The sequence below is a fragment of the Pseudomonas aphyarum genome (assembly GCF_028657055.1).
Lineage (GTDB): Bacteria > Pseudomonadota > Gammaproteobacteria > Pseudomonadales > Pseudomonadaceae > Aquipseudomonas > Aquipseudomonas aphyarum.
The window spans coordinates 56,293-167,503 of sequence record NZ_JAMDGS010000017.1; the positions used below are offsets into that span (position 1 = coordinate 56,293).

Below are 111,211 nucleotides of genomic sequence, written 5' to 3' on the forward strand. Positions count from 1 at the left end.
TATCGGTCTGAAGATGTTGCCGCAGGTGGTTGCCGAACTGGACGTTTGCGCCAGCAGCCTGGTGTTCACCAATACCCGGGCGCAATCGGAAATCTGGTATCAGGCGTTGCTGGAAGCGCGGCCGGACTGGGCCGGGTTGATCGCCCTGCACCACAGCTCGCTGTCCCGCGACACCCGCGACTGGGTCGAGCAAGCGCTGAAGAATGGCCAACTCAAAGCCGTGGTCTGCACTTCAAGTCTCGATCTGGGGGTGGATTTCCTGCCCGTGGAGCGGGTGCTGCAGATTGGCTCGGCCAAAGGCGTGGCGCGGCTGATGCAGCGTGCCGGGCGTTCGGGCCATGCGCCCGGTAGAACTTCTCGGGTCACCCTGGTGCCGACCCACAGCCTGGAACTGATCGAAGCCGCGGCCGCCCGCGATGCCGTGGCACAGCGGCGGATCGAACCTCGACTGTCACCGCACAAACCGCTGGATGTGCTGGTACAGCATCTGGTCAGCATGGCCTTGGGCGGTGGCTTTGTTCCCGATGAGCTGTACGAAGAAGTCCGAGGCGCCTGGGCCTATCGTGACCTGACGCTCGCGGACTGGGCCTGGGCGCTGGCGTTCGTACGCCACGGCGGGATGTCGCTGACGGCGTACCCGGATTACCGCCGGGTCGAGCCGGATGAGCACGGGATCTGGCGCGTCCCCGATGCCCGGTTGGCGCGCCGCCATCGGATGAGCATCGGCACCATCGTCAGCGACGCCAGCATTCACCTGAAATTCTGGAGCAAGGGCGGAGGCGGCAAGCAACTGGGCAGCGTAGAAGAAGGCTTCATCGCCCGCCTCAAGCCCGGCGATGGCTTCCTGTTCGCCGGGCGCTTGCTGGAGTTGGTGCGGGTGGAAAACATGACCGCTTACGTCAAACGCAGCACCGCGAAAAAAGCCGCTGTACCGCGCTGGAATGGCGGGCGCATGCCGCTCTCCAATGAATTGGCCGAAGCGGTGGTCAGCCGGTTCAGCGCGGCGGCACACGGCGAATTTGTCGGCCCGGAAATGCAGGCGTTGCGACCGTTGCTGGAAACGCAGATGCGCTGGTCGGGCCTGCCGAGCGTCAACAATCTGCTGGCCGAAGTGCTGAAGTCCCGCGAAGGCTGGCACCTTTTCCTCTACCCGTTTGCCGGACGTCAGGTGCATCTGGGGCTGGCCAGCCTGCTGGCATGGCGGGTCAGTCAACGCCTGCCGGTGACCTTCTCGATTGCGGTCAACGATTACGGACTGGAATTGCTCAGCGCCACGCCCGTTGACTGGTCCGTGCAACTGGATGATGCCCTGCTCAGTCCCGAGGACTTATTGAGGGATGTGCTGGCCAGCCTCAACGCGGGGGAGCTGGCGCTGCGGCGTTTTCGGGAAATCGCGCGGATTGCCGGTCTGGTGTTCGCCGGTTACCCCGGCGCACCGAAAAGCACCCGTCAGGTTCAGGCCTCCAGCGGGCTGTTCTTCGAAGTGTTCAAACAATACGACGCCGACAACCTGCTACTGGCCCAGGCCGGGGAAGAAGTCCTGCGGGAAGAACTGGATATTCGTCGACTGGAACAGACGCTGGAGCGGATCAACCGGATGAAACTGGACATACATTTGATCAAACGTCCTACACCGCTCGGGTTTCCATTGCTGGTGGAACGCATGCGCGAAAGCATGAGTTCGGAAAAACTCGCCGACCGCATCCGCCGAATGGTCGGCGATCTGGAGAAAACCGCTGACAAGGGCCAATCCTGATGATCGCGCCTTATCCCGTGCGTCTGGCAGGCGAAGACCTCTGGCTGCTGCCGGAAAAGGCGCTGTACTGGCCGGCGCAACAGGCGCTGCTGATTGCCGATGTGCATTTTGGCAAGGCTGCCGCTTACCGTCGCATGGGCCAACCGGTGCCGCAGGGCACCACGGCGAGCAACATCGACGTGATCGAGCAGTTGCTGGCGAAACTGCCGTGTCGGCAACTGATCTTTCTTGGGGACTTTCTGCACGGGCCCGGTTCGCATGCCCCGGGCACTTTGAGTGTTTTGGCTGAGTGGCGCTCACGCCACGCCGATCTGCCAATCACGTTGATTCGCGGTAATCACGATAAACGTGCCGGTGATCCGCCGCAGACGCTGAACATTCGGGTGGTGCCGGAACCGTTGCTGCTTGGACCTTTCGCGCTGCAGCACGAACCCTATCCGCACCCTGAGCGTCACGTGCTTGCAGGCCACGTCCACCCGGTTTATCGATTGAACGGCAAGGGGCGTCAGCGCTTGCGGCTGGCGTGTTTCAGGCTGGGAGAGCGCATCAGTCTGCTGCCGGCGTTTGGCGCCTTCACCGGCGGTTACCCGGTGGAGAAGGAAGACAGCTGTCGGATCTTTGTCATCGGCGACAACGAAATATGGCCCGTTGGCTGAAGTCCTGTTCAGGATTCAGCCGACGGGCCATACAGTCAATCAAGCGACGGGCGCAGGTGGCGGTTTGTCCGGCAGCGTAGGTTCGCCGGGCTCGGTCGGTTCTTCGTTGGGGGTATCGGGATCGGGCTGGTGAGGAATTCCGCCAGCCATGGCGATGGGCGGGTGTGCCAACAAGGACCAGGCCAATACGCCAACCTGATTGGGCTCGAGCCTTGCCAGTTCGGCAGTGATTTGCGGATCGATCTTCATGGAGCACTCCTCGGCGAAGGCCCGTCCCGCTGTTCGCGAAACGGGCAGTACACCCCATAGAGTGTCTACCCGCCGAAGAATTCCCGGTAACTGCCGGATGGACGGATCAGGTGCGAGGCAGGGTCACGCCACGCTGGCCCTGGTACTTGCCGGCACGGTCCTTGTAGGAGACTTCACATTCCTCGTCGGATTCGAGGAACAGCATCTGCGCCACGCCTTCGTTGGCGTAGATCTTCGCCGGCAGGTTGGTGGTGTTCGAGAACTCCAGGGTCACCTGGCCTTCCCACTCGGGCTCGAGCGGGGTGACGTTGACGATGATGCCGCAGCGAGCGTAGGTGCTCTTGCCCAGGCAGATGGTCAGGACGTTGCGTGGAATACGGAAGTATTCAACGGTCGTGGCCAGGGCGAAGGAGTTCGGCGGAATGATGCAGACGTCGCTGTGGACGTCGACGAAGCTGCCGGCGTCGAAGTTTTTCGGATCGACGATGGCCGAATTGATGTTGGTGAACACCTTGAAATGATTGGTGCAACGCACATCGTAGCCGTAGCTCGACACACCGTAGGAGATCACACGGCTGTCGTCGCTGCCACGTACCTGGCGCTCGACGAACGGCTCGATCATGCCGTGTTCCTGCGCCATGCGGCGAATCCACTTGTCCGATTTGATGCTCATGGCGGGTGTCCTGAATAGCGAGGTGGAAAAAATCTGTCCGGCATCTTACCGGGCGCGCCGCCGGGTTCAAAGTCCGGGCTGCAAATCTCGCCGAACGTGCAGGAATTACGCGGCCTGGCGACGAACCGTCACACCGCCGATCCTTAAAACAGAGAAACCTTCGCAAGAAGCATTGGCACGTTCCGGAAAAAGGGTTAAGGTGGCGCCACTGTGCTGCTTGTGTCACTGAGAATCTCTACACGATATGTTGAATTTCGATCCAACCATCTACAAGAATTTTTCCTGCTCTTTGCACTCAGTCTCGGCCAGGGTTCTTCCTGAGTCGCAGTTATCTTTGTCCAAGGAGTTACACCATGTCTAATCGCCAAACCGGTACCGTTAAGTGGTTCAACGATGAAAAAGGCTTCGGCTTCATCACTCCACAATCCGGTGACGACCTGTTCGTTCACTTCAAAGCTATCCAATCCGACGGCTTCAAAAGCCTGAAAGAAGGCCAACAGGTTTCTTTCATCGCTACCCGCGGTCAGAAAGGCATGCAAGCTGAAGAAGTACAAGTTATCTAACTTGTAGCTTCTTTAGTAAAAGGCCCCGCCCTCAAAAGCGGGGCTTTTTTGTGGGCGTCTGTTTTTCCGGGCGTAAAAAAAGATCGCAGCCTGCGAAGGCTGCGATCTTTTGCGTTGCTTACCAGGCGACGCCGAAGCCGGCGGTGTAGCGGGTCTTGCTCAGGTCTGCGTCTTCGGTGCCGCTGATGATGTCGCGCTCGGCCTTGAGGTTGAGCGAGGCCCAGTCGGTGACCTTGTAGCGCAGGCCCATTTCCGCATCCAGCGCATAATCGGCCACGCCGGACAGCGGCTTGCCGACTTCGCCATTGGTGAAGAACTCGACCTTCTTGCCGATCAGGTAGCGGTTGTAGTCCCATTTCATGGCGACTGAATAGAAGTTGTCCTTGCTGCCATCGCGATACTGGTAGTCGGTGCGGTTGAGCAGCGAGCCCAGGGAGAACGCCCCCAGCTCGTCATCCCAGAACTGGTAACCCGGACCGGTACCGACCACACGCTGGCGCGCAAGCTCTTCGATGTGATCGCGTTTGTAGTTCAGACGGCCCTGCCAGAACCACTTGTCCGTCAGGAAGCGGTCGAGTGCGTACTCGGCGCGCCAGTTGTCGGTGGTGGTCACGTCGTCCTGCACTTCGCGGTTGTACTCGCCCTCGGCGGTGTGCCGCCAGCGACCATGACGGGCGGACGTCTTGAAGCCGATGTCGTAATCGTCGGTATCCTTTTCCGCACGCTGATAATCCAGCGCCAGGTCGACGTTGCCCTTCCACACCAGATCCTCGACCACCGGCTTGGGCTTGAGGATCTGCTGAATGCTCGCCAGCTCCACGGTTTTCGGCGCTTCGCCATTGGCAAGGGTGACCTTGCCGTCTTCTGCAGCGCTCAGCGACTTGGCCTTCTCGCCGTTGTAGGCGTCCTGCTTGACCAGCAATTCCTGATCGCTCTCCAGGGTCTTGACCTGCTTCCAGTCAATGGTGACGGCCCCCGCATACTGGGTCTGGACCAGCAACTTGCCACCATCGAACAGCGTGATTTTGCCGCTCAGCTTGTCACCGTTCTTCAACCAGACGGTATCGGCAAGCAAGGGTGTGGACGCACTGAAGACAGCAAGGCACAGCAGAGTTCTGGACAACATAAGCGAATCGGGGACTCAAGTTTGCGAAAAAGGGTCGGCATTATCCGTAGGAATAATTCCCTGACAAGGAGTGACCCGGCTATTTCTGTTGAGTTCATTTCTCAATTGCCCCTCCACCGATTACGCTTAAGGACAAAACGCGATCAAGTTCAGGAACCGCGCACGTGACAGACCCGATGCATGCCTGCGAAAACGATCCGCAAATCCGACGCACGGCACTCTATTCCACCCTCGCCCAAGTGCCTGAGGGCAAAGTCGTCAGCTATGGTCAGTTGGCCGAACTGGCGGGGTTGGGGCGCGCCGCCCGCTGGGTCGGCCGGACCCTGAGCCAATTGCCCGGCGACACCAAGCTGCCCTGGCACCGCGTACTCGGCGCCGGCGGTCGGATCAGCCTGCCGGCGGGCAGTCCGTCCGGGGACGAACAGCGGGCACGATTGCGCATGGAAGGCATCACCGTCCTGAACAATCGTGTGGATATTCGGCGCCATGGCTGGCGTCCGGTAGAGCACAGCGGTTAGAGTGCGCGCTTTGTTTTCGCAATCTTGAGGCAGACTTCAGCCCATGCCCCGTAAAACCTGGCGCGCCGCGCTCGCCGCCTATGCCAGTCCTTCGACGCTCGTGCTGTTGTTGCTGGGTTTCGCCGCCGGCCTGCCGTACATGCTGGTGTTCTCGACACTTTCGGTCTGGCTGCGTGAAGCCGGTGTGGCCCGCGAGACGATCGGCTACGCCAGCCTGATCGGTCTGGCCTACGCCTTCAAATGGGTCTGGTCGCCCCTGCTCGACCAATGGCGCCTGCCGCTGCTGGGCAAGCTGGGTCGCCGCCGTTCGTGGCTGGTACTTTCACAGACGCTGGTGATCCTCGGTCTGATCGGCATGGGTTTTTGCGACCCGCAGAAACACCTGTCCTGGCTGATCGCTATCGCGGTGGTCGTGGCATTCGCCTCTGCCACCCAGGATATCGCCGTCGACGCCTATCGCCTGGAAATCGCCGAAGACAACCGCCAGGCCGCACTGGCCGCCAGTTACATGTCCGGTTATCGGGTTGCCGCCCTGCTGGCGACAGCCGGTGCACTGTTCTTCGCCGAGGGCTTCGGCTCCACCGGCTTCAACTACCAGCACTCTGCCTGGACCGGCACCTACGTACTGTTCGGCGCCCTGATGGTCCCCGCCCTTATCACTACCCTCCTGATGCGCGAGCCTCCCGTGCCGTTGCGCACCCAGTTGCAGGCCGGGCGCTACACCTTCATGCATCAGTTGATGTCGGTATTCGTGCTGATCATTTTGCTGGTCTCCGTGCCGGCGATGTTCACCCAGCTCTACAACACCGATTTCGCCGCCGTGCTGTTTGGTGACATGAGCCCGCTGGACCTGCTCCTGGAAGACCGGGCGTTCCTGCGCGCGATTCTCTACACCACGCTGACCTGCCTGTGCCTCTCGGCCATGGGGCGTCGCGGTCTGGCGCCAGTGCTGACGCCGGTCAACGATTTCATCCTGCGCTACCGCTGGCAGGCGCTGCTGCTGCTCGGCCTGATCGCCACGTATCGGATGTCCGACACGGTGATGGGCGTGATGGCCAACGTGTTCTACATCGACCAGGGTTTCACCAAGGATCAGATCGCCAGCGTCAGCAAGATATTCGGCCTGATCATGACCCTCGTCGGCGCCGGCATGGGCGGCCTGCTGATCGTGCGCTTCGGCATCCTGCCGATCCTGCTCATCGGCGGCGCCGCGTCGGCGGCCACCAACCTGCTGTTCCTGATGCTGGCCGACATGGGCCCGAACCTGCAGATGCTGGTGGTGACGATCTCCCTCGACAACTTCAGTTCGGGCCTGGCCACGTCGGCGTTCGTCGCCTACCTGTCGAGCCTGACCAACCTGAAGTTCTCCGCCACCCAGTACGCCCTGCTCAGCTCGATCATGCTCCTGCTGCCGCGTCTGATCGGCGGCTACTCCGGGGTGATGGTGGAGAAATTCGGTTACCACAACTTCTTCCTGATCACCGCGCTGCTCGGCGTTCCGACGCTGGTGCTGATCGCCCTGCACTGGTTCCAGGAAAGCCGCCGCGAAGGCCCGACGCCGACGCCGGAACCTGCACCGACCTCCGTGGTGGAGGAATCGTAAGACATCTCGCACCCGGCGAGAGGGTTTGCGCCGGGGCTGCACTTCTGTACGTCGGCGGATCTCGCCGTTACACTGCTCCGTCATTTCCAGTCATAGCAACCGACAACGGCCAACCATGCGCACCAGTCAATTTTTGCTCGCCACACAGAAAGAAACGCCTTCCGACGCGGTCGTGATCAGCCATCAGCTGATGCTGCGCGCCGGCATGATCCGCAAACTCGCCTCGGGCCTGTACACCTGGCTGCCGATGGGCTTGCGAGTGATGCGCAAGGTGGAAGCCATCGTTCGCGAAGAAATGAACGCCGCCGGCTCTCTGGAAGTGTTGATGCCGAGCACCCAACCGGCCGAGCTGTGGCAGGAATCGGGGCGCTGGGAAGAATACGGCCCTGAGCTGCTGCGCATCAAAGACCGCCACGGTCGTGATTTCTGCGCGGGCCCGACCCACGAAGAAGTGATCACCGATCTGATGCGCAACGAGTTGAGCAGCTACAAACAGCTGCCGATCAACCTGTACCAGATCCAGACCAAATTCCGTGACGAAATCCGTCCACGCTTCGGCCTGATGCGCGGTCGCGAATTCATCATGAAAGACTCGTACTCCTTCCATGCGGATCAGGCGTCGCTGCAGATCACCTACGACCGCATGCACGAAGCGTACTGCAACATCTTCACCCGCCTGGGCCTGAAGTTCCGTCCGGTGGAAGCCGACAACGGTTCGATCGGTGGCGCCGGCTCCCACGAGTTCCACGTGCTGGCCGAGTCCGGCGAAGACGATATCGTCTTCAGCAACGGCTCCGACTACGCGGCGAACATCGAGAAGGCCGAAGCCGTGCCGCGTGAAACCTCGCGCGCCGCACCAAGCGAAGAGCTGCGCCTGGTCGACACGCCAGACACCAAGACCATCGCGGCCCTGGTGGAGAAATTCAATCTGCCGATTGAAAAGACCATCAAGACCCTGATCGTGCACGCCGAAGAAGAAGGCAAGCTGATTGCACTGATCATCCGTGGCGACCACGAGCTGAACGAAATCAAGGCTGCCAACCAGCCAGGCGTTGCCAGCCCGCTGGTCATGGCCTCCGATGCCGAACTGCGTGACGCCATCGGCGCCGGCGCCGGTTCCCTCGGCCCGCTGAACCTGCCGCTGCCGATCATCATCGACCGCTCGGTCGAGCTGATGAGCGACTTCGGCATCGGTGCGAACATCGACGACAAGCACTACTTCGGCGTGAACTGGGAGCGTGATCTGCCGGTTCCGACCGTGGCCGACCTGCGCAACGTCGTGGCCGGCGACCCGAGCCCGGACGGCAAGGGCACCCTGGAAATCAAGCGCGGCATCGAAGTCGGGCACATCTTCCAGCTGGGCAACAAGTACAGCAAGGCGATGAAGTGCGAAGTGCTGGGCGAGAACGGCAAGCCGGTGACCCTGGAAATGGGTTGCTACGGTATCGGCGTTTCCCGCGTGGTGGCTGCCGCCATCGAGCAGAACAACGACGAGAACGGCATCATCTGGAGCGACACTCTGGCGCCGTTCCAGATCGCCCTGGTGCCGCTGCGCTATGAAACCGAGCTGGTGCGCGAAGCCACCGACAAGCTGTACGCGGAACTGACTGCGGCCGGCTTCGAAGTGCTGCTGGACGACCGCGACAAGAAAACCAGCCCGGGCATCAAGTTCGCGGACATGGAGCTGATCGGCATTCCGCACCGGATCGTGGTCAGCGACCGCGGCCTCGCCGAAGGCAACCTGGAATACAAGAGCCGTACCGAAGGCCAGGCGCAAGCGCTGCCGGTTGCCGACGTGCTGTCCTTCCTTCAGGCCCGTATCCGCCGCTGAAACCAGATAGAGACGTCATGTTCAAGCGAAACACCTTAGGCCTCGGTGGTGCCGCCCTGTGCGGCACCCTGCTGGTCAGCGGCTGTGCCAATCACATGTCACAACGCAGCGAGCACGAGGAACGTGTCGAGCGCAAACTGCTCGATCACAGCCTGCAGATCGATGTCGGCGAGCCCAAGGTGCTTGAGCTGCCGCAACGGCGCGTGAAGATCAACGAGCAGAAGACTTTCGAAGTCACCGAGTTCGAGGTCACGCGCCATTACGACCGTTACACGCCTTACCAGCCATGGCGGGAGATCTACGAGATTCCGCTGGGCGCGGTGGCGGTGGTCGGCGGCGTCGGCGCGAACGTGGCCAACGTGTTTGCCCTCGGCAATCTGCCCGACAGCGTGACACGTGACTGGCTCAGTTACGGTTTCGCCGGGCTCAACCCGTTCATGAACGTGCAATCCAACGGTCGCGCGCAACAGAACCTGGCCGGCATCGACGAAGTCCAGCGCGACAAGCGCACGGAATATTCGAGCCTGCCGTGGAGCGAGCGTCCGGTTCAGGTCAAGGCTGGCAAGCAGACCTTCGACATGACCACCGATCGCAACGGCGTGCTGCGTCTGAACCTGCTGGACAGCCCGTTCGCCGAAAACGACCTCAATCATGTAGGCAAACTGCAGATCAGCGTCGAAGACAGCAAGGATGACGTGCATTCCGATTCGTCTCTGGCGATCAGCACTCACCTGCGCGGCAAGTTGCTGGAAGCTCACGGGCTGATCTACGACGATCTGGAAGACGACGAAGTGAGCCAGTGGGTGCACCGGGTCAAGCGTCTGTCGGAACTGGGTCTGGAAGAAGAAGCCAGTGAACTGGAACAAAGCCTGATCGAACTGACCCGCAACGATCCTGAGTTGCAGGCCGAATTCCTCAAGTCCCTGACCCGGGATGCGGGGCGTCTGGTGGCGGATCCGGGGCCGAACTGACCCCCCTGAAAAAATGCCCGAACCTGCTTCGGGCATATTTTTGTCCGTCTATCGCTCGAACAGCTCCATTTGTTCGAACCCGCCGCGTAAATCCTCCAGCCGCACGCCCACTCCCAATAGCCGTACCGGCTTGCCACCGCGGCTGAACGCCTGCGTCAGCATCAACTGGTAACTGCCCAGATCCCGCCCTGCCCCGGCCTGCTCCAGCGTGGTCTGGGTGAAATCGTGAAACTTCACTTTGACGAACGGCTTGCCCGGCCGATAGCTGCTGTCGATCCGCGCCATGCGGGTTTTCAGGGTTTCCAGCAGTTCCGGGAGCTTGTCGAGGCAACTGCGCAGGTCCGGCAGATCGACGTCGTAGGTGTTTTCGACACTGATCGACTGACGGCGACTGTCGTTGTGCACCAACCGCTCATCGATCCCACGGGCCAGACTCCACAAGCGCTCGCCGAAACTGCCGAATTCCCGCACCAGCGCCAGCTTGTCCCACTCGCGCAATTGCAGGCAGTCACTGATACCGAGCTTGCTCAACTTGTCGGCCGTGACTTTGCCCACCCCGTGCAACTTGCTCACCGGCAGGCCACTGACAAAGTCTTCGACCTGATCCGGAGTAATCACGAACAAGCCGTTGGGCTTTTTCCAGTCGCTGGCGATCTTGGCCAGAAACTTGTTCGGCGCCACGCCGGCGGAGACGGTGATGTGCAACTGGTTGGAAACCCGGCGGCGAATGTCCTGGGCGATCCGCGTGGCGCTGCCGCCGAAATGCGCGCTGTCCGAGACGTCGAGGTAGGCCTCGTCCAGCGAAAGCGGCTCGATGAGGTCGGTGTAATCGCTGAAGATCGTGTGAATTTCCTTCGACGCCTCGCGATAGGCGTCCATTCGCGGCTTGACGATGGTCAGGTCCGGACACAACTTCAAGGCATGTCCGGACGACATCGCCGAGCGAACCCCGTATGCCCGCGCCTCATAGTTGCAGGTGGCAATCACCCCGCGCCTGTCCGCCGAGCCACCCACCGCCAACGGCTTGCCGGCGAGGCTCGGGTCATCCCGCATCTCGATGGCGGCGTAGAAACAGTCACAGTCGACGTGGATGATTTTTCGCTGAGTCATGACAGAAAAGGAAACATGGCGAGCCGGACCGGCAGTATCTCACTGACACCTGTATATAGCACCAGTGGTATGAATGTTCTTTTCAGTTTGTAGGAAACGACCTTTGAATTTATTTTCTCAATCGAAAACCAACCTCCAATAGAGCTGAAACCCTTGCTGTGCCTGACCTGCAGCCTCTGAAAAGACCGTCCGTCAGCGCTAACCGATTGAAGCTGAAGAGGTTTTATCCGAATTGAAGGTTGACACCCCGGCGTTCCTCTGTAGAATGCCGCCACACAGACGCGGGATGGAGCAGTCTGGTAGCTCGTCGGGCTCATAACCCGAAGGTCGTCGGTTCAAATCCGGCTCCCGCAACCAAACATCAGAAAAGGCCAATCGAAAGATTGGCCTTTTTTGTGCGCGTCTGTTTTTCACGACGATGCACGGCGCTCTGCAAACAGGAATCCGTTTCAATTCCGAAACTTAAGCAGTCACCTGCGACCGTTTGCCGCGATTGCACACTTATTTGACCCTTCTCGGGATTATCGGTTGACACCCCGCCGTTCGCCTGTAGAATGCCGCCACACAGACGCGGGATGGAGCAGTCTGGTAGCTCGTCGGGCTCATAACCCGAAGGTCGTCGGTTCAAATCCGGCTCCCGCAACCAAACATCAAAAAAGGCTACTCGAAAGAGTGGCCTTTTTTGTATCTGTGGAAAAAGTCCTTTCGCAACAATGATCTGTCACTGTGCAGTGAACCGTTCAGGATCTTCAGACCCGCCAGGTTGCGACTATGCTTGAAGTCGCAGGCACGGCGTCTGCAATCCAGGAGCTGCCCTCGCCGATACCCGGTGAGAGGCGTAGTATTTTGTGATTATTTTTTTCTACAGGGATTGGTAACTTGGCTGGATACCTCCATCCTGTCGCGCACAATCCAAGAGGTGATTGATGCGCGCCAACTCGTCTGATTCACAAGACACCGTCACAGCGAACCCAACGATCAAGCCTGAGCGTCTGCGCCTGCTGGATCGGATCAGCAAATACCGGCAACCGATCGGTCTGGCGGTCACTTTGCTGCTGTTCGCCATCGCGCTGATTGCCTGTCGCCATCTGCTCAGCGAACTCGATCTCGACGCACTGCACGACTCGATTCTCGACGTGCCGAAGCCGGCCCTGCTCGGTGCCCTCGGTGCGACAGTCGTCGGCTTCATTATTCTGCTCGGCTATGAATGGTCGGCCAGTCGTTATGCCCGCGTGACGCTGGCACCGAAAACCCTGGCGCTGGGCGGTTTCACCGCGTTTGCCATTGGCAATGCCATCGGCCTGTCGATGTTGTCCGGCGGCTCGGTGCGATACCGTCTATATGCACGACATGGCCTGGGCGCGTCCGAAGTCGCGCACATGACTCTGTTCGCCAGCCTGTCGCTGGGCTGCGCCCTGCCGCCGCTGGCCGCGCTTGCGACCCTGAGCAACCTGCCCGCCGCCTCACAGGCACTGGGTCTGTCCGAAACCTTGTTGGGGACGATTGCCGGCGTGGTGCTGCTGCTCGGCGCGATCCTGGCCATTGGCATCTATCGCCGTCGCCTGCCGGAACAACCTTATCCGGACAACCTGCTGGTCCGGGCCGGTCGTCGCACCCTGCGCCTGCCGGGTCGCCGTCTGACGTTCCTGCAACTGGTCATCACCGCCCTCGACGTCGCAGCCGCTGCAACCGTCCTTTATCTGTTGCTACCGGAAGCGCCGCCCTTCGGTGCATTCCTGCTGGTTTATCTGCTGGCGCTGGCGGCCGGCGTACTCAGCCACGTTCCGGGTGGTGTGGGTGTCTTCGAAGCGATTCTGCTCGCGGCGTTCGCCGACAAACTCGGTGCCGCGCCACTGGCTGCCGCCCTGCTCCTCTATCGTTTGATCTATGTGGTGCTGCCGCTGCTGGTGGCCTGCGTGCTGTTGCTGCTCAACGAAGGCCAGCGCCTGTTTCAGTCGCAGACCATGCGTGCAGCTTCCGGTCTGGCAGCACCGATTCTCGCGGTGCTGGTGTTCCTGTCCGGCGTGGTGCTGCTGTTTTCCGGCGCAACGCCAGAGATCGACACCCGTCTGGAACACATCGGTTTTCTGATTCCTCACCGTCTGGTCGACGCCTCGCACTTTGGCGCCAGCCTGATCGGCGTGTTGTGCCTGATGCTCGCTCAGGGCCTGCGTCGCCGGTTGTCGGCGGCGTGGATGCTGACCACCATTCTGTTGCTGGTGGGCGCCCTGCTCTCGCTGCTCAAGGGTTTCGACTGGGAAGAAGCGACCCTGATGACCCTCACCGCCGCGCTGCTGGGGGTATTCCGCCGTTCGTTCTACCGCCCGAGCCGTCTGACCGAACTGCCGTTCTCGCCGCTGTATCTGGTGGCCAGCCTGTGCGTACTCGGCGCTTCGACCTGGCTTTTGCTGTTCGCGTATCAGGACGTTCCGTACAGCCATCAACTGTGGTGGCAGTTCACCCTAGACGCCGACGCACCGCGCGGCCTGCGCTCGCTGCTCGGCGCCGCCGTGTTGCTGCTGGTGATCGCCCTGACCTGGCTGCTGCGTACCGCTCGCCCGGTGATCCATCTGCCGACACCCGATGAGCTGGAACGCGCCTCGAAGATTCTGATGGCCTCCTCGCAACCGGACGGTGGCCTGGCCCTGACCGGCGACAAGGCGCTGCTGTTTCATCCCAACGACGAAGCCTTCCTGATGTACGCCCGTCGCGGCCGCAGCCTGGTGGCCCTGTACGACCCGATCGGCCCCGGCCAGCAACGGGCCGAGATGATCTGGCAGTTCCGCGACCTGTGCGACATCCATCACGCCCGCCCGGTGTTCTATCAGGTGCGTGCCGAGAACCTGCCGTACTACATGGACATCGGCCTGACCGCGATCAAGCTGGGCGAAGAAGCCCGGGTCGATCTGCATCGCTTTGACCTGGAAGCCAAGGGCAAGGAGATGAAGGACCTGCGCTACACCTGGAACCGTGGCACCCGCGATGGTCTGTCGCTGGAGATCCATGAGCCGGGCCAGGCGCCGATGGATGAGCTCAAGGTGATTTCCGATGCCTGGCTGACCGGCAAGAACGTGCGCGAGAAAGGCTTCTCCCTCGGCCGTTTCAGCGATGATTACCTGAAGCATTTCCGCATCGCGGTAATTCGCTTCGAAGGCCGCCCGGTGGCGTTCGCCAACTTGCTCGAGACCTACAGCCATGACCTGGCCAGTCTCGACCTGATGCGCGCGCACCCGGACGCCCCCAAGCTGACCATGGAATTCATGATGGTCGGTCTGATTCAACACTATAAGAGTCACGGATACGCGCGCTTCAGCCTGGGCATGGTGCCGCTGTCGGGGTTGCAACCCCGGCGCGGGGCACCGCTGACCCAGCGTCTGGGCTCGATGGTTTTCCGCCGTGGTGAGCAGCTGTACAACTTCCAAGGCTTGCGCCGCTTCAAAGACAAGTTCCAGCCTGACTGGGAACCCCGTTATATGGCCGTGCCCGCCGGACTCGATCCGCTGGTGGCGCTGGCCGACACTGCTGCCCTGATCGCGGGCGGCTTGACTGGATTGGTGAAACGCTGATGATTCAACGCTCCCTGAAGTACATCCTGGTCGCACTGCTGGTGCTGGCCGCGATTGCCGGTGGCGGTTTCTGGTACCTCAAACGCCCGGCACCGGAACCGACCCTTGAACAGCTCACCCCGGCCGATGGCGCCGCCATGACCCGGGTCATCCCCGGCACCAAGCCCAAGGCGCAGGTGCTGGTGGCGGTCAACGACGACCAGAAACTCAGCGACAAGCAACTGAGCACCCTGAGCCGCAGCGCTTCGGCGCAGATCGTTCAGGTGATCCTGCCCAAGGATTGCCTGCTGCAAAGCCGCGCCCTGCAAGCCGGCCTGCGCGAACTGAACGGCCCGGCGACGCTGGTCAGCGGCATCGGCCCCGGCGCCGTGCTGGCATGGCGCTGGTTGTCCGAGCAGAAAGACGACAAGGCTCAGGCCGTCTCCGTCGACCTGGCCCTGGAAAAACCCGGCTGCACCCACCTGCTGCCGAAGTCCGCCGCCCACGGCCACTGGCTGGTGGCGTGGAACGACAACCCGGACGACACCAGCGCCGGTTTCGTGCGCGATCAACCGAACGCTGAAACCAGCATCAGCGACTACGACATCAACCTGCCGCAAGTGCTGAACAACGAACTGCGCAAGATCCTCGTCGGCGGCGACAAGGCCAACGGCGGTCTGCAGATTCCAGTCGTGGAAGTCCCGGCCGGCCAGGCCAAGGACACCGTAACCCTGTTCCTGTCCGGTGACGGCGGCTGGCGCGATCTGGACCGCGACGTGGCCGGTGAAATGGCCAAGATCGGCTACCCGGTCGTCGGCATCGACACCCTGCGTTACTACTGGCAGCACAAGAGCCCGGAACAGAGCGCCCTGGACCTGACCGAACTGATGCAGCACTACCGCCAGAAATGGGGCACCAAACGCTTCATCCTGACCGGCTACTCGTTCGGCGCCGACGTCCTGCCGGCCATCTACAACCGCCTGCCGGAAACCGAGCAGCAGCGCGTCGACGCAATCATCCTGCTGGCCTTCGCCCGCACCGGCAGCTTCGAAATCGAAGTCGAAGGCTGGCTCGGCAACGCCGGCAAAGAAGCCGCCACCGGCCCCGAAATGGCCAAGCTGCCACCGGCCAAGGTCGTGTGCATCTACGGTGAAGAAGAGACAGATGAAAGCGGCTGCACCGACAAGACGGCGGTGGGCGAAGCAGTGAAACTGCCTGGCGGCCACCACTTCGACGAGAACTACCCGGCGCTGGCCAAGCGCCTGGTGGATCTGATCGAGAAGCGTCAGAACACGGCGCAGGTGGCGGAAGAGTGATCTGAAGCGCACCAACGAAAAGCCCCCGCAACCTTAGGGTTGCGGGGGCTTTTTTACGCAAACTTGAAGCACTTCCTGCCAGTCAAACCTTGTATCGATGCCAAGACTAGAGCTGAACATCTATCCATGTGATGTCATCTTCAACCTCGATACAGCTGCCATCCGGCGATTCTAACAAGCTGCTTTGCTGCGACTCGGTTAGCTCCGCCCAAAAGCCATCGGTTGCAAACACCAGCCGCTCCTTTAAGGCCAATGGGTGAAACACGAAGTCAGGTTTCGGCGCGCGACTCACCTTCAAGCATCGAGTCACCCGGTGCCGAGCGGGATCTTGCGCCAGCTCGGAGTGGGAACGATCACGCCTCCAGTTGGCCTTACAGTGCGGCGACGTAATCCATTCGATCGCGCCTGCCGACGTCACAACACCGCACGAACAATCACCCTCATACGCGAGCGTGAGTTTGCCATGAGCAGCGACACCCACCACATAACAAGTGGCGCCCGCCTCGCTCGCAAACAAAACGGGGTAGAGGTCGGCCAGCATAGAAATGAGTAGCTGTTCAACAGCTCCGTACTCAGTGATATCGAGGCCCTGATCAAAGTATTTTGACCAGACCGCTAAAACACCTTTCACAAAGGACTCAGCCAACTGGCCACTGCCAACCCTTGAGGTACCGTCAGTGATAACAAAAACACCGCGTTCTCTATCACAGAGCGCTCCGGCAAAGTCATGATTGGTTTTCCTGGCTCGCCCCGTTACCGATCTGGCGTGGTATTTCATGCGCTGCCCAGTTCTTTCATGCGCCCATGAATGATTTGCCCTCTTCCCGGATTGGCTTGTACTGAACCAGAGCTTTCAATCACATAGTCGATACCACCGAGCTCCCTGAGTGCTCGAACTCCAGTCGTGATGAACTCCTTGAGCTCGGACTCCGTTTGCCGAACCTCTTCTAAAAGCTCTGGACGTCCATCGATCAAGATAATGATGTCTTCGACATCTTTATGGTATGGATCGCCACCGCCACGACCGCTGAAGGCTTCCAGTTTTGTCGCGAGAAAATAGGTCGGTTTGAATATCTGGATGACGGTACCGCTGGGCAACGTAAATTTATCAGCCCGTGCCAACCCCTCTACAAACCAGCGGTTGGTATACCCGAGAACATCGGGATCAGATGGCATCACATCAACGACGATATCGTTGAAGCGGAAACGACAGTTGACTTCATCCTCGCCGGTAATCTTGAAATTCCTGGCCGACAACCGTTCGGTAAGCTGCTGCCAGGCGCCAATGCCTGCCAGCTCGATCACCAGGTCAACGTCATCGGTGAAACGAATGTCGTCCAGCACAACAGCATCAGTTACCAGCATGGCTGTGGTGCAACCTCCGACAAACGCAACCTCTGCGAGAAACGCCTCTCCCAAACCTTCGGCGACAAACTCTATTAGCTCGTAGTTGTGATCCGCGTTTGATGACATGTTATTTCAGTCCCATCCCTGCTTTGAGAATGTTGACCGCTACGCCACACTCTCGCGGGCCTCCAAGGCGGATCGCATCAGCAAGCGCAAGATAGTGGTAAAGAATCCTGTCCTTCTTCACCGCTTCCGGCACTGTCTTGTAGAGCGGCTCTATTGCCTGACCACGCTCCGTTCCAAGTGCATCTGGCCAGACCGGAATCAGTCCACCAGCACTTTTGATGCTTTTGGACAGTGCCGGTGCTGCGAAACCCGTCGGGATACCGCGAACCATTGCACCGGGCTTTACAGGGAAAAAATACTTCAGAGCGTGCTCGGTGATGCTTAGTAGCTGCCGCCGATTAACCTTCGCAAGCCCCGTGTCATAGTCATTGGTGAGCAGACCGGACTCACGACATCTGGCGAGGGAGTTTGATACCTCGCTTTTGCTTAGCCCGAGAGCAGCAGACAACGCACGCAACGAGTAACCCTCACTCCAGCTTGCCACGGGTGGAACAGCCACAGGCTCCGACCACCCTTCCCATCCTGCCTCATCGTTCAAGGGCGAATCGAAATCCTGTCGACGGAATACAGTATCTTCACCGTCAGTGGAGTAAGTGACCAATGGCTGCCCCACCCGCCCACCTGCGGTCATTTGGCTGACCGCATAGGGCTTCAACAGCTCCTCAACCCTGTTCGAATTCGACTCTGACTCCATTACACCAAGGAGGTTTTCCTCCTGAGCGTGAAGGCTGGCCATCTTGAACAAAAGCAAAATGTCTTGACTCTTCATGAAGCCTAAAACCCCAAGTGTCCACATTCCATAAAACGTGGACACTTGTCTCATTCAAAATATCTGATCGTCAAGCCCTTTGTTCGGCCTCACTTGCTGTGGCGCCCACACAAAATCCACTGTCCCTGAAATTGCTCGTCACCTTAGTTCCGCCGACCGGTGTCGCAATATCAGATGACGTCCGCATACCTTGTAGGCAAACTCCTAATCTCGTGTTTGGGCACTTTGCCGCCCTATTGCGCTGTTTTTCGACGGGATACGCAGAAACGAAAAAGCCCCCGCCAGTCGCAAAACTGACGGGGGCTTATTGTTCAGAGGCGCCTTTCAGCAGCGCCATACACCTCTTCGTCACGTCGAGCACCCACCGCAACGATCAACACCTGGATGGCCCGGCCATCGACTCGATAAACGATTCGCGTGTCGCCCGTTCGAATTCGTCTGCACCCCGCAAGACTGGCTCTCAGAGGCTTGCCACTTTTGTCCGGCTCGCCGTGGATGATCCGTTCTTCGATCACATCCAGTATCCGGTTGGCAGCTGCTGATCCCAGTTGATCAAGATCCCCTTGGACTTCCGGATGATAAATCACTCCCCAAACCATCCAGCGCCCCCTTAATCCTTCCGGGCGTACCTTGCCCGCATATCCTCATGGCTGACAGCCTTGGTCTGATCAAAATTGTTCAGGCGCTCACGGGCTGCCGCTTCGATGCGAAGGTTCTCAAGTTCATCCAGCATTTCCTGATAGGCCTGCACGTTGATGATGACCGCTGCCGGTTGATTGTCCTTGAAGATGACCAGACGCTCAGTGGCACGACTGGAAATCTCCTTGAGCTTCGCGCTGAAGCTCCTGACCATGGCAGTCACGGAAATAGCCTGGTCAGCACGCTCTAATAATGCCGTCATAATCACCTCTCACTCACATGCTGATGCGTACGTTAATGCACAGAGTATTGTGCTGAATTAAACATAGTGCAACTTGCTGTTTCCACTATCCGACCAAGCACTGATAAACCGGACGCGCACAAAAAAGCCCCCGCCAGCCACAAAGCTGACGGGGGCTTTTCAGTTGAGGCGCGGAATTACATCTCCACCTGCGTCCCCAACTCAATCACCCTGTTCAGCGGCAGATTGAAGAATCGCAAATTCCCGTTGGCATTCTTCAACATGAACGCAAACAGCGCCTCACGCCAACGGGCCATGCCTTCGAGTTTCGAGGCGATGACCGTTTCGCGGCTGAGGAAGTAGGTGGTGCGCATCGGGCTGAAGTCCAGGTCGTCCAGATGGCACAGCTTCAGTGCCTGCGGCACGTCCGGTTCGTCAGTGAAGCCGAAGTGCAGGATCACCCGGAAGAAGCCTTCGCCGTGGGCTTCGACTTCGAAGCGTCGGGATGGCGGGACGCGCGGGATGTCTTCGTAGACCACCGTCAGCAGCACCACTTGTTCGTGCAAGACCTGGTTGTGCAGCAGGTTGTGCAATAGCGCGTGCGGCACCGCGTCGGAGCGGGCGGTGAGGAACACGGCGGTGCCCTGCACGCGGTGCGGCGGCTGGACGCGGATGCTGCTGATGAAGATCGGCAGCGGCAGCGCGCCTTCGTCCAGGCGCTCGACCAGCAGTTGCTTGCCGCGTTTCCAGGTAGTCATCAGCACAAACAGCGCGATACCGGCGATCACCGGGAAGGCACCGCCCTGGACGATCTTCGGCACGTTGGCGGCGAAGTACAGACCGTCCACCAGCAGGAAGCCGAGCAGCACCGGCACCGCCAGAATCGGTGGCCATTTCCACAGCAGCAACATGACTGCCGAGACCAGAATCGTGGTCATCAGCATCGTGCCGGTCACCGCCACGCCGTAGGCCGAGGCCAGGGCGCCGGAGGATTCGAAGCCGATCACCAGCAAGACGACGCCGACCATCAGCGACCAGTTCACGGCCCCGATGTAGATCTGGCCCTGCTCGTCGCTCGAGGTGTGCTGGATGTACATGCGCGGGATGTAACCGAGCTGGATCGCCTGACGGGTCAGGGAGAACGCGCCGGAAATCACCGCCTGGGAGGCGATCACCGTGGCCAGGGTCGACAGACCGACCAGCGGAATCAACGCCCAGCTCGGGGCCAGCAGATAAAACGGGTTGCGCGCTGCTTCCGGATTGTCCAGCAGCAAGGCGCCCTGACCGAAGTAGTTGAGCACCAGTGCCGGCAGCACCAGCAGGAACCACGCCCGGGCAATCGGCTTGCGACCGAAGTGGCCCATGTCGGCGTACAGCGCTTCGGCACCGGTCAGCGCCAGCACCACCGCGCCGAGGATCGCCACGCCCATGCCCGGATGAACGGTAAAGAACCGCACCGCCCACGCCGGGTTCATCGCATGCAGCACTTCCGGGGTGTGGCTGATGCCGTACACGCCGAGGGCGCCGAGGACCAGGAACCAGGTGACCATGATCGGCCCGAACAGAATGCCGATCCGCGCCGTGCCGTGCTTCTGGATCAGAAACAGCGCCACCAGCACCACCAGCGACAGCGGCACCACCCAGTGGTCGATGCCGTCAAAGGCCAGGCCCAGACCCTCGATAGCCGAGAGCACGGAAATCGCTGGAGTGATCATGCTGTCGCCATAGAACAGCGCCGCGCCGATCAGCCCGCAGACCACCAGCAACGTGCGCAACCGCTTGCGCCCCGCCGCTGCCCGCCGCGCCAGCGCGGTGAGCGCCATGATCCCGCCTTCGCCCTGGTTGTCGGCGCGCAGGACGAACATCATGTATTTGATTGAAACGACCCAGATCAGCGACCAGAAAATCAGCGACAGAATGCCGAGCACCCCGTCGTGATTGACGGGCACACCGTAAGCGCCGGAAAACACTTCTTTGAGGGTGTACAACGGGCTCGTGCCGATGTCGCCGTAAACTACCCCGACCGCCGCGACCAGCATGCTCAGCGGCTTGGTGGCCGAACCTTCGGCGCCCGCCGCGTGACTACTTGCCTGACCCATCCAACACTCCTGATTCCCAGACCGGCTTCTTATATGAAGCACTATGCTTTGTGTGCAGCATGCGCGTTTTTACGCCCTGTAACAGACGTTTTCTTGACTGTAAAAATTCAGTAAAGCGCAACGGCGCGAAGCATAGCGCAGCACTCGTCGTATTTCCCTGCATAAAGCTGGTCAAGTGCGCTGCTCGTCGCTAGAATTGCGCACTTTTTGATCAGAGGCGCAGTTCAAGCGCCCGTCCGTCGGCTTCTGCCATCAGGCAAGCGACGTCACAAAACACCGAGGTTAGACATGTCCACCACTCCTGCGCCGGCCAATCCAAAGGTTGGCTTCGTTTCTCTGGGTTGCCCGAAAGCACTGGTCGACTCCGAGCGCATCCTGACCCAGCTGCGCATGGAAGGCTATGACGTGGTGTCCACCTATCAGGACGCCGACGTGGTCGTGGTCAACACCTGCGGCTTCATCGACTCGGCCAAGGCCGAATCGCTGGAAGTCATCGGTGAAGCGATCAAGGAAAACGGCAAGGTCATCGTGACCGGCTGCATGGGCGTGGAAGAAGGCAACATCCGTGACGTGCACCCGAGCGTGCTGGCCGTCACCGGTCCGCAGCAATACGAGCAAGTGGTCAACGCGGTGCACGAAGTCGTGCCGCCGAAGCAGGATCACAACCCGCTGATCGACCTGGTGCCGCCGCAAGGCATCAAGCTGACCCCGCGTCACTACGCGTACCTGAAGATTTCCGAAGGCTGCAACCACAGCTGCAGCTTCTGCATCATCCCGTCGATGCGCGGCAAACTGGTCAGCCGCCCGGTCGGTGATGTGCTCGACGAAGCCCAGCGTCTGGTCAAGTCCGGCGTGAAGGAACTGCTGGTGATTTCCCAGGACACCAGCGCCTACGGCGTTGACGTCAAATACCGCACCGGTTTCTGGAACGGCGCGCCGGTGAAAACCCGCATGACCGAACTGTGCGAAGCGCTGAGCACCCTCGGCGTCTGGGTCCGTCTGCACTACGTTTACCCGTACCCGCACGTCGACGAGTTGATCCCGCTGATGGCCGCCGGCAAGATCCTGCCGTACCTGGACATCCCGTTCCAGCACGCCAGCCCGAAAGTCCTGAAGTCGATGAAACGCCCGGCGTTCGAAGACAAGACTCTGGCGCGGATCAAGAACTGGCGCGAAATCTGCCCGGACCTGATCATCCGTTCGACCTTCATCGTCGGCTTCCCCGGCGAAACCGAAGAAGACTTCCAGTACCTGCTGGACTGGCTGACCGAAGCCCAGCTCGACCGCGTCGGCTGCTTCCAGTACTCGCCGGTCGAAGGCGCGCCAGCCAATGACCTGAACCTCGACATCGTCCCTGACGACGTCAAGCAGGATCGCTGGGAACGCTTCATGGCGCACCAGCAGGCCATCAGCTCGGCGCGCCTGCAAATGCGCATCGGCCGTGAAATCGAAGTGCTGGTGGACGAAGTCGACGAGCAAGGCGCGGTCGGCCGCTGCTTCTTCGATGCCCCGGAAATCGACGGCAACGTGTTCATCGACAACGGCAGCAACCTCAAGCCGGGCGACAAGGTCTGGTGCAAGGTGACCGACGCCGACGAATACGACCTCTGGGCCGAACAGATCTAAGCGCGAAAAATACAGAAAGCCCCGCTCTCTTTTACGAGATGCGGGGCTTTTTTACGGCTATCGTTTGGGGTGGGAAGGACTCCCTCATCCATGACAAAGAGGCTATCGGGCATGCGTCACCACTCGGTCATCCACACGCCGAAACTCAGCGATTATCAGGAACTGACCCGGGTCTGGGAGGCCTCGGTCCGCGCGACTCATGATTTCCTGCCGGAATCCTACATCGAGCTGCTGAAGAATCTGGTGCTGACCCGCTACCTCGATGCGGTGATGCTGATCTGCACCCGGGACAGCCATCAGCGCATCACCGGGTTTGCCGGGGTTGCGGCGGGCAAGATCGAAATGCTGTTCATCGACCCGGCCCATCGCGGTCAGGGCCTTGGCAAGAAACTGCTGAAGTACGCGATGGAACACCTGAACGCCGACGAACTGGACGTCAACGAACAGAACCCGCAGGCCCTGGGGTTTTACTTCAAGCAAGGGTTCGAGGTGATCGGCCGCTCGGAAGTCGATGGCATGGGCCAGCCGTATCCGCTGTTGCACATGCGTCTGAAACAACCGGAGCAGCGCGCGGTACGCGGCTAAAAGCCACACGGCGCAAATGCAATCGGGCTTAACCGGCCCCAGGCAGGTACAATGACCACCCCTTTTTTGTTACGGCCCCTGTCATGACTGACCCGATTCGCCTCTCCAAACGCCTCATCGAGCTGGTCGGTTGCTCCCGCCGGGAGGCCGAGCTGTTCATCGAGGGCGGCTGGGTCACCGTGGACGGCGAAGTCATCGACGAGCCGCAGTTCAAGGTCGGCGACCAAAAGGTCGAACTCGACAAGGACGCCAAGGCCACCGCGCCGGAGCCGGTGACCATCCTGCTCAACGTGCCGGCGGGCATGGATGTCGACAGCGCCATGCAGTCGCTGAACGCCGACACCCTCAGCGAAGAACACCGCTACGGCAAGCGTCCGCTGCGCGGGCATTTCCTGCGCCTGACCGCCAGCGCCGACCTGCAACCCAAGGCCAGCGGCCTGCTGGTGTTCACCCAGGACTGGAAGGTATTGCGCAAGCTCACCGCCGACGCGGCCAAGATCGAGCAGGAATACGTGGTCGAAGTCGAAGGCGACATGGTTGCCCACGGCCTCAACCGTCTGCAGCACGGCCTCACCCACAAGGGCAAGGAGCTGCCGCCGGTCAAGGCCAGCTGGCAGAACGAAAACCGCCTGCGCTTCGCCATGAAGAACCCGCAGCCGGGGATCATCGCCCAGTTCTGCGAAGCGGTCGGCCTGAAGGTCATCGGCATTCGCCGCATCCGCATCGGCGGTGTGTCCATCGGCAAAGTGCCGGTCGGCCAGTGGCGCTACCTGTCCGGTAAAGAGAAATTCTAAGGCTCGCAAGCCACCCTACATTTCCGGCGTTGCGCCCGCGCGATGCCCACAGCGAACAATCAGGATTGCACACATGGTTCACAACGACGTTCTGCGCAGCGTGCGCTACATGCTCGACATCAGCGACAAGAAAGTGGTCGAGATCATCAAACTCGGCGGCCTGGACGTCACGCTTGCCGATGTCGTGACGTACCTCGACAAGAAAGAAGAAGACGAAGAAGGTTTCGTGCGCTGCCCGGACGAAGTCATCGCGCACTTCCTCGACGGCCTGGTGATCTTCAAGCGTGGCAAGGACGAAAGCCGTCCGCCGCTGCCGATCGAATTGCCGGTGACCAACAACATCATCCTGAAAAAGCTGCGCGTGGCCTTCGAACTGAAAGAAGACGACATGCACGCGATCCTCAAGGCTGCCGAGTTCCCGGTGTCCAAGCCTGAGCTGAGCGCGCTGTTCCGAAAGGTCGGCCACACCAACTACCGCCCGTGCGGCGATCAGTTGCTGCGCAATTTCCTCAAGGGCCTGACCCTGCGCGTTCGCGGTTGACCCATTCGATCACGGCGACTTCGGTCGCCGTTTTCATGCATGCTCCTCCATTCCTTCCAAAAATAGTGGCTCCGCTTTTCGCGGCCGGCGACTAGGGTGTACTGAACCCTAGCCCTCAGGATTCGCCATGCACCCGTATTTCTCCCTGCAAGGCCGCACCGCCCTGGTGACCGGCGGCACCCGTGGTATCGGCAAAATGATCGCCAAGGCCTTTGTCGAGGCCGGGGCCCGCGTGTATGTCTGCTCCCGCGACGCTGAAGCCTGTCATCAAACCGCTGAAGAACTCAGTGCCCTGGGCACGTGTCATGGCGTGGCGGCGAATCTGGCGACGGAAGAAGGCGTGAAAGAGCTGGCCGCGCGATTGGGCGAACAGATCACTCATCTGGACATTCTGGTGAACAATGCCGGCACCACCTGGGGCGCGCCGCTGGAGAGCTACCCGGTGAAGGGCTGGGAGAAAGTCATGCAGCTCAACGTGACCTCGGTGTTCAGTTGCATCCAGCAATTTCTGCCGTTGCTGCGCCAATCCGGGTCGGCGGCCAATCCGGCGCGGATCATCAATATTGGTTCGGTGGCGGGGATCTCTTCCTTCGGTGAACAGGCCTACGCTTACGGGCCGAGCAAGGCCGCCCTGCATCAGTTGTCGCGGATTCTCGCCCGGGAGCTTGTGAGTCAGCACATCAACGTCAACGTCATCGCACCGGGGCGCTTTCCGAGCAAGATGACCCAGCACATCGGCAGCGATCAACAGGCGCTGGCCGAAGACACTGCGCTGATCCCCATGAAACGTTGGGGCCGCGAGGAAGAGATGGCGGCGCTGGCGATCAGCCTGGCGAGTACCGCCGGGGCGTACATGACCGGGAATATCATTCCGCTGGATGGCGGGTTTAGCCTCTGATATCGGCGGTGCGGCTATCGCTGGCAAGCCAGCTCCCACAGAGATCTCGAGTGTCAGCAGGATTTGTGTACACCACAAAACCTGTGGGAGCTGGCTTGCCAGCGATGGCGCCAGTTCTGCCAGCACCAGACTTGAAGCCTGCCGGGTTATCATGCCCGCCCTGCTCCGCTTCGAATGCACACCATGACTTACAGCGTCTCCCCCATCGGCTTTGTCCGCTCCTGCTTCAAGGAGAAGTTCGCCATCCCGCGCCAGCCGCAACTGGCCCCCGCCGCCCGTGGCGTGCTGGAACTGGTGGCACCGTTCGATCAGGGCGATGCGGTGCAAGGATTGGAGCAGGTCAGTCATATCTGGTTGCTGTTCCTGTTCCATCAGGCGCTGGAAGACAAGCCGCGACTCAAAGTCCGCCCTCCGCGCCTCGGAGGCAACAAGTCGATGGGCGTGTTCGCCACCCGCGCCACGCACCGGCCGAACGGCATCGGCCAGTCGGTGGTGAAGCTTGACAAGGTCGAGGCCAATCGCCTGTTCATTTCCGGCATCGACTTGCTGGACGGCACGCCGATTCTCGACATCAAACCCTATGTGCCGTACGCCGACATCATTGCTGACGCCTCCAACAGCATCGCCAGTGCCGCGCCGCAACTGATCGACGTGCAGTGGACGGACACGGCGCTGCAACAGGCGCACACGCACGCTCAGCGCCTGGCCGAGCCGCTGGTCGAGCTGATCGAGCAGTGCCTGGCTCAGGATCCGCGTCCGGCGTATCAGACGCCCGCGCCAGAGCGCGAATACGGCGCGCAGTTCTGGGATCTGGATGTGCGCTGGCATTACCCTGTGCCTGAGCAGATCCGCGTCCTGGAAGTCATCCCCGCCGCTGACTGAATCGCGAAAACGAAAAAGCCCGCGTTGCCTTCTCAGGCAACGCGGGCTTTTCTTTGGCATCGTCGGGATTACTTCTCGACGAATGCGCGCTCGATCAGGTAGTCACCCGGCTCGCGCATCCGCGCCGAGATCTTCAGGCCGAAGCTGTCGAGCACTTCGCTGGTCTCGTCGAGCATGCTCGGGCTGCCGCAGATCATCGCGCGGTCGTCCTGCGGGTTGATCGGTGGCAGGCCGATGTCGCTGAACAGCTTGCCGCTGCGCATCAGGTCGGTCAGACGGCCCTGATTCTCGAACGGCTCGCGAGTCACGGTCGGGTAGTAGATCAGCTTGTCACGCAGCGCCTCGCCGAAGAACTCGTTCTGCGGCAGGTGCTCGGTGATGAATTCGCGGTAGGCGACTTCGTTGACGTAACGAACACCGTGAACCAGGATCACTTTTTCGAAGCGCTCGTAGGTTTCCGGGTCCTGGATCACGCTCATGAACGGCGCCAGACCGGTGCCGGTGCTCAGCAGGTACAGGTGCTTGCCCGGGTTCAGGTCGTCCAGCACCAGGGTGCCGGTCGGTTTCTTCGAGATGATGATCTCGTCGCCTTCCTTCAGGTGCTGCAGCTGGGAGGTCAGCGGACCGTCCTGAACCTTGATGCTGAAGAACTCGAGATGCTCTTCCCAGTTCGGGCTGGCGATCGAGTAAGCGCGCATAAGCGGGCGGCCGTTTGGCTGTTGCAGGCCGATCATCACGAACTGACCGTTCTCGAAGCGCAGGCCCGGATCGCGGGTGCACTTGAAGCTGAACAGAGTGTCGTTCCAGTGATGAACACTGAGGACACGCTCGTGGTTCATGTTGCTCATGTACGTGGGACTCCTGGAGATTGATCTGCGCCTGCCCGGCTCGTGTTGAAGAATGCCGACGGTGCGCAATTGCATCGCATTCTAATAGCGCCGACAATATCTGTTAACTGGATTATTAAGATAAGGGTTATCGGTTATATCGATATGCGATTTACTCTTCGTCAACTGCAAGTCTTCGTCGCTGTCGCCCAGCAGGAAAGCGTGTCCCGTGCTGCGGGTCTGCTCAACCTGTCGCAATCGGCCGCCAGCACCTCCATCACCGAACTGGAGCGTCAGTCCAGCTGCCAGCTGTTCGATCGCGCCGGCAAACGCCTGAGCCTCAACGCCCTCGGCAAACAGTTGTTGCCGCAAGCGGTGGCCATGCTCGATCAGGCCAAGGAAATCGAAGACCTGCTCAACGGCAAATCCGGTTTCGGCTCGCTGTCGGTGGGCGCAACCCTGACCATTGGCAATTACCTGGCGACCCTGCTGATCGGCGGTTTCATGCAGCGCCACCCCGAAAGCCAGGTGAAGCTGCATGTGCAAAACACTGCCAATATCGTGCAACAAGTGGCTCATTACGAAATTGATCTGGGTCTAATCGAAGGCGATTGCAGCCACCCGGACATCGAAGTACAGAGCTGGGTCGAGGATGAACTGGTGGTGTTCTGCGCCCCGCAGCATCCGTTGGCCAAGCGCGGCAGCGCGACCATGGAAGAGTTGACGCACGAAGCGTGGATTCTGCGAGAACAGGGTTCGGGGACGCGCCTGACGTTCGATCAGGCGATGCGGCATCACCGTAGCGCGTTGAATATCCGGCTGGAGCTGGAGCACACCGAAGCGATCAAACGCGCGGTGGAATCAGGTCTGGGGATTGGCTGTATTTCGCGTCTGGCGCTGCGTGACGCCTTCCGCCGCGGCAGCCTGGTGCCGGTGGAGACGCCGGATCTGGATCTGGCCCGACAGTTCTACTTTATCTGGCACAAGCAGAAGTACCAGACCTCCGCCATGCGCGAATTCCTCGATCTGTGCCGCGCCTTCACCGCCGGGGTGCAGCGCAGCGACGAGATCGTTCTGCCGAGCATCGCTTAAAGCAGAATCACCGCCCACACCAGGGCAATCATGCTCAGTGCCACGAATTGCGCGGCACTGCCCATGTCCTTGGCGTTCTTGGACAGCGGGTGCAACTCCAGCGAGATGCGGTCGATGGCCGCCTCCACCGCCGAATTCAACAGCTCGACGATCAGCGCCAGCAGGCACACGGCGATCAGCAGCGCCTGCTCGACCCGGCTGACATTGAGGAAAAACGTCAGCGGAATCAGCACCACGTTGAGCAGCACCAGTTGGCGGAAAGCCGCTTCGCCGGTGAAGGCGGCGCGCAAGCCGTCCAGCGAGTAACCGGAAGCGTTGAGGATGCGTTTCAGGCCCGTCTGGCCCTTGAAAGGTGACATAAAGTAGATAACCGACCGAAAGGAAGTGGGGAAGCTAGATCAACGAAAGTCAAAAAAGCGTGAAGACGCCAGTGCTTACTGGCTCGGAATTGACTCAAGTTGTTGCAGCAGTAAAGCTGCCTGCGTCCGGGTCCGCACGTTCAACTTGCGAAAAATCGCCGTGACGTGGGCCTTGATGGTCGCTTCGGACACGCTCAGCTCGTAGGCGATCTGCTTGTTCAGCAACCCTTCGCAGACCATGGTCAACACCCGGAACTGCTGCGGCGTCAGGCTGGCGAGGCCATCGCTGGCGGCTTTGGCTTCATCCGAAACGCTGACCGCTTCGAACGCCTGAGGCGGCCAGGACACGTCGCCATCCAGCACTTTGCGCACCGCTTCCTGAATCACGCTCAGGTCGCTGGACTTGGGAATGAAACCACTGGCACCGAACTCCCGGGACTTGACCATCACCGAGGCTTCTTCCTGGGCCGAAACCATCACCACCGGAATCTGCGGGTACTGACCGCGCAGCATCACCAGCCCGGAAAACCCGAAAGCGCCCGGCATGTTCAGGTCCAGCAACACCAGATCCCAGTCAGCCTTTTCGGTCAGGCGGGTTTCCAGTTCGGCGATGCTCGCCACCTCCACCATTCGTACGTCCGGGCCAAGGCCCATCGTCACCGCTTGATGCAGTGCGCTACGAAAAAGAGGGTGATCATCGGCAATCAGGATGTCGTATGTGGCCATTTTTCAAATGATCCTGTTTTTGATGGCAGGCCCGCGCATTCGGGCCGTGCCAAAGCAAATCCAGATACCGCCCGGCAGCGGCATCCACAGGGGCACGTTCAACGCCAATCACGAACAAAAACGGCGTTTCAAACCTTGGCCGCACCCCAATCGGCGCCAAGCATGACCAGCGAAGCCGGGGTGGTCAAGCCGCACGGCCACTGCTTTAGCAGTATGGGCCAGGATCAGGCCGGTACTGGCGCCGTGTTTCGGATATAGGGCAGCAATTCGGCGTGGGCCGGCGTCGACACATTGACGTCCAGTTGCTGCTTGGCGCCCAAGTAATGCTGGCTGAACACATCGAAATAGGCATCCAGCGCCGACGCCGCGTCCGAATCGCCGGCCAGTTCCAGGCACAGAGCCGCCACTTCGGCAGTGCACAGATGCTCGCTGCGGGTCGAGCGGCGCAGGCGATAGCGCGAGAGTCTGTCGGGCAACAGGCTGAGGATCGGCAAGCGGTCGAAATACGGGCTCTTGCGGAAAATCTTGCGGGCTTCGGTCCAGGTCGCGTCCAGCAGGATGAACAGCGGACGCTTGCTGCTATCAAGATCCACGGTGTTGGTCACCCGCGAAGGTTCGACGTACTCGCCGGGGAACACCAGATACGGCTGCCATTGCGGGTCGTTCAGCAGCGCCAGCAGTTGCTCGTCGGGCTCGGTCCGCGACCAGATGAAGGCATGGTTGTCGCGCACGATGTCGGCGATCAGCCAGCCGGTATTACTGGGCTTGAACACTTCCTTGCCGGTCATGATCAGGCAAACACCCGAACGCGTATCGACGGTTGGCCGCCAGGCGCACAGGCAATGGCTGATGATCACCCGGCAATCGCGGCAGCGCGGGGAGCGAAAACCACGGGCCTGGATCGGCTTGATGCCTTCGTCCTCGCGCTGATCGCGCAGGCGGGCCACGGCGTTGGGGGCATGATTCATCGCAGGCGGCACCGGCAGACAGGGAAACTCGACACGAACGACACTCGGCAGGGCAATAAAGGCCGGCAGTTTACCAGAGCGACGGGCACAAGCCTGTACCCTCCCGACCGGCTCCCCTATAATTCGCCGCCACTGAACGCACAGTCACGTGGCTGGTCGAACCACCAGTCACTGAACCAGGAGAGTTTCATGCTGCGCCTTATCGTTCCCACCGCTGCCATTCTGCTGGCCTCGTCCTTCAGCGCTCAGGCTGCATCCCTGAGTGAGCAGAATCTGAACCGAGAGCTGCGCAATGTCGCCGCACAAAGCAGCGTCGGCACGCCACGGGCGATCAACGAAGACATTCTTGATCAGGGCTACACCGTTGAAGGCACCACGCTGGTCAATCACCTGAGCGTGCAAAAGAGCCACGCCGACAAAATGCGCGCCGATCCCAAAGCCGTGTATTTCCAGCTGGGCGCTTCGGTCTGCAACAACCCGTCTTACCGCAAGCTGATGGCCAAGGGCGCGATCATGCGTTACGACTTCACCGAAGTGAAAAGCAACAAGGCGATCGGCTCCGCCAGCTACCAGGAATCGGATTGCCCGAAAGCGGCTCCAGCGAAGAAGAAGTAATCATCGCGACGTGGCGCGCCGCTGTTCATCCTCGGCGCGCAGTTCGGCCAGCAAGGCCTGCAAGTAACGCGAGCGGCGATCCCCTCCCGCCAGGCGTCGGCAGCACTCCTCCTCGAGACTCACATGGTTGGTCTCGGCCGATGCTTTCAACAACCGATACAGCTGCGTATCGATCTCCAGAATGACTCTGGTCATGTGTCCTGCCTCCTTGCCACCCGCAAATCCTTGAATAGCGTGCGCCTTGCGTACGGTCGTTGACGCAAAGTTGTCGTACGGCGCCTTTAACTTAGTAAATCAGAGCATTCAGCCCTCGACGTGGCATCGGACGAGCGGTGAAAACACTTCGCAAAGTGGCAATAAGCAGTTGCCAGGAAAGACTTTGCGGCGTAATGCTCAATGAGCGAAAAATGCTTTGAGGGTCTAGATTCAACGTATTCCCGATCATTTTTCTAACGGCAGGAAAGGAGCTGCCGGCTGTTTGTTTTCTTGCAGCGCGGCACTGACGCCGCACGTCAGGGCCGAAAGCTCTGTGCAGAAGGAGAAGTTGCATGCCTTACCAACCGAATGACCTGCTCAACCGTCATTTTCAGGAAAGCGGCCACGACCTCATCAGCAAGGTCGAAGAACAACTCAACCTGGTATCACCCAACAGCCCGAATTCCCCCATTTACCGCGACATGATCCTGACCGTGCTGCGCATGGCCCAGGAAGATCACAACCGCTGGAACGCCAAGATCACCCTGCAAGCCCTGCGCGAACTGGAGCAGGCGTTTCGCACCCTTGAACAGTTCAAGGGGCGACGCAAGGTCACCGTTTTCGGCTCGGCCCGCACACCGGTCGAACATCCCCTTTACGCCATGGCTCGCGAACTCGGAGCCTCGCTGGCCCGCTCGAACATGATGGTCATTACCGGTGCCGGCGGCGGAATCATGGCCGCTGCACATGAAGGTGCCGGTCGCGATCACAGCCTGGGGTTCAATATCACCCTGCCCTTCGAACAACATGCCAACCCCACCGTAGACGGCACCAATAACCTGCTGCCGTTCCATTTCTTCTTCACCCGCAAGCTGTTCTTCGTCAAGGAAGCCGATGCGCTGGTGCTGTGCCCAGGTGGGTTCGGCACCCTGGATGAAGCACTGGAAGTGCTCACGCTGATCCAGACCGGCAAAAGCCCCTTGGTGCCGGTGGTTCTGCTGGATGCACCGGGCGGGACGTTCTGGCAAGGCGCGCTGGACTTCATCCGCCAGCAACTGGAGGAAAACCGCTACATCCTGCCAACCGACCTGAAGCTGATGCGCCTGGTCTACAACGTTGAAGAGGCGGTGGAGCAGATCAACCAGTTCTACGGCAACTTCCACTCCAGCCGCTGGCTCAAGCGCCAGTTTGTCATCCGCATGAACCACAAGCTGAGCGATCAGGCCCTCGACCATATGCAGGAAGCATTTGCCGATCTGTGCCTGAGCGACCAGTTCCATCAACACGCCTACGCCGGCGAAGAACACGACGAAGCTCAATTCAGCCACCTCACGCGCCTGGCATTCGCCTTCAACGCCCGGGATCACGGGCGTCTGCGGGAACTGGTGGACTACATCAACCTGCCGGAAAACTGGGCCCAGTCAAAACCTCAGACCGCACAACGTACTCGCGAGCCGTCGAAGGTAACGTGAAGACAAAAAAAACGGCCCGCTATCGAAATAGCGGGCCGTTTTTTTTGATTGAATCTGGAGCGATTTAATCGTCCATCCCTCTGCCGCTGAACAAGCGGTTGATCATCTCCATCGAGAATCCCCGGTACGCCAGGAATCGACCTTGTCTGGCGCGTTCCTTGGCATCGCCGGGAAGCTGCCCGGAGAACTTCCGTTGCCACGTGTCCGTTAGCTGTTCTTGCCAGTTGATACCGCTCTCGCGCAAGGCGAGTTCGATATCGGCGCGTTGCAAACCGCGCTGGCCCAGTTCCTCGCGAATCCGCAGTGGGCCGTAACCGGAGCGGGCGCGATAGGAAACAAAGCTTTCAAGATAACGGGCTTCGGAAAGCAGCCCTTCTTCCGTCAAACGGTCGAGGGCTGTTTCGATCATCTCGGGGGGAGCGCCACGCTGACGCAGTTTGCGCGTCAGTTCGACTCGACCATGCTCGCGACGTGCGAGCAGGTCCATGGCGGTTCGCCGCACCGCGACGAGGGTATCGAGTACGGCGGTTGTCATCGGTGCAATCAGATATCAGCGTCAGCCAGGTCGTCTTCGGTCTCTTTGACCGCAGAAGCCTTGGAGTCGGCGATCACGGCTGGCGACAGCAGTTTGTCACGCAGTTGCTTCTCGAGCTTGGCCGCGACTTCCGGGTTGTCCGCCAGGAACTTGGCCGAGTTGGCCTTGCCCTGACCGATCTTGGTGCCTTCGTAGGCATACCAGGCGCCGGACTTCTCGACGAAACCGTGCAGTACGCCCAGGTCGATCATCTCGCCGTTCAGGTAGATACCCTTGCCGTAAAGAATCTGGAACTCGGCCTGACGGAACGGCGAAGCGACCTTGTTCTTCACAACCTTGACGCGGGTTTCGCTACCAACCACTTCGTCGCCTTCCTTCACCGCGCCGGTACGGCGGATGTCGAGACGAACCGAGGCGTAGAACTTCAGCGCGTTACCACCGGTGGTGGTTTCCGGGCTGCCGAACATCACGCCGATCTTCATGCGGATCTGGTTGATGAAGATCACCAGGCAGTTGGCGTTCTTGATGTTACCGGTGATTTTACGCAGCGCCTGGGACATCAGACGGGCTTGCAGGCCCACGTGCATGTCACCCATTTCGCCTTCGATTTCAGCCTTCGGTACCAGGGCGGCCACGGAGTCGACGATGATCACGTCAACGGCGTTGGAGCGCACCAGCATGTCGGTGATTTCCAGGGCCTGTTCGCCGGTGTCCGGCTGGGAAACCAGCAGGTCGTCGACGTTGACGCCCAGTTTGCCGGCGTACTCAGGATCGAGGGCGTGTTCGGCGTCGACGAAGGCGCAGGTCGCACCGGCTTTTTGAGCCTGGGCGATCACGGACAGCGTCAGTGTGGTTTTACCGGAAGATTCAGGACCGTAGATTTCAACGATACGGCCTTTTGGCAGGCCGCCGATGCCGAGTGCGATGTCCAGACCCAGAGAGCCGGTGGAAATGGCCGGGATCGCCTGACGGTCCTGATCGCCCATACGCATTACGGCACCCTTGCCGAATTGACGTTCGATCTGACCCAGGGCCGCAGCCAAGGCTTTCTTCTTGTTGTCGTCCATTAAAGTCCTCACGTAATCAATAAGGCCTGACGGCCAACACCTGTATAAGTAGCCAGTATTATTCCACAGCGTTCACGGATCGCCTACCCCTGATTTTCGATTTCTCGTGCCGCTAGTCGCAGCAAGCCCTCTAGCGCGGCCTTCACCGTTTGTCGGCGGACTTCGTCGCGGTTGCCGGGGAAGTGCTGGACCTCGCTGGAAACCTGGTCGCCCACGCCCCACGCAAGCCAGACGGTGCCCACCGGTTTGTTCGGCGAACCACCGTCCGGCCCGGCCACGCCACTGACCGCCACGGCAAACCGCGCCAGGCTTTTGTCCTGGGCGCCGCGCACCATGGCCTCGACCACCTCGCGGCTGACCGCACCCACGGTGCCGAACAGCTCTGTCGGTACATTCAGCTGCTGGGTTTTCTGGCGATTGGAGTAGGTCACGTAACCCGCCTCGAACCACGCCGAACTTCCCGGAATGCGGGTGATGGCTTCGGCAATCCCGCCACCGGTACAGGACTCGGCCGTAGTGACGTGGGCATTGAGCAACTGCAGACGTCGGCCAAGTTCGGCCGCCAGTTGGGTGATTTCTTTCACGGCGCGCTCCGGATCGGATGGAATGGGTACCACCGTACACGAGCCGGTTGCGCTTTCAATACACAAGCTTATTCAAAATGTGCAGGCGCCAGCGCTCTGATATAGGCCTGACAAGCCTGCAAGGCAATCAGTCCGCGGTCGCCTTCACCGGTGATGGCGACAATTCGTCGAGCATGCGCCGGGTCAAGTCGGGCGCGTACGGTTGCATGATCCACGCCGCCGGCGCCGGCGGTGGCTGGCACACCGCAGCCTTGGGCAGCGTCGCCTGCGTCGATAAGGACTGACAGGCGCAGATCAGCAGTGGCAAGACGATCGCGCAGGCGATCCTGATCACGTTGGGCATCGTTCAGTGCTCGGTAGTGGGTTTGTTCACTGGCCGTGAGCCGTTGCTCCAGGGCCAGACGCTTGTCCTGTTCGGCCTGTTGCGCGGTGGCGGCGGCCGAGGTCAGTTGATTGAGGGCTTCGGCGTGCAACCGCTCCTGTTCGGCCAGTTGGCGACCGTAGCGCCAGTCCTGAAACTGCCACGCCAGCGCCGCCGCCCCTGCGGCCAGCAGCATCAGACCGATCAGCCGCCAGACGCTCAGACCGAAGGCAGGCATAGCACCGCCCTCGCCCGCCCCCAAAGCTCCAGTCGATCCTGCAAGCCGTTCAACCCGCCGTTGATCCGCCGGGTAATGCTGTTGAACTGATCCTGATCCGCCAGCGCGTTCAGGCCGTTCTGCGCCCAGAACCACGCGGCGGACTCGGCCGCCCATTGCGGTTGTTCCAGCAGTTCCGGCAGCGCCAGCAAGCGCTCGTCACCGAACAGCCCGAGGCTGCACTGGCGATAGTTGGCGCGGCCGGTAATCTGGATCAGCCCGCGCCCGCGATACTTCTGCCCGTCGCCATCGGCCTCGGGCGTGTTGCCCAATCGCAACGCCAGCGTGCCGGTATCGTACTTGCTCAGGTACTGGTTGTTGCCCAGTTCACGCACGTATTGCAATTGCCCCGATTCGTGTCCGATCTGGGCGAGAAACGCGGCCACGCGTTTAGGCGTGTCGATGCGATGGCGCGCCATGGCATCGTTGAGTGCAGAAACAAAAACGCCCGCTTGGCGGCGGGCGTTGGGCATGATGTCGAGTAGGTTGTCTTCAGTAATTTGCATAATGCTCGGTCCTCCCTGGATGCTCCGATTGAACCACGGTTGGCGACCAAAGCTGATCAGCCATTGTTTACCTCAGTTTTCAGAGTGCTGTCGGGGGAAACCTGGATCATTCGCTTGAACAAACCCAGCATGCCCTGATTGGCCGTCGCACTCTCGAGCGGCGGATCCAGTGGCAGTACCTGCCCTCCGGACACCAGCCACTCCTGGTACTCCACCCAGTCACGGTTGGTCGGCTCTTGTGGAATAAACGCTGAGTCACTCAGGCGCAGAACGCCGGACGATGTGAGCTGATAACTCATGGATTTGCCTCCTAGATTTCCGCGTCTGCAGTCCATTCGATCTGCAACATTTGCCCTGGCGAGCTGCCTACAGGGGTCACGGTGCCAATGGCAAAGCTCCGTTCGGTAACACTTTGCAAATAGGTGCCGGTACACGCTTTCATCAAGCCCTGATTCCAGACTTGATTGCTCGTATCCCCCGGGCAATACAGCACGACAGTAGGCTGTACGCGTTTGAGTACCTGCATATCGAAACTCATACCGTACTGGCCGGTATTGGCTGCCGCGGACTGGGTGAAGGTGCCAATGCAGCTTCCGGCACCGTTGTTCGAGCGCACCTGCAGACGGTTTGCAAAAGACTTCTCGAAGTAACGCTGACAAAGGCTCAGTTCTTCTGCCGCTGGACGGTATTCAAACGGCGTTGCAACCGGACCTTCTTCCAGCTGCATCTGTGCCAGATCCACGGTCTGCAACACGTTGAGCGGCAGATCGAACGACAAAGTCAGACAGTCATTCACGCCGAGCATTTTCCCGGCGATGGTCGGCACCTGAAACGTTGCGCTGTATTTCTTCCACGACGTACTCAGTTGAAAGACGTCGATAACCTTCACCACACCTTCCGAGCCCCCCGTCCCAAACTGCTGGGCAATCGTGACGCGTAAAGGACGCGTCGCATCGGAGCGCGCCCAGAAGCTGACCGTCGCCGTTCGACCGGCCAGGGTCCTGACCGATTCGATGCTCTGAGAGACTTTATGCACCGTTGCACCGGTGCCTGCGGAGGCCTGCTGCCAACGCAGGAAAAAAGCTGGCTCCCCCGTGACCTCGGTTTGACCGAGGGCAAAATCCTGGCGTGAAATGCTCACACCTGCGTTGCCGTTCCAGTCGCACCGGAAGCGATCCGCCACATACCCACCGATGTTCGGCGCCTGATTGGTCGTGCCGCGTTGCCAGATATTGAATCCGCCATTGATCAACAGATTCTTGCGATACACCTGCACAGGAAACTGCTGCAGCGGATCGGGCTTCGCCAGTTGCCGAATGGCCTGGGCCAATTGATCCGTCTGCTCCTCATCCGGCGTCAGGCCGGCGGCCGTGATCGCGTTGAGAATTTCCTGGGTCACACTGTTGCCCCAGCTGGCCGGGATCAACGATCCCGGTTTTCCGGCGATGGGGTCTTCATCGACGAACCTGCCATTCTCCAGGCCTGAGCCGGGAACGCTTTTCGGATAATCCACGTTAATTCCTCTTTGATCGGGTCAACGGCTCAGCCGTTCGACCGCAGCAAGCCTTCAAGCCAGTCGGGCTCTAGCGGGCGGGCGCGAGCATCCGGAAAGTCCGGATCATTGGGCCAGTCGCGCAATGCCTGTCGATAGGCGAGCAGTTGTTTGAATTCGTCGGCGCGCAAAGTGGTGCCCCCGCCGACTTCCAGTTCTTCGGCATCGCGAAGAACCAGCCATTGGGTTCGATCCAGTACCTTGTCTCGCCAGGCCCGTTCTGTGGCATCGATGGTTTGCTCAGCCAGTAGCACCCGTTCCGGGCGTCCGTTGGCAGTCAGGGAAAGAACCGTTCCTTTTGGAGCGTTGGAGACCAGCGCGCAATACTCGCCCTCGCTTAATTCAAACGCGTCGGCGGGGATATTGGGGCCGTGTAGATCGGAGTGATAAAAGCCGGAAGTTGCCGGAGAAAAGTAATACATACTCAATATCCTATTCCGATGACACGAGCGGCGATGGAGCCTGACGGCCATTCAGGGCAACGAACATTGATACCTGCCTGCCGACTCACGGTTGCGTTGTTGTTCCAGGTCAGCTGCGTTCCGGGTGCCGTGCCTTCATGGGTAGCGACAGCAAGAAACAGCGCGTTGGGAAAGGCCAGCGGCCATAGATTCAGATCGCCCCAACCATTATTTCCCGCCTGGCTGGCCCCCCCGGTGATCCACTGGATAATCACTCCCCCCATCCACGAGGGGAAAACGATATAACCGGAGGCCCCCAGTCTCACCATGAACCCGAGCCTGAGTTTTTTAGGGGTCACGATAGAGGTATCACTGACACCGGCGTTGACCTCTGCCTGAGAGGCGATTTTTGCAATCCCGATCAGCGACTCTGTCGCCTGTTGCATCTTTTTCGCTATCGATTGAAACACTCGCAACGGTGTCATCAACCGGGTGGTGCTGGTTCCCGACTCAGCTTCTTCCTGGCTGGCCAGGCTGTCGCTTTGCTTCTTCGAGATCAGCGTATCGATTGCCACGCTGAGCTGAGTGTTGTCGCTCTCATCGGCAGCCGATCCTGCGCTTTTGATGACTTCAAGAATTTCTTGCGTAACGCCATTTCCCCAACTGGCCGGAATCAGCGATCCCGGCGTGCCGGTGAGAGGGTTTTCATCGACAAACCTGCCATTCACCAAACCTGCGCTGGGAATGTTTTTTGGATAATCCATTACCTGTCTCCTGAATATGAATACACCTGCATCCGATTGCGTCAGGCAGTAACTGCCGTGAACCAGGCAGGCTGCGCCGGCCGCTCAGCGAAGGTCTGAGATGAGCTCGCAGCAGGCCAGTCGCGCAAGGTCTGGCGATACTCGAGCAGCTCCAGATACTGCTGGGCCTTGAGCTTTGTTCCGCGCCCCAGTTCCTGCTCATCGCGGTGGCGGGTGACGAGCCATTCGGTGGCTGCCAGTACGGATTGGCGCCAGGCGCGCTCTTGAGCCAGAGGCTCTTTTTCTTCGACGGTGGATGCCTGAACGACAACAGGACTTTGCAGTTCGCGCGAAGGTTCGATAGCGGGAGTCGCATCGGCCATTGGCGCGCCGATTTCGACGCTGACTCCATCGGGGACTTGCACCATCGCCGCGACGAACTCAGGCGCGAACAGTTGCTCGATCGCGTAGTCACCGGTGTCGATCACTTCGACGGCGACACCGTTTTCAATGCGTGCATAACGGGCCATTACTCGTACTCCCAGATTTCACAGAAGGCATTGCCGCCGGCGCCGCTCACGATTGACGCAGAAGCGTGAACCGAGCAGGAACCACTGCCGCCCGAGCCTCGAACACCCGCATTGCCAACGGTGTTTGACCCGCTGAAGGGGCCACCGCCGTCGAACGGACTCGGAGCTCCGCAACCCGACAGCAACCCCCAATTGGCGTTACTCATTCCGAAACCTCCGGTGATACCGCGAGCGCTGCAGAGATTGCCGCCAGCCAGTAATCCACCTACCCCGCCCTGAATGAATCCTGACGAAGTGCCCGTGACCACGATCCCCAGTTTCTGCCCGCCACCACCTCCCGAAACACTCATGTAGCTACCAAAGGAAGCCCCGCCGCCCGCAAGGCCCGTGGTGTTGCTGACGGCGCCCCCGGCGCCCAGCGAAACCGGTACGCCGGCGAGCATTTGTGCGGTGACGTCATAAAGGCTTTCCGCATACGCGCCAGACCCTCCACCACCCCCGAGTATTTGGGTACCCGCCGGAACGGGTTCGCATCCGCCCCCCGAACCACCCGCCCCGATCAACCGAACGCGAATCCGTCTGGCCTTGGGGTTCGGTTTGTAAACCGTGATCCCGACTGTCTCGATCTGCCTGACCGCCAGCAGCCGTCCCACGGCATCGGTGATGCCGTAGCCCGCCAACGTGCTCGGGGTGTTCTTCAGTTTGGTGAAGTCGACCAACGCCCCGATGGCCGTCGCCAGCTGGTTGGTCTTCGTCTCATCCGGCGTCAGCCCGGCCGCTTTGATGGCGTTGAGAATTTCTTGGGTGACACTGTTACCCCAGGCGGCGGGGATCAACGACCCGGGCGTGCCGGCAACCGGGTTTTCATCAATGAAACCGCCGTTGACCAGGCCGACGCCGGGGATGCTTTTGGGATAGTCCACGTCAACACTTCCGATGTTTTACAGGCAGCCGAATGCCGGCAGCACGCAGCCGCCTGTAAAGTTGATTAGGGGTTGGATTCAGCTATGCGACAGGCGCGACAACGATTTTGCGGGTGCTACCGGCCAGTCGATCGTCAACGGATAATCCGTTTGCAACTCTATCTGCGCCAGCTTGACGGTGTAGCGTTTCCACGCTTGCAGAGCAGTCAGTTGATCGTTTGAGGCCTCTCCCAACTCATAGGCGTATTGCAGGGGCGCGACACGAATGACCACTTCACGCAGGCGATTGTCACGCTCGACGTCAGCCTCGGCGACTTTGCCCGCGCGCTCCGCCGCGACATCCAGTACCCAGTCATCGGTGCCCCAGACGTAATACGCACTCGGGCGCGGTTTGACCGTCAGGTGATCGGGCAACGGGCCCAATTCGCTCCAGTAGAAAGGGTTGCCATTTTCCTTGCGATAAACCGGACGGTTGCGCAAATCGACCAGTTGCAATGCCGCTCCTTCACGCCAGACCCAGACATGACCCGACTCGGCAAGCGGCAGCACTTCAGGCAGCTCAATCGCGTTGCCCGGCAGAACGACCCCCATCCCGGGGATAACCGGCAACTCGACCGGACCGGTCACTTCCTGCGTTCTTTCGTTCACATAGTAATAAGCCATAGGCACCTCAAATAAGTTTCAATCGACCGGGGTATGCAACGTTTCTGGGACGGGTCATCCCCCAGAAGCCACTCGATAGAGGTTCCGCAACCGCGGCAGTGGTGTAGTAGACCAGCCCCCCGAACGTTGTCGGATCAACTCCGATCGTCGAAATGTCGCCGATCCCATGAATGGCCGGAGCGTATCCGTTATCACCGGTTATGTTGGTGCCGTTTTGCCAAGAACCTGCCACTCGCCCGGTATCGATGTTGCGTTGTTCATCAAGCACCCGGATGAATTCACCACGAACCTCCGGCCCGCGGAATGTCTTGATGCCGTCACCACTGCTCCAGCCGCCAGCACGACTGGCTTCGGCACGCAGCATTCCGGATTGAACAGCGTGATCCCACAACCAGGGCCATTCGGCGCGCAGGAATTCCCGACCGTTTAATGCGCCATAACCGCCGGGGTTCAAGGTGGTCGAACTCTCGAACACAATCCTTCCCAAAGGCGTTGCATCGAAGCGCCCTACCGGCCACCAGTTACCCGAACCGTCGCTGCGCAGATGCCACCAATCGCCCGCACCTACCAGCACCAGAAACGGATAGCCGCTGGCGGACAAATGCGTGTGAAACCTGATTCGGTCGTTACCGGCGGCCTGCACCACCAAGCGGTTGGCACTGTTGTCGGTGCGACGGACAATCACATCCCGAACGCCGGCCAAACCATTCACTGCCGGCAAGGTAATCGTGGTGTCACTCGCATTGGCGCTGATCAGCACCAACCCCAGCTCATCGACAAGCAACGCCTTGGATGCAGACACCTCTGTCACCCGCGATGCCATGGGACTGGCAAGGCTCAAAAGCTTCTTGAACGCCGTCAGTAGCTGGTCGTTGACGCCTTCGGCAGGCGTCATGCCCGCCGCTTTGACAACGCCCAGCAACTCTTCGGTCACGCTGTTGCCCCACACCGCCGGTATCAACGACCCGGGCGTTCCCGCCACCAGGTTTTCATCGACGAAGCGGCCGTCGACCAGGCCGACGCTGGGGACACTTTTTGGGTAATCCATGGATGTTCGTTCCTCTGTAATGACAAATGAAACGTGGCCGCGCGCAAGCTTTCGCCGCGACGCAGACGTTTCTGTTCCTGAAAATAAAAAGCCCACAATGACGTGGGCTTGAGTGACGCGATTGCGGTTACGAGGCCGGGTTGGCGGTCAATTCACGAATGGCCTGCAGCGCCTCATCGGCGGCAGCTCGAGCCTGATCCATCTGACCTTTTCCTGCACAAGCGCGAATCTGGGTCTTGGCTTTCAGACGCAAGGTGCGCAGGGTCAGCAGGCTGTCGCTGAGCTGGGCGGCCTTGTCGAGAATCTGCTCGGCGGACTGCTTCGCCGAACGGCCCTTGGCGACCCAGGCGGCGACGGACAGCGGCACTTCCTTTTTTGGGTAGCCGGCGTCCTGAAAGGCTTGAGCGTCGATGGCGGCCTGGGCGTATTCCAGGGCTTTGAGCGGGTCGCCGGCCAACTGAATGCGAACGGCGTCAGCGGTCGCATCGATTCTGGCACACAACTGTTCGGCGGCCTGTTGATCGAGCAACGCCGCTCTTTCTTCGTTGACCACCCATTGCTCGCCGTTCCACTCATGGGCAGCGGACGGCTGCGCAGGACGCAACTGGCCATCAATCTGATGGAGTTCCTGAATGACGATCATCGAATGAGCTCCCACGAGAGTTGAACGTTCACAGCATCAGCAAAATTGATCGGGATACCGGCGCTGTAGTCGGTCGCCGGATGGCTCTTGATACCCATACTCAGCAACAGTTCATCGCTGTCGGCAGTGGTCAGCCCCAGCGTGTGCTCTGCCTGGAAGCACTGCCAGAGCGAACGCAATTGGTTGTGATCAAAACTGGCGGACAACGTCGAAACCGTCACGTCATTGAGCACGTTGTTGGTAAACAGCGTGCAAGGATAGACCGCAGCCGGATTCCAACCGCCCGCATGACTGATAACGCTCGTTGAAAGCGGTGCCATGAGGCTGTAGTTGCCGCCCGCCCATCCGGTGCTTGGAAAAGCGAGACTGGTCACAGCCGTCGACGAAGGCGTCGGGTTACCCACGATCAACCGTGCAGCACGAGCATGAGGATCGAGCGGCAAAAACACCGCTCCGGTGCCGTTGACGGTCTGCGTCCAGGTCAGGCGTGCCCGGTTGTAGATTGCGCGTATTACCGGCACTGAGCCCGGCGCACCGGTGACCACCCAGGCCAGGCACATGTCCAGCACCGAACTCTGGAACCCGCCACCGGCAGCACCGTTGACCGTGCCTTTCAGAGACTCGGGCGTCGCGTCGTAGATCGTCCCGCGCTGCATATAAAATGTCAGCGCACCACCCACCACCTGCGCTCGCAGAAAGTAACCCGAACTCGGCAGCAGATCGGCGCTGCTCCAGGCCTGAGTGGTGAACGTACGCGAACGTCCCAACTGCCCCGCCACCACTTCCTGACCGATGCTGACGTAGACACCCGCCGGCACCGACACTCGCCCGCCACTGGTCGATGCAGCGGCCGGTGTGATCGGCATCCGGGCATCCGCCGTGGCCACGGTCGGTAACGGCAGCGCTGCCAAAGGCAACGCCAGATCCTGATTCCAGCCCTTGGCCGTCACCGTCTGAATCGCCTGCAACAACTGATCGTATTTCTTCTCGTCCGGGGTCAGATCCCCGGCCTTGATCACGCTGAGAATTTCCTGCGTGACACTGTTGCCCCAGTCCGCCGGGATCAACGACCCCGGCGTCCCGGTCAGCGGGTTTTCATCGATAAACTTCCCATTCACCAGACCGGCGCTGGGCACACTCTTCGGATAATCCATTGCGTTATTCCCTAGTCATAGTTGATGTGCACCTTGGTATGCGCCGGTGCCGCCCGGTGGATCAGGCATTCGAGCGCCGAGCCCGGATTCACGCCAAAGCGCTCACCCCAGTAACTCGCGCCATAACGCCGGCCGAGCAACAGCCGCCCGCCAGTGTTGAGCGTCCACATGAACTGCGCTTCCCAGGTGCCCCAATGCGCCGCGCCGAAACGCGAGCGGCCCATGCGCGGGGCTTCGAGTTCGGTGATGGTGGCGTTGGGGTAACCCTGGCTTTTGGCGATTTCCAGGTAGTAGCCGACGGCCTGGCTGCCGACCGCCAGCAAGCGGCGGCGCACCGCGAGGCGGCGGTCGTCGAACAGCGGCGTGGCGCCGAGGCACGGGTCGGGCAGGCTCATTACCTGTTCCCAGTCCGGCACCAGTTCGCTGACGCCGGCCGGGTCCATCTCGTTGAGCAGGTCGGCGGCGCGAGCATCAAGGCGCGCCAGTTCGACGGCGACGCCTTGCAGCACTTCTTCGAGTTCCGGCACGCGCTCCGGATCCCACGCCGGGCCGCTCGGCAGCAAGGCGCGCAGTTGCGCCTGGTATTGCGCGGCGGTTCTTATGGCAGCCATACGCAACCCCCGAAGGTGAGCAGTTCGCTGTCACCCGCGGCCACGTTCGCCACCGGGGCCGACAGCACGTGATCGGTTTCACCCGCCGCGCTGCTGATCGCTTCGCGGATATGGCTGATCAACAGATCTTCGCCCAGGTCGGCTTCGCGGTTATGCAGGTCGCGCAACTGGGTTTCGACCGCCGCACGCACGGCGGTGGTGTCGGGGGTCAGCTTCAGTTGATAGGTCACCGGCTTCTGCACGGGCGGTCGTACATGCACTTCGGCGGTCACCGGGCGCAGCGGTTCGATGTAGGCCTGCACTTCGGCCAGTTGATCGGCATTCGGCACCGGTTGCGGATCGTCGTCGCGCATGATGTACACGCCGACGGTGCCCGGCCCGAGGAAGCCGCCACGGCACCACGCGCGGGTCACGCCCGGCACTTCCAGCGCCCAGGTTTCATAGTCGCTGGCGGAACCACCGTGGGGGATCACGCGATAGGAACGGATCACCCGCGAGCGCAGCGACTCCAGGCTTTCCCGCGCCACGCCACCATTGAGTCCCGGCGCCAGCACTACAAAACTGTTGCCGACCACGCCGGCGATCGGCTGCACCGGCGTCAGCGCCAGCCCGGCTTCGGCATTGCCCAGGCTGCCGGCATCCAGCGCGGCAATGCTGGTGCTGTTGACGCCATTGACGGTGGTGCGCGTGGCGGTGACTTTGAAGGTGCGGCCGTCACTCGCCTGCAGCAACGTATCGGCGTCCAGCACCGCACCCGCCGTCGCGTTGAAGCTGACCGTGCCGGTGGCGACCTGCGCCGGTTTGCGCGGCTGGTTCAGACGCAGCGCGGCGATGCGTTCCAGGGTCGATTCATCGGCGGTGTCGGGCAGGATCTGCTCGGCAATCCAGTCGAGGTAGCCGTACAGACCATAAGCGGCGCCGCCGAGTGTGCGGGCCAGGACTTGCGCATCGGACTGGCGCAGCGAATCGCCGGCCAGGTCGCTTTGGGTGCGCTTGATCAGCACCGGCAGCGAAGGGGTTTCAAACGGCATAGATCACCTGCCAACTGTTATCGGGGTTGATGTCCAGGCGTTCGCCGTCGGCCAGGGTCAGGACCGTGCGCAGGTTCAGGCGCTGGGCGTCGAGGCGTTCGCTGATGATGTCGATGGCGCTGCAATGGCCGTCGTCGATCAGCCATTGCAAGGCTTCGCGGGCATAGAACTCGGCGTCCATCTGGGTCTGGCGGGTCAGCTTGACCCGGCGCAACAGCCACAGCCGCGAGCCGATGCGATCGTCAGCCACGGTGGGAAAGGTGTCGCCCCACCAGCCGAAACGCTCCTCGTCGTCGAGGGCATCGTCGTCGGCGGCGCGGCGCCAGGTGAACAGGCTGATCAGCACCGCACGGGTCAGCGCGGCGTGGAGGTTCTGACTGAAAAGCATCACTGACCTCCCGCCGGCGCGCCGGTCTGGCCACTGCCCGCCTGCACGCCAACGTGCACATGTTTGATCTGGCTGATGCCGCCGGCCACTTGATCGCCTTTGGAAACGATCTTGCCGGTCTGGTTGATCACCGGCGTCTCGAAGTTCACGGCAGTGCTGGCGCGGATGTTCAGCGTGGCGGTTTCAATGTCGATGATCCGCCCGCGCTTGAAGTGAATTTTGTCGCCCTCGTCGGTGTAGATCGCCACCTCGCCGGCCGCCAGCGATTGCAGGCGATAACGGCGGTCGGCGACCACCAGGGCGATGGCGTGAGAACGGTCGCCACCGAGAAACGTGACGACGCCTTCGGCACCGGCCAGCGGATGGCTGGTGAAGCCGTAGGGTTCGAAGTGCTCCAGGTCGTCGTTCACTTCACCGGCGGTGAGGCGCATTTGCAGCGATTGCAGCTTGGATGCCGAATTGGCGAGCACGACAGTGCCGCGCGCCAGCAGGCGTGTCAGTAGGCTCATAGGGTTTCCTTGGAGGGAGGTGCCGGCTCAGGCTTTTTTCGGTGGGGTCGGATTGGCGTCGAAGGTATGCGGCGGCGCCACTTGCAACGTGGTCACCGAGCCTTGCGCCGACAGCGAGTACGTCACCTTGGAGATCAGCATGTCGCCATCGAAACCGAGTACCGGATCCTTGACCTTCACCAGCGTGTTGTGACGCCACAGGTCGCCGTTGGACTGACGCCAGCCCTGCACCTGATAAGTGGTGGTCAGCGCCCGGCCCATGCGCGTGGCGCTTTCCCACTGGGCCCGTTGCTGGGCCAGTTCGAACGTCAGTTGCGAGCCTTCGTTGATGATCGTGGTGCGCCGACGCTTGAAGCTCAGGTCGGTCGCGCTGGATTCAACCTCGCTGACCGCTGCCCCGCTCTTCTTGTCGTTGCCCTTTTGCTGGCCGATCACCCGGTATTCGGAGAACACCTGGCTGTGATCCATCGGCGCATTGGCCGAGAGAATGTTCTTGCCCAGCTCCAGTGCATCGCTGGCACGGCCGCCGCTGCCCGGTTTGGCCAGCACCAGCCGGCCTTCGGCGTCATCGGTGGAAAACACCCGGTACAGCGAGAGCAAGCGGTCGATCGACTGAAACACCGTTTCACCCGGAACGATGGTGTGTTTGCTCAGGCGTGCGGTCTCGGGAATTTCGTTGACCACAAACTGCGTGTATTCCCCGGCCAGGGCCTGGACGATGTTCAACAGCGGCTGTTCCTGCCATTGGCCGGGAATGTTTCGCGCCGCACAGTCGACCAGATCCTGAGTCTTGGAACTGCCTTCGATGCTCAGGCTGATCTGCCGCCCGTCATAGCTGATCGGGGCCTTGAACACATAACCGGTGAGCACCAGATCCTTGCCGATCCGCACTTCGCACGGGTCGCCAGCCTTGATCCGCTGATCCACGGTCTGCCCCGGCCATTGCCAGGTGATGTCGAGTTTGAAGGTGCGGAACTGGCGCTCCAGGTCCGCGGTGATCTGCACGCTTTTCCAGCCGCCGTATTCCATGTTGTCGACGGTCAGCGTTACGCGGTTGTCAGTCTCGTTCATGACTCACTCCCTGGAAACCTTGACTTCGTTGGGTGAGTACCCCGGATGAGACAGACCGTTGCGCTGAATGACCTCGGTCACACGGGTGGCGTCGCCAAACTGCTTGTAGGCCACGACCACTGCCGGAAAGGTTTCCTGGAAAGTTTTGCTGACCAGTCGCACACCGGACGAAGCCACTGCCTTGAGGTGCGCGATCAGCGCCTCCTTCACATCGGCGATGGCTTGATAGTGCGCGGGGTCGGCCTTGTCCTGGGCCTTTTGCAGCGCTTCGTTCAACTCTTTCTGCAGCGTTTGCAGATCATCGGTGACCGGCACTTCCTGACGCGTGACCGGCTGCTTCGATTGCTGGTCCAGCGAAGGTGTCGAGGTCAGTTTCACCGGTGTTGACGCCACCGGCATCGAGGCCACCCATTGCGCCGCTTTGACGATCAGGGTGTCCTGTACCAGGTTGGCCATCGCTTGCGCGGCGGCGTTGGTGTCCTTGCCGGTGGTGATTTTCGGTGCGTCGGCCTTGCGGATGGCTTCGAGTTGTTGGGACACGTCGGCAATCACGCCACGGTAGCCCTCCTTCGCGAATGCCTTCAGCTCCTTGATATCGCCGAGCAAGCCCTTGAACTCCGCCGCCACTTCCTTGGGCAGCTCCTTGACGGCCCGGACCAGCTCGGTGATCTGCTTGTACTGCGCGATCAGCGGCTTGAGCTGCTCCTTGATCACGTCGTACACACCGGTGAGGCTGTTGCGCAGATTGGCGATGCCGATCCGCGCCGCCTTGATCAGGGTCATCGCCTGCTCGAAGCGCGCCACCGCCGAGCCGAGCAAACCTTCGGCCTTGATCAGCAGGACTTTTTGCGTGCTGACCGTCGCCGTCGGAAACGGCAGCGGTCGGTCCGGGTAGAACTTCAGGCTAAACGTCACCATCCCGCCGTCCTGGCGGGTATGGGTCATGTCGCACTCGCCGACCTTGACCTGCAAGCGTCCCAGCCACGGATGCACCAGTTCGCCGCTGCCCTGCTCCAGGGCCTGAAGCAGCTTGTCGCGCTGCTCCAGGCAATCGGCACCGATGATGAACGCCGTCAGGTCGTGGGTCTTGGCCTGCTGGCCGAGGTCCTCGAAAAACGGCAGGTCGCGTTGCGGGTATTCGTGCAACTGCCCCTTGCGACCGACCGGGGTTTTCGCCTGGTCAATCCAGAAGCCGACACCGCGAAAGGATGCCGGCAACAAACGGTCACGCCAGTTCATTGGAACCTCCCATGGAGAGCGAGCGATAGCCGATGCGCGAACTGAGCGCCAGCCCCGGTTGATTGGTTTGCGGTTGATCGGTGCGCAGCCCCGCCGGTGCATTTTCGAAGCGCACCGTCAGACCGCCTTCGAGTTGCGTACGGTTGTTGGCGGCGCTTTGCTGGATCAGGGCGCCAGAGGATTGCGGCAAAGAACCGCCCTGCAATGCACTGCCGCCCTCGGCTTTCGAGCTGGCACCGAAAAATGCCGGCGCCAGTTCACCCTTGCCTTCTGCATTGGTCTGGCGTTGCGCTTCGGTCAGGGTTTCGACCTTGCCGGTGACCTTGGCGATCAGCCCGGCGAAGCCACCGTCGAACAGTTCCTTGATCGGTGCGATGACGGTCTGCAGCTTTTGCCACAACTCGCCGAACCACTCGGTGATCGGTCCCCAGTTCTTGATGATCTGCCCCAACGGTGTCCACTCGAACATGTTGTGCAGGAACTCCAGCACCGGTGCGGCCAGCGCTTGCACCACGCCCCACAGCGCCGAAAACACTTCGCTGATCGGCTGCCAGTACTGCGCGATCTGCTCCAGCGGCGACCATTCGAACAGGCTCTGGAAGAAGCTTTTGATCGTTTGTGCCGACGTTTGCAGCGCGGCCCAGACCGGTTCGAAAAAGGTCACGACGCTACCCCAGTTATTGACGAGCATCCCCAGCGGGGAAGAGTCGAACAGGGTGCCGAAGAAGTCCTTGATGGTTTGCGCCGCCGGTTGCAACGCGGCCCAGATCGAGGCGAAGAATCCGGTGATCGCGCCCCAGTTGTTGATGATCATGCCCAGCGGCGTCCAGTCGAACAGCCCCTTTAGAAACGACATCACCGGTACGCTCAAGGCCTTGAGCAATTCCCAGATCGCCGAAAACAGACCGGTCAACGGCCCCCAGTTTTCCAGGATCAGGCCTGCGGGCGACCACGAGAAAACCGACTTGAAGAAGTCGATCACCGGCGCGGTCACAGCCTTGACCTTGTCCCAGATCCCCGAGAAGAACCCCGTGACCGGTTCCCACAGCGCCGCCAGTGCCTCCAGCGGCCGCCAGTCGAGCACCGAGCGCAACGTCGCCATTGCACTGGCCCCGGCATTTTTCACGCCCTCCCACAATCCGGTGAAGAACGCGGAAATCGGCGTCCAGTTGGCCACGATCAAACCGGCCGCCACGGCAATGCCCAGGGCGATCAGCATGATCGGGTTGGTCTTGAGCACCATGCTCATGACGTCCATCACCTGAGTCATACCGGTGACGGCGGTCTGCATGGCGGAAAACGCAATCGCCCCCGCCGCCAGGCCTTCGACCAGTTTCGGGTTGTCGGCCAGCAGGCTGCCGACCTGGGTCAGCACCGGCTCCAGCCCGACCACCAATGCACCCACCGCAGGCACCAGTGCAGCGTCCACTGCTGCGGACACCTTCTCCATGGATGCGCTGAACACGTTCATGTTCTGCGCGGCGGTTTTCGGCGTGTCCGGCAGGTCGACGGTTTTCGCCGCCTCGCTGACCTCGGCAAGCTTGCCCTGAAACGCCGCAGCCGATTTGATGCCGTCCACGAACGGCGTAATCACGCTGCCGCCCTTGAACAGACCGCTGATGTCAAGTTTGCCGAGGCCGGTCTGTTCGAGGTTTTTCTTGAAATCATCGACCTTCACTCGCAGGGCGCCGAGTTTGGGTGACAGTTCGTCGATGCCGGTCAGCAACACCGACGCTTTAGCTTTGGTTTCTTCTGCCATCACTGCACCTGCTGCATCGCATTGATCCGTTGCGCGTGCTCCAGCGATTCGCGAAGCACATCCAGTGGCCTGGCCATCATCTGTTCGGGGTCAACCTTCCAGAACCAGGCCAGGTCATAGGCGACCGAAATCAGGTCGGTGATGGCTCCGACGCCGCACTCATGAAAAAACTCGCAACGGCCCAGCTCAGCGCGTTGAGGTCAGCCAGATCCAGCTGGTTGACCGACGACGGCGGAATGCCGGCGCACACGGCGATGTATTTGGCCGCCACGTCCATGTCGAGGCTGACCTCTTCGCTCTTGTCGATCTTGTACGGCAGCGCCTTGATCGCTCGCACCTCCTGCACCGTCGGACGGCGCAGGAAGAGTTCGGTCAGGGGCTCGCCGTGAGCTTCGATCGCAACCTGAAGCTTCACGGCGCCGCTCATTGCCAGGTCCCCTTGATGCCTTCGAATTTCAGTTCGATGGTGGCGTCATCGCCTTTGGAGACGGGTTCTTCGACCAGGTAGGCACCGGCCAGTACGTAGACTTTGCCGTTGCTGAATTCGCAGGTGACGGTAATGTCGGTGCCTTCGATCAGCTTCTTCAGCGGGAAGTCGGCGGTGTGCAGCGCGGTCACCTTGAACGATGGCGCGATGTCGGTTTCCTTGTAGAAACCCGGCACGACGGTTTCGCGTTTGACGGCCATCAGCGGGGCTTCGCAACCGCCGTTGATAGTCAGTTGTGCACCGTCGACCTTGACGTAGCAGGTGCCTGCAATCAGTTGACCCATGGTGTTACTCCCTTCAAATAAAAAGCCCACGCAAGGTGGGCTGAAATCACAGTGTCAAACGAGCCGATCAGGCGACGTCGTCGTACTGCAGACGGAACTGGTTGAGCAGTGCGAACACGCGCAGACCGTTGATGTAATCCGGCGGGAACAGCACGTTCACGCGGCTCGGGTCCTGCACGTCGCGCTCGACGATCAGGTGCTCGGCGAACAGCTCGGCGTTTTCCACGTGACCTTCGAGTTCGAGCTTGGCGTACTGGGCGATCAGCTCACCACGAATGGTCGCCGGGGTGACGATCGGCTGGCCGGCGCCGAAGCGGGTGCCGTCGGAAGCCAGTTTGTGGCGACCGTACTTGCTGGTGATCACGCTTTGCAGACGACGCACGATGAACGCCGACTGGTGCATGGTTTCGCTGTCCAGGTACGAGTTGTCGGCCTGGCCGTAAGCGTTCTTCTGGTAGGTGGTGATCGAGCGCTGGATGCGCACGTAGCCGCCTTCGTAGTACGCGGTAGCGATGCCGTAGTTGAGCAGCGACTGACGCTCGGTCAGGGTGAAGCGCTCGCTGGCCGGGGCCGGATCGACGCCTGGCAGGCTGCCGCTCTGGGTCGGACGGCTGGCGTCGGCCGAGATGAACACCGAAGTACGCGCAGCCAGTGCCGCGGCTTGTACCCACACCGGTTGTGGAACACCCGGCTCCAGCGCCTGAATGGTCATGTGCTGGTCGTTGCGTTGCTGACCGGCAGCCACCAGAGTGCCGACGGTGCCGCGCTTGGCGCTGTAGACGTGACCGAACAGTTGCTTGGCCCACGACCAGCGACCGGTGCTGTCGTCCATCACCGCTTGCCAGGTGTTGAGGGTGGCCAGGTCGGACCATGGCAGCGCGATGAATTCGAACGGTTCGTCGCCCAGTGCGGCAACCGCTTCAACCTGGTCAGGCACACCGACGCCGCCGGTCATGGCGGTGATGGCGGTGGTCAGGCCGGCCGGGGTTTCTTCGCCGTTGCTCTTGCCCAGGCGATTGAATTGCAGGCTGATGTCGTTGCCGCTCTCGCCGGTCCATTTGGCGTTCAGAGTGACGACGCCTTCGGCAGCTGCTGCGCTCACCGGCAGATCGGCGGTGGCGTTGATTTTCTGTGCCAGGGCGGTGGCCGCCTGGGCAGCAGTGGCACCGTTGACCACGGTGGCCTGGACGCGAACGCCGCCGACATACAGGTTGAGTACGCCAGCCTGACTCGCGGTGCCGGTCAGGGTCAGCACGCCTTTGGCGATGGCGCCGGTGGCGTTGTGCAGCGGCAGGCACCAGATCTCACCGATCGGGTCGGCCTTGCGGAAGGTCTCGTACATCGAGGCCAGCATCGAGCCCTGGCCGCCAATGCTCTTGGCCAGCGCCACGCTGGAGACCAGCACCAGTTTGCCGACTTCGCTCGGGGCGATGTTGTCGTTGACCTGCGCCACAATCAGGCGGCGCATGGACGAGGACGCGCTATTGGCGGCCGAGTTGTCCATTTCGGCATAGAACAGCGGTACACGAATGTCCGCAGGAATGTTGCTGAATCCGATCGCCATTATTTGGCTCCCTTTTGTTTAGCTGTTGCGGTTTTGAGGGTGATATCGCCGTCGGCCAGACGCCGGCGCCACCAGGCGCTGTCCAGCACTTCACGGCCTTCCAGTGGCAGCAGGTCGCCTGCTTCCGGGTCCGGCACGGCACGGCCGGCGGCCGGCACTACGGTGATGCGGTTGCTCATGGGGTTACGTCTCCAGAGAAAGTCATTTCCACGCGCCCGTCAGGGCCCGGGCGTTTCAGGTTGGGGTCGGTCGGGTCGATCGCATCGACCCGCACGGTGGCCCCGGTAAAGGACGACAAACCGTCCAGTTCGCGTTCGTGCCAACTCTCCGCAGGCTGACTCGGCAGATTGCGGCCCAGCTGGAACTCGGCAAAAAAGCGCAGCCGGTAGAACGCGCGGCTGCTGTTGATCGAGACCGTTTCGCCGCCGTCATAAACGATGGCGCTGTAGTCGGTTGCAGGTTTGAAACCCACCAGCGCACGCCAGACTTCGGCGCGCAGGTCGTGCAACAGATCCAGCGCTTTTGTGGCGTCCGTGGCATCCAGTGCCAGGATGATTTCGAAGCGGTCGCGGATCGGTTGGCTGAGGGAGTTCTGTGCGGTGCTGGCGCTGGCTACGTCGGCCAGCGGCAAAACATGGGCCGAGGGCATCGGCAGATTCGGGTCGCCTTGCAGCAGCGCCAGGTCGATACCTGTCGCGATATGGCCGGCAAGGCTTGGGCATTGCGCACGCAGCTGCGTGAGGATCGGGGAGATCTTCATGGGGAGCGTTCCAGGATGTGTGAGTGGCCACAGTGATGCGTGTGGCGGTGAGACCGGGGGATCAGTCCTTGGCTTTTGCCTCGGGATCCCGGCCGTTGGCTTCGATCAGGCAGCGATAGCTTTCTTCAGGCTTGCCGCTGGCAGTCACCTTCTCGATCGACCAGCGACCGCGCATGAAGTCCGGCCAGGTGTCATCGAGCACCAGCAGTCCCTCGGCAACCAATAGCGGATCGCCCGGGCAGGTGACCTTCAGCTTGTATTTCTCGCGCAGCATCTTGCGCACTTCGGCTTCGCCGATGGTTTTGGCTTCTTCTTCGCTGGCCAGTCTCTGGCGAATGACCTTGAAGGGCTCGGAACCGGTGATCACTTCGCGCAGCTTGCCGAGAGCGCTGTCCCAAAAGGAGGTTTTGCAACCCTGATTCTGGGTACGGGCGGTCTCTTCCAGCGTGGCGCTGATGAAGGCGTGATCGCCCGGCCGATTGTTGTGGGTCACCGACAGCCTGACGTCCGGTATCACCTGACCCGACAGGTTTTTGAGCTGCGCCGGTTTCGCCAGTACGTAGAGGTCGTTGAACGGTTTGGCCACCGCGTCGTACTTTTTCGCCAGGCGTGTGATGAAGCTCATGTCGGTTTCGTTCGACTGGTCGACATGAGCGATCCTGATCAGCGCCAGTTCGGGATCGACGCGCGGGGAGAATCCGTGCGGCTCAACCAGTTTGCGAAACAGCCCGCCAAGCGTCGTGGGGCCATGACTGGCCGTGCGCCGTTCCTTGAATCCGGTTTCGTCCTTGCCGCTGAAAGGCGCGGCGGTCGCGACCAGCGTCAGGCGCAACGGGAACAGCGTGGGTGTCAGTCGAGTGACCTTGAAATGGCCCTTTTCGACCAGCCCGGTCTCGAGATACCCCACCCGCAAGCCGATGGTTCCGCCCAGGGTCGGCAAGCCTTCAAGGCCTTCCAGGTCGAGCACCAGCGTCAATTGATCGGACTCCATCCCGGCGGCATCAATGTGTTCCCAACTGATCAGACGCTGGTTCAGCAGGTCTTTGTTGGCGCCATAGATTTCGATCGCCGGCGTAAATCCCTGTGCCATGCAGCCTCCTTAATCCCAGGCCAGAACCGGTTTGATTGCGGCCGGTCTGCTGTCGAGCTCCGGCAGCGTCACCCAGACACCTGCCGGCAGGATCGGGCCGTGCTCGGCCAGGGTCGGGTTGAGTGTCCACAGGGCTTCTTCGGCGCTGTCATCGCTGTGACCGGTTTCGCGGTAGAGCAACAGATTCACCGAATCCCCGGCCACGCTTCGTACCTTACGCATTGTTGAACTCCGACAATCCGATGACCCACTTGATCACCATCGCGGTGCCGTCATCGATGACCTCGCTCTGGTTTTCATCGATGCTGTTGATCCGCCACAAACCCCAGTTGCGACCAATGCCGTCAATCAACGGCAACGGCACTCTCAACGCTTGCAGCGCACGCAGCTCATCGAGTCGCTCCATCCCCACGGCGTACATCGAGGTGCCGCCGATGGTCAGGGATTCGGGCTTCTGCCCTGTCTGATGGGATCTGGGTTTGCTGTTGAGGATCTGCAACTCGGTCCAGCCACCCTCGGATTTTCGCGACAGCGTGCTGTACGCAAAATCCCGGGACAGTCCGAAGATGAAACTGCCCAGTGCCATTTGTTGTTTCATCGGGCGACTCCATCGGTCAGGGCTGCGTCGCGGCGGGTGGCGAGCGGGTTGTTGGTCAACAGCGGCAGGAACTCGCCGTGGAATTGTCCGCTCAGTTGTTGCCCGATGATCGAGCGAATCTGCTCGGCAGTGTCCGGTGCCGGACAGGTGACCTGGATCAGTGGGGAGAAGGTGACTTGCTGGTTTTGACTTTGAGTGGGAGCGTTGACCAGATTTTTCGCGACATCTCCCGGCGCAGCGAGTTTGTCGGCGGGCGGGTCTGCGAGTGCTTCTCCCAGCAATGAGCCGAAATATCCACCCGCGATACTCCCGATGGCAGTACCGAAACCTGGAAGAATAAACGAGCCGACCAGAGCGCCAATGGCTGTCCCCGCCAGCTCACCCTTTGCGCTTCCCACCGCTTTTTCATCACCTTCTCGCACGCCTTTGAGACCTGTGTAAGCGGCGTGCGCCACCATTAACGGGACAGCGACCTTACCCGCTAAAGGTCCCATCCGGGACAGCATCGGCATGACCTTGGCTCCGAAGCTCCGCACCGCAGGCATGACCTTGGCTCCGGCACTCCGCATCGCAGGCAAGACCTTGGCTCCAGCGCTCCGCACCGCAGGCAAGACCCTGGCAGCCGCACGCTTGATCGAAGGCATGACCTTCATCGCTGCACCGCGCAGGCGATTGCCCAGGCTTTGACGAACCGCGGGCTTGCTGGGCTGAGCACTTTTCGCAGAGGCTTTGGCCTGCTTGCCCTGACCCGACTTGCGAGACGATCGTTTCTTTTTGCGGCCGCCACCGTTGTCGTCGTCACCGGTGAGCATATCGCCGACTTCGGACGGTAACCGTGCTGCGGCCAGGCGCAGAAGTCTCGTGGAGACCGCATCAAGCACCGCAGACACGCCGGTTTTCAGAGCGCCCGCCACGAACGGCGTGGCAGCCACCCCAAGCAGTGTCAGAGCAGCGGTGACGAACGGGAAGGTTTCGGCCGCTGCGCTCAGTCCATTGACCACCGCAGTAAGCCCGATGGCAATGCCGTCTGTCACCGGGGCCAATGCATTGCCGACTGCCGTGGACAGCCGGTTGAGACTCGCATCCAGCGCATTCCAGCGTCCCTGCGATGTATTGCCATAAGCCTCAGCGGTTTTTCCCGTCGAGCCTGCATACAGGGACTTGTCAGCAACCAGCTTGAACGCCGTTTGAACATCCTCAGGCTTCTTCAACAACTCGAGGATTGCGTCATTGTTGCCAAACAGCGTTTTAGTCAGCGAAGCCTGTTTCTCTTCAGGCTGTTGCTTGAGTTGTTTCAGAACCAGCTCGATCGTTTTGGGTGCATTGCCACTCATCCCGTGCGCGAGCGACTCCGGGTTCAGACCTATGTCGGCCCAGGCCGAGCGCTGCGCCGACGATGCGGATTCTCCCTTGCCCAGAACCGTCGTGAAACTCTTCAGCGCCGCTCCGGCATCGGTCTTGTCAGCGCCGCTGTTGAGGAACGCTGCCGCAAGTGCAGCCACTTGCTCGGGTGTCATCCCGGCAGCCTTGGCGTCCTCACCGGCGCTTTGAACGACGGAGCCGATGTCCGCAGCTTTGACGTTCAGGCCGCTGTTGCCAAGGTAGTTGGTTGCGTCTGCCAGATCCTGGCTCTGCACCCGATCAAGCTTCAGAGTGGTGCGCCAGCCCGACAACATTTCGCCAGCCGCCTTGACATCCATCTTGAAGGCCGAGGCATTGACGGCGGCATCACGGGAGAAATCCTGTAACGCCTCGGTTTTCTGCTCGCCCTTCAGACCATCACTGATGCCGGAGCGCAGCCCGGCGAGTTGCACTTGCAACAGATCCGCGCCGGTAGCCCCGCTGGGGGCAACCCGTTTATCACTGGCGATTTCCAGGTTCTTTTCCGAAAGAGCCTGAAGCGATTTCGTGCTCAGGTGCAGCACCTGATTCAATTCAACCAGCGCCGTCTCGTTGGCCATCGCCGATTGCAGTCTTTTCGGTGGCGGGCGCTGCTCGATTTCCGCCTTGAGTTTTGACTTCGGCTCACTATTGGCGGCTGGCGGCGCCGTGACGACCTTGAACAACGACTGCTGGCTGACCAGCAGTTCCCGCAGCTTGATCTGCTCCTGCGTGAGCAAGCGAATATCCGCGCTCGCCAGCGCCATTGTCAGGTTCAAGTCCAGTAGCGGATTGCCAAGGCCATCGGGCACCGCCAACCCGGCTGCTGCGTTGCCACGCTCATTGGCGTATGCGAGCGCAAATTTGCTCTCTGCCATGCCGCTCTACTCCTGTTTCACGCCAAGGCGAGTGATCGCTATGTCGTAGCGGCGCAACGCCTTTTCGGCGTCCCACTCCAGAATCTCCGCCTCACTTACCGGGTAAATGAGCGGCACGATATCGAGGATTACTTCGATGTCGCGTTCTGAAAGAAGGCCGCCGGCTGGTTTAAAAAATCGTCGATGCGCACCTGCAATTGCGTCCAGTCAGGCACGCTCAACAGGGCCAGATCGGGGATCATCAGCCCGGTGCAATGGGCGGTGATGAACTCGGCGCGTTCCTTGGCCGTTTTCAGTTTCTTCATCACTTTTGTGGCACGCAGCGCCGGCATTTCCAGGCTCAGCGAAGTCACGGTGCGGCCGGTGACGGCGAGCGGCAACAACAGTTGCACCTGGTCGGGATCGTCGGACTGTTCCGCGTCTTCGACCTGGTCGAGAAAGAACGACGCCGGACGGGTCGAGACTTCGTGCACGTACTGCGCGATGGTCACGTAGTCCGGGCGTTTGAGCTGGTCGAGTTCCTTGACCGACAAGCCGGTGGCCAGCAGCGCCAGTTCGAAGAACTGGTCGTCTTCATCGTCGCCTGCGCGTTCCAGCGCTTCTTTCTGGGCGGCGTAGAACAGCGGCTTGAGCTGGATCGATTCGATCTGCGAGCCGTCGTCACCGGTGATCGGCGACAGCAGGTCATGCTTGGGTGGCATCCACGACATGTATGAATTCCTTGGTGATTCTTGAGGGGTGTTGCAGTCCCTTGTGGGAGCGGGGTTTGCCCACTCCCACAGGGTTTTCTGATTGCCTTTGGCCGAGGCTTACGGCATCAGCACCGCACGACGGGCATCACCGAGGATGTCGACGCCGTTGAGCACGAACTTCTGGGTGCGCACGTCGATGTCGATCACCGGCACGCCGTTTTCCAGGCGGTTGTAGGTGCGGCAGGAGAGCTCCAGGTTGGTCTTGGGTTTTTCACCCATCTTCACCGCGGTTTCCTCCAGGGATTTCAGCTTGCCGCCGACGGTGTGGTAGGTGAACCAGGTGTTGCCATCCTGATCCTGACCGCCTTCACGCACGTTCAGCAGGATGTCGTCGCCCAGCTTCACACCCAGTGCGAGCATGACTTCGGTGCCCATGCCTTGCAGGGTCAACTTGGCATTGAGCGCTTTGCCGCCCTTGGCCATTTCTTCGACGATGAAACGGCCGCCACGCATCTCTTCCACATCGAATTCGATTTTCGGCGGAGTGAATTCCTCCACGGTCGCCGACAATGGCAGGCCTTGCAGGGTGGCCGCGATGGCCTGTCTTACGCGGTTGGTAAACATTAGAGAACGTCCTCCAGGAACTGCTCGATGATTTCATCGCGGGCGTTGAGTTGATAAACCATGTGTTCGTTCGGCGCGTAGCGGCCGTAGTCGATGACCACGTACCAGGTGCCGTTCTTGTACTTCTCGACGCTGTTGAGTTCCGGGTGCAGATACACGCTGCCGCCGGGAATGGTTTCGTCGGCGACCAGGGTTTGCAGCCAGTCGTTGATGCGTTTGACTTCCTGATCCATGAACGACTTGGTCAGGTTCTTGGCCATGGCTTTCTGGCCAGCCTTCACCAGCTTGCGGCTGATGGCGTCTTCCAGACCGACGTAGCTGATGAACTTGCCGGTGATCGAGCGGTTGCCCAGCAGCGAGAAGCCGCCAAGGATGGTGCGGGCGTAGTAGCTGACGCCGTAGCGGTTCAGCAGATCGCCTTCGGTGGAGGTGTCGAGGATGTTGTACTCGACGACCCGCGACACGTCTTCGGCGTAGGTCACCTGGTTGCCCGGGCTTTCCCATTGCTTGACCTTGGCCAGCGCGGCAATCGCCAGACTGGATGGCGCGAGGAACACGTTTTTCTTCGCGGCTTTCGAGTACACGGCCGGCATGTTGTGCACCACCAGGCAACGGTCGAAACCCAGATCCGCACCGCCCAGTTCCTGGCTGTACAGCACCTGGTCAGCGACCGAAGCATCCTTGCCGTCCAGTACCACACGGGCCTTGATGCGCTTGCCGAACGAGGCGAACTCGCTGGCCACAGCCTTGGTGCCGGTGAAGCCCGGCGCGCCGATGATGGTCAGGTCTTCCGGGACGCTGCCCAGTGCCGCCAGACCGAGTTTGCGGCCGGTGGCTGGCTCAACGCCGCCGATGACTGCGTTGACGGTGTCGGCCGGGGTCGCGCCCGCTTCGACGATCACCACGTAGACCGGCACCTTGACCACTTTGAGGATCTGGTAAACGGCGTGGTACAGCGTGCCCTCTTCCGAACCTGTCGGATCGAGCAGCGCATGGGTGGTGAAGCTGTTGATGCGAAACGGTGCGTTACGCGGAATCAGCGGATCGGCTTTCGGCGCGGTGCCGACCAGACCGATGACGTTGTCACCCAGGCCACCCATGGCCTCGGGGGATTCGGTGGCATTGACGGTAATGCCGTTGTGCTCGAAGTTCAGAACCTCAGCCATAGTCAGTCAGCCTTCTTGGCAGCGGCCTTCACGGCCTTGGTGGTAGGTGTTTTCAGCTCCAGTCGACCGGCGCTGTGCAGGGCACTGGCCTCGACGTCGAGCAGATCGAGTTCCTGGCCGACGCTCGACCAGTGCCCACCGCCGGTGGGGAATGGAACGAGCACGGTGTAGGTTTGGCGGGTTGCCATTTTTCGTTTCTCCATAAACGGGAAAGCCCCTGCGTTGAGGGGCTTTGGCGGGTGTTGAATGTTTTTGGGGGGAAAGAAAACGCCCCGGGATGCGGGGCGTTTATTGAGCCTGCTGCAACAACCACTCTGGCGCTTGGGGGCGATGTTCCGACAATGGAAACTCTCCCGTTTCCGGCCAGTTACGCAGGGCACGGCGGTAAGCTTGCAACTGGACATACTCGTCCAGTGACAACGACGATTTATGATTGTCCTCAAGCTCATCACGGTGTCTGGCGACTATGCCATCCGTATCAGACAGTCGCCGATCGCGCCAAAAACGCTCGATTGTCGACAATTGCTCGAATGTCAGCTTTGGACGCGGTCTCAATACAGGTTTCCCATCAGCTCCAGCCGAAATGATCTGCCCCTGACTCTGCCCTTCCAACAGGCGAAAGTGTTCCTCAATGCTGATCTCTACAACATCGTCTGGAAGCGGACCTGTAAGGTCAGAATCAAAAAAGCCGTTCTTTGATGGTGAGTAATACATGAATGCCTCCTTACCTGCCCTTCGCAGACCAAAATATCGAATTGACATCGCCCGCCGGGCCGGCGGTATCAACAAAAGTGAATCCTGTCCCCGGCATCTGAGTGATCACGATCGTTCCAGCAGAAATGACTCCATCCAGTCGCTGAGTCGTGATTGAAAGCACACCATTGGGAAAGGCTATCGGGTACACCACCGAAATATTTCCGCCAGTGTTGTACGAAGGAACAAACCCCCATTGCTCGATCAGTCCGCTAGGATCTTTTTTGTAACCATTGGCCCCAGTTAGCGACGCTTGAAACAACGGCGAATACTTCAAAGCGGCATCACCCGAGTCCAGACTCCAGCCGGGCCCCAGCAAAAGGCGTCGGAAAACCGCAAAGTTTCCGGGTTGAAGCACAACGCTCGCCAAACTGGTCGTATTTACAGCGCTAATGCTTTCCGAGGACCGGGTTTTTACTGTCAACCCCGCAGTGGTTGTCAGATGAACCAGGCCACCTGGCGGAACGCTGTTCCAGTCAGGAAGCGTTGCCGTCAAACCGGGCTCAGTGAAGATCGACAGTCTCCCGACGTCGGCAACGGTCAACTGGGTGTTGGTGGCATAGTTCGTCTGGCCGGCATAACTGCCAAGCGCGCGCTGAACAAACCTGGTCGTTGCCAGAGCATCGTCATTACTAAAAACATTAGCTGTCGGCGCTGTCGGGGTGCCAGAAAACGCAGGTGAACTGAGCGGCGCAAAACCGTAGGTGATGTTCTGAAACACCAAAGCGGTAGTGCCAAGCAATACCGGACCATCGGTAACCAGCTGCCAGATCGTGTCAGCCTGAGTTGTGCCTTGCTCAACGGATACGTTAAGGCCAGAAGTTACTTTCAAGTTTGAGTCAGCATCTTTTGCGCGAACCCAAACATCGTTCGCAACAACGTACAACCCATTGTCTTTCGATAACGTCTGGTTCTTCACCAGCACCCGATCCCCCGCAACGACCGCAACACCATCAATGGTTTGTGCCGCCTTCAATACAATATTGCCCGTAGTTGCCACTCGTACGGATTGCTTGGCATCAAGCTTGGATAGTTCATCGGCCACGTACCCGGCCACCCACGCACGAGTGGCCTTGACCACCGTGTCATCGATCAGCAGCGTTACCAGCGAGGCATTGCCGGTCTCGAAAATCGAGCGAATGTAGAACTCTTTGCCCGAGCCCGACGTGGCCAGCACCGGCTTGAACGACTCCGGGTATTTGACGATGGCGTAGAGAATGCCGGTGTCGGTCCACAGACCCGCTTCACGCACGTACCAGCCGCCGACGTCCGGCGGAATGGTGACTTCGGCGAGCAGCCAGCTCGGATTCTTCTCGTCCTGGAACAACGCGTTGAGCGGACCGCGCCAGACTTCGCGCTTCAGCGCGGTGGCGGTTGCGGCCGGGTTGTAGACCCCGCCCTCACCACCGTCGCCGACGGAAATCTGCGTCAACTTGATCGGTACGCCCGCCGCCTTGCAGGCGGTTTCGTAGGCAATCCCTGCGTTGGTAAGCAGGGTGTAATAGTCAGCCATTCAGGCCCCCTGAGGATAAATAGTGGATGTTTCGACGGTGTACAGCGCAGCCGCCATGAAGGCCTCGCCGGATGTCTCGAGCCCTTCGAGGAACACCGGATAAACCGTGGTCAGCTCACCGCAGAAGGTCGCGGCGCCGATGACGTGGTTGCCGAATGCGCTGAGGCCGACCGACACCGACAGCACGTCCCGCTCGCTCTTGGCATCAGCCAGGCGCCGGTCGAGACGGGCGTCGATTTCTTCGCTGTAGGGTTGTTCGCTGAAGGCCCGCACGGAAAAGCTGTAGGGCTCGCCGGGCGGGGTCTGTTCGTACCAGGCGCGGATTTCCGGCCGGAGTTGCAACCCCTTGGCAGCGTTTTCCAGCGCCTTGCGGGTGCCGGCCTGACGTGCGGTGGGCCAGGCCAGTTCGACGGTCAGGCGCTTTTCCGCTTCCGGTGCGTCGGTGCTCCATTCGGCCACCCCGCGATCCGCTGCGAGATACGGCAGGAACGCGACGGGTGTCGAGGCCGGGTTCATCAGTTCGGGAAACGGCGGCGCGACGCGATCAAGCAGTGCGCCGAAGCCAATGTCGAGGGCCCGTTCCAGCGCCGAGCTGTTGGCCGGCAGCAGGGTCGGACGCGGTGTCTGATCGGTCATAGCGTCTGCACCTCGACTTCGACCGCCGTGCAGTACGGCGCTTGAAACGCCGAGCACACAACGGAATCCAGCGGTTCAAGGACCTGCAGTTGCACGGCGCCGGCGCTGTGCAGCGTGTAGTCGATCCAGCTCGGGTCGACCCGGCCTTCCAGGCGATGGCAACTGTCGGCGTAGGCCTGCAAATGCTGCTGCGCGGCGACTTTGGTCAGGCCCGAATCCGGGCCGGAATTGATCTTTGCCACGACGCGGATTTTGTAGCGCTGAATCTCAGCAGCTTTGACGGTGACCTTGTCTGTTTCCGGGCAAACATCAGGCCGGGCAAAGTGTCGACGCACGCCTTCGAGCAAAGTCGAGGACGGAGTACCGTCGCCCTCGCGGGCAAGCACGGTGACTTGCACTTCGCCAGGCGAGGTGCGGCGACCGTTACCGTCCTTGACCTGCGCGGCGAGGCCGTCCGGGTCAAAGGTGTAAGTGACGTTCACAACGCCCGCATCGGTGGATTCGACTTTCACCGTCGGCCGTTCGCCGAGAGTGAAGACCTCGCGGCGATACTGCATCCGCGACCCCGCCGCCGGCGCATGGGGCGCCAGGTAATAGCGCAGCCGGGCATCGTCGTCGCTCTCGTAGATTGCCGGCACTGGCGGGAATGCCGCCGGGTCGCCCGGATCGAGCAACTGTCGCTCCAGGCCCATGTCCGCCAACCGCGCATCAAGGTTGCTGCCGGTGGCCCACCACGCCAGCATCTGCTTGATCCGGGCGTTGTATTTTCGTTCGTGGGTTTGCAGGCGAACGCAGAAAGCTTCGAGCGCCAGGGTCAGCAGTTCGCTTTCGTTTTCCAGGCTGGTCTTGAGTTTTTCCGCGCTCTGCGGCGAACGTGCGCCGACGTACTCGATGACGAAAGTCTTGAACTCGGCGAGCAGGTCCTCGAACGCATCGACCTTGATCAAGGAGGGTTCGGCCAACTGGTTCTGGCCGGGGATCAACATGCTCATGTCACGACCTCGAAAGTCTGTTGGCGATTTTTCCAGGTGCCGGCAAACCGCAGCAGCAAACCGGCGCCCTGTCGGGTGGCGACGATCACGCCGGGCTGGAAATCGCCGATGCCGTTTTGCGGGTTGTAGAACGCCTGAGCCGCGTGGCTCTGGGCGAGCAACAGGATGTCGTCGCCCAGGTTCTGCCCCAGCAGCGTGGGGATCAACGAACCGTACAAGGGCCGTTTTTGCCGGGTGCCCAGCGGCGTGGTCAGGGCCCGGGTCGCGCGCTGCACGAACTGCAGCCAGTCGTCGACCGTGGCCCCGCTGTCTCTATCGATTCCGATCATGGGAAGCTCTTGATTCAGGGGCTGATGACGCGGCCCTGGTGATCCACCAACGGGCCGCTGAAATGCACGCCCGAGGCGTCGATGGTCAGGCCGACGGCGCCCAGTTGCAGGTTGATCGCTTGCGGAGTCATTGCCAGCCGTGCCGGCCCGATGCTCAGCTCAAGCGCTTCGCGAGAACCGTTGAAGGCTGCCGGACCGTTTTGCCAATGCAGCGTGTGCGTGGCGTCGTCGTAGCCGCTTTCGCTGCCGTCCTGATGGACGCGACGAGTCAACGTCGGCACCGTCGAGGTCGGCGGAAAGCGGTCGCTGTTCAGGCCGAACAGCGCCACGCTTTGCGCGCCGCTTTCACCGCTGCCGTAGTTGAACAGCAGACACTGTTCGCCCACCGTCGGGATCCGCGACTCGCTCTGCGCGCCGGCGCTCGGGTTGAAGAACTTGATGGCCGGGGTGAGCAAACCACCGTGGCTGACCCTGCAGGTGTTGCTCGCGGCGTCGACGTCCTGACAGATGCCGATGCGGCAATAACTCTCGGCGCGCCGGTGCAGGTCTTCGATCTCGGCTTCCATTTCCGCCAGACGCTCGATGATCGGGCCCAGCTGCATTCGCAGTAACGCGTCGAACATCGGTCAGGCCTCCAGCGAGGTGTATTGGTCGGGGTCGTCGATGTCGCTGACTTCCCAGGTGCGGGCGAATTTCGGTGTACCGAGCGGGTCGTCCAGCAGGGTCGGGCCGAGGTAGAGGGTCTGGCTGAAGGACAGCGTCCAGGCCTTGTTCGGCTGATCGGCGCGGATGAGCAACGACGGCATTCCATCGATATTCATCGGCAGATCGCATTGCTCGCCGGACAGGCCCCAGCGATTGTCGGTGACCAGATTCTTCAAGGCGGCGATCAGGTCACAGGCGGCAAACGCCGTGGCGGACAGCGCCGGAATGACTTGCAGCGACAGCGTCAGCACATGAGCGATGCGTCCGTTGGCGGCGCGCGCTCCCGGTGCGTTTCGCTCGATGTCGATCAGCACCCAGGCCTTGTCGCCGGGGACCGTGAAGTCATCGTGATTGCCGACCTGCATGTTCAGGTCGGGGTTGTTGCGCAAGACTGTCGCGATCGCCGTGAACAACTGCGAAGGCTGCTGGATCGGTGTGGGCATGCTTGACCTCCTTTTCTGATGTCCACGCGAATTCCCGCCGCACACAGTGCAGCGAGGCAGGAAAGTGAAGGGTTTACTGTGAGTCGCGGGGCGGGATTTCGCAGACGCCAATGCGCTTGGCGGCCCAGCGCTCGTAAAGTCCGATGGCGACGTCGGCACCGGCCATTGCTGTCAGGCAACCGATCGCGCACGCGGCCCAGATGGACATACCGGCGGCATACAGCAGCATGATCGCCGACACGCCGCAGATGACGCAGGCCCCGGAGCGCAACGCCAGACGCCGGATCAACGCCCAACCGCGGGCGCCCTCCTTGTCAGCGCGCCACATTTCGCCGGATACGCCGCCCACCAGGGCGAGCAGAATGACCAGCCAGATCGGCATGTCCGCCAACGCTTGTTGCTCGTTTGTCATGTCACGCCTCCTGGTGTGATGGATGAATAGTGTGTGTTGGGTTCAATCGGTTTCTCTTGAGGTAGGCATTCCAAAAAGCCCGGCAACTGGCCGGGCTTTTCAGTAATGCGCTCTCGATATCGGGGTTGAATCAGAAGGGTGCTACCGGCCAGGTGACCGTGTACGGATAGCCGGATTGCTTTTTCATTTCGCTGACTCCAACGCAATACTGCTTGTAAGCAAGCAGCTGGGCCCCTTCTGCCGGCGTTGCAACACCCAGATCCACCTTGTATTGCAGGGGATTGAGCATCAGCCATTGATCAGCCGTATTCAGCAACTCCAGAACCTCTTGAGCCACGTCTTTTTCAAGGTCTTGAAAGGTGGGCTCGCTGAAGATCCATTCACCGGTCAGGTTTGAACCCTTCCAGCCCACCTGGACTGCGGGGTTAGCGGTGATATCAACCCAAAAACCATTGGATAGCCCTGCCTCTTCCGGAATGAAGGTCGGCGTTTCCTCGGCCTCTACAATCCGCAGAACTTTGTTAAACGGTTTCGAATAGTTGAATCGAACAAATGCATAACGGTTCATTCATTTCTCCTGCTGGTACTAATGGGATTTTTTGTTCTCTGCATACCCGCTTATGCGTCACTGATTTCTCCAGCGTGCGGTTCTCAGGCAGGCATTCCAAAAAGCCCGGCAGTTCGCCGGGCTTTTCAGTAATGCGCTCCTTCGCCTTCCTTCAATCCTGTGTACGTGAAGGAAGCTGACTTTTCGGCGCTACTGGCGCGGTACGAGTCCATTCAAATTGTTTTTCCGACCGCGGTCCCTGCCCGCCGGATAACTGCTTCTGGTGCTTTACGCTGCACACCCGGGTCAGTTGCCAACCCTCTGAACCGTTGAGGCCGGTTCATCGCTGCCTGTTCTTGTGGAACTAAAGAGCTGTTGTTGCCAGCCGCTTTGTCGAGCGGCTTGGTGGCAAGAGTATGCATGGATGCATATACAGTCAATGCGTAAATGCATTTATTTATGCACAAGAAATGCGCGAATGCATGAAAGCCCCGTCGTTCAAGGGTTGGCCGGTTTTCTACGGGCGAAAAAAAACCCGCCGAGGCGGGTTTTGTCAGAAAGGAATCAGGTTACCGGGCGTACATGCCCCACCAGAAGACGTGACCGAGGATGACGATCTGCTCTTCCTGCATATCCTGGAAGCTGTAATCCTCGTCCGGGTGTTCATCGCGATTGAAGCTGCGCAGACGGATACCGGTAGGCAGGCGATAGAGCTGCTTCACTCGCAATTGACCGTTGTGGTTGATCGCATAAAGGTCGCCATCGATGATGTCGCCAATACCGCACTTGCCGGCATTGACCCCGACCGTGGCACCGTCGCGCAGCACCGGCAACATGCTGTTGCCCCGTACCGTCACGCATTTGGCCTGGTCGAACTGCACACCGTTATGGCGCAGGCTGCGCTTGCCGAAGCGCAGGCTGGAGCGCTCGCTCTCTTCGATGACGAATCTTCCTGATCCAGCAGCCAATTCAACCTCGCGAAGAAAGGGCACCGACACCTCGTCGTCATCGACGGGCGTGTCGTCGTCCCACAGGCTTATGTCCTTGAGTTCGGAATGCAACTCGTCGCGTCCGGCGTTGGCGGTGGGCGCAACATCTGCGCGCCCGCGCAACTGATCGGTGCTCACGGCAAAGTACTCGGCGATCTTCGAGATGTGTTTATCCGAAGGATCGACGATCTTCCCGCTGAGAATCCGCGAGAGCGTGGATTGAGGCACGCCGGTGCGACGGTGGAGCTCCGTGGGGGAGATCCCGTGCTGGTCGAGCAGTGCTCTTAAGACGGTAGATACGTTGCGTTTTTGCATAACGCGCATAGTGCTTGAAGTTTTTCGCGAAGACAAATGCTGATTTGCATAAATCGTGCATAGTCGACCTTTTTACAGCCTATGCATGTCACCCGGCCGCGATGCCTGCGTCCGACAGACCGCCCATGGTAATCTTGCGCCCATCGCGGAAATGCCCGGCCACTGCCGCGCTTTTGCCCCACACCTTTGAACGAGTTGCCTGACAATCCGATGAATAAAGCCGTCTCCGACCTGTCCTCCCACACTCCGATGATGCAGCAGTACTGGCGCCTGAAGAATCAGCACCCGGACCAGCTGATGTTCTACCGCATGGGCGACTTCTACGAGATCTTCTACGAAGACGCGAAGAAGGCGGCCAAGTTGCTGGACATCACCCTGACCGCGCGCGGGCAGTCGGCGGGTCAGGCGATTCCGATGTGCGGGATTCCGTATCACGCGGCGGAAGGCTACCTGGCGAAGCTGGTCAAGCTCGGCGAGTCGGTGGTGATCTGCGAACAGGTTGGTGATCCGGCCACGAGCAAAGGCCCGGTGGAACGCCAGGTGGTCCGCATCATCACCCCAGGCACGGTCAGCGATGAGGCACTGCTCGACGAGCGTCGCGATAACCTGATCGCGGCGGTACTGGGTGACGAGCGCCTGTTCGGCCTCGCCGTGCTGGACATCACCAGCGGCAACTTCACCGTGCTGGAAATCAAGGGCTGGGAGAACCTGCTGGCGGAGCTGGAGCGGGTCAATCCGGTGGAATTGCTGATCCCGGATGACTGGCCAAAGGATCTGCCGGCGGAAAAACGCCGTGGCGTACGTCGTCGTGCACCGTGGGATTTCGAGCGCGACTCGGCGCTGAAAAGTCTCTGCCAGCAATTCTCCACCCAAGACCTGAAAGGCTTTGGCTGCGAAACCCTGACTCTGGCGATCGGCGCCGCCGGTTGCCTGCTGGCGTATGCCAAGGAAACCCAGCGCACCGCCCTGCCCCATCTGCGCAGCCTGCGTCATGAACGGCTGGACGACACCGTGGTGCTGGACGGCGCCAGCCGCCGCAACCTCGAACTCGATACCAACCTGGCCGGCGGCCGCGACAATACCCTGCAATCGGTGGTCGACCGTTGCCAGACCGCGATGGGCAGCCGCTTGCTGACCCGCTGGCTCAACCGTCCGCTGCGCGATCTGACCGTGCTGCTGGCTCGCCAGACCTCGATCACTTGCCTGCTTGACCGCTATCGCTTCGAAAGCCTGCAACCGCAGCTCAAGGAAATCGGCGACATCGAGCGGATCCTGGCGCGGATCGGCTTGCGCAATGCCCGCCCTCGCGACCTCGCTCGCCTGCGTGATGCACTCGGTGCCCTGCCTGAACTGCAAATGGCGATGACCGATCTGGAAGCGCCGCACCTGCAACGCCTGGCGACCACCACCAGCACTTACCCGGAACTGGCGGCGCTGCTGGAAAAAGCCATCATCGACAACCCGCCTGCGGTGATCCGTGACGGCGGCGTGTTGAAAACCGGTTACGACAGTGAACTCGACGAGCTGCAATCGCTGAGCGAGAACGCCGGCCAGTTCCTGATCGACCTGGAAGCCCGGGAAAAGGCCCGCACCGGCCTCGCCAACCTGAAAGTCGGCTACAACCGCATTCACGGCTACTTCATCGAGTTGCCGAGCAAGCAGGCCGAGTCGGCGCCGGCAGACTACATCCGCCGCCAGACCCTCAAAGGTGCCGAGCGCTTCATCACGCCAGAACTGAAAGAGTTCGAAGACAAGGCGTTGTCGGCCAAGAGCCGCGCCCTGGCTCGCGAGAAGATGCTCTACGAAGCACTGCTGGAAGATCTGATCAGCCAGTTGCCGCCGTTGCAGGACACCGCTGGCGCGCTGGCCGAACTGGACGTGCTGAGCAACCTCGCCGAACGTGCGCTGAATCTCGACCTGAATTGCCCGACTTTCGTCAGCGAACCGTGCATGCGCATTTCTCAGGGCCGTCATCCGGTGGTCGAGCAAGTACTGACCACGCCGTTCGTGGCCAACGACCTGAGCCTGGACGACAACACCCGCATGCTGGTGATCACCGGCCCGAACATGGGCGGTAAATCCACCTATATGCGCCAGACTGCACTGATCGTGCTGCTGGCACACATCGGCAGCTTCGTGCCGGCGGCCAGTTGCGAACTGTCGCTGGTGGACCGGATCTTCACCCGGATCGGTTCCAGCGACGACCTCGCCGGCGGGCGCTCGACCTTCATGGTGGAAATGAGCGAAACCGCGAACATCCTGCACAACGCCACCGAGCGCAGCCTGGTGCTGATGGACGAAGTCGGTCGCGGCACCAGCACCTTCGACGGTCTATCCCTGGCTTGGGCAGCGGCCGAGCGTCTGGCGCAGCTGCGCGCCTATACTCTGTTTGCGACGCACTATTTCGAACTGACCGTTTTGCCGGAAGCCGAACCGCTGGTGGCCAACGTTCACCTCAACGCCACCGAACACAACGAGCGCATCGTGTTCCTGCACCATGTGTTGCCGGGCCCGGCGAGCCAGAGTTATGGCCTGGCGGTTGCACAATTGGCCGGTGTGCCGAGCGAGGTGATCGTGCGCGCTCGTGAGCACTTGAGCCGCCTGGAAGATACCGCGCTGCCGCATGAGGCGCCAAAACCGGCCGCCAAGGGCAAACCGGCGACGCCGCAGCAGAGCGACATGTTTGCCAGCCTGCCGCATCCGGTGCTCGATGAGTTGGCGAAACTGGATCTGGATGACGTGACACCGCGTCGGGCACTCGAAATACTCTATGCACTAAAGAACCGGATCTAAGCACCGACGAACCGGATATAACGCAAACGGCTTCAAGCTGTTAGAATCTCGCGCGGTTTGGGATGCTGCTGGCTAATAGCCTGGCTGGCAGACATCACTCCCGAACCTGGCGACCCCAACCGTGAAGGGGCAACGCTGCCGCCGCCTGAGGAGAAAATTAGAAATGACCTTCGTCGTCACCGACAACTGCATCAAGTGCAAGTACACCGACTGCGTAGAAGTCTGTCCGGTGGACTGCTTCTACGAAGGCCCGAACTTCCTGGTGATTCACCCGGATGAGTGCATCGACTGCGCCCTGTGCGAGCCGGAATGCCCGGCCGTCGCGATTTTCTCCGAGGACGAAGTTCCGGAAGAGATGCAGGAGTTCATTCAGCTGAACGTTGAATTGGCCGAAATCTGGCCGAATATCACCGAGAAGAAAGAATCGCTGCCGGATGCCGAAGAGTGGGATGGCGTCAAAGGCAAGATCAAAGACCTCGAACGCTGATCTGTCGCGCGTTTGAAGAAAAGGCCCCTCGCGGGCCTTTTTGCTTTTCCGGGTTTTGCTTTTCTTCAGACAAAAAAAAGGGGCGGTTTGACCCGCCCACATTTTTTCCCTATTCCCTGTGTTCCTTTTCATCGTCCTGATGAATCGCTTCCTGCGATATCCGTTCCCCTCTTCCTTGAAGGGCGTGTCTATCCGTCGACACAACCCAGATACTAGAGATTTCCCCGCCGGGGGCAACTGGCCTCCAGCGCACGAACCTGTTGTCATAAGCCCTTCACATTAAAAAATAACCATACAAATCATTAAGTTATGAATCAACAACGAGCGTAATCGCCTTCAGCGGCAGTATAAAAATAACGAACACTTACGATACAGTCAGCAAAGGCTTACAACGCAAACCTACAAGCTGGGAACGTATCCCGCTTTCAGTGCGCCAACAAAAAGCCCCGAACCAGTCGGGGCTTTCTGCATAGCGGTCATGCGGGTGGCTTATTGAAACAGCGACTCGCTCGACAGGCCGTTTTTCTCGAGAATTTCCCGAAGGCGCTTGAGGCCTTCTACCTGGATCTGTCTCACCCGTTCCCGGGTCAGGCCGATCTCCAGGCCTACATCTTCCAGCGTACTGCTCTCATGGCCGCGCAGGCCGAAGCGGCGCACGACCACCTCGCGTTGCTTGTCGGTCAGTTCCGAGAGCCATTGATCGATGCTCTGCGACAGGTCGTCATCCTGCAGCAGTTCGCACGGATCGGTCGGACGGTCATCCGTCAGGGTGTCCAGCAGGGTTTTATCCGAATCCGGACCCAGCGAGACGTCGACCGAAGAAACCCGCTCGTTCAGGCCCAGCATGCGCTTGACCTCGCCCACCGGTTTTTCCAGCAGGTTGGCGATTTCTTCGGGTGAAGGTTCATGGTCGAGCTTTTGCGTCAGCTCCCGTGCAGCCCGCAGGTACACGTTGAGCTCCTTGACCACATGGATCGGCAACCGGATGGTCCGGGTCTGATTCATGATTGCGCGTTCGATGGTCTGACGAATCCACCAGGTCGCGTAGGTCGAGAAACGGAAGCCGCGCTCGGGATCGAACTTTTCCACCGCGCGGATCAGTCCGAGGTTGCCCTCTTCGATCAGATCCAGCAGCGACAGCCCCCGATTGACGTAACGCCGGGCGATTTTGACCACCAGCCGCAGGTTACTTTCGATCATGCGCTTGCGCCCGGCAGGATCGCCACTTTGCGACAAGCGCGCAAAATGAACTTCTTCTTCCGGGGAGAGCAGTGGGGAAAAGCCGATTTCGTTGAGGTACAGCTGCGTGGCATCGAGTGCCCGAGTGTAATCGATGTACTTGTGTTGTTTAAGTGAAGCGGAGTGTTTGGATTTGGCACGAACGGAAGGTGGAGCAGCCCCTTCATCATTCGACATCGAATCCGAATCGATGCCGGTCTCCATCAGGAGAACCTCATCGTCGATGTCAAACTCCGGCACTTCTTTACTGAGAGCCATTGTTATAGTCCTTTGGTGAGTTCGACCCCAAGCTCAAGCGACGCCTTTATCCTTGGCAACGCTGGAGCCTGTCCCCTCTACGCGACGGAACAGGCTGGTCTGCAAATCAACGTCTTGGCAGGAACTGCAGCGGATCTACAGGTTTACCTTGTCGGCGAATCTCAAAATGCAGTTTCACCCGGTCTGTACCCGTTGACCCCATTTCGGCAATTGTCTGTCCGACCTTGACCTGCTGTCCCTCCCGTACCAACAGCCGACGGTTGTGTCCGTAAGCACTGACGTAGGTTTCGCTGTGTTTGATGATGACCAATTCGCCGTAGCCCCTTAAGCCACTCCCGGCGTATACCACCGTCCCATCAGACGCAGCTAAAACAGGCTGTCCCAAATCTCCGGCGATATCAATTCCTTTATTCAAACTACCGTTTGAAGAGAATTTACCAATCAGAATGCCATTAGATGGCCATCCCCAGCCAGTCGGGGCCGGGCCCGGTGGAGGCAATGGAGCGGGTGTTTGCTTGTTGGCGACGGACGGTACAACCGTCGTCGCAACCGCACCGGAACCCGTGGTTGTGGTGGTTGTCGTGCCATTTGCCTGGCGCCGGATAACCGTGGTTTTACTGGACGAAGACGCTGAAGAACCGGAGTTGGTGACGACCGCAGTCGACGTTGAACCGGTGCGGCCATCGAAGCGAATCGTCTGACCCGGATGTATCGTGTATGGCGTAGGAATATTGTTCCGGGCAGCGAGGGCTTTGTAGTCCCAGCCGTAGCGAAAAGCGATGGAAAACAAAGTATCGCCCGGACGGACTACATACTGCCCGGTCGTCACGACCGGGCGCTGGGCCACCGAATTGTTGCGATCGACGACCCGAACGTTGCTCGATTTTGTGCTGGAGCAACCGACCAGCAAGGTGCTCAAGACAAGGCCAGTCACCAGGCGCTGAAAGCTCGTGTTACCCATACGCTGCGCAATGACTGTGAGACTCACCCGCCGCTCCCTTTGTGGTGGCTGAAAAATGTGGAATGCCGATTCCGGCATGAAACTTCGCAAGTATAACGGGCGCAACCGGCTTTACCTTTATAGAAGCGCTATCGCCCGGCGCACACGTTTGCTTGTAGACGATCCATCCTGTTTAAACATTCGCTGCCGCTGTAAGACAGGCACGCTCGACAGGAATTCAGCATCCTGAAACAAATGCTCAGGCCAGCGGACCGTTGAGCAATGGCACGAAACGCACCGCCCCCAGAACGTGTCGGGAGAAGCCGTTTTCTTCGCGCACGATCAGCATCAATTGCTGCACTTCACCGGAGCCGACCGGGATCACCATCCGCCCGCCCGGTGCCAGTTGATCAAGCAGAGCCTGAGGCACATCGGTGGCCACGGCGGTAACGATAATGCCGTTGTACGGCGCCAGCGCCGGCCAGCCTTCCCAGCCATCGCCCCAACGAAACACCACGTTGCGCAGATTGAGCTCGACCAGGCGTTCCTTGGCCCGATCCTGCAGAACCTTGATGCGCTCCACCGAGAACACCCGCTCGACCAGTTGCGACAGCACTGCCGTCTGGTAACCGGAACCGGTGCCGATCTCCAGCACTTTATCCAGCGGCCCGGCCTCCAGCAGCAGCTCGCTCATGCGCGCCACCATATAAGGCTGGGAAATGGTCTGGTTGTTGCCGATCGGCAGCGCGGTGTCTTCATAGGCCCGGTGCGCCAGCGCTTCATCGACGAACAGGTGTCGCGGGGTGCGGCGGATCACTTCCAGCACGCTGGCGTTGGAAACGCCCTCTTCGTACAGACGCTGGATCAGGCGCTCACGGGTTCGCTGGGACGTCATCCCGATGCCGCTGCGCAGCCTGTCGTCTTGTTCACGAGCCATCAGTTGAGCCCCTCCAGCCAGCCGTCGAGACTTCTGAAGGCATCATTGAAGGTGCGATCGAGCTGCAACGGAGTGATGGATACGTAACCCTGCATCACCGCATGGAAATCGGTGCCCGGCCCGCCATCTTCCGCGTCACCTGCCGCTGCGATCCAGTAGCCGGCCTTGCCGCGCGGGTCCACGACTTTCATCGGTGCCGCCGCACGGGCGCGATGGCCGAGACGGGTCAGTTGAATGCCGCGAATGTGATCGATCGGCAGATTCGGAATGTTCACGTTCAACACCGTGCGCGGTGGCAGATCAAGCCCGGCATGGGCCTCGACCAGTTTGCGCGCAAAGTAGGCGGCCGTGGGCAAGTTGTCGACCTGCCGCGACACCAGCGAGAAGGCAAAGGACGGGCGCTCGAGAAAGCGGCCCTCGAGGGCGGCTGCCACCGTCCCGGAATACAGCACGTCATCCCCCAGGTTGGCACCGAGGTTGATACCCGAAACCACCATGTCCGGCTGGCGTTCGAGCAAGCCGTTGAGTCCCAGATGGACGCAGTCGGTCGGTGTGCCATTGAGGCTGATAAAGCCGTTGGCCAGGTATTGCGGGTGCAGCGGACGGTCGAGTGTCAGCGAACTGCTGGCACCGCTCTTGTCCTGTTCCGGGGCGATAACCACGCACTCGGTGTAATCCGCCAGCGCAGCATAAAGCGCGGCAAGACCGGGCGCAGTCACCCCATCGTCGTTAGAAATCAGAATACGCATGGGCTGTCCGTCTGCCCCACCGGCACCAGATCAACGAGTTCGCGCACCAATACGGTGGCGAAGCATCCGGCCGGGAGGACGAATTCCAGTTGCAGAATGTCAGGCTCGGGATAATGCCACGTCAACCCGCCAATGGGCAGCCGCAGGATGCGACGTTCGTGGCTCATACCGGCATTAATCAACCAATCGCGCAGATCCGCCTCGCGTGCGGCAATCCCCTGCTCCAGATCATGGACAACCCCGGCCGCCGGCGAGTCACCTTCGCCCCACTGCGGGCCGGTCGGATGCAGGTCAAGGATGGCCAGGCGCGGGTCGCTGCACTCGGCTTCACCGGCCGGGAAAAAGCTGCGGCTGTCGGTGAAGGCCAGCAGATCGCCGACCTGGGCACGCTGCCAGGTGCCATCGGCGACCCGCGCCGCGAGCACCTGATTGAACAGAAAACTGCGCGCGGTCGACAGCAGGCGCGAACGCACATTGCGTTGTTCCGGCAGCGCCTTGCGCGCGGCCCACGAACGGGCATCGACGACGTTGCCACCGTCATGGCCGAAACGCTGGGCACCAAAATAATTCGGGATACCTTGTTTGGCGATCAGTTGCAGGCGCTCGTCGATGGCAGCCTTGTCGCCATTTAACTGGGTCAGGCGCAGGGTGAAACCGTTGGCCGAATGCGCACCGCGTTGCAGCTTGCGCTTGTGGCGGGTGGTCTTGAGGATCTTCAGCGTGTCGTTTTCCGCCGCCGACAGGTCCGGGTCAGCCTTGCCCGGCAATTGCACGCTGAACCACTGACGGGTCAGCGCCTGACGATCCTTCAGACCGGCATAGCTCACCGTACGCAGCGGCACACCGGCCGCCTTGGCGATACGGCGCGCGGCTTCTTCAGTATTCAGGCCGCGCTTTTCCACCCAGATCCACAGGTGCTCGCCGTCACCGCTGAACGGAATGTCGAGAACTTCATCGACCTGGAAATCTTCGGCGATGGCTTTCAGTACCGCGGTGCCGAGGGCGTCGCCATAGGCACGTGGGCCGAGCAGTTGCAGTTCGTTCATGCGCGCAGCAACAAGGCAACGGAATGCACGGCGATGCCTTCTTCGCGACCGACGAAGCCGAGCTTCTCGGTGGTGGTGGCTTTCACGTTCACTTGATCCAGTTCTACTTGCAGATCCGCGGCAATCAACGCGCGCATCGATTCGATATGGGGGGCCATTTTCGGTGCCTGGGCAACGATGGTGTTGTCGACGTTGCCGACCTTCCAGCCTTTGGCGTGGATCAGACTGACCACGTGACGCAGCAGCACTCGGCTGTCGGCGCCCTTGAATTGCGGGTCGGTATCCGGGAAATGCTTGCCGATATCACCCAGCGCCGCCGCGCCGAGCAAGGCGTCGCTCAAGGCATGCAGCAGGACGTCACCGTCGGAGTGAGCGAGCAGCCCGAAGCCGTGTGCGATTCGCACGCCGCCCAGAGTAATGAAATCGCCTTCAGCGAAACGGTGCACATCATAGCCGTGGCCAATACGCATAAAAAAACGCCCCGAATTTTGTCAGGGCGTGATTCTACCTGCATTAGGCCTTGAGGGCGCGCGCGTGATGCTGCAAGTGGTCGTCAATGAAGCTCGCGATGAAGAAATAGCTGTGGTCGTAGCCCGGTTGCAGGCGCAACGTCAACGGATGACCCGCCTGTTTTGCCGCTTGTTGCAGGGCTTCGGGTTTGAGCTGGGTGGCGAGGAAATCGTCGCGGTCACCCTGATCGACCAGCAGTGGCAGTTTCTCGTCCGCTTCGGCGATCAGTGCACAGGCATCCCACTCGCGCCACTTCGAACGGTCTTCGCCCAGATAGCGGTTGAATGCCTTCTGGCCCCACGGGCAGTCGATCGGATTGTTGATCGGCGAAAACGCCGAAACCGACTGGTAACGACCCGGATTACGCAACGCACAGACCAGCGCACCGTGACCGCCCATGGAGTGGCCGCTGATGCTGCGCTTGTCCGAGGCCGGGAAATGCGCTTCAACCAGTGAAGGCAATTCCTGCACGACATAGTCATGCATCCGATAGTGCCGCGACCACGGCTCCTGCGTGGCATTCAGATAAAACCCGGCACCGAGGCCGAAATCCCACGCGCCATCGGGATCACCCGGTACGTCGGGGCCACGGGGGCTGGTGTCCGGCGCCACGATGATCAGGCCGAGTTCTGCCGCCATGCGCATCGCGCCGGCCTTCTGCATGAAGTTCTCGTCCGTGCAGGTCAGGCCCGACAGCCAGTACAGCACCGGCAGCTTGCCGCCCTGCTCTGCCTGCGGCGGCAGGTACACGGCGAACACCATGTCGCAGCCCAGCACTTCGGAACGATGGCGATAGCGCTTGTGCCAACCGCCGAAACTTTTCTGACAGGAGATGTTTTCCAGACTCATGTAGGACTCCTACGCAGCCACGGCTGCACATCGGCAGCCGTGGCATCGCGATTGATCAGAAATGAATGACGGTGCGGATGCTCTTGCCTTCGTGCATCAGGTCGAAGGCTTTGTTGATGTCTTCCAGGCCCATGGTGTGGGTGATGAAAGTATCCAGCGGGATTTCGCCGCTTTGCGCCATGTCGACGTAGCTTGGCAATTCGGTACGGCCACGCACGCCACCGAACGCCGAACCACGCCAGACGCGGCCGGTCACCAACTGGAACGGACGGGTAGCGATTTCCTGGCCGGCACCGGCCACGCCGATGATGACCGACTCGCCCCAGCCCTTGTGGCAGCACTCGAGGGCTGCGCGCATCAGTTGCACATTGCCGATGCATTCGAAGGAGAAGTCGACGCCGCCATCGGTCATGTCGACGATCACTTCCTGGATCGGACGATCGAAATCTTTCGGGTTCACGCAATCCGTGGCACCCAGTTGCTTGGCGATTTCGAACTTGGCCGGGTTGATGTCGATGGCGATGATGCGCGAGGCCTTGGCCTTCACCGCGCCAATCACGGCCGACAGACCGATGCCGCCGAGACCGAAGATGGCCACGGTGTCACCCGGTTTGACCTTGGCGGTATTGATCACCGCACCGATACCGGTGGTCACGCCGCAACCGAGCAGGCAGACCTTTTCCAGCGGCGCATCCTTGGAGATCTTGGCCACGGAGATTTCCGGCAGCACGGTGTACTCGGAGAAGGTCGAAGTACCCATGTAGTGGAAAATCGTTTGGCCCTTGTAGGAAAAGCGCGAAGTGCCGTCCGGCATCAGGCCCTTGCCCTGGGTGGCGCGAATGGCCTGACACAGGTTGGTCTTGCCCGACTTACAGAATTTGCACTGACCGCATTCCGGGGTGTACAGCGGAATCACGTGGTCGCCGACGGCCACCGAGGTCACACCTTCGCCGATCGCTTCGACGATGGCGCCGCCTTCGTGGCCGAGGATCGACGGGAAGATACCTTCCGGGTCAGCGCCGGACAGGGTGTAGGCGTCAGTGTGACAAACTCCGGAAGCCACCACGCGCAGCAACACTTCACCGGCCTTGGGCATGGCGACATCGACTTCTACGATTTCCAGCGGCTTCTTGGCCTCGAAGGCAACGGCGGCGCGCGACTTGATCATGCTGACTCTCCAGTGAATCCATTGAATAAAAACCAGACAGGGAGTGTAGTCCAGCGCCGCTTGATGAATAATCCGGGCAAAAGCAAAACATTATTGCCATACAGGGATAATCCCCATGTCCGAAAACCGCTGGGAAGGCATCGACGAATTCGTCGCCGTTGCCGAATGCAGCCAGTTCACCGCTGCCGCCGAGCGCCTGGGCGTTTCTTCCTCGCACATCAGTCGACAAATCGTACGACTGGAAGAGCGTTTGCAGACGCGACTGCTGTATCGCAGTACCCGACGCGTCACGCTGACCGAGGCCGGCCAGACCTTTCTGCAACATTGCCAGCGCTTGCAGGACGGTCGCGAAGAAGCGTTGCGCGCAGTCGGCGATCTGACCAGCGAACCCAAAGGCATGCTGCGCATGACCTGCGCCGTGGCGTATGGCGAACGTTTCATCGTGCCGTTGGTGACCCGGTTCATGGGGCACTACCCGCAACTGCGCATCGACATTGAACTGACCAACCGTCAACTCGATCTGGTGCACGAAGGCCTGGACCTGGCGATCCGCCTCGGGCGTCTTCAGGATTCCCGGCTGGTGGCGACTCGCCTTGCACCGCGACGCATGTATCTGTGTGCATCGCCTTCCTACCTTGAACGGTACGGACGCCCACACAGCTTGTCTGAACTGGGTCGACACAACTGCCTGATCGGCAGCTCGGACATCTGGCAGCTTGAGCAAAACGGGCGGGAATTTTCCCAGCGGGTGCAGGGAAACTGGCGCTGCAACAGTGGGCAAGCGGTGCTGGATGCGGCGCTACAAGGCGTCGGACTGTGTCAGTTGCCGGACTATTACGTGCTGGAGCATCTGCACAGCGGTGCGTTGATTTCTTTGCTGGAGGCGCATCAACCGCCGAATACAGCGGTGTGGGCGCTGTATCCGCAGCAACGGCACTTGTCGCCCAAGGTGCGCAAACTGGTGGATTTTCTCAAGGAAGGTTTGGCCGAACGGCCGGAGTACCGGATTTAACGACGATTGACCCAGCGCTGACGCAACCATTCAAGGTCTTCAGGGCGGGTGACTTTCAGGTTATCCGCGCGGCCTTCGATCAGGCGCGGCGCCATGCCGGCCCACTCCATCGCCGAGGCTTCATCGGTGATCACTGCATCCGCCACCAGACTGTCGGCCAAAGCCCGGTGCAGCGCACCCAGGCGGAACATCTGCGGCGTATAGGCTTGCCAGATCACACTGCGATCGACGGTTTCCACCACCCGACCGTGTTTGTCGACCCGTTTCAGGGTGTCCTTCGCCGGCACGGCCAACAGGCCGCCGACTGGATCGGTTGCCAGCTCAGCGAGCAATTTGTCGAGATCGTCACGGCTCAGATTGGGCCGCGCCGCATCGTGCACCAGCACCCAGTCCTCGTCGTCGGCACCTTGCGCATGCAAGTGCAACAAGGCGTTGAGCACCGAGCCGGAACGTTCGGCACCACCGTCGACCCGCTGAATTCGCGGATCGCTGGCGCTGGCCAGGTTCGGCCAATAAGGATCATCAACGGCAAGACTGACCACCAGGCCTTTGAGGCTTGGGTGATCGAGGAAACAGCCGAGGCTGTGTTCGAGAATTGTGCGCCCGCCCAGTTGCAGATATTGCTTGGGACGGTCCGCGGCCATACGGGCACCGATGCCCGCGGCAGGAATCACGGCCCAGAAGGCCGGCAGGGAATCGATCATTGGGCCAACTGGTAAAGGGTTTCGCCGTCCTTGACCATGCCCAGTTCGTGACGAGCCCGCTCTTCAACGGTCTCCATGCCTTTTTTCAACTCGCTGACTTCAGCGTCCATCACCCGGTTGCGCTCCAGCAAGGCTTCGTTCTCGGCGTGTTGATCAGCGATCTGCTGATTCAGCTCGGCGACTTGCGCCAGACTGCCATTGCCCACCCACAGGCGGTACTGCAGACCGGCCAGCAGCAAGAGCAAAACGAGAAACAACCAGTAAGGACTGCGCATCGAATATCAGGTATCCAGTGAAAAAAGACAGCCACGCCAAAACTTTGAAGCATCTGATAGCACGAAGCCTGGAATATCCAGGCTTGTGCATATAAGGCATCAGATTAGTGGCAAATCCATCGCTGTCACGACTTTTCCGACACAATCCGGTGTCTTTTTACCATGTAGCTATCAGCCGCGGAACTCGCTGCGACCGTTGTACTTGGCCTTGCCATTCAACTGCTCTTCGATACGCAGCAGTTGGTTGTACTTGGAAACGCGGTCGGAACGGCACAGCGAACCGGTCTTGATCTGGCCAGCCGAAGTACCCACAGCCAGGTCGGCAATGGTCGAATCTTCGGTTTCGCCCGAACGGTGCGAGATCACGGCGGTGTAACCGGCAGCCTTGGCCATCTGGATGGCTTCCAGGGTTTCGGTCAGGGTACCGATCTGGTTGAACTTGATCAGGATCGAGTTGGCGATCTTCTTGTCGATGCCTTCTTTCAGGATCTTGGTGTTGGTCACGAACAGGTCGTCGCCTACCAGTTGGGTCTTCTCGCCGATCTTGTCGGTGAGGATCTTCCAGCCAGCCCAGTCGGACTCGTCCAGGCCGTCTTCGATCGAGATGATCGGGTAACGCTCGGTCAGACCTTTCAGGTAGTCGGCGAAACCTTCAGCGGTGAACACCTGGCCTTCGCCGGACAGGTTGTACTTGCCGTCTTCGAAGAACTCGCTGGCCGCGCAGTCCAGAGCCAGGGTCACGTCGGTGCCCAGCTTGTAACCGGCGTTGGCAACGGCTTCGGAGATCACTTTCAGTGCGTCTTCGTTGGAAGCAAGGTTCGGCGCGAAACCACCTTCGTCACCGACAGCAGTGCTCAGGCCACGGGCCTTCAGAACAGCTTTCAGGTGATGGAAAATCTCGGTGCCCATGCGCAGACCTTCCGAGAAAGACTTGGCGCCAACCGGCTGAACCATGAATTCCTGGATGTCGACGTTGTTGTCGGCGTGTTCGCCACCGTTGATGATGTTCATCATCGGAACCGGCATCGAGTACACACCCGGGGTGCCGTTCAGGTTGGCGATGTGAGCGTACAGCGGCAGGTCCTGATCCTGTGCAGCCGCCTTGGCCGCAGCCAGGGACACGGCGAGGATGGCGTTGGCGCCCAGGGTCGCTTTGTTTTCAGTACCGTCCAGCTTGATCATCGCGTGATCCAGGGCTTTCTGGTCGCTTGGGTCGGTGCCCAGCAGCAGATCGCGGATCGGACCGTTGATGTTGGCTACCGCCTTGAGCACGCCCTTGCCCAGGTAACGGCTCTTGTCGCCATCACGCAGCTCGAGCGCTTCACGCGAGCCAGTGGATGCACCGGACGGCGCGCAAGCGCTGCCGATGATGCCGTTGTCGAGAAGCACGTCCGCTTCCACGGTGGGATTGCCACGGGAGTCGAGAACTTCACGACCTTTGATGTCGACGATTTTTGCCATTGTTGTAAACACTCCAAAGTTGACGAAAACGACGCAGCTAGAGGAAATCTTTTTACCGTCGGCAAGTGGTGTGCAGCGGGCAGCTTGCAGACGACAACGCTCATACCCGAGGGCATGAGCGACAAATCGTGCGGTACTTTACCGGAGAATTGAGGTTTACGCGGTTTCTACCGTCGGAAAACTCTTCACCAGTTCGTCCAGGGCTTTGAGCTGGGCCAGGAATGGCTCCAGTTTGTCCAGACGCAAGGCGCAAGGGCCGTCGCATTTGGCGTTGTCCGGATCCGGGTGCGCTTCGAGGAACAGGCCCGCCAGCGACTGGCTCATGCCAGCCTTGGCCAGGTCGGTGACCTGGGCGCGGCGACCGCCGGCGGAGTCGGAACGACCGCCAGGCATTTGCAGCGAATGGGTCACGTCGAAGAATACCGGGTACTCGAACTGCTTCATGATGCCGAAGCCGAGCATGTCGACCACGAGGTTGTTGTAGCCGAAGCTCGAACCACGCTCGCAGAGGATCAACTGATCGTTACCCGCTTCCACGCACTTGTTCAGGATGTGTTTCATTTCCTGAGGCGCGAGGAACTGGGCTTTCTTGATGTTGATGACGGCATTGGTCTTGGCCATCGCGACCACGAGGTCGGTCTGGCGCGACAGGAAGGCCGGCAGCTGGATGATGTCGCAGACCTCAGCGACGACCGCGGCCTGGTCAGGCTCGTGGACGTCGGTGATGATCGGCACGCCGAAGGCTTGTTTGATGTCCTGGAAGATGCGCATGCCTTCTTCCAGGCCAGGACCGCGATAGGAGGTCACAGAAGAACGGTTGGCCTTGTCGAAGCTGGCCTTGAACACGTAAGGGATACCGAGTTTTTCGGTGACCTTCACGTACTCTTCGCAAACCTGCATGGCCATGTCACGGCTTTCCAGCACGTTCATGCCGCCGAACAGCACCATGGGTTTGTCGTTGGCAATCTCGATGTCGCCGACGCGGATGATCTTCTGTGCCATCGGGGTTACGCCTTCTTCTGGTGTTGAGCCAATGCCGCTTTGACGAAGCCGCTGAACAGCGGATGGCCATCGCGTGGCGTCGAGGTGAACTCAGGGTGGAACTGGCAAGCGACGAACCATGGATGATCCGGGGCTTCGACCACTTCAACCAGCGCTGCATCGGAAGAACGACCGGAAATCTTCAGGCCGGCTTCGATGATTTGCGGCAGCAGGTTGTTGTTCACTTCGTAACGGTGACGGTGACGTTCGACAATCACATCCTTGCCGTAGCAGTCGTGCACCTTGGAGCCGGCTTCGAGCAGGCATTCCTGAGCGCCGAGGCGCATGGTGCCGCCCAGATCGGACGCTTCGGTACGGGTTTCGACTGCACCTGTAGCGTCTTCCCACTCGGTGATCAGACCGACAACCGGATGGCCGCTGGCACGATCGAACTCGGTGGAGTTTGCGTCTTTCCAGCCCAGCACGTTACGGGCGAACTCGATGACCGCCACCTGCATGCCCAGGCAGATACCCAGGTACGGAACCTTGTTTTCGCGAGCGTATTGAACGGCAGTGATCTTGCCTTCCACGCCACGCAGACCGAAGCCGCCCGGTACGAGGATCGCGTCGACGCCTTCCAGCAGCGCAGTGCCCTGGTTCTCGATGTCTTCGGAATCGATGTAGCGCAGATTGACCTTGGTACGGTTGGTGATGCCGGCGTGACTCATCGCTTCGATCAGCGACTTGTAGGCGTCCAGCAGCTCCATGTACTTGCCGACCATCGCGATGGTGACTTCGTGCTCCGGGTTCAGCTTGGCATCAACGACCTTTTCCCACTCGGACAGGTCGGCGCCATTGCATTGCAGGCCGAAACGCTCGACCACGAAATCGTCCAGACCCTGAGCGTGCAGCACGGCCGGGATCTTGTAGATGGTGTCGACGTCTTCCAGGGAGATCACCGCACGCTCTTCAACGTTGGTGAACAGCGCGATCTTGCGACGCGACGACACATCCACCGGATGGTCGGAGCGGCAGATCAGCACGTCTGGCTGCAGGCCGATCGAACGCAGCTCTTTTACGGAGTGCTGGGTCGGCTTGGTCTTGGTCTCGCCAGCGGTGGCGATGTACGGAACCAGGGTCAGGTGCATCAGCATCGCGCGCTTGGAACCGACTTCCACACGCAGTTGGCGGATGGCTTCGAGGAACGGTTGCGATTCGATATCGCCAACGGTACCGCCGATTTCCACCAGGGCCACGTCGGCATCGCCGGCGCCCTTGATGATGCGACGCTTGATTTCGTCGGTGATGTGCGGAATCACCTGGATGGTTGCACCCAGGTAGTCACCACGGCGCTCTTTGCGCAGCACGTGCTCGTAGACACGGCCGGTGGTGAAGTTGTTGTTCTGGGTCATGGTCGTGCGGATGAACCGCTCGTAGTGGCCCAGGTCCAGGTCGGTCTCGGCGCCGTCGTGGGTGACGAACACTTCACCGTGCTGGAACGGGCTCATGGTGCCCGGGTCGACGTTGATGTACGGATCCAGCTTCAGCATGGTGACCTTAAGCCCCCGCGCCTCCAGGATGGCCGCCAATGAAGCCGATGCAATGCCTTTCCCCAAAGAAGAAACAACACCGCCCGTGACGAATATGTAGCGCGTCATGAAAAACCCTAGAAGTCTGCGTTAAAGCGGTCCGAGCCGCCGGGGAAAGCGAAGGAAGGCCGAAGCCCCCGATCACCTGCATTAATCACAGTGCACCTTTCAAAAAAACCGCCGCGTTGGGACAGACCGGAAGTGAAAACACCGGTACGTTGCTCGCTACACATTTTTTGGAATCGCCCAGCAAAGACTGCTTGGTAATCGGCAACTCCTGCAATTCAGGCGAATCCACAGAAGTTGTATCAAGAAGGGAGCGTAGTCTACCGGAATGCCCCCTTCATCTCAAACCTTGATCTTCGTCCAAAGGCTGCCAATGCAATCGCCAGCCTTCCAGCGCATTGCCGTCGAGCCCCGGCAGGTTCGCCACGGCGAGCAATTCTTCACCGCGAAACAGCAGCGGCAATCTGCCACGCACAAACCCCGGCACCGCGCGCTCATTGAGCAGGCGCTTGAGATCGCGATGGCCGCGATCCGCCAGATGCATCACCTCGCCGCCCTGCCGATAGCGGATTTGCAGCGGCCCGGCGGGAGTCTGGCCGATGAACATGACACGTCCGTTATCGGGCAAGCGTAGCGCCAGCGACGGCTCGTGCCAGTCGCCGCTGACCACCGGTGCGCGTAGCCATTGCCCGCTGAGCCACCACAAGCGACCGACGCTTCGATGCAACTCGCCATCCGCCAGACGCCAGATCGGCGAGGCATCGTTGCCGGCATCACGCAGGTCCGTCCAACCCGACCAATGGTCGGTATCCGGCAGTGGGGTCAAAGCTTCAAGCCAGTGACTAAGCGCGTTTCGCTGACGGGCATCGGACAAGTTCGCGATAGCCGCAAACTCCAGTGATGGCAATCCAGGCCACTCGAACTCAATGGGCAAGCTCGCTTGAGCCAGATCGATTTGCGCCAGCTCATCAAGCAAGCCTTGCGCCTCACGCAAATGCGCCGTACTGCGAGCCATGCTGGCGTGAGCCTGAGGCCAGCGGCCGGTCAGCAGCGGCATGACCTGATGGCGAAGATAGTTGCGCGAGAACTGCCGATCCTGATTCGACAGGTCCTCGACCCAACGCAGGCCATGGCCCTGCGCATAGGCTTCCAGCTCTGCACGCGTAACATCGAGCAACGGCCGAACCAGACTGCCCTGCCCCAGCGCTCGCGTGGCCGGCATACCGGACAGCCCACGTACTCCGGCGCCACGCAGCAGGCGAAACAACAGCGTTTCAGCCTGATCATCGCGATGCTGTCCGGTCAGCAACACATCATTGGCCAGAGTCGCCGCACTGAACGCCGTATAGCGCGCATCCCGCGCCGCGCGCTCCACACTCGCCCCCGGCTGCACCTGCACACGCACCACTTGCAACGGCACCGCCAGTTCATCGCAGACAGCCTGACAGTGCGCCGGCCACGCGTCGGCCGCTGCCTGAAGGCCGTGATGGACATGGATGGCACTTAGCGTTGGAAGGGATTCGGTTTTGGCGAGATTGGCCAGGAGGTGCAGCAGAACAGTGGAATCGAGGCCACCGGAGAAGGCGATGCGCCAATGGGAAGCACAGAGCCAGGGCTTGAGATTGCGCAGAAGCCTGGAAGGCAAATCAATCGAGGGCTGACCCATTTTTCTACCTTTTCACAAACCAAATGTGGGAGCGGGCTTGCTCGCGAAAGCGGTGAAACAGCCAACACAGTCGTTGAATGTTACATCGCATTCGCGGGCAAGCCCGCTCCCACAGTGTTTTGCATCGTTGGCCGAAACGGCTCGACTTAGAGACCGTAGCTCATCAGACGATCGTAACGACGCTTGAGCAGCGCTTCGTTGTCGAACTTCTTCAGCATCGCCAGTTGCGAGCTCAGCTCGGCACGGATCGAGGCAGCAGCAGCGGCCGGATCACGGTGAGCGCCACCCAGAGGCTCGCCGATCACCTTGTCGACGATACCCAGGCCTTTCAGACGCTCGGCAGTGATGCCCATCGCTTCAGCGGCATCCGGCGCTTTCTCTGCGGTTTTCCACAGAATCGAAGCGCAACCTTCCGGCGAGATCACCGCGTAGGTCGAGTACTGCAGCATGTTCAGCTGGTCGCACACGCCGATGGCCAGTGCACCACCGGAACCACCTTCACCAATCACGGTGGCGATGATCGGGGTTTTCAGACGAGCCATGACGCGCAGGTTCCAGGCGATCGCTTCGCTCTGGTTGCGCTCTTCGGCGTCGATGCCAGGGTAGGCGCCCGGGGTGTCGATGAAGGTCAGGATCGGCATCTTGAAACGTTCGGCCATTTCCATCAGGCGGCAAGCCTTGCGGTAGCCTTCCGGACGCGGCATGCCGAAGTTGCGGCGTACCTTTTCACGCACTTCGCGGCCCTTCTGGTGACCGATCACCATCACTGGCTGGTCTTCCAGACGTGCCACGCCGCCCACAATGGCCGCGTCGTCAGAGAAGTGACGGTCACCGTGCAGTTCGTCGAACTCGGTGAAGATGTGGTCGATGTAGTCCAGGGTGTAAGGACGTTTCGGGTGACGCGCCAGACGAGCGATCTGCCAGCTGGTCAGCTTGCCGAAAATGTCTTCGGTCAGCGTCTTGCTCTTGTCCTGCAGGCGGGAGATCTCATCGCCGATATTCAGCGAATTGTCATTACCGACCAAGCGCAACTCTTCGATCTTGGCTTGCAGGTCGGCGATCGGCTGTTCGAAATCTAGAAAATTCGGGTTCATAGGCGTCCGTCTTGGGTCGTGTCCCAAATGAGCTTGGGCCGGCCGGTTGTCTATTCGCGCCCTACCTTAAGGGAGAGGCGCGCTGAGGTCGAGATTAAAAATTCAGGTTGTGGGCAGGCGCTTTGATGGCACCTGCCGGTCAACGGTATTGGAGGAAGACGTTGTCTCGCCCGAACTGGTCACGCAAGGCTTGAATCAAGGCATCCGCCGGGTCGATCCGCCAGGTCTCGCCAAACTGCAGCAAGGTCTTCGCATCGGGACTGGTGTATTCCATGGTGATCGGGCACGCCCCGCGATGACGCTTGAGCAAATCACCCAACCAGCGTAGCTGATCGCCTTTCAGATCCTGGGTCTGCAACTTCAGGCGCAGGCTCTCGGCGAGGTTGGTGCGCGCATCTTCCATGCTCATCACCCGCTTGACCCGCAGACGCAGGCCGCCGGAGAAGTCGTCGTTGCTGACCTCCCCCTCGACCACCACCATCGCATCGGTCTGAAGCAGCGATTGCGCGGAGTGGAACGCATCGGCGAACAGCGATGCCTCGATCCGCCCGGAGCGGTCGTCGAGGGTGATGAAGCCCATCTTGTCGCCCTTTTTGTTCTTCATCACCCGCAGGGCGATGATCATCCCCGCCACGGTCTGGGTGTCCCGCGCCGGTTTCAGGTCAATGATGCGCTGACGGGCGAAACGGCGGATTTCACCTTCATATTCGTCAATCGGGTGACCAGTCAGGTACAGGCCCAAGGTGTCTTTTTCACCTTTGAGCCGCTCCTTGAGGGTCAGCTCTTTCGCCTTGCGGTGGATCGCGTAAACGTCCGCGTCTTCTTCGACGAACAGCCCGCCAAACAGGTCGGCGTGGCCGCTGTCACGGGTGCGCGCGGTCTGCTCGGCCGACTTGATCGCCTCTTCCATCGCCGCCAGCAGCACGGCTCGGTTGCGGTCGATGTTAGCCTGATACGCCTTCTGCTCGTCGTGGAAGTACGGGCCGAGGCGATCCAGCGCGCCGCTGCGGATCAGACCGTCCAGCGTGCGCTTGTTGATGCGCTTGAGGTCGACCCGGGCGCAGAAGTCGAACAGGTCCTTGAACGGACCGGCCTGACGGGCCTCGGTGATTGCTTCCACCGGGCCTTCGCCGACGCCTTTGATCGCGCCCAGGCCATACACGATGCGGCCTTCGTCGTTCACCGTGAACTTGAACTCCGAAGTGTTCACGTCCGGCGCGTCGAGGCGCAGCTTCATCGTGCGCACTTCCTCGATCAAGGTCACGACCTTGTCGGTGTTGTGCATGTCCGCCGACAGTACCGCGGCCATGAACGGCGCCGGATAGTGGGCTTTCAGCCAGGCGGTCTGGTACGACACCAGGCCGTAGGCAGCGGAGTGGGATTTGTTGAAGCCGTAACCGGCAAATTTCTCTACCAGGTCGAAAATGTTACCGGCCAGATCCGCGTCGATATTGTTCGACGCACAACCCTCAATGAAACCGCCGCGCTGCTTGGCCATTTCCTCGGGTTTCTTCTTACCCATCGCCCGACGCAGCATGTCCGCACCACCGAGGGTGTAACCGGCCATGACCTGGGCGATCTGCATCACCTGTTCCTGATACAGGATGATGCCGTACGTCGGCGCCAGCACCGGCTGCAAACCTTCGTACTGGTAATCCGGGTGCGGATAAGCAAGCTCCGCGCGACCGTGCTTACGGTTGATGAAGTCATCCACCATGCCGGACTGCAACGGGCCCGGACGGAACAGGGCCACCAGTGCGATCAAGTCTTCGAGGCAGTCGGGCTTGAGCTTTTTGATCAGCTCTTTCATGCCGCGGGATTCAAGCTGGAACACCGCGGTGGTTTCAGCCTTTTGCAGCAGCTGATAAGTCGGCTTGTCATCCAGCGGGATGAACGCGATGTCCAGCGGCGGCTCGTTGACCTTGGCGCGGTCGCGGTTGATGGTTTTCAGCGCCCAGTCGATGATCGTCAGGGTCCGCAGGCCGAGGAAGTCGAACTTCACCAGACCGGCCGCCTCGACGTCATCCTTGTCGAACTGGGTTACCAGACCGTCGCCGGCCTCGTCGCAATAGATTGGCGAGAAGTCGGTCAGCTTGGTCGGTGCGATTACTACACCACCGGCGTGTTTGCCGACGTTACGCACCACGCCTTCGAGCTTGCGCGCCATCTCCCAGATTTCCGCCGCTTCTTCATCGACCTTGATGAAGTCGCGCAGGATTTCTTCCTGCTCGTAGGCTTTTTCCAGGGTCATGCCGACTTCGAACGGAATCATCTTCGACAGGCGATCCGCCAGGCCGAACGACTTGCCCTGGGCCCGCGCCACGTCTCGAACCACAGCCTTCGCGGCCATGGAACCGAAGGTGATGATCTGGCTTACGGCGTTACGGCCGTATTTTTCGGCTACGTAATCGATTACCCGGTCGCGACCGTCCATGCAGAAGTCGACGTCGAAGTCGGGCATCGATACCCGTTCCGGGTTGAGGAAACGTTCGAAAAGCAGGTCATATTCCAGCGGGTCGAGGTCAGTGATCTTCTGCACATAGGCCACCAGCGATCCGGCACCCGACCCCCGGCCTGGGCCCACCGGCACGCCGTTGTTCTTGGCCCACTGGATAAAGTCCATCACGATCAGGAAGTAACCGGGGAACCCCATCTGGATGATGATATCCAGCTCGAAATTCAGCCGGTCGACGTAGACCTGACGCTTGGCCTCGTAGTCTTCGGTGGTGTCCTTGGGCAGCAGCACGCTGAGGCGATCGTCCAGACCGTCGAACGACACTTTGCGGAAATACTCGTCGATGGTCATGCCATCGGGAATCGGGTAGTCGGGCAGGAAGTGCTTGCCCAGCTTCACGTCGATGTTGCAGCGCTTGGCGATCTCGACGGTGTTTTCCACCGCATCCGGCAGGTCGCTGAACAGCTCGGCCATTTCCTCGGCGCTTTTCAGGTACTGCTGATCGCTGTAGTTCTTCGAACGCCGCGGATCGTCGAGGGCCCGGCCTTCACCGATGCAAACGCGGGTTTCGTGGGCGGCGAAGTCTTCCTGCTTGATGAAGCGCACATCGTTGGTCGCGACCAGCGGCGCACCGAGCTTATCGGCCAGGGCCACCGCACCGTGCAATTGTTCTTCGTCATTCGGACGGTTGGTACGCTGGACTTCCAGATAGAAACGATCCGGGAACACCGCCATCCATTCGCGCGCGAGGGTTTCGGCCTCGGCGGGGTTGCCGCCGATCATGGCCATGCCGATCTCGCCTTCTTTGGCGGCGGACAGCATGATCAGGCCTTCGTTGGCCTCGGCAACCCATTCGCGCTCGATGATGATCATGCCGTTGCGCTGACCCTCGATGAAGCCACGGGAAATCAGCTCGGTCAGGTTGCGATAGCCCTGGGCATTCATGACCAGCAGGCTGAGGCGGCTCAGCGGACCATCCGGGTCCTTGTTCGACAGCCACAGGTCGGCGCCGCAGATCGGCTTGATCCCTGCGCCCATGGTGTTTTTATAGAATTTGACCAGCGAACACATGTTGTTCTGGTCGGTCACCGCAACGGCCGGCATGCCCATGCCGGTCAGGGCCTTGACCAGCGGCTTGATCCGCACCAGCCCGTCGACCAGGGAGTATTCAGTGTGCAGGCGTAGATGAACGAATGAAGCCGGCATAGTGATCCTGTCCAGTTACATAGAGACAACAAGGCCCGGATTGTACCGGGCCCCGAACAAAACATCAGCCTCGCCGCTAAACCGGCGCCAGGCCTTCCAGCGCTTCATAAGCCTGCCGAACCGGGGCAAAGGAACGCCGGTGAATCGGCGTCGGCCCAAGGCGCACCAGCGCTTCCAGATGAACGGGCGTCGGGTAACCTTTGTGCCCGCCAATGCCGTAACCCGGGTAGACCAATTCGAACGCCGCCATTTCGCGGTCGCGGCTGACCTTGGCCAGAATCGAGGCTGCTGCAATCGCTGGAACCTTGCTATCGCCCTTGACCACCGCTTCGGAACGCATCGGCAGTTTCGGGCAGCGGTTGCCGTCGATCATCGCCAATTTCGGCTGGATGTGCAGACCAGCGACGGCGCGCTGCATCGCCAGCATGGTGGCGTGAAGGATGTTCAGTTCGTCGATTTCTTCGACTTCGGCGCGGGCGATGCACCAACTGAGCGCCTTCTCGCAGATTTCGTCGTAGAGCTTTTCGCGCTTGGCTTCGGTGAGTTTCTTCGAGTCATTGAGACCGAGAATCGGCCGATTCGGATCGAGGATCACCGCTGCGGTGACGACCGCGCCGCACAACGGGCCGCGACCGACTTCATCGACACCGGCCACCAGCTCTTCGACTTCGGCGACCAGGGTGAAATCCAGGCCCATCTGCATGCTTGTCTTGCTCATCGTGTTTGCCCGATCAGGTTAAGAACGGCGTCAGCCGCCTGATTGGAAGCGTCCAGGCGCAGGGTGCGATGGATCTCGTCGAAGCCGCGGGTCTGCTCTTCGCCACCATCGATCAGCGGCGACAGGGTCTGGGCAAGCGCCTCGACCGTCGCATCATCCTGCAACAATTCCGGGACCAGCAGTCGCTGGGCCAGCAGGTTCGGCAGGGACACGTACGGGCTCTTGACCATGCGCTTGAGAATCCAGAACGTCAGCGGCGCAAGACGATAGGCCACGACCATCGGGCGCTTGTACAGCAGCGCTTCCAGGGTCGCCGTACCCGACGCAATCAGGACCGCGTTGCACGCCGCCAGTGCCAGATGGGATTTGCCATCGAGCAAGGTCACCGGCAGGTCGCGGCCGGCCAGCAGCTCTTCGAGCTGGGCACGACGCTCGGGGTTGGCGCACGGTATGACGAAACGCACGCCCGGGCGCATGGCCCGCAGGCGCTGGGCGGTATCGAGGAACAGCGCACCCAGACGACTGACTTCGCCGCCCCGGCTGCCGGGCATCAAAGCCACCAACGGACCGTCCGGCAGACCGAGTTCGGCACGCGCAGCAGAGCGATCGGCCTCCAGTGGAATGGTGTCGGCCAGCGTATGGCCGACGAACCGCACCGGTACGCCCTTCTCTTCATAGAATCTGGCTTCGAACGGCAGCAGCGTGAGCATCAGGTCGCAGCCTTCACGGATCTTCAGCACCCGCTTCTGCCGCCATGCCCACACCGAAGGGCTGACGTAGTGCACGGTCTTGATTCCGGCCTGACGCAGCTTGAGTTCGATATTGAGGTTGAAATCCGGTGCGTCGATACCGATGAATACATCCGGCTTTTCAGCGATAAGCGTGGCAATCAGGTCCTTGCGGCGCTTGAGCAATTCACGCAACCGCCCCAGGACTTCCACCAGCCCCATGACCGACAGACGCTCCATCGGAAAATAGGAGGTCAGGCCCTCGGCCTGCATCAGCGGGCCGCCGACTCCGATGAACTCCACCGCAGGATGCTGTGCCTTCAGGGCGCGCATCAGACCGGCGCCCAGAATGTCACCGGAAGCCTCCCCCGCCACCAGCGCAATACGCAGATTGGCCATGGTCAGCGGGTGATGCCGCGGGTCGACGACTGGATGGAGTCACGGAACATCGCGACTTCCGGGAACTGGGCGGACGGCTCGGCCAGTTCGGCCAGCGCCTGCTCGACGGTCAGGCCCTGGCGATACACCGTTTTGTACGCACGGCGCAGAGCGTGAATGGCGTCTTCGCTGAAACCGCGACGGCGCATGCCCTCGAAGTTCATGCTGCGCGCTTCGGCCGGGTTGCCGAATACGGTGACGAACGCCGGAACGTCCTTGCCGATCGCCGTGCCCATGCCGGAAAAGCTGTGGGCGCCAATGTGGCAATACTGATGCACCAGGGTGAAACCGGACAGGATCGCCCAGTCATCAACGTGCACATGGCCGGCCAGCGCGGTGTTGTTGACCAGGATGCAGTGGTTGCCGATAACACTGTCATGTCCGATGTGGGCATAGGCCATGATCAGGTTGTGATCACCCAGGGTCGTTTCGGAACGATCCTGAACGGTGCCACGGTGAATCGTCACGCCTTCGCGGATGACGTTGTGGTCACCAATTACCAGGCGGGTTTCTTCGCCCTTGTATTTCAGGTCCGGCGTATCTTCGCCTACCGAGGAAAACTGGTAGATGCGGTTGTGCTTGCCGATACGGGTCGGACCTTTGAGGATCACGTGTGGCCCGATGACCGTACCCTCGCCGATTTCCACACCTGCACCGATGATCGACCACGGGCCGACCTCGACGCCATCAGCCAGGACGGCCGACGGATCGATGATTGCGCGAGGGTCAATCAAACTCATAGCTTGCGTTCCGCACAGATGATTTCAGCCGAGCAGACCGGCTTGCCATCGACCGAAGCCTGGCATTCGAACTTCCAGATCTGACGCTTGCAGCTGATGAACTTGGCTTCAAGGATCAACTGATCACCCGGCAGCACTGGCTGGCGGAAGCGCAGCTTGTCGGAACCGACGAAGTAGTAAAGGGTGCCATCGGCCGGTTTCACGTCAAGCATCTTGAAACCGAGGATCCCGGCAGCCTGAGCCATGGCTTCGATGATCAGCACGCCCGGCATGATCGGATGCGCAGGGAAGTGACCATTGAAGAACGGTTCGTTGATGCTGACATTCTTGTAGGCGCGAATGCGCTTGCCTTCCGTATCCAGCTCCACTACCCGGTCCACCAGCAGGAACGGGTAACGGTGAGGCAGGTATTCGCGAATCTCGTTGATGTCCATCATTTCGGGGGGAAGCCTATGTAAAGATTGGGAGCGCGACTGACGCGCACTCCTCTAGCAAATCAAGGAGGCAGTCCAGAGGCTGTGCACACTTGATATGGAAATGGTATCAGCCTTCAGATGAAGCATTACCGTCGGGGGTCACTTCCCCGGACCGCTTTTCCAGCTGTTTCAAACGTCGCGCGATGTCATCGAGCTGACGAATACGGGCCGCGCTTTTGCGCCATTCGGCCGCAGGTTGCATAGCTGTGCCGGAAGAATAGGCACCCGGCTCGGTAATCGAGTGGGTCACCATGGTCATCCCGGTCAGGAATACGTTGTCGCAAATATCGATGTGCCCTACCAGGCCAACACCGCCGGCGAGCATGCAGTGCTTGCCGATCTTGGTGCTGCCGGAAATCCCCACGCACGCCGCCATGGCGGTGTGGTCACCGACCTGCACGTTGTGGGCGATCTGAATCTGGTTGTCGAGCTTCACGCCGTTGCCGATCACGGTATCGGCCAACGCACCGCGGTCGATGGCGGTATTCACGCCGATCTCCACATCGTCGCCGATGGTCACGCCACCGATCTGGGCGATCTTTTGCCAGATACCCTTCTCGTTGGCAAAGCCGAAGCCTTCACCGCCGAGCACAGCACCGGACTGGATCACCACACGCTTGCCGATCCGCACATCGTGATACAGCGTGACCCGTGGGGCCAGCCAGCCGCCCTCGCCGATTTCGCTGCGGGCACCGACCACGCAATGCGCGCCAAGTGTCACGCCTGCACCGACTCGAGCACCGGCTTCGATCACCACGAAGGGACCGACACTGGCGCTCGGATCGACCACAGCATCCTCGGCAATCACCGCTGTTGGATGAACGCCGGCAGTTGCCTTGGGCTTCGGATCGAACAAATGGGAAATGCGTGCGTAAGCCAGGTAAGGATCCGGCACCACCAGCGCATCACCGGCATAACCTTCGGCGTCGGCAGCCTTGAGCAACAGGGCTGCGGCTTGCGAGTTAGCCAAATATTTACGGTATTGGGGGTTTGCCAGAAAGCTCAACTGAGCTGGGCCAGCCTCCCGCAAGGTGGCTAGCCCAGTGATTTGCTTCTCGGGGTCGCCACTCAGGGTGGCGCCGAGGAACTCGGCCAACTGGCCGAGCTTGATGGTCACGGTCATGGGTTACTTCAGCTGATTCATGCGCTCGATAACCTGGCGCGTGATGTCGTACTGAGGTTTGACATCGATCACTGCGCCACGCTCGAACACCAGGTCAAAACCACCTTTCTTGATGACTTCTTCCACTGCGCTATCCAGTTTCGGCTTCAGTTGCTTGAGCATTTCGCGGTCGGCAACGGCCTTGGCTTCGTTCAGTTCCTTGGACTGGAACTGGAAGTCACGAGCCTTTTGCTTGAACTCAAGCTCCAGACGCTCACGCTCGCCTTGCTGCATCTTGTCACCACCGGCCATCAGACGATCCTGAATGCCCTTGGCGCTGCTTTCCAGGGTCTTGAGCTTGGTCAGTTGCGGGCCGAACTTCTTCTCGGCATCCACGGCGTACTTCTTGGCCGCGTCGGATTCCAGCAGAGCCATCTGATAGTTCAGAACGGCGATTTTCATGTCGGCAAATGCCGGGCCTGCCACCAGTACGGAGGCCAGGAGAACCAATTGAGTCAACTTACGCACGATGCACTCCTACAAAATCCATTGTCGTTATCTTGGGTCAGACGCTTAGAACGTCTGGCCGAGGGAGAATTGGAACACTTGAGTTTCAGCGTCATCCGGTTTCTTGATCGGCATAGCCAGTGCAAAACTCAGCGGGCCCAGTGCGGTGACCCAGGTCACGCCGACACCGACGGAGCTGGCCATGTTGCTGAGGCTGATGTCGTTGCACTGAGTGGCAGAAGTCGAACCGACAGTCGCGTTGGTAGTTTTCTCGCACTTGGAGTCAAATACGTTACCCACGTCCCAGAATACCGAAGTACGCAGGGAACGCTGATCCTTGACGAATGGCAGCGGGAACAACACCTCGACACCACCCTGGATCAACACGTTGCCACCGAACGGCAGCGGATCCTGATCCGGGTCGGCAAGCGTACCGGCGTTACCGGTTACAGCCTGGCCACGGCTTGGGGTACTGCGAGGACCCAGCGTGCTGTCTTTAAAGCCGCGAACCGAGTTGAAACCACCAGCATAGTAGTTTTCATAGAACGGCAAGCCGTCGGTCGAACCGTAACCGTCGCCGTAGCCCAGCTCGGTGTGCAGGCGCATGGTGTAGTTCTCGCTCAGCGGCTGGAACAACTGGCCACGGTAATCGAGCTTGAAGAACGACAGATCGCTGCCCGGAATGGTGGTTTCCAGGGTCAGGCTCTGGGAACGACCACGGGTTGGCAGAACACCTTTGTTCAGGGTCGACTCGGACCAGCCGGCCGAAGCCTTGAAGTTCAGGTAGTTGTCGCCTTCACGCTTAACGAAGTCGAAAATCTCGTCAACGGTGTACTGACCGGTCTTGATCTTGTCCTGCTGAGCGGACAGACCAAAGGTCAGACGCGAAGTCTCGCTGATCGGGTAGCCCACGTTCACGCCGGCGCCCAGGCTGTCTACCGCATAGCTCGCTACGTCGACGTCGAGGTCTTTGTAGTCGGTGGTGCGGTAGAACGCGTTGTAACCCAGGCTCACGCCATCGGCGGTCCAGTAGGGGTCAACGTAGCCGAAGTTGTAGCGGCTCTGGTATTCGCTGCGGGTCAGGCCGACGCTGACGCGGTTACCGGTACCGAGGAAGTTGTTCTGGGTGATCGAACCACCGAGGATCAGACCGGCGCTCTGGGCGAAACCGACGCTGGCGGTGATCGAACCGGAAGCCTGTTCTTCAACGCTGTAGTTCACGTCAACCTGGTCGTCGACGCCTGGCACGGCCGGGGTCTCGACGTTGACTTCCTTGAAGAAGCCCAGACGCTCCAGACGGGTCTTGGACTGGTCGATCAGGTAGGTCGAAGCCCAGCCACCTTCCATCTGACGCATTTCACGACGCAGCACTTCGTCCTCGGACTTGGTGTTGCCACGGAAGTTGATGCGGTTGACGTAGGCACGCTTGCCCGGATCGACAGCAAACAGGATATCGACGGTGTGATCTTCGTCGTGCGGTTGTGGCACGCCGTTGACGTTGGCGAAGGTGTAACCCTCGTTACCCAGACGACGGGTGATCAGTTCGGAAGTGGTGGTCATCAGCTTGCGCGAGAACACCTGGCCTTTCTGCACCAGCAGCAGCGACTTGACCTGGTCTTCAGGGACCTTCAGGTCACCGCTGAGCTTGACGTCACGAACGGTGTACTTCTCGCCTTCGTTGACGTTGACGGTGATGTAGACGTGCTTCTTGTCCGGAGTGATGGACACCTGGGTCGAAGCGATATCCATGTTGATATAGCCACGGTCCAGGTAGTAGGAGCGCAGACGCTCCAGGTCACCGGACAGCTTTTCACGGGCGTACTTGTCGTCGTTCTTGAAGAACGACAGCCAGTTGGTGGTTTTCAATTCGAACAGGTCGGTCAGGTCTTCCTCGGGGAAAACCGTGTTGCCCACCACGTTGATGTGCTGAATGGCTGCGACGGTGCCTTCGTTGATCTTCACTTTCAGACCGACACGGTTGCGCGGCTGCGAGACCACTTCGGTATCGACGGTAGCCGAGTAACGACCTTGCGCAACGTATTGACGTTGCAGCTCGTTACGGACGCCTTCGAGGGTCGCGCGCTGGAAGATCTCGCCTTCGGCCAGACCGGATTGCTTGAGGCCCTTCATCAGGTCTTCGGTGGAAATCGCCTTGTTGCCTTCGATCTCGATGCTCGCGACCGAGGGACGTTCGACGACAGTGATCACCAGAACGTTGCCTTCGCGGCCCAGCTGGATATCTTGAAAGAAACCGGTTTTGAACAACGCACGAGTGGATTCCACCAGGCGACGATCATCCGCCTGCTCGCCGACGTTCAACGGCAAGGCACCAAAGACGCTACCCGCGGAGACCCGCTGGAGGCCATTGACGCGAATATCAGAGATAGTGAAGGACTCGGCGTGAACTTCGGCGATCATCAATACGGTGAGAACCGCAGTTAGCAGCAGACGTTTCATGAAGTCCTTTCTTATTCCAACTGGCAATAAACAAACTGCCGCAAAATGCGGCAGATTCGCAATTCAGCGAAGCGTTACAGACGACCCAGATCGTTGACCAGAGCAAGCAACATCACCCCGACCACCAAACTGATACCGATCTGTATCCCCCAACCTTGCACCCGATCCGACAAGGGACGACCACGCGCCCACTCGATCAGATAAAACAACAAATGCCCCCCATCCAGTACAGGAATGGGCAGCAAATTCAGAACCCCCAGGCTAATACTCAGATAAGCAAGGAAATTCAGGAAATCAGCGACGCCCGACTGGGCAGAAGCGCCCGCCACTTTAGCAATGGTTATCGGTCCACTCAAGTTTTTTACCGAGAGCTCGCCGAAGAGCATTTTCTTCAGTGAATCCAGCGTCAGGACGCTCATGGTCCAGGTACGACGGGCACCCTCGCCAATTGCCGCCAAAGGCCCGTAACTGACCTCGCGAATCATCTCCGGCGGCCAGTCGACAGCCTTCACGCCCGCCCCCAGGTAACCGCTTGGAGACTTTTTCTCGCCACGTGCGGCCAGCGTCACAGGGACGTCGATTTGAACACCGTCACGCTCGACGCGCAGCACGATTTTGGTATCAGGACGCGTACGAACGGTGTCGACCACCTGCTGCCAGTCATCCAGCGCCTTGCCATCCAGCGTCAGCAGACGATCGCCGGTTTTCAGCCCGGCTGCCTGGGCCGGACCTTTCGGGTCGAGTTCGGCCAGCACCGGCGGCAATGCCGGTCGCCAAGGGCGAATGCCAAGGGAGCGAATCGGATCCGGCTCGTCAGCCCCCTTGAGCCATTTATCGAGTGCCAGTTCACGAGGCGTATCAGCCGTAGAGCCCTGCTCGCGCACCAGCACCTGCAAGGAACCGCTTTCCCCGAGACGTCGCACCAGTTGCAGGTTGACCGCAGCCCAGCCCGAGGTCGGCTCGCCGTCGATCGCGACAATTTCCTGACCGGCACTCAGTCCGGCCGTTGCGGCGATGCTGCCGGACTCCACCGAACCGATGACCGGGCGAATCTGCTCGCTGCCGAGCATGGCGAGCACCCAGAAGAACACCAGCGCGAGCAGAAAGTTGGCCACAGGGCCGGCCGCGACGATGGCGATGCGCTGACGAACGGATTTGCGATTAAATGACTGATGAAGCTGATCGGCCGGTACTTCGCCTTCGCGCTCATCGAGCATCTTGACGTAGCCACCCAGCGGAATAGCCGCGACCACGAACTCGGTGCCCTGCTTGTCGTGCCAGCGCAACAGCGGCATGCCGAAGCCCACGGAGAAACGCAGAACCTTGACGCCACAGCGACGCGCGACCCAGAAATGGCCGAATTCGTGAAAGGTGACCAGCACACCCAGAGCGATCAGGGTGCCGGCAATCATATAGAGCGCGCTCATCTACTTTCTCCGCAATCCTGTCCAGTGCCGCGTGAAGCCATGTGTTGCAAGACCTATCGGCCGTGACGACTCAACCACTGACCGGCCAATGTCCGGGCAGTCGCGTCAGCGGTGAATACCGCATCGAGATCGTCCAGGGCCACCACAGGCTCGAGATTCAAGACTTCCTCGATGATACTCGCGATTTCCAGGTAGCGAACCCGTCCGTCGAGAAACGCGGAAACCGCCACTTCATTCGCCGCATTGAGCATGGCCGGGGCGCTGTTTCCCGCCTCGGCAGCCTGACGCGCCAGACGCAGGCACGGGAAGCGCTCTTCGTCGGGGGCTTCGAAATCCAGGCGCGCAACAGCGAACAGATCCAGCGGCGCCACGCCCGAGTCAATGCGCTCAGGCCAGGCCAGGGCGTTGGCAATGGGTGTGCGCATATCGGGATTACCCAACTGCGCCAGCACCGAACCGTCCACATAATCGACCAGCGAATGAATCACGCTTTGTGGATGAATCACCACTTCGACTTGCGAAGGCCTGGCATCGAACAACCAGCAGGCCTCGATCAACTCGAGCCCCTTGTTCATCATGCTGGCCGAATCCACGGAAATCTTGCGGCCCATGGACCAGTTCGGGTGTGCACAGGCCTGATCGGGTGAAACATGCGCCAGCTCGGTCATCGGCGTCTGCCGGAAAGGGCCACCGGAGGCTGTCAGCAAAATCCGACGGACTCCAACATTACTCAGCCCGCGAGCAAAGTCGTGCGGCATGCATTGGAAAATCGCGTTGTGCTCGCTGTCGATCGGCAACAGGACCGAACCGCTCTTGCGCACCGCCTGCATGAACAAGGCGCCGGACATGACCAGCGCTTCCTTATTGGCCAGAAGAATCTTCTTGCCCGCCTCAACTGCCGCCAAAGTCGGGCGCAGGCCGGCAGCGCCGACGATGGCGGCCATGACAGCATCCACCTCCGGCGCAGCAGCGACCTGACACAAGCCTTCTTCGCCGACCAGCACCTGCGTCGACAGGCCTGCCGCACGCAAATCGTCCTGCAGACTGCGAGCAGCGCCGGCTTCCGGCACCACCGCATATTTGGGGAGATGGCGAACACACAGGGCAAACAGTTCGCTCAGACGGGTAAAACCGCTCAGGGCGAAAGCCCGATAACGCTCCGGATGCCGGGCGATGACATCCAGGGTGCTCAGACCGATCGAACCGGTCGCACCGAGGACGGTAATCTGCTGCGGGCGACTCACGACGCCGCCATCCACAGCAGCACCGCGAACACCGGAATCGCCGCTGTCAGGCTGTCGATGCGATCCAGCACGCCACCGTGACCAGGCAGCAGATTACTGCTGTCCTTGATGCCGGACTGACGCTTGAACATGCTTTCGGTCAGATCGCCCACCACCGAGATGAAGACAATCACCGCCGTACCGATCAAGCCCTTGAACAGTTGCGCCACCGTCCAGTCACGGAATAGCGCGACCAGGGTGGTGATGACCAGGCTCAGCGCCAGGCCGCCATACACGCCTTCCCAGCTTTTGCCGGGACTGACTTGCGGCGCCAGCTTGCGCTTGCCGAACGCGCGACCGGAGAAATACGCCCCGATGTCAGCCCCCCAGACCAGCACCATCACTGCCATGATCAGCCAGTTGCCGAGCGGGTATTGCTTGATCTGCACCAGCCCTTGCCAGGCAGGCAACAGAATCAGCAGGCCGATCATCAGCTTGGCGGCGGCGCTGGACCAATGCTCGCTGGAGCGCGGGTACGTCAGCACCAGCCACGTCGCCAATGCCCACCAGATCACCGAAGCACCCAGCACCCATGGCGCCAGCCCCGGCAGGATGTACATGACGAACAGCATCAGCGCGACCACCGCCGCGTAGCCGACACGAAATGCCTGCGCAGTGAAGCCGGCCAGACGCGCCCATTCCCAGGCGCCCAGACTCACGACCAGCCCGATGAACAGAGCAAAACCGGAACCTTCGAGCAGGAAAAAACCGCCCAGGGCGATCGGCAGCAGAATCAGTGCAGTGATGATGCGTTGTTTAAGCATTAAACCCGGGCTCCAGCTTCGACCTGCTCGCTCGTTTTACCGAAGCGACGCTGACGCAAAGCGAAATCGGCCAGCGCATTGCGCATGGCTTCGTGTTTGAAGTCCGGCCAGAACAGGTCGGAGAAGTACAACTCGGCGTAAGCCAGCTGCCACAAAAGGAAATTGCTGATGCGGTGCTCGCCACCGGTGCGGATGCACAAGTCAGGCAACGGCAGATCACCGGTGACCAGACAGGTCTGCAGCAGATCCGGCGTGATGTCTTCCGGTCGCAGATGACCGGCCTGAACTTCACGCGCCAGACGCTGCGCCGCTTGCGCAATATCCCACTGACCGCCGTAGTTGGCGGCGATCTGCAGGATGAAACGGTTGGCACCGGCGGTCATCGCTTCGGCCTCACGCATGGCTGCCTGAAGCTCAGGATGAAACCGAGTACGGTCACCAATGATGCGCAGACTGATGTTGTTGTCGTTCAGGCGCTTGGCCTCACGACGCAACGCCTTGAAGAACAGATCCATCAAAGCGCTGACCTCATCGGCCGGGCGCTGCCAGTTTTCACTGGAAAAGGCGAACAGGGTGAGCACCTCGACCTTGGCCTCGGCACACACCTCGATCACCGCCCGTACAGCATCCACGCCCGCTTTATGCCCGGCGACACCCGGCATGAAGCGTTTTTTCGCCCAGCGATTATTGCCATCCATGATGATCGCGACATGGCGCGGCACCGCGGACGGCGCAGTCTGCTTGGTCTTGTCCATTTAAAACTCGACCCTTATACGGCCATCAGGTCTTTTTCTTTCTCGTCCGTGGCCTTGGTGATCTGGGCCTCGGATTCTTTGGTCAGCTTATCGATATCAGCGATGGCACGACGCTCTTCGTCTTCGCTGATTTCCTTGTCCTTGACCAGTTTCTTGAGCTCGCCCAAGGCATCACGACGAATATTGCGCACGGCAACACGCGCGTCTTCAGCAGCGCTACGCGCCTGCTTGGTAAAGCCTTTACGCGTTTCCTCGGTGAGGGCCGGCATAGGGATCAACAGCAACTCACCCAGGTTGGTCGGGTTGAGGTTCAGACCGGCGCTCTGGATTGCCTTGTCGACGGCAGCGAGCATGTTGCGTTCGAACGCCACGACCTGCAGGGTGCGCGAGTCTTTCACGGTGACGTTGGCAACGCCGCTCAGCGGGGTGTCAGTGCCGTAGTAAGGCACCATGACACTGCCGAGGATGCTCGGGTGAGCCTTGCCGGTACGAATCTGGCCGAACGCGTGGTTCAGAGACTCCAGGGATTTCTGCATACGCGCTTGGGCGTCTTTCTTGATTTCGTTGATCATTGTTGGCCTTCCTCGATCAAAGTCCCTTCTGCGCCGCCGTGCACAATGTTCAGCAGGGCGCCGGGCTTGTTCATGTTAAATACGCGCAGCGGCATCTTGTGATCGCGGCACAGGCAGATAGCCGTCAGATCCATTACACCCAGCTTGCGATCCAGTACTTCATCGTATGTCAGATGATCGAACTTCTCGGCATGCGGGTCTTTGAACGGGTCAGCGGTGTAGACGCCATCGACCTTGGTCGCCTTGAGCACGACATCGGCGTCGATTTCAATGGCGCGCAGGCAGGCTGCCGAATCCGTGGTAAAGAACGGATTGCCGGTACCGGCCGCGAAGATCACCACGTCCTTGGAGTTCAGGTGGCGCATGGCCTTGCGACGGTCATAGTGATCGGTCACACCGACCATGGAGATGGCCGACATCACGATGGCCGAGATATTGGCACGTTCCAGCGCGTCGCGCATGGCCAGGGCGTTCATCACAGTGGCCAGCATGCCCATGTGGTCGCCCGTGACCCGATCCATGCCAGCCTTGCTCAGCGCTTCACCGCGGAACAGGTTGCCACCGCCGATCACCAGACCGACCTGAACGCCGATACCGACCAGCTGGCCGACTTCCAGCGCCATGCGATCCAGCACTTTCGGATCGATCCCGAACTCTTCCGAGCCCATCAGGGCCTCGCCGCTAAGCTTGAGTAGAATGCGTTTATAGCGAGCCTGATAACCACTGCCCTGCTGAGCCATTGCGAATCTCTCCTGCGGCGTATTTTAAAAATTCTTTGCGAGCTGTTTACAGCTGGCGTTCACTCTAGCTTGGCGCTGCTTCAGCGCCATCGGAACATGGCTTTGTAAGTCAGTTCCAAGGGGAAACCAATTAAAAATTGGTAACCCTATCTGAAAAGAGGCTGCGCGCGTGAGCGGGCAGCCTCTTTCGGGCGACAGTTGAAAAACCGTCTTATTGCTTGGCGGCAGCCAGCTGGGCAGCAACTTCTTCAGCGAAGTTGTCGACCGGCTTCTCGATGCCTTCGCCTACTTTGAAGTAGGTGAAGGAAACGATTTCAGCACCGGCTTTCTTGGCCAGTTCGCCAACCTTGACTTCAGGGTTCTTGACGAACGCCTGCTCAACCAGGCTCGCTTCTGCCAGGAACTTGCTGATACGGCCTTTGACCATGTTCTCAACAATGTTTTCTGGCTTGCCTTTGATCTTCTCTTCGTTCAGCTGCAGGAACACAGCCTTTTCACGCTCGATCGCTTCGTCGGAGACTTGCGAAGGCAGCAGGAACTCAGGGTTGCTTGCAGCAACGTGCATTGCGATGTCTTTGGCCAGCTCGACGTCGCCGCCTTTCAGGACAACAGCAACACCGATCTTGTTACCGTGCAGGTAGGTGCCGACAACCTCACCCTCTACGCGTACCAAACGACGGATGTTGACGTTCTCGCCGACTTTGGCAACCAGTGCTTCACGAGCCGATTCCTGAGCGGCGATCAGCGGAGCTGCGTCGGTCAGTTTCTCGGCGAAGGCTTTTTCTACGCTGGCAGCAACGAAGTTTTTGAAGTCGTCTTGCAGGGCCAGGAAGTCGGTCTGCGAGTTGACTTCCAGCAGCACGGCTGCCTTGTCGTCGGCCTTGATGGCGATAGCGCCTTCAGCGGCAACGTTACCGGCTTTCTTGGCAGCCTTGATGGCGCCCGAAGCGCGCATGTCATCAATGGCTTTTTCGATGTCGCCGTCAGCCTTTTCCAGGGCTTTCTTGCAATCCATCATGCCTTCGCCGGTACGCTCGCGCAGTTCTTTGACCAACGCTGCAGTAATTGCTGCCATTTTCAAATTCCTCTTGGATAGGTTTTCAACCATTCCACCCGATCGAACGGGCGTTCAATTCTTCCCGAAACCCCTTGTAGCCGCTGCACGTTACAGATGCTGTAGCTGCGCTGCCGACAGATGGTTTTCGAGGTGGCAAAAAGGGGGCCAAGCCCCCTTTTTGCTTACTGAGTCAACGCCAGGGCGTCAATTACTCAGCTGCAGCCTGAGTTTCTTCAGCTGCGAACTCTACAGTGCCGCCAGCAACGTTGTTGCGACCGCGGATCACTGCGTCAGCCATCGAACCCATGTACAGCTGGATAGCGCGGATTGCGTCATCGTTGCCTGGGATGATGTAGTCAACGCCTTCCGGGCTGCTGTTGGTATCGACAACGCCGATGACCGGGATGCCCAGCTTGTTGGCTTCGGTGATCGCGATGCGCTCGTGGTCAACGTCGATCACGAACAGTGCGTCTGGCAGACCGCCCATGTCCTTGATGCCACCCAGGGAGCGATCCAGCTTCTCAAGATCACGGGAGCGCATCAGCGCTTCTTTCTTGGTCAGCTTGGCGAAAGTACCGTCTTCGGCTTGTACTTCAAGGTCACGCAGACGCTTGATGGAAGCACGAATGGTCTTGAAGTTGGTCAGCATGCCGCCCAACCAGCGGTGATCGACGTACGGCGAACCGCAACGTGCTGCTTCTTCAGCAACGATCTTGCCAGCGGAACGCTTGGTGCCGACGAACAGAATCTTGTTTTTGCCCTGGGCCAGACGCTCTACGAAAGTCAGAGCTTCGTTGAACATTGGCAGGGTTTTTTCAAGGTTGATGATGTGAATCTTGTTACGCGCGCCGAAAATGTACTTACCCATTTTCGGATTCCAGTAACGGGTTTGGTGACCGAAGTGCACACCGGCCTTCAGCATATCGCGCATGTTGACTTGGGACATGATAGTTCCTTGATAAGTCGGGTTGGGCCTCCACGTATCCCAATGACCAACCATTGATCCGAGGATCAAAGGCACCCAGGCCATCGTGTCGACACGTGTGTGGGTTAATGCTCTCGGGGCTATCCCCGGAAAGCGGCGCATTTTATACCACAGGGACGACGCAAACGGAACCCGGAATCTGCAATCGCGTCAGGGACATGCGCGCCAGCCCCTTGGAATCGGGACAATGCACCACATTGTATAGAGAGAAGCGATGCACGCAGGCGCGGATTTGCGCCTTCGGTCTGTTAGAATCGCGTTTTTCGGGGCCGCCAAATCAACAGCCGCGCCCCTGTTCGTATCAGCAAGCGCCGCCGAGCGCAGAGAGAGCCTGTATGACCGTCACCCTCAAAACCCCCGAGGACATCGCTGGCATGCGTGTCGCCGGCAAACTGGCCGCCGATGTGCTGGAAATGATTGCCGAGCACGTCAAGCCGGGCGTGACCACCGATGAGCTGAACCAGATCTGCCACGACTATATCGTCAACGTGCAGCAGGCCATCCCTGCCCCGCTCAACTACAAGGGCTACCCGAAGTCGATCTGCACCTCGATCAACCACGTAGTCTGCCACGGCATCCCGAACGACAAGCCGCTGAAAAACGGCGACACCCTGAACATCGACGTCACGGTGATCAAGGACGGCTACCACGGCGACACCAGCCGCATGTTCCACGTCGGCACCGTGCCGGTCTGGGCCGAGCGCCTGTCGCAGATCACCCAGGAATGCATGTACAAGGCGATCGAAATCGTCAAACCCGGCTGCCGCCTCGGCGACATCGGCGAAATCATCCAGAAGCACGCTGAAAAGAACGGCTTCTCGGTGGTGCGTGAATTCTGCGGCCACGGCATCGGCAAGGTGTTCCACGAAGAACCGCAGATCCTGCACTACGGTCGCGCCGGCACCGGCATGGAACTGAAGGCCGGCATGACCTTCACCATCGAGCCGATGATCAACCAGGGCAAGGCCGACACCAAAGTACTGGGCGACGGCTGGACCGCGATCACCAAGGATCGCAAGCTATCGGCACAGTGGGAACACACTTTGCTTGTCACCGACACCGGCTACGAGATCTTCACCCTGCGCAGCGACGACACCATCCCGCGCATCTCGGCCTGATCCAGACACCGTTCCCAGCCTATAGAAGGAAAGCCAATCGATGCCGCAGGTGGATCCCGAACTCTTCGACCGCGGTCAGTTCCAGGCTGAACTGGCCCTGAAAGCGAGTCCCATCGCGGCGTTCAAGAAGGCGATCCGCCAGGCCCGCGAAGTGCTCGATGCACGGTTTCGGGCCGGTCGCGACATCCGGCGACTGATCGAAGACCGGGCCTGGTTCGTCGACAACATCCTGCAAAAGGCCTGGGACCAGTTCGACTGGAGCGAAGACGCCGACATCGCGCTGGTCGCGGTCGGCGGCTACGGTCGCGGTGAGCTGCACCCTTACTCCGACATCGACCTGCTGATCCTGCTGGACAGCGCCGACCACGAAATTTTCCGCGATTCCATCGAGCGTTTTCTGACGCTGCTGTGGGACATCGGCCTGGAAGTCGGTCAGAGCGTTCGCTCGGTCGACGAATGCGCCGAAGAGGCGCGCGCCGACCTGACGGTGGTCACCAACCTGATGGAAAGCCGCACCATCTGCGGCCCCGAGCGCCTGCGTCAGCGCATGCTCGATGTCACCAGTACCGCACACATGTGGCCGAGCAAGGATTTCTTCCTGGCCAAGCGCGCCGAGCAGAAGGCTCGCCACCACAAGTACAACGACACCGAATACAACCTGGAACCCAACGTCAAAGGCTCGCCCGGCGGACTACGGGATATTCAGACGATTCTGTGGGTGGCCCGTCGTCAGTACGGCACCCTGAACCTGCGCGCCCTGGCCGGCGAAGGCTTTCTGGTCGAGAGTGAAAACGCCCTGCTGGCGTCCTCTCAGGAATTCCTCTGGAAGGTGCGTTACGCCCTGCACATGCTGGCCGGTCGCTCCGAAGACCGCCTGCTGTTCGATCACCAGCGCACCATTGCCGGGCTGCTGGGTTTTGAAGGCGACGACGCCAAGCAAGCTGTCGAAAACTTCATGCAGCAGTACTTCCGCGTCGTGATGAGCATCGCCCAGCTCAGCGACCTGATCATCCAGCACTTCGAAGAAGTCATCCTCGCGCCGGAAGACGAAGCGCCGCCGCAGCCGATCAACTCTCGCTTCCAGCTGCACGACGGCTACATCGAGGCACGCAACGACAACGTGTTCCGCCGCACGCCGTTTGCCATGCTCGAGATCTTCGTGCTGATGGCCCAGCAGCCGGAGATCAAAGGTGTACGCGCCGACACCATTCGTCTGCTGCGGGAAAACCGTCACCTGATCGACGACAACTTCCGCAACGACATCCGCAACACCAGCCTGTTCATCGAGCTGTTCAAGTGCAAGATCGGCATCCACCGCAACCTGCGGCGGATGAACCGTTACGGCATTCTCGGGCGCTACCTGCCGGAGTTCGGCTTCATCGTCGGGCAGATGCAGCACGACCTGTTCCACATCTATACGGTAGATGCGCACACGCTGAACTTGATCAAACACCTGCGCAAGTTGCAGTACACCCAGGTGTCGGAGAAATTCCCGCTGGCCGCCAAGCTCATGGCCAAACTGCCCAAGCCTGAACTCATCTATATGGCGGGCCTGTATCACGACATCGGCAAGGGCCGGCATGGCGATCACTCGGAGATCGGCGCGGTCGATGCCGAGGCGTTCTGTCAGCGTCACCAACTGCCGGTGTGGGACAGCCGCCTGATCGTGTGGCTGGTGCAAAACCACCTGGTGATGTCGACCACTGCCCAGCGCAAGGACTTGTCCGACCCGCAGGTGATCCATGATTTCGCCCTGGCGGTCGGCGACGAAACCCGTCTCGACTACCTGTACGTGCTGACCGTGGCCGACATCAACGCGACCAACCCGACCCTGTGGAATTCGTGGCGTGCCAGCCTGTTGCGTCAGCTCTACACCGAAACCAAGCGCGCCCTGCGCCGTGGCCTGGAAAACCCGGTGGATCGCGAAGAGCAGATCCGCCAGACCCAGAGTGCGGCGCTGGACATTCTGGTACGCGGCGGCACCGATCCGGATGACGTCGAGCAATTGTGGGCGCAACTGGGTGACGACTACTTCCTGCGCCACACCGCCGGCGACGTGGCCTGGCACACCGACGCGATCCTTCAGCAACCGGCCGACGGCGGTCCGCTGGTGCTGATCAAGGAAACCACCCAGCGCGAATTCGAGGGCGGCACGCAGATCTTCATCTATGCGCCGGACCAGCACGATTTCTTCGCCGTGACCGTGGCCGCGATGGACCAGCTCAACCTGAACATTCACGACGCCCGGGTCATCACGTCCAGCAGCCAGTTCACCCTCGACACCTACATCGTGCTCGACACTGATGGCGATTCGATCGGCGACAATCCTGTCCGGGTCAAACAGATTCGCGACGGCCTGACCGAAGCCCTGCGCAACCCGGCCGACTACCCGACGATCATCCAGCGTCGGGTGCCGCGTCAGCTCAAGCATTTCGCGTTCGCCCCGCAGGTGACGATCCACAACGATGCCCAGCGTCCGGTGACGGTGCTGGAACTCACGGCACCGGATCGCCCGGGCCTGCTGGCACGGGTCGGCGGGATTTTCCTCGAGTTCGACCTGTCGCTGCAGAACGCCAAGATCGCCACCCTGGGCGAGCGGGTGGAAGACGTGTTCTTCATCACCGACGCCCACAATCAACCGCTGTCCGACCCGCTGCTGTGCAGCCGTTTGCAGGATGCCATCGTCGAACAGCTGAGCGTCAATCAGGAACCCGATATCAAACTGTCGCGCATCAGCATTTGATTGCGCGCCCGGATTCAACCGCTTTGCACGAGACCCAGCACCGATGAACAACGCTCTGTCCCAGCTTCAGCCCTACCCGTTCGAAAAGCTCCGCGCCCTGCTCGGCAGCGTCACGCCAAACCCGGACAAGCGCCCTATCGCGCTGTCCATCGGCGAACCGAAGCATCGCTCGCCAAGCTTTGTCGCCGAGGCTTTGGCGAACAATCTGGATCAGATGGCGGTGTACCCGACCACCCTCGGCATCCCGGCCCTGCGCGAAGCCATTGCCGCCTGGTGCGAGCGTCGCTTCAGCGTGCCGGGCGGCTGGATCGACCCGGCGCGCAACGTGCTGCCGGTCAACGGCACCCGTGAAGCGCTGTTCGCCTTCACCCAGACCGTGGTCAACCGTGGTGACGACGCACTGGTCGTCAGCCCGAACCCGTTCTATCAGATCTACGAAGGCGCAGCGTTCCTCGCCGGCGCCAAGCCACATTACCTGCCGTGCCTGGACGAGAACGGCTTCAACCCGGATTTCGACGCAGTGTCGCCGGACATCTGGAAGCGCTGCCAGATCCTGTTCCTCTGCTCGCCAGGCAACCCGACCGGCGCGCTGATTCCGGTCGACGTGCTGAAAAAGCTGATCGCCCTGGCCGACGAATATGACTTCGTAATCGCCGCCGACGAGTGCTACAGCGAGCTGTACTTCGACGAACAGACTCCGCCGCCGGGCCTGCTCAGCGCTTGCGCCGAACTGGGTCGCAAGGACTTCAAGCGTTGCGTGGTGTTCCACAGCCTGTCCAAGCGCTCGAACCTGCCGGGCCTGCGCTCCGGTTTCGTTGCCGGCGACGCCGACATCCTCAAGGGCTTCCTGCTGTACCGCACCTACCACGGCTGCGCGATGCCGGTTCAGACCCAACTGGCCAGCGTCGCCGCGTGGAATGACGAAGTACACGTACGCGCCAACCGCGCGCTGTACCGCGAGAAGTTCGATGCCGTGCTGGCGATCCTCAGCCCGGTGATGGACGTGCAGCGTCCGGATGGCAGCTTCTATCTGTGGCCGAATGTGCAAGGCGACGATGCCGCGTTCTGCCGCGATCTGTTTGCCGAAGAACACGTGACAGTGGTGCCGGGTTCGTACCTGTCCCGTGACGTCGATGGCGTCAATCCGGGTGCCGGGCGCGTGCGCATGGCGCTGGTTGCGCCGCTGGCGGAATGCGTCGAGGCTGCCGAGCGCATCCGCGATTTCGTCCTGCGCCACAAGTAATGCCTGAACGCCCGTGCCGGGCAATCCTGCACGGGCGATCAAATATCACGTAACAGTTCCCCTCCTGTTTCTACCTCACTCTCCCATCGGCCAGACGTTAGTCTTGGGCGGCGCCGCTCGCTGCGCATCACTAAAAACCGATCTTTGACTTCATGGAAGAAGTGAAAAATGACAGAACTGCTCGATTGCCAACTCAATCAATGGCCCGACGACCAGGCGGCCTACACAGCCGCCATCAACGAAAACCCGGCCAATGCCGGCACCGCGACCGGCACACGCCGCAAGCGCTCCGTCGTCAACTACTCAAAACTGTGGGCCAACGGCCGCACGCTGAAGATCGCCTTCCTGGATGCACCCGATACCGATCACAAGAAGAAGATCATCGACGCCGCCAGCCAGTGGTTGCCATACATCAACCTCACGTTCGAATTCGTCGATGACCTGCTGGGCGACATCCGCATCG

The 111,211-nt window shown here is 60.3% G+C and carries 116 protein-coding genes and 2 tRNA genes (2 of these 118 running past the window's edge); 27 read left to right on the forward strand and 91 right to left on the reverse strand.

Annotated features, from left to right (window positions below; translation table 11 throughout):
- Window positions 1-1,756: the 3' portion of a ligase-associated DNA damage response DEXH box helicase gene (locus M5G18_RS25430; protein ID WP_273896451.1), read on the forward strand. It extends 731 nt beyond the left edge of the window; only the last 1,756 of its 2,487 coding nucleotides appear in the window; its start codon lies off the left edge, out of view; it ends in the stop codon at window positions 1,754-1,756.
- Window positions 1,756-2,412, forward strand: coding sequence for a ligase-associated DNA damage response endonuclease PdeM (gene pdeM, locus M5G18_RS25435; protein ID WP_273896450.1), 657 nt, complete (start codon window positions 1,756-1,758; stop codon window positions 2,410-2,412). The genes M5G18_RS25430 and pdeM overlap by 1 nt, the downstream gene beginning before the upstream one ends.
- A 39-nt stretch (window positions 2,413-2,451) precedes the next feature.
- Here pdeM and M5G18_RS25440 read toward each other — a convergent pair whose 3' ends face one another.
- Both M5G18_RS25440 and dcd read right to left on the reverse strand, forming a co-directional pair.
- Window positions 2,452-2,661, reverse strand: coding sequence for a hypothetical protein (locus M5G18_RS25440; RefSeq protein ID WP_085697404.1), 210 nt, complete (start codon window positions 2,659-2,661; stop codon window positions 2,452-2,454).
- A gap of 106 nt (window positions 2,662-2,767) precedes the next feature.
- Window positions 2,768-3,334, reverse strand: coding sequence for a dCTP deaminase (dcd, locus tag M5G18_RS25445; RefSeq protein ID WP_007954988.1), 567 nt, complete (start codon window positions 3,332-3,334; stop codon window positions 2,768-2,770).
- A gap of 353 nt (window positions 3,335-3,687) precedes the next feature.
- Here dcd and M5G18_RS25450 point away from each other — a divergent pair, with 353 nt between their 5' ends.
- Window positions 3,688-3,897: a cold-shock protein gene (locus M5G18_RS25450; protein ID WP_002554837.1), complete on the forward strand. Its 210-nt coding sequence runs from the start codon at window positions 3,688-3,690 to the stop codon at window positions 3,895-3,897.
- 118 nt (window positions 3,898-4,015) lie between these two features.
- Here the strand turns inward: M5G18_RS25450 and M5G18_RS25455 are convergent, their stop codons facing one another.
- Window positions 4,016-5,023: a DUF481 domain-containing protein gene (locus M5G18_RS25455; protein WP_007954986.1), complete on the reverse strand. Its 1,008-nt coding sequence runs from the start codon at window positions 5,021-5,023 to the stop codon at window positions 4,016-4,018.
- 176 nt (window positions 5,024-5,199) lie between these two features.
- Between M5G18_RS25455 and M5G18_RS25460 the strand changes: the two genes are divergently transcribed.
- The 4 genes from M5G18_RS25460 (at window position 5,200) to M5G18_RS25475 (ending at window position 9,946) form a co-directional block, all read left to right on the forward strand.
- Window positions 5,200-5,541, forward strand: coding sequence for an MGMT family protein (locus tag M5G18_RS25460; RefSeq protein ID WP_011332761.1), 342 nt, complete (start codon window positions 5,200-5,202; stop codon window positions 5,539-5,541).
- A 43-nt stretch (window positions 5,542-5,584) separates the two neighbouring features.
- Window positions 5,585-7,144 (forward strand): AmpG family muropeptide MFS transporter, encoded by a 1,560-nt coding sequence (locus M5G18_RS25465; RefSeq protein ID WP_273896449.1) that lies wholly within the window; start codon window positions 5,585-5,587, stop codon window positions 7,142-7,144.
- Window positions 7,145-7,259: 115 nt separating this feature from the next.
- A complete protein-coding gene (locus M5G18_RS25470; protein ID WP_115076782.1) occupies window positions 7,260-8,975 on the forward strand; it encodes a proline--tRNA ligase in 1,716 nt (571 codons plus the stop codon).
- A gap of 17 nt (window positions 8,976-8,992) precedes the next feature.
- Window positions 8,993-9,946, forward strand: coding sequence for a hypothetical protein (locus tag M5G18_RS25475; RefSeq protein ID WP_273896448.1), 954 nt, complete (start codon window positions 8,993-8,995; stop codon window positions 9,944-9,946).
- 48 nt (window positions 9,947-9,994) lie between these two features.
- On the opposite strand, the gene dinB is transcribed toward M5G18_RS25475, so the two are convergent.
- The gene (dinB, locus tag M5G18_RS25480) at window positions 9,995-11,056 is read right to left on the reverse strand and encodes a DNA polymerase IV (RefSeq protein ID WP_273896447.1); all 1,062 of its coding nucleotides are present in this window, start codon (window positions 11,054-11,056) and stop codon (window positions 9,995-9,997) included.
- 280 nt (window positions 11,057-11,336) lie between these two features.
- Here dinB and M5G18_RS25485 point away from each other — a divergent pair.
- The 4 genes from M5G18_RS25485 (at window position 11,337) to M5G18_RS25500 (ending at window position 15,917) form a co-directional block, all read left to right on the forward strand.
- A tRNA-Met gene (locus tag M5G18_RS25485) sits at window positions 11,337-11,413 on the forward strand.
- Between the two features lie 212 nt (window positions 11,414-11,625).
- Window positions 11,626-11,702, forward strand: a tRNA-Met gene (locus M5G18_RS25490).
- 280 nt (window positions 11,703-11,982) lie between these two features.
- The gene (gene mprF / locus M5G18_RS25495) at window positions 11,983-14,622 is read left to right on the forward strand and encodes a bifunctional lysylphosphatidylglycerol flippase/synthetase MprF (protein ID WP_273896446.1); all 2,640 of its coding nucleotides are present in this window, start codon (window positions 11,983-11,985) and stop codon (window positions 14,620-14,622) included.
- Entirely contained in the window at window positions 14,622-15,917 is a 1,296-nt protein-coding gene (locus M5G18_RS25500) for a virulence factor family protein (RefSeq protein ID WP_102717227.1), read from the forward strand. Before mprF ends, M5G18_RS25500 begins: the two co-directional genes overlap by 1 nt.
- Window positions 15,918-16,023: 106 nt before the next feature.
- Here M5G18_RS25500 and M5G18_RS25505 read toward each other — a convergent pair whose 3' ends face one another.
- The 6 genes from M5G18_RS25505 to M5G18_RS25530 form a co-directional block, all read right to left on the reverse strand.
- The gene (locus M5G18_RS25505) at window positions 16,024-16,695 is read right to left on the reverse strand and encodes a PP2C family protein-serine/threonine phosphatase (RefSeq protein WP_273896445.1); all 672 of its coding nucleotides are present in this window, start codon (window positions 16,693-16,695) and stop codon (window positions 16,024-16,026) included.
- Window positions 16,692-17,390 carry a hypothetical protein gene (locus M5G18_RS25510; protein WP_273896444.1) on the reverse strand — a complete coding sequence of 233 codons (699 nt, stop codon included), beginning with the start codon at window positions 17,388-17,390 and terminating at the stop codon, window positions 16,692-16,694. Before M5G18_RS25510 ends, M5G18_RS25505 begins: the two co-directional genes overlap by 4 nt.
- Window position 17,391: 1 nt before the next feature.
- Complete coding sequence (locus tag M5G18_RS25515) at window positions 17,392-18,159, reverse strand: MarR family transcriptional regulator (protein WP_273896699.1); 768 nt, start codon at window positions 18,157-18,159, stop codon at window positions 17,392-17,394.
- A 311-nt stretch (window positions 18,160-18,470) separates the two neighbouring features.
- Entirely contained in the window at window positions 18,471-18,758 is a 288-nt protein-coding gene (locus tag M5G18_RS25520) for a type II toxin-antitoxin system RelE family toxin (protein ID WP_007954964.1), read from the reverse strand.
- Between the two features lie 11 nt (window positions 18,759-18,769).
- Window positions 18,770-19,060, reverse strand: a complete 291-nt coding sequence (locus tag M5G18_RS25525) for a type II toxin-antitoxin system Phd/YefM family antitoxin (RefSeq protein WP_273896440.1) — start codon at window positions 19,058-19,060, stop codon at window positions 18,770-18,772.
- Window positions 19,061-19,236: 176 nt separating this feature from the next.
- The gene (locus tag M5G18_RS25530; protein ID WP_407681997.1) at window positions 19,237-21,078 is read right to left on the reverse strand and encodes a potassium transporter Kup; all 1,842 of its coding nucleotides are present in this window, start codon (window positions 21,076-21,078) and stop codon (window positions 19,237-19,239) included.
- 348 nt (window positions 21,079-21,426) lie between these two features.
- Between M5G18_RS25530 and rimO the strand changes: the two genes are divergently transcribed.
- The 6 genes from rimO (at window position 21,427) to tsaA (ending at window position 26,464) form a co-directional block, all read left to right on the forward strand.
- Complete coding sequence (gene rimO, locus M5G18_RS25535) at window positions 21,427-22,764, forward strand: 30S ribosomal protein S12 methylthiotransferase RimO (RefSeq protein WP_007954955.1); 1,338 nt, start codon at window positions 21,427-21,429, stop codon at window positions 22,762-22,764.
- A gap of 111 nt (window positions 22,765-22,875) precedes the next feature.
- A complete protein-coding gene (locus tag M5G18_RS25540; protein ID WP_041475157.1) occupies window positions 22,876-23,349 on the forward strand; it encodes a GNAT family N-acetyltransferase in 474 nt (157 codons plus the stop codon).
- Window positions 23,350-23,432: 83 nt separating this feature from the next.
- The gene (locus M5G18_RS25545; protein ID WP_085605313.1) at window positions 23,433-24,143 is read left to right on the forward strand and encodes an rRNA pseudouridine synthase; all 711 of its coding nucleotides are present in this window, start codon (window positions 23,433-23,435) and stop codon (window positions 24,141-24,143) included.
- Window positions 24,144-24,216: 73 nt separating this feature from the next.
- Window positions 24,217-24,684, forward strand: coding sequence for a YehS family protein (locus tag M5G18_RS25550; protein WP_007954948.1), 468 nt, complete (start codon window positions 24,217-24,219; stop codon window positions 24,682-24,684).
- A 127-nt stretch (window positions 24,685-24,811) separates the two neighbouring features.
- Window positions 24,812-25,582: an SDR family oxidoreductase gene (locus M5G18_RS25555; protein ID WP_007954945.1), complete on the forward strand. Its 771-nt coding sequence runs from the start codon at window positions 24,812-24,814 to the stop codon at window positions 25,580-25,582.
- 183 nt (window positions 25,583-25,765) lie between these two features.
- Window positions 25,766-26,464, forward strand: coding sequence for a tRNA (N6-threonylcarbamoyladenosine(37)-N6)-methyltransferase TrmO (tsaA, locus tag M5G18_RS25560; protein ID WP_273896437.1), 699 nt, complete (start codon window positions 25,766-25,768; stop codon window positions 26,462-26,464).
- Between the two features lie 68 nt (window positions 26,465-26,532).
- On the opposite strand, the gene fpr is transcribed toward tsaA, so the two are convergent.
- Complete coding sequence (gene fpr / locus M5G18_RS25565) at window positions 26,533-27,312, reverse strand: ferredoxin-NADP reductase (protein WP_007908723.1); 780 nt, start codon at window positions 27,310-27,312, stop codon at window positions 26,533-26,535.
- 144 nt (window positions 27,313-27,456) lie between these two features.
- On the opposite strand from fpr, the gene M5G18_RS25570 reads away from it, so the two are divergent.
- A complete protein-coding gene (locus tag M5G18_RS25570; protein WP_007954941.1) occupies window positions 27,457-28,383 on the forward strand; it encodes a LysR family transcriptional regulator in 927 nt (308 codons plus the stop codon).
- Here M5G18_RS25570 and M5G18_RS25575 read toward each other — a convergent pair.
- The 3 genes from M5G18_RS25575 to M5G18_RS25585 all read right to left on the reverse strand — a co-directional run bounded on the left by M5G18_RS25575 (window position 28,380) and on the right by M5G18_RS25585 (window position 30,436).
- Window positions 28,380-28,742: a diacylglycerol kinase gene (locus M5G18_RS25575; RefSeq protein WP_003222276.1), complete on the reverse strand. Its 363-nt coding sequence runs from the start codon at window positions 28,740-28,742 to the stop codon at window positions 28,380-28,382. The genes M5G18_RS25570 and M5G18_RS25575 overlap by 4 nt on opposite strands.
- A 75-nt stretch (window positions 28,743-28,817) precedes the next feature.
- On the reverse strand, window positions 28,818-29,468 hold the full coding sequence (erdR, locus tag M5G18_RS25580) for a response regulator transcription factor ErdR (protein WP_273896435.1): 651 nt from the start codon (window positions 29,466-29,468) through the stop codon (window positions 28,818-28,820).
- 224 nt (window positions 29,469-29,692) lie between these two features.
- Window positions 29,693-30,436 (reverse strand): tRNA-uridine aminocarboxypropyltransferase, encoded by a 744-nt coding sequence (locus tag M5G18_RS25585; RefSeq protein WP_273896434.1) that lies wholly within the window; start codon window positions 30,434-30,436, stop codon window positions 29,693-29,695.
- Window positions 30,437-30,625: 189 nt separating this feature from the next.
- On the opposite strand from M5G18_RS25585, the gene M5G18_RS25590 reads away from it, so the two are divergent.
- A complete protein-coding gene (locus tag M5G18_RS25590; RefSeq protein ID WP_064593873.1) occupies window positions 30,626-31,051 on the forward strand; it encodes a PA3611 family quorum-sensing-regulated virulence factor in 426 nt (141 codons plus the stop codon).
- Here the strand turns inward: M5G18_RS25590 and M5G18_RS25595 are convergent, their stop codons facing one another.
- Window positions 31,052-31,246 carry a hypothetical protein gene (locus M5G18_RS25595; RefSeq protein WP_007954932.1) on the reverse strand — a complete coding sequence of 65 codons (195 nt, stop codon included), beginning with the start codon at window positions 31,244-31,246 and terminating at the stop codon, window positions 31,052-31,054.
- 353 nt (window positions 31,247-31,599) lie between these two features.
- Between M5G18_RS25595 and M5G18_RS25600 the strand changes: the two genes are divergently transcribed.
- On the forward strand, window positions 31,600-32,718 hold the full coding sequence (locus M5G18_RS25600; protein ID WP_273896432.1) for an LOG family protein: 1,119 nt from the start codon (window positions 31,600-31,602) through the stop codon (window positions 32,716-32,718).
- A gap of 64 nt (window positions 32,719-32,782) precedes the next feature.
- Here M5G18_RS25600 and recX read toward each other — a convergent pair whose 3' ends face one another.
- The 45 genes from recX to M5G18_RS25825 all read right to left on the reverse strand — a co-directional run bounded on the left by recX (window position 32,783) and on the right by M5G18_RS25825 (window position 67,470).
- Window positions 32,783-33,253 (reverse strand): recombination regulator RecX, encoded by a 471-nt coding sequence (gene recX, locus M5G18_RS25605; RefSeq protein WP_085697383.1) that lies wholly within the window; start codon window positions 33,251-33,253, stop codon window positions 32,783-32,785.
- 8 nt (window positions 33,254-33,261) lie between these two features.
- Window positions 33,262-34,320 carry a recombinase RecA gene (recA, locus tag M5G18_RS25610; protein WP_003222269.1) on the reverse strand — a complete coding sequence of 353 codons (1,059 nt, stop codon included), beginning with the start codon at window positions 34,318-34,320 and terminating at the stop codon, window positions 33,262-33,264.
- An 83-nt stretch (window positions 34,321-34,403) separates the two neighbouring features.
- A complete protein-coding gene (locus M5G18_RS25615; RefSeq protein ID WP_273896429.1) occupies window positions 34,404-34,904 on the reverse strand; it encodes a CinA family protein in 501 nt (166 codons plus the stop codon).
- A 68-nt stretch (window positions 34,905-34,972) separates the two neighbouring features.
- Window positions 34,973-35,503: a lysis system i-spanin subunit Rz gene (locus M5G18_RS25620; RefSeq protein WP_273896428.1), complete on the reverse strand. Its 531-nt coding sequence runs from the start codon at window positions 35,501-35,503 to the stop codon at window positions 34,973-34,975.
- On the reverse strand, window positions 35,485-36,048 hold the full coding sequence (locus M5G18_RS25625; protein WP_273896426.1) for a glycoside hydrolase family 19 protein: 564 nt from the start codon (window positions 36,046-36,048) through the stop codon (window positions 35,485-35,487). The genes M5G18_RS25620 and M5G18_RS25625 overlap by 19 nt, the downstream gene beginning before the upstream one ends.
- Window positions 36,049-36,104: 56 nt before the next feature.
- A complete protein-coding gene (locus M5G18_RS25630) occupies window positions 36,105-36,347 on the reverse strand; it encodes a hypothetical protein (protein WP_273896424.1) in 243 nt (80 codons plus the stop codon).
- An 11-nt stretch (window positions 36,348-36,358) separates the two neighbouring features.
- Window positions 36,359-37,561 (reverse strand): carbohydrate binding domain-containing protein, encoded by a 1,203-nt coding sequence (locus tag M5G18_RS25635; protein WP_273896422.1) that lies wholly within the window; start codon window positions 37,559-37,561, stop codon window positions 36,359-36,361.
- Window positions 37,562-37,590: 29 nt separating this feature from the next.
- Entirely contained in the window at window positions 37,591-38,022 is a 432-nt protein-coding gene (locus M5G18_RS25640) for a phage tail assembly chaperone (protein WP_273896420.1), read from the reverse strand.
- Window positions 38,023-38,024: 2 nt separating this feature from the next.
- Window positions 38,025-38,765, reverse strand: coding sequence for a gp53-like domain-containing protein (locus M5G18_RS25645; RefSeq protein WP_273896419.1), 741 nt, complete (start codon window positions 38,763-38,765; stop codon window positions 38,025-38,027).
- A 41-nt stretch (window positions 38,766-38,806) separates the two neighbouring features.
- Window positions 38,807-39,274: a phage tail assembly chaperone gene (locus tag M5G18_RS25650; RefSeq protein WP_273896418.1), complete on the reverse strand. Its 468-nt coding sequence runs from the start codon at window positions 39,272-39,274 to the stop codon at window positions 38,807-38,809.
- A complete protein-coding gene (locus M5G18_RS25655; RefSeq protein WP_273896417.1) occupies window positions 39,274-40,197 on the reverse strand; it encodes a hypothetical protein in 924 nt (307 codons plus the stop codon). The genes M5G18_RS25650 and M5G18_RS25655 overlap by 1 nt, the downstream gene beginning before the upstream one ends.
- A 78-nt stretch (window positions 40,198-40,275) precedes the next feature.
- Window positions 40,276-40,860: a tail fiber assembly protein gene (locus M5G18_RS25660; protein WP_273896415.1), complete on the reverse strand. Its 585-nt coding sequence runs from the start codon at window positions 40,858-40,860 to the stop codon at window positions 40,276-40,278.
- A gap of 7 nt (window positions 40,861-40,867) precedes the next feature.
- Window positions 40,868-41,908, reverse strand: a complete 1,041-nt coding sequence (locus tag M5G18_RS25665) for a phage tail protein (protein ID WP_273896414.1) — start codon at window positions 41,906-41,908, stop codon at window positions 40,868-40,870.
- A 127-nt stretch (window positions 41,909-42,035) separates the two neighbouring features.
- Window positions 42,036-42,551: a phage tail protein gene (locus M5G18_RS25670; protein WP_273896413.1), complete on the reverse strand. Its 516-nt coding sequence runs from the start codon at window positions 42,549-42,551 to the stop codon at window positions 42,036-42,038.
- Window positions 42,548-43,705, reverse strand: coding sequence for a phage tail protein (locus M5G18_RS25675; RefSeq protein WP_273896412.1), 1,158 nt, complete (start codon window positions 43,703-43,705; stop codon window positions 42,548-42,550). Before M5G18_RS25675 ends, M5G18_RS25670 begins: the two co-directional genes overlap by 4 nt.
- An 11-nt stretch (window positions 43,706-43,716) precedes the next feature.
- Window positions 43,717-44,316, reverse strand: a complete 600-nt coding sequence (locus tag M5G18_RS25680) for a YmfQ family protein (RefSeq protein WP_273896411.1) — start codon at window positions 44,314-44,316, stop codon at window positions 43,717-43,719.
- Window positions 44,304-45,347: a baseplate J/gp47 family protein gene (locus tag M5G18_RS25685; RefSeq protein ID WP_273896410.1), complete on the reverse strand. Its 1,044-nt coding sequence runs from the start codon at window positions 45,345-45,347 to the stop codon at window positions 44,304-44,306. Before M5G18_RS25685 ends, M5G18_RS25680 begins: the two co-directional genes overlap by 13 nt.
- Entirely contained in the window at window positions 45,337-45,735 is a 399-nt protein-coding gene (locus M5G18_RS25690) for a phage GP46 family protein (protein ID WP_007954906.1), read from the reverse strand. The genes M5G18_RS25685 and M5G18_RS25690 overlap by 11 nt, the downstream gene beginning before the upstream one ends.
- Window positions 45,735-46,244 carry a phage baseplate assembly protein V gene (locus M5G18_RS25695; RefSeq protein ID WP_115076756.1) on the reverse strand — a complete coding sequence of 170 codons (510 nt, stop codon included), beginning with the start codon at window positions 46,242-46,244 and terminating at the stop codon, window positions 45,735-45,737. The genes M5G18_RS25690 and M5G18_RS25695 overlap by 1 nt, the downstream gene beginning before the upstream one ends.
- 27 nt (window positions 46,245-46,271) lie before the next feature.
- Window positions 46,272-47,315: a phage baseplate assembly protein gene (locus tag M5G18_RS25700; protein ID WP_127797090.1), complete on the reverse strand. Its 1,044-nt coding sequence runs from the start codon at window positions 47,313-47,315 to the stop codon at window positions 46,272-46,274.
- A gap of 3 nt (window positions 47,316-47,318) precedes the next feature.
- Window positions 47,319-48,554 carry a DNA circularization protein gene (locus M5G18_RS25705; protein ID WP_273896407.1) on the reverse strand — a complete coding sequence of 412 codons (1,236 nt, stop codon included), beginning with the start codon at window positions 48,552-48,554 and terminating at the stop codon, window positions 47,319-47,321.
- Entirely contained in the window at window positions 48,541-50,313 is a 1,773-nt protein-coding gene (locus M5G18_RS25710; RefSeq protein WP_273896406.1) for a phage tail tape measure protein, read from the reverse strand. Before M5G18_RS25710 ends, M5G18_RS25705 begins: the two co-directional genes overlap by 14 nt.
- A 130-nt stretch (window positions 50,314-50,443) precedes the next feature.
- A complete protein-coding gene (locus M5G18_RS25715; protein WP_248738149.1) occupies window positions 50,444-50,740 on the reverse strand; it encodes a phage tail assembly protein in 297 nt (98 codons plus the stop codon).
- Complete coding sequence (locus M5G18_RS25720) at window positions 50,737-51,084, reverse strand: phage tail tube protein (RefSeq protein ID WP_007908779.1); 348 nt, start codon at window positions 51,082-51,084, stop codon at window positions 50,737-50,739. The genes M5G18_RS25715 and M5G18_RS25720 overlap by 4 nt, the downstream gene beginning before the upstream one ends.
- A gap of 67 nt (window positions 51,085-51,151) precedes the next feature.
- A complete protein-coding gene (locus M5G18_RS25725; RefSeq protein ID WP_273896401.1) occupies window positions 51,152-52,648 on the reverse strand; it encodes a phage tail sheath subtilisin-like domain-containing protein in 1,497 nt (498 codons plus the stop codon).
- The gene (locus M5G18_RS25730) at window positions 52,648-52,827 is read right to left on the reverse strand and encodes a DUF2635 domain-containing protein (RefSeq protein WP_007954893.1); all 180 of its coding nucleotides are present in this window, start codon (window positions 52,825-52,827) and stop codon (window positions 52,648-52,650) included. The genes M5G18_RS25725 and M5G18_RS25730 overlap by 1 nt, the downstream gene beginning before the upstream one ends.
- Window positions 52,824-53,408 (reverse strand): phage tail terminator protein, encoded by a 585-nt coding sequence (locus M5G18_RS25735; protein ID WP_273896400.1) that lies wholly within the window; start codon window positions 53,406-53,408, stop codon window positions 52,824-52,826. The genes M5G18_RS25730 and M5G18_RS25735 overlap by 4 nt, the downstream gene beginning before the upstream one ends.
- Before the next feature lie 61 nt (window positions 53,409-53,469).
- The gene (locus M5G18_RS25740; RefSeq protein ID WP_273896399.1) at window positions 53,470-54,498 is read right to left on the reverse strand and encodes a phage late control D family protein; all 1,029 of its coding nucleotides are present in this window, start codon (window positions 54,496-54,498) and stop codon (window positions 53,470-53,472) included.
- Window positions 54,499-54,507: 9 nt separating this feature from the next.
- Window positions 54,508-54,720 carry a tail protein X gene (locus M5G18_RS25745; protein ID WP_273896398.1) on the reverse strand — a complete coding sequence of 71 codons (213 nt, stop codon included), beginning with the start codon at window positions 54,718-54,720 and terminating at the stop codon, window positions 54,508-54,510.
- Window positions 54,713-55,096 (reverse strand): phage tail protein, encoded by a 384-nt coding sequence (locus M5G18_RS25750; protein WP_273896397.1) that lies wholly within the window; start codon window positions 55,094-55,096, stop codon window positions 54,713-54,715. Before M5G18_RS25750 ends, M5G18_RS25745 begins: the two co-directional genes overlap by 8 nt.
- On the reverse strand, window positions 55,093-57,354 hold the full coding sequence (locus M5G18_RS25755; protein WP_273896396.1) for a phage tail tape measure protein: 2,262 nt from the start codon (window positions 57,352-57,354) through the stop codon (window positions 55,093-55,095). Before M5G18_RS25755 ends, M5G18_RS25750 begins: the two co-directional genes overlap by 4 nt.
- Window positions 57,355-57,482: 128 nt before the next feature.
- A complete protein-coding gene (locus tag M5G18_RS25760) occupies window positions 57,483-58,064 on the reverse strand; it encodes a phage tail assembly protein (RefSeq protein WP_221532902.1) in 582 nt (193 codons plus the stop codon).
- 99 nt (window positions 58,065-58,163) lie between these two features.
- Entirely contained in the window at window positions 58,164-58,670 is a 507-nt protein-coding gene (locus M5G18_RS25765) for a phage major tail tube protein (protein ID WP_007954868.1), read from the reverse strand.
- A complete protein-coding gene (locus tag M5G18_RS25770) occupies window positions 58,670-59,836 on the reverse strand; it encodes a phage tail sheath protein (RefSeq protein ID WP_074691321.1) in 1,167 nt (388 codons plus the stop codon). Before M5G18_RS25770 ends, M5G18_RS25765 begins: the two co-directional genes overlap by 1 nt.
- 2 nt (window positions 59,837-59,838) lie before the next feature.
- Window positions 59,839-60,024 carry a hypothetical protein gene (locus M5G18_RS25775; protein ID WP_039771239.1) on the reverse strand — a complete coding sequence of 62 codons (186 nt, stop codon included), beginning with the start codon at window positions 60,022-60,024 and terminating at the stop codon, window positions 59,839-59,841.
- Between the two features lie 100 nt (window positions 60,025-60,124).
- Window positions 60,125-60,550, reverse strand: coding sequence for a phage tail assembly chaperone (locus M5G18_RS25780; RefSeq protein WP_273896395.1), 426 nt, complete (start codon window positions 60,548-60,550; stop codon window positions 60,125-60,127).
- Window positions 60,551-60,560: 10 nt separating this feature from the next.
- A complete protein-coding gene (locus M5G18_RS25785) occupies window positions 60,561-62,102 on the reverse strand; it encodes a phage tail protein (protein WP_273896394.1) in 1,542 nt (513 codons plus the stop codon).
- Complete coding sequence (locus tag M5G18_RS25790) at window positions 62,103-62,738, reverse strand: phage tail protein I (RefSeq protein ID WP_085612309.1); 636 nt, start codon at window positions 62,736-62,738, stop codon at window positions 62,103-62,105.
- On the reverse strand, window positions 62,735-63,730 hold the full coding sequence (locus tag M5G18_RS25795; RefSeq protein WP_273896393.1) for a baseplate J/gp47 family protein: 996 nt from the start codon (window positions 63,728-63,730) through the stop codon (window positions 62,735-62,737). The genes M5G18_RS25790 and M5G18_RS25795 overlap by 4 nt, the downstream gene beginning before the upstream one ends.
- Window positions 63,727-64,059 carry a hypothetical protein gene (locus tag M5G18_RS25800; protein ID WP_007954853.1) on the reverse strand — a complete coding sequence of 111 codons (333 nt, stop codon included), beginning with the start codon at window positions 64,057-64,059 and terminating at the stop codon, window positions 63,727-63,729. Before M5G18_RS25800 ends, M5G18_RS25795 begins: the two co-directional genes overlap by 4 nt.
- A gap of 14 nt (window positions 64,060-64,073) precedes the next feature.
- On the reverse strand, window positions 64,074-64,682 hold the full coding sequence (locus M5G18_RS25805) for a phage baseplate assembly protein V (protein ID WP_273896392.1): 609 nt from the start codon (window positions 64,680-64,682) through the stop codon (window positions 64,074-64,076).
- 3 nt (window positions 64,683-64,685) lie between these two features.
- The gene (locus M5G18_RS25810; RefSeq protein ID WP_273896391.1) at window positions 64,686-65,207 is read right to left on the reverse strand and encodes a hypothetical protein; all 522 of its coding nucleotides are present in this window, start codon (window positions 65,205-65,207) and stop codon (window positions 64,686-64,688) included.
- A 73-nt stretch (window positions 65,208-65,280) separates the two neighbouring features.
- On the reverse strand, window positions 65,281-65,619 hold the full coding sequence (locus M5G18_RS25815; protein WP_064593815.1) for a phage holin family protein: 339 nt from the start codon (window positions 65,617-65,619) through the stop codon (window positions 65,281-65,283).
- Between the two features lie 130 nt (window positions 65,620-65,749).
- Window positions 65,750-66,187: a tail fiber assembly protein gene (locus tag M5G18_RS25820; RefSeq protein WP_273896390.1), complete on the reverse strand. Its 438-nt coding sequence runs from the start codon at window positions 66,185-66,187 to the stop codon at window positions 65,750-65,752.
- Window positions 66,188-66,735: 548 nt separating this feature from the next.
- On the reverse strand, window positions 66,736-67,470 hold the full coding sequence (locus M5G18_RS25825) for an XRE family transcriptional regulator (RefSeq protein ID WP_192563716.1): 735 nt from the start codon (window positions 67,468-67,470) through the stop codon (window positions 66,736-66,738).
- Window positions 67,471-67,680: 210 nt separating this feature from the next.
- On the opposite strand from M5G18_RS25825, the gene mutS reads away from it, so the two are divergent.
- The gene (mutS, locus tag M5G18_RS25830) at window positions 67,681-70,263 is read left to right on the forward strand and encodes a DNA mismatch repair protein MutS (RefSeq protein WP_273896389.1); all 2,583 of its coding nucleotides are present in this window, start codon (window positions 67,681-67,683) and stop codon (window positions 70,261-70,263) included.
- 163 nt (window positions 70,264-70,426) lie between these two features.
- Window positions 70,427-70,750: a ferredoxin FdxA gene (gene fdxA / locus M5G18_RS25835; RefSeq protein ID WP_007908827.1), complete on the forward strand. Its 324-nt coding sequence runs from the start codon at window positions 70,427-70,429 to the stop codon at window positions 70,748-70,750.
- Window positions 70,751-71,239: 489 nt separating this feature from the next.
- Here fdxA and rpoS read toward each other — a convergent pair whose 3' ends face one another.
- From rpoS to M5G18_RS25875, 8 genes are all read right to left on the reverse strand, one after another.
- Window positions 71,240-72,247, reverse strand: coding sequence for an RNA polymerase sigma factor RpoS (gene rpoS / locus M5G18_RS25840; RefSeq protein WP_007954831.1), 1,008 nt, complete (start codon window positions 72,245-72,247; stop codon window positions 71,240-71,242).
- Window positions 72,248-72,353: 106 nt separating this feature from the next.
- On the reverse strand, window positions 72,354-73,235 hold the full coding sequence (locus tag M5G18_RS25845) for a peptidoglycan DD-metalloendopeptidase family protein (RefSeq protein ID WP_273896388.1): 882 nt from the start codon (window positions 73,233-73,235) through the stop codon (window positions 72,354-72,356).
- A 211-nt stretch (window positions 73,236-73,446) separates the two neighbouring features.
- The gene (locus M5G18_RS25850) at window positions 73,447-74,082 is read right to left on the reverse strand and encodes a protein-L-isoaspartate(D-aspartate) O-methyltransferase (protein ID WP_170844894.1); all 636 of its coding nucleotides are present in this window, start codon (window positions 74,080-74,082) and stop codon (window positions 73,447-73,449) included.
- 41 nt (window positions 74,083-74,123) lie between these two features.
- Window positions 74,124-74,873, reverse strand: a complete 750-nt coding sequence (surE, locus tag M5G18_RS25855) for a 5'/3'-nucleotidase SurE (RefSeq protein WP_085748122.1) — start codon at window positions 74,871-74,873, stop codon at window positions 74,124-74,126.
- Window positions 74,861-75,919: a tRNA pseudouridine(13) synthase TruD gene (gene truD, locus M5G18_RS25860; protein ID WP_273896387.1), complete on the reverse strand. Its 1,059-nt coding sequence runs from the start codon at window positions 75,917-75,919 to the stop codon at window positions 74,861-74,863. The genes surE and truD overlap by 13 nt, the downstream gene beginning before the upstream one ends.
- On the reverse strand, window positions 75,916-76,389 hold the full coding sequence (gene ispF / locus M5G18_RS25865) for a 2-C-methyl-D-erythritol 2,4-cyclodiphosphate synthase (RefSeq protein ID WP_007954821.1): 474 nt from the start codon (window positions 76,387-76,389) through the stop codon (window positions 75,916-75,918). Before ispF ends, truD begins: the two co-directional genes overlap by 4 nt.
- Window positions 76,390-76,432: 43 nt before the next feature.
- On the reverse strand, window positions 76,433-77,278 hold the full coding sequence (gene fghA / locus M5G18_RS25870) for an S-formylglutathione hydrolase (protein ID WP_273896386.1): 846 nt from the start codon (window positions 77,276-77,278) through the stop codon (window positions 76,433-76,435).
- 55 nt (window positions 77,279-77,333) lie between these two features.
- Window positions 77,334-78,446 carry an S-(hydroxymethyl)glutathione dehydrogenase/class III alcohol dehydrogenase gene (locus tag M5G18_RS25875; RefSeq protein WP_007954819.1) on the reverse strand — a complete coding sequence of 371 codons (1,113 nt, stop codon included), beginning with the start codon at window positions 78,444-78,446 and terminating at the stop codon, window positions 77,334-77,336.
- 115 nt (window positions 78,447-78,561) lie between these two features.
- Here M5G18_RS25875 and M5G18_RS25880 point away from each other — a divergent pair, with 115 nt between their 5' ends.
- Window positions 78,562-79,458, forward strand: coding sequence for a LysR family transcriptional regulator (locus M5G18_RS25880; RefSeq protein WP_007954817.1), 897 nt, complete (start codon window positions 78,562-78,564; stop codon window positions 79,456-79,458).
- On the opposite strand, the gene ispD is transcribed toward M5G18_RS25880, so the two are convergent.
- From ispD to rpsB, 23 genes are all read right to left on the reverse strand, one after another.
- Window positions 79,455-80,162, reverse strand: coding sequence for a 2-C-methyl-D-erythritol 4-phosphate cytidylyltransferase (gene ispD / locus M5G18_RS25885; protein WP_273896385.1), 708 nt, complete (start codon window positions 80,160-80,162; stop codon window positions 79,455-79,457). The two genes, M5G18_RS25880 and ispD, sit on opposite strands and share 4 nt — an antisense overlap.
- The gene (gene ftsB, locus M5G18_RS25890) at window positions 80,159-80,437 is read right to left on the reverse strand and encodes a cell division protein FtsB (protein WP_003222158.1); all 279 of its coding nucleotides are present in this window, start codon (window positions 80,435-80,437) and stop codon (window positions 80,159-80,161) included. Before ftsB ends, ispD begins: the two co-directional genes overlap by 4 nt.
- A 171-nt stretch (window positions 80,438-80,608) precedes the next feature.
- Window positions 80,609-81,898: a phosphopyruvate hydratase gene (gene eno / locus M5G18_RS25895; protein WP_007954808.1), complete on the reverse strand. Its 1,290-nt coding sequence runs from the start codon at window positions 81,896-81,898 to the stop codon at window positions 80,609-80,611.
- Window positions 81,899-82,054: 156 nt separating this feature from the next.
- On the reverse strand, window positions 82,055-82,900 hold the full coding sequence (kdsA, locus tag M5G18_RS25900) for a 3-deoxy-8-phosphooctulonate synthase (protein WP_007954807.1): 846 nt from the start codon (window positions 82,898-82,900) through the stop codon (window positions 82,055-82,057).
- Between the two features lie 5 nt (window positions 82,901-82,905).
- Window positions 82,906-84,537 (reverse strand): CTP synthase, encoded by a 1,632-nt coding sequence (locus M5G18_RS25905; protein ID WP_007954805.1) that lies wholly within the window; start codon window positions 84,535-84,537, stop codon window positions 82,906-82,908.
- A gap of 274 nt (window positions 84,538-84,811) precedes the next feature.
- A complete protein-coding gene (tilS, locus tag M5G18_RS25910; protein WP_273896384.1) occupies window positions 84,812-86,140 on the reverse strand; it encodes a tRNA lysidine(34) synthetase TilS in 1,329 nt (442 codons plus the stop codon).
- 146 nt (window positions 86,141-86,286) lie between these two features.
- Window positions 86,287-87,234, reverse strand: coding sequence for an acetyl-CoA carboxylase carboxyltransferase subunit alpha (locus M5G18_RS25915; RefSeq protein WP_007954801.1), 948 nt, complete (start codon window positions 87,232-87,234; stop codon window positions 86,287-86,289).
- A 139-nt stretch (window positions 87,235-87,373) separates the two neighbouring features.
- Window positions 87,374-90,895, reverse strand: coding sequence for a DNA polymerase III subunit alpha (gene dnaE, locus M5G18_RS25920; RefSeq protein WP_207985170.1), 3,522 nt, complete (start codon window positions 90,893-90,895; stop codon window positions 87,374-87,376).
- Window positions 90,896-90,971: 76 nt separating this feature from the next.
- Window positions 90,972-91,598 (reverse strand): ribonuclease HII, encoded by a 627-nt coding sequence (gene rnhB, locus M5G18_RS25925; protein ID WP_273896693.1) that lies wholly within the window; start codon window positions 91,596-91,598, stop codon window positions 90,972-90,974.
- An 11-nt stretch (window positions 91,599-91,609) separates the two neighbouring features.
- The gene (gene lpxB, locus M5G18_RS25930; RefSeq protein ID WP_085697334.1) at window positions 91,610-92,740 is read right to left on the reverse strand and encodes a lipid-A-disaccharide synthase; all 1,131 of its coding nucleotides are present in this window, start codon (window positions 92,738-92,740) and stop codon (window positions 91,610-91,612) included.
- A gap of 2 nt (window positions 92,741-92,742) precedes the next feature.
- Complete coding sequence (gene lpxA, locus M5G18_RS25935) at window positions 92,743-93,519, reverse strand: acyl-ACP--UDP-N-acetylglucosamine O-acyltransferase (protein WP_007954792.1); 777 nt, start codon at window positions 93,517-93,519, stop codon at window positions 92,743-92,745.
- Window positions 93,516-93,956, reverse strand: a complete 441-nt coding sequence (fabZ, locus tag M5G18_RS25940) for a 3-hydroxyacyl-ACP dehydratase FabZ (protein WP_003222142.1) — start codon at window positions 93,954-93,956, stop codon at window positions 93,516-93,518. The genes lpxA and fabZ overlap by 4 nt, the downstream gene beginning before the upstream one ends.
- A 106-nt stretch (window positions 93,957-94,062) precedes the next feature.
- Entirely contained in the window at window positions 94,063-95,118 is a 1,056-nt protein-coding gene (gene lpxD / locus M5G18_RS25945) for a UDP-3-O-(3-hydroxymyristoyl)glucosamine N-acyltransferase (protein WP_273896383.1), read from the reverse strand.
- A gap of 3 nt (window positions 95,119-95,121) precedes the next feature.
- Complete coding sequence (locus M5G18_RS25950; protein WP_003222140.1) at window positions 95,122-95,625, reverse strand: OmpH/Skp family outer membrane protein; 504 nt, start codon at window positions 95,623-95,625, stop codon at window positions 95,122-95,124.
- Between the two features lie 45 nt (window positions 95,626-95,670).
- Entirely contained in the window at window positions 95,671-98,061 is a 2,391-nt protein-coding gene (bamA, locus tag M5G18_RS25955; protein WP_115076720.1) for an outer membrane protein assembly factor BamA, read from the reverse strand.
- Between the two features lie 74 nt (window positions 98,062-98,135).
- Window positions 98,136-99,488 (reverse strand): sigma E protease regulator RseP, encoded by a 1,353-nt coding sequence (gene rseP / locus M5G18_RS25960; protein WP_273896382.1) that lies wholly within the window; start codon window positions 99,486-99,488, stop codon window positions 98,136-98,138.
- A gap of 53 nt (window positions 99,489-99,541) precedes the next feature.
- Window positions 99,542-100,732 carry a 1-deoxy-D-xylulose-5-phosphate reductoisomerase gene (gene ispC / locus M5G18_RS25965; protein ID WP_273896381.1) on the reverse strand — a complete coding sequence of 397 codons (1,191 nt, stop codon included), beginning with the start codon at window positions 100,730-100,732 and terminating at the stop codon, window positions 99,542-99,544.
- On the reverse strand, window positions 100,729-101,535 hold the full coding sequence (locus M5G18_RS25970; RefSeq protein WP_273896380.1) for a phosphatidate cytidylyltransferase: 807 nt from the start codon (window positions 101,533-101,535) through the stop codon (window positions 100,729-100,731). The genes ispC and M5G18_RS25970 overlap by 4 nt, the downstream gene beginning before the upstream one ends.
- The gene (uppS, locus tag M5G18_RS25975; RefSeq protein ID WP_007954779.1) at window positions 101,535-102,290 is read right to left on the reverse strand and encodes a polyprenyl diphosphate synthase; all 756 of its coding nucleotides are present in this window, start codon (window positions 102,288-102,290) and stop codon (window positions 101,535-101,537) included. Before uppS ends, M5G18_RS25970 begins: the two co-directional genes overlap by 1 nt.
- Before the next feature lie 14 nt (window positions 102,291-102,304).
- A complete protein-coding gene (frr, locus tag M5G18_RS25980; RefSeq protein ID WP_007954771.1) occupies window positions 102,305-102,862 on the reverse strand; it encodes a ribosome recycling factor in 558 nt (185 codons plus the stop codon).
- The gene (pyrH, locus tag M5G18_RS25985; protein ID WP_003222124.1) at window positions 102,859-103,602 is read right to left on the reverse strand and encodes a UMP kinase; all 744 of its coding nucleotides are present in this window, start codon (window positions 103,600-103,602) and stop codon (window positions 102,859-102,861) included. The genes frr and pyrH overlap by 4 nt, the downstream gene beginning before the upstream one ends.
- Window positions 103,603-103,813: 211 nt before the next feature.
- Window positions 103,814-104,677, reverse strand: coding sequence for a translation elongation factor Ts (tsf, locus tag M5G18_RS25990; RefSeq protein ID WP_273896379.1), 864 nt, complete (start codon window positions 104,675-104,677; stop codon window positions 103,814-103,816).
- Window positions 104,678-104,867: 190 nt separating this feature from the next.
- Window positions 104,868-105,605 (reverse strand): 30S ribosomal protein S2, encoded by a 738-nt coding sequence (gene rpsB / locus M5G18_RS25995; RefSeq protein ID WP_003222119.1) that lies wholly within the window; start codon window positions 105,603-105,605, stop codon window positions 104,868-104,870.
- Between the two features lie 374 nt (window positions 105,606-105,979).
- On the opposite strand from rpsB, the gene map reads away from it, so the two are divergent.
- From map to M5G18_RS26015, 4 genes are all read left to right on the forward strand, one after another.
- On the forward strand, window positions 105,980-106,762 hold the full coding sequence (gene map / locus M5G18_RS26000; protein ID WP_127797061.1) for a type I methionyl aminopeptidase: 783 nt from the start codon (window positions 105,980-105,982) through the stop codon (window positions 106,760-106,762).
- A 40-nt stretch (window positions 106,763-106,802) separates the two neighbouring features.
- Complete coding sequence (locus M5G18_RS26005; protein WP_007954768.1) at window positions 106,803-109,505, forward strand: [protein-PII] uridylyltransferase; 2,703 nt, start codon at window positions 106,803-106,805, stop codon at window positions 109,503-109,505.
- Window positions 109,506-109,548: 43 nt separating this feature from the next.
- Window positions 109,549-110,748 (forward strand): succinyldiaminopimelate transaminase, encoded by a 1,200-nt coding sequence (gene dapC / locus M5G18_RS26010; protein WP_085605211.1) that lies wholly within the window; start codon window positions 109,549-109,551, stop codon window positions 110,746-110,748.
- A gap of 168 nt (window positions 110,749-110,916) precedes the next feature.
- Window positions 110,917-111,211: the 5' portion of a zinc metalloprotease gene (locus tag M5G18_RS26015; RefSeq protein ID WP_273896377.1), read on the forward strand. Its footprint extends 434 nt past the window's final position; the window shows 295 of its 729 coding nt (coding positions 1-295); the start codon lies at window positions 110,917-110,919; its stop codon lies beyond the right edge, outside the window.

Excerpts from the sequence above, each read along its gene's own strand:
- M5G18_RS25795 (WP_273896393.1), bottom strand. The coding sequence starts at position 63,730 with ATGAGCATGTTGATCCCCGGCCAGAACCAGTTGGCCGAACCCTCCTTG.
- M5G18_RS25765 (WP_007954868.1), bottom strand. The coding sequence starts at position 58,670 with ATGTTTACCAACCGCGTAAGACAGGCCATCGCGGCCACCCTGCAAGGC.
- dapC (WP_085605211.1), top strand. The coding sequence starts at position 109,549 with ATGAACAACGCTCTGTCCCAGCTTCAGCCCTACCCGTTCGAAAAGCTC.
- frr (WP_007954771.1), bottom strand. The coding sequence starts at position 102,862 with ATGATCAACGAAATCAAGAAAGACGCCCAAGCGCGTATGCAGAAATCC.
- erdR (WP_273896435.1), bottom strand. The coding sequence starts at position 29,468 with ATGGCCACATACGACATCCTGATTGCCGATGATCACCCTCTTTTTCGT.
- M5G18_RS25850 (WP_170844894.1), bottom strand. The coding sequence starts at position 74,082 with ATGACGTCCCAGCGAACCCGTGAGCGCCTGATCCAGCGTCTGTACGAA.
- truD (WP_273896387.1), bottom strand. The coding sequence starts at position 75,919 with ATGAACGAACTGCAACTGCTCGGCCCACGTGCCTATGGCGACGCCCTC.
- M5G18_RS25455 (WP_007954986.1), bottom strand. The coding sequence starts at position 5,023 with ATGTTGTCCAGAACTCTGCTGTGCCTTGCTGTCTTCAGTGCGTCCACA.
- M5G18_RS25450 (WP_002554837.1), top strand. The coding sequence starts at position 3,688 with ATGTCTAATCGCCAAACCGGTACCGTTAAGTGGTTCAACGATGAAAAA.
- M5G18_RS25760 (WP_221532902.1), bottom strand. The coding sequence starts at position 58,064 with ATGTCGTGGATGCCACCCAAGCATGACCTGCTGTCGCCGATCACCGGT.
- M5G18_RS25645 (WP_273896419.1), bottom strand. The coding sequence starts at position 38,765 with ATGGATTATCCAAAAAACATTCCCAGCGCAGGTTTGGTGAATGGCAGG.
- M5G18_RS25745 (WP_273896398.1), bottom strand. The coding sequence starts at position 54,720 with ATGCGTAAGGTACGAAGCGTGGCCGGGGATTCGGTGAATCTGTTGCTC.
- M5G18_RS25770 (WP_074691321.1), bottom strand. The coding sequence starts at position 59,836 with ATGGCTGAGGTTCTGAACTTCGAGCACAACGGCATTACCGTCAATGCC.
- tilS (WP_273896384.1), bottom strand. The coding sequence starts at position 86,140 with ATGGGTCAGCCCTCGATTGATTTGCCTTCCAGGCTTCTGCGCAATCTC.
- bamA (WP_115076720.1), bottom strand. The coding sequence starts at position 98,061 with ATGAAACGTCTGCTGCTAACTGCGGTTCTCACCGTATTGATGATCGCC.
- M5G18_RS25875 (WP_007954819.1), bottom strand. The coding sequence starts at position 78,446 with ATGATCAAGTCGCGCGCCGCCGTTGCCTTCGAGGCCAAGAAGCCGCTG.
- M5G18_RS25750 (WP_273896397.1), bottom strand. The coding sequence starts at position 55,096 with ATGAAACAACAAATGGCACTGGGCAGTTTCATCTTCGGACTGTCCCGG.
- rseP (WP_273896382.1), bottom strand. The coding sequence starts at position 99,488 with ATGAGCGCGCTCTATATGATTGCCGGCACCCTGATCGCTCTGGGTGTG.
- M5G18_RS25905 (WP_007954805.1), bottom strand. The coding sequence starts at position 84,537 with ATGACGCGCTACATATTCGTCACGGGCGGTGTTGTTTCTTCTTTGGGG.
- rnhB (WP_273896693.1), bottom strand. The coding sequence starts at position 91,598 with ATGCAGATGGGCCTGGATTTCACCCTGGTCGCCGAAGTCGAAGAGCTG.
- fghA (WP_273896386.1), bottom strand. The coding sequence starts at position 77,278 with ATGAGTCTGGAAAACATCTCCTGTCAGAAAAGTTTCGGCGGTTGGCAC.
- M5G18_RS25710 (WP_273896406.1), bottom strand. The coding sequence starts at position 50,313 with ATGGCAGAAGAAACCAAAGCTAAAGCGTCGGTGTTGCTGACCGGCATC.
- M5G18_RS25630 (WP_273896424.1), bottom strand. The coding sequence starts at position 36,347 with ATGAGTTATCAGCTCACATCGTCCGGCGTTCTGCGCCTGAGTGACTCA.
- M5G18_RS25625 (WP_273896426.1), bottom strand. The coding sequence starts at position 36,048 with ATGCAAATTACTGAAGACAACCTACTCGACATCATGCCCAACGCCCGC.
- M5G18_RS25515 (WP_273896699.1), bottom strand. The coding sequence starts at position 18,159 with ATGAAGAGTCAAGACATTTTGCTTTTGTTCAAGATGGCCAGCCTTCAC.
- ftsB (WP_003222158.1), bottom strand. The coding sequence starts at position 80,437 with ATGCGCAGTCCTTACTGGTTGTTTCTCGTTTTGCTCTTGCTGCTGGCC.
- dnaE (WP_207985170.1), bottom strand. The coding sequence starts at position 90,895 with ATGCCGGCTTCATTCGTTCATCTACGCCTGCACACTGAATACTCCCTG.
- mutS (WP_273896389.1), top strand. The coding sequence starts at position 67,681 with ATGAATAAAGCCGTCTCCGACCTGTCCTCCCACACTCCGATGATGCAG.
- M5G18_RS25600 (WP_273896432.1), top strand. The coding sequence starts at position 31,600 with ATGCCTTACCAACCGAATGACCTGCTCAACCGTCATTTTCAGGAAAGC.
- M5G18_RS25735 (WP_273896400.1), bottom strand. The coding sequence starts at position 53,408 with ATGAAGATCTCCCCGATCCTCACGCAGCTGCGTGCGCAATGCCCAAGC.
- M5G18_RS25810 (WP_273896391.1), bottom strand. The coding sequence starts at position 65,207 with ATGCCCACACCGATCCAGCAGCCTTCGCAGTTGTTCACGGCGATCGCG.
- M5G18_RS25650 (WP_273896418.1), bottom strand. The coding sequence starts at position 39,274 with ATGGCCCGTTATGCACGCATTGAAAACGGTGTCGCCGTCGAAGTGATC.
- M5G18_RS25720 (WP_007908779.1), bottom strand. The coding sequence starts at position 51,084 with ATGGGTCAACTGATTGCAGGCACCTGCTACGTCAAGGTCGACGGTGCA.
- ispF (WP_007954821.1), bottom strand. The coding sequence starts at position 76,389 with ATGCGTATTGGCCACGGCTATGATGTGCACCGTTTCGCTGAAGGCGAT.
- fdxA (WP_007908827.1), top strand. The coding sequence starts at position 70,427 with ATGACCTTCGTCGTCACCGACAACTGCATCAAGTGCAAGTACACCGAC.
- M5G18_RS25475 (WP_273896448.1), top strand. The coding sequence starts at position 8,993 with ATGTTCAAGCGAAACACCTTAGGCCTCGGTGGTGCCGCCCTGTGCGGC.
- M5G18_RS25915 (WP_007954801.1), bottom strand. The coding sequence starts at position 87,234 with ATGAACCCGAATTTTCTAGATTTCGAACAGCCGATCGCCGACCTGCAA.
- M5G18_RS25595 (WP_007954932.1), bottom strand. The coding sequence starts at position 31,246 with ATGACCAGAGTCATTCTGGAGATCGATACGCAGCTGTATCGGTTGTTG.
- M5G18_RS25530 (WP_407681997.1), bottom strand. The coding sequence starts at position 21,078 with ATGCTGGTCGCGGCGGTCGGGGTAGTTTACGGCGACATCGGCACGAGC.
- lpxA (WP_007954792.1), bottom strand. The coding sequence starts at position 93,519 with ATGAGTTTGATTGACCCTCGCGCAATCATCGATCCGTCGGCCGTCCTG.
- M5G18_RS25540 (WP_041475157.1), top strand. The coding sequence starts at position 22,876 with ATGCGTCACCACTCGGTCATCCACACGCCGAAACTCAGCGATTATCAG.
- dinB (WP_273896447.1), bottom strand. The coding sequence starts at position 11,056 with ATGACTCAGCGAAAAATCATCCACGTCGACTGTGACTGTTTCTACGCC.
- M5G18_RS25555 (WP_007954945.1), top strand. The coding sequence starts at position 24,812 with ATGCACCCGTATTTCTCCCTGCAAGGCCGCACCGCCCTGGTGACCGGC.
- M5G18_RS25825 (WP_192563716.1), bottom strand. The coding sequence starts at position 67,470 with ATGCAAAAACGCAACGTATCTACCGTCTTAAGAGCACTGCTCGACCAG.
- rpsB (WP_003222119.1), bottom strand. The coding sequence starts at position 105,605 with ATGTCCCAAGTCAACATGCGCGATATGCTGAAGGCCGGTGTGCACTTC.
- M5G18_RS25470 (WP_115076782.1), top strand. The coding sequence starts at position 7,260 with ATGCGCACCAGTCAATTTTTGCTCGCCACACAGAAAGAAACGCCTTCC.
- uppS (WP_007954779.1), bottom strand. The coding sequence starts at position 102,290 with ATGGACAAGACCAAGCAGACTGCGCCGTCCGCGGTGCCGCGCCATGTC.
- M5G18_RS25510 (WP_273896444.1), bottom strand. The coding sequence starts at position 17,390 with ATGTCATCAAACGCGGATCACAACTACGAGCTAATAGAGTTTGTCGCC.
- M5G18_RS25690 (WP_007954906.1), bottom strand. The coding sequence starts at position 45,735 with ATGCTTTTCAGTCAGAACCTCCACGCCGCGCTGACCCGTGCGGTGCTG.
- dcd (WP_007954988.1), bottom strand. The coding sequence starts at position 3,334 with ATGAGCATCAAATCGGACAAGTGGATTCGCCGCATGGCGCAGGAACAC.
- M5G18_RS25620 (WP_273896428.1), bottom strand. The coding sequence starts at position 35,503 with ATGCCTGCCTTCGGTCTGAGCGTCTGGCGGCTGATCGGTCTGATGCTG.
- fabZ (WP_003222142.1), bottom strand. The coding sequence starts at position 93,956 with ATGATGGACATCAACGAGATTCGCGAATACCTGCCTCACCGTTACCCG.
- M5G18_RS25575 (WP_003222276.1), bottom strand. The coding sequence starts at position 28,742 with ATGTCACCTTTCAAGGGCCAGACGGGCCTGAAACGCATCCTCAACGCT.
- mprF (WP_273896446.1), top strand. The coding sequence starts at position 11,983 with ATGCGCGCCAACTCGTCTGATTCACAAGACACCGTCACAGCGAACCCA.
- M5G18_RS25670 (WP_273896413.1), bottom strand. The coding sequence starts at position 42,551 with ATGATCGTCATTCAGGAACTCCATCAGATTGATGGCCAGTTGCGTCCT.
- M5G18_RS25695 (WP_115076756.1), bottom strand. The coding sequence starts at position 46,244 with ATGAGCCTACTGACACGCCTGCTGGCGCGCGGCACTGTCGTGCTCGCC.
- ispD (WP_273896385.1), bottom strand. The coding sequence starts at position 80,162 with ATGATCGATTCCCTGCCGGCCTTCTGGGCCGTGATTCCTGCCGCGGGC.
- lpxD (WP_273896383.1), bottom strand. The coding sequence starts at position 95,118 with ATGACCGTGACCATCAAGCTCGGCCAGTTGGCCGAGTTCCTCGGCGCC.
- M5G18_RS25775 (WP_039771239.1), bottom strand. The coding sequence starts at position 60,024 with ATGGCAACCCGCCAAACCTACACCGTGCTCGTTCCATTCCCCACCGGC.
- tsaA (WP_273896437.1), top strand. The coding sequence starts at position 25,766 with ATGACTTACAGCGTCTCCCCCATCGGCTTTGTCCGCTCCTGCTTCAAG.
- M5G18_RS25705 (WP_273896407.1), bottom strand. The coding sequence starts at position 48,554 with ATGAACTGGCGTGACCGTTTGTTGCCGGCATCCTTTCGCGGTGTCGGC.
- M5G18_RS25460 (WP_011332761.1), top strand. The coding sequence starts at position 5,200 with ATGCATGCCTGCGAAAACGATCCGCAAATCCGACGCACGGCACTCTAT.
- M5G18_RS25500 (WP_102717227.1), top strand. The coding sequence starts at position 14,622 with ATGATTCAACGCTCCCTGAAGTACATCCTGGTCGCACTGCTGGTGCTG.
- M5G18_RS25675 (WP_273896412.1), bottom strand. The coding sequence starts at position 43,705 with ATGGATTATCCGAAGAGTGTGCCCAGCGCCGGTCTGGTGAATGGGAAG.
- M5G18_RS25440 (WP_085697404.1), bottom strand. The coding sequence starts at position 2,661 with ATGAAGATCGATCCGCAAATCACTGCCGAACTGGCAAGGCTCGAGCCC.
- kdsA (WP_007954807.1), bottom strand. The coding sequence starts at position 82,900 with ATGGCACAGAAGATCATCCGCGTCGGCGACATCGAGATTGCCAACGAC.
- M5G18_RS25755 (WP_273896396.1), bottom strand. The coding sequence starts at position 57,354 with ATGGCAGAGAGCAAATTTGCGCTCGCATACGCCAATGAGCGTGGCAAC.
- eno (WP_007954808.1), bottom strand. The coding sequence starts at position 81,898 with ATGGCAAAAATCGTCGACATCAAAGGTCGTGAAGTTCTCGACTCCCGT.
- rpoS (WP_007954831.1), bottom strand. The coding sequence starts at position 72,247 with ATGGCTCTCAGTAAAGAAGTGCCGGAGTTTGACATCGACGATGAGGTT.
- M5G18_RS25715 (WP_248738149.1), bottom strand. The coding sequence starts at position 50,740 with ATGAGCGGCGCCGTGAAGCTTCAGGTTGCGATCGAAGCTCACGGCGAG.
- M5G18_RS25665 (WP_273896414.1), bottom strand. The coding sequence starts at position 41,908 with ATGGATTACCCAAAAAGTGTCCCCAGCGTCGGCCTGGTCGACGGCCGC.
- M5G18_RS25465 (WP_273896449.1), top strand. The coding sequence starts at position 5,585 with ATGCCCCGTAAAACCTGGCGCGCCGCGCTCGCCGCCTATGCCAGTCCT.
- M5G18_RS25545 (WP_085605313.1), top strand. The coding sequence starts at position 23,433 with ATGACTGACCCGATTCGCCTCTCCAAACGCCTCATCGAGCTGGTCGGT.
- M5G18_RS25585 (WP_273896434.1), bottom strand. The coding sequence starts at position 30,436 with ATGAATCATGCCCCCAACGCCGTGGCCCGCCTGCGCGATCAGCGCGAG.
- surE (WP_085748122.1), bottom strand. The coding sequence starts at position 74,873 with ATGCGTATTCTGATTTCTAACGACGATGGGGTGACTGCGCCCGGTCTT.
- M5G18_RS25525 (WP_273896440.1), bottom strand. The coding sequence starts at position 19,060 with ATGACGGCATTATTAGAGCGTGCTGACCAGGCTATTTCCGTGACTGCC.
- M5G18_RS25805 (WP_273896392.1), bottom strand. The coding sequence starts at position 64,682 with ATGTTCGACGCGTTACTGCGAATGCAGCTGGGCCCGATCATCGAGCGT.
- M5G18_RS25970 (WP_273896380.1), bottom strand. The coding sequence starts at position 101,535 with ATGCTTAAACAACGCATCATCACTGCACTGATTCTGCTGCCGATCGCC.
- M5G18_RS25730 (WP_007954893.1), bottom strand. The coding sequence starts at position 52,827 with ATGAGCAACCGCATCACCGTAGTGCCGGCCGCCGGCCGTGCCGTGCCG.
- recA (WP_003222269.1), bottom strand. The coding sequence starts at position 34,320 with ATGGACGACAACAAGAAGAAAGCCTTGGCTGCGGCCCTGGGTCAGATC.
- M5G18_RS25590 (WP_064593873.1), top strand. The coding sequence starts at position 30,626 with ATGCTGCGCCTTATCGTTCCCACCGCTGCCATTCTGCTGGCCTCGTCC.
- pyrH (WP_003222124.1), bottom strand. The coding sequence starts at position 103,602 with ATGGCTCAGCAGGGCAGTGGTTATCAGGCTCGCTATAAACGCATTCTA.
- map (WP_127797061.1), top strand. The coding sequence starts at position 105,980 with ATGACCGTCACCCTCAAAACCCCCGAGGACATCGCTGGCATGCGTGTC.
- M5G18_RS25550 (WP_007954948.1), top strand. The coding sequence starts at position 24,217 with ATGGTTCACAACGACGTTCTGCGCAGCGTGCGCTACATGCTCGACATC.
- M5G18_RS25700 (WP_127797090.1), bottom strand. The coding sequence starts at position 47,315 with ATGAACGAGACTGACAACCGCGTAACGCTGACCGTCGACAACATGGAA.
- M5G18_RS25660 (WP_273896415.1), bottom strand. The coding sequence starts at position 40,860 with ATGGCTTATTACTATGTGAACGAAAGAACGCAGGAAGTGACCGGTCCG.
- M5G18_RS25640 (WP_273896420.1), bottom strand. The coding sequence starts at position 38,022 with ATGTATTACTTTTCTCCGGCAACTTCCGGCTTTTATCACTCCGATCTA.
- fpr (WP_007908723.1), bottom strand. The coding sequence starts at position 27,312 with ATGAGCAACATGAACCACGAGCGTGTCCTCAGTGTTCATCACTGGAAC.
- lpxB (WP_085697334.1), bottom strand. The coding sequence starts at position 92,740 with ATGGCCAATCTGCGTATTGCGCTGGTGGCGGGGGAGGCTTCCGGTGAC.
- M5G18_RS25680 (WP_273896411.1), bottom strand. The coding sequence starts at position 44,316 with ATGGCTGCCATAAGAACCGCCGCGCAATACCAGGCGCAACTGCGCGCC.
- M5G18_RS25880 (WP_007954817.1), top strand. The coding sequence starts at position 78,562 with ATGTCCGAAAACCGCTGGGAAGGCATCGACGAATTCGTCGCCGTTGCC.
- M5G18_RS25685 (WP_273896410.1), bottom strand. The coding sequence starts at position 45,347 with ATGCCGTTTGAAACCCCTTCGCTGCCGGTGCTGATCAAGCGCACCCAA.
- rimO (WP_007954955.1), top strand. The coding sequence starts at position 21,427 with ATGTCCACCACTCCTGCGCCGGCCAATCCAAAGGTTGGCTTCGTTTCT.
- M5G18_RS25815 (WP_064593815.1), bottom strand. The coding sequence starts at position 65,619 with ATGACAAACGAGCAACAAGCGTTGGCGGACATGCCGATCTGGCTGGTC.
- M5G18_RS25790 (WP_085612309.1), bottom strand. The coding sequence starts at position 62,738 with ATGACCGATCAGACACCGCGTCCGACCCTGCTGCCGGCCAACAGCTCG.
- M5G18_RS26005 (WP_007954768.1), top strand. The coding sequence starts at position 106,803 with ATGCCGCAGGTGGATCCCGAACTCTTCGACCGCGGTCAGTTCCAGGCT.
- M5G18_RS25725 (WP_273896401.1), bottom strand. The coding sequence starts at position 52,648 with ATGGCGATCGGATTCAGCAACATTCCTGCGGACATTCGTGTACCGCTG.
- M5G18_RS25505 (WP_273896445.1), bottom strand. The coding sequence starts at position 16,695 with ATGAAATACCACGCCAGATCGGTAACGGGGCGAGCCAGGAAAACCAAT.
- pdeM (WP_273896450.1), top strand. The coding sequence starts at position 1,756 with ATGATCGCGCCTTATCCCGTGCGTCTGGCAGGCGAAGACCTCTGGCTG.
- M5G18_RS25800 (WP_007954853.1), bottom strand. The coding sequence starts at position 64,059 with ATGATCGGAATCGATAGAGACAGCGGGGCCACGGTCGACGACTGGCTG.
- M5G18_RS25820 (WP_273896390.1), bottom strand. The coding sequence starts at position 66,187 with ATGAACCGTTATGCATTTGTTCGATTCAACTATTCGAAACCGTTTAAC.
- M5G18_RS25740 (WP_273896399.1), bottom strand. The coding sequence starts at position 54,498 with ATGGCACAGGGATTTACGCCGGCGATCGAAATCTATGGCGCCAACAAA.
- recX (WP_085697383.1), bottom strand. The coding sequence starts at position 33,253 with ATGACAACCGCCGTACTCGATACCCTCGTCGCGGTGCGGCGAACCGCC.
- M5G18_RS25780 (WP_273896395.1), bottom strand. The coding sequence starts at position 60,550 with ATGTATTACTCACCATCAAAGAACGGCTTTTTTGATTCTGACCTTACA.
- tsf (WP_273896379.1), bottom strand. The coding sequence starts at position 104,677 with ATGGCAGCAATTACTGCAGCGTTGGTCAAAGAACTGCGCGAGCGTACC.
- M5G18_RS25785 (WP_273896394.1), bottom strand. The coding sequence starts at position 62,102 with ATGGCTGACTATTACACCCTGCTTACCAACGCAGGGATTGCCTACGAA.
- M5G18_RS25520 (WP_007954964.1), bottom strand. The coding sequence starts at position 18,758 with ATGGTTTGGGGAGTGATTTATCATCCGGAAGTCCAAGGGGATCTTGAT.
- M5G18_RS25570 (WP_007954941.1), top strand. The coding sequence starts at position 27,457 with ATGCGATTTACTCTTCGTCAACTGCAAGTCTTCGTCGCTGTCGCCCAG.